Origin of the sequence: Sphingomonas sp. NCPPB 2930, assembly GCF_042867205.1 — a bacterium.
Classification (GTDB): Bacteria; Pseudomonadota; Alphaproteobacteria; order Sphingomonadales; family Sphingomonadaceae; genus Sphingomonas.
The window spans coordinates 57,672-138,687 of the sequence record NZ_JBHZQU010000011.1; the positions used below are offsets into that span (position 1 = coordinate 57,672).

66 protein-coding genes (1 of these 66 running past the window's edge) are annotated in these 81,016 nt (G+C 68.9%); 37 read left to right on the top strand and 29 right to left on the bottom strand.

From position 1 onward, the window contains the following. The 8 genes in view from ACFX59_RS13195 to ACFX59_RS13230 are tightly spaced (at most 50 nt apart) and all read left to right on the top strand, a layout consistent with a single transcriptional unit that may run on beyond the window. Positions 1–992, top strand: the final stretch of a protein-coding gene (locus ACFX59_RS13195) for a chemotaxis protein CheA (protein ID WP_387432741.1). The gene continues 1,204 nt to the left of window position 1, outside the view; the window shows 992 of its 2,196 coding nt (coding positions 1,205–2,196); the start codon falls outside the window, past its left edge; its stop codon occupies positions 990–992. Beyond that, a complete protein-coding gene (locus tag ACFX59_RS13200; RefSeq protein WP_354295369.1) occupies positions 989–1,846 on the top strand; it encodes a CheR family methyltransferase in 858 nt (285 codons plus the stop codon). Before ACFX59_RS13195 ends, ACFX59_RS13200 begins: the two co-directional genes overlap by 4 nt. After that, the gene (locus tag ACFX59_RS13205; RefSeq protein WP_307101016.1) at positions 1,846–2,862 is read left to right on the top strand and encodes a chemotaxis response regulator protein-glutamate methylesterase; all 1,017 of its coding nucleotides are present in this window, start codon (positions 1,846–1,848) and stop codon (positions 2,860–2,862) included. The genes ACFX59_RS13200 and ACFX59_RS13205 overlap by 1 nt, the downstream gene beginning before the upstream one ends. Before the next feature lie 8 nt (positions 2,863–2,870). Beyond that, the gene (locus ACFX59_RS13210; RefSeq protein ID WP_309700695.1) at positions 2,871–3,461 is read left to right on the top strand and encodes a chemotaxis protein CheD; all 591 of its coding nucleotides are present in this window, start codon (positions 2,871–2,873) and stop codon (positions 3,459–3,461) included. Between the two features lie 32 nt (positions 3,462–3,493). Further along, positions 3,494–3,871, top strand: coding sequence for a response regulator (locus ACFX59_RS13215; protein ID WP_056436364.1), 378 nt, complete (start codon positions 3,494–3,496; stop codon positions 3,869–3,871). Positions 3,872–3,896: 25 nt separating this feature from the next. Next, the gene (locus ACFX59_RS13220; RefSeq protein WP_307101021.1) at positions 3,897–4,340 is read left to right on the top strand and encodes a chemotaxis protein CheW; all 444 of its coding nucleotides are present in this window, start codon (positions 3,897–3,899) and stop codon (positions 4,338–4,340) included. A 50-nt stretch (positions 4,341–4,390) separates the two neighbouring features. Continuing rightward, on the top strand, positions 4,391–5,404 hold the full coding sequence (locus ACFX59_RS13225) for a chemotaxis protein CheB (RefSeq protein ID WP_307101024.1): 1,014 nt from the start codon (positions 4,391–4,393) through the stop codon (positions 5,402–5,404). A gap of 2 nt (positions 5,405–5,406) precedes the next feature. After that, positions 5,407–5,700: a hypothetical protein gene (locus ACFX59_RS13230; RefSeq protein WP_307104648.1), complete on the top strand. Its 294-nt coding sequence runs from the start codon at positions 5,407–5,409 to the stop codon at positions 5,698–5,700. Between the two features lie 24 nt (positions 5,701–5,724). On the opposite strand, the gene ACFX59_RS13235 is transcribed toward ACFX59_RS13230, so the two are convergent. The 4 genes from ACFX59_RS13235 to ACFX59_RS13250 form a co-directional block, all read right to left on the bottom strand. After that, on the bottom strand, positions 5,725–6,201 hold the full coding sequence (locus ACFX59_RS13235; protein ID WP_309700690.1) for a hypothetical protein: 477 nt from the start codon (positions 6,199–6,201) through the stop codon (positions 5,725–5,727). Positions 6,202–6,513: 312 nt separating this feature from the next. After that, positions 6,514–9,408: a TonB-dependent receptor gene (locus tag ACFX59_RS13240; protein ID WP_387432743.1), complete on the bottom strand. Its 2,895-nt coding sequence runs from the start codon at positions 9,406–9,408 to the stop codon at positions 6,514–6,516. 131 nt (positions 9,409–9,539) lie between these two features. Next, positions 9,540–10,352: a ferredoxin--NADP reductase gene (locus ACFX59_RS13245; RefSeq protein ID WP_309697699.1), complete on the bottom strand. Its 813-nt coding sequence runs from the start codon at positions 10,350–10,352 to the stop codon at positions 9,540–9,542. A gap of 85 nt (positions 10,353–10,437) precedes the next feature. After that, the gene (locus ACFX59_RS13250; protein ID WP_387432744.1) at positions 10,438–12,723 is read right to left on the bottom strand and encodes a TonB-dependent siderophore receptor; all 2,286 of its coding nucleotides are present in this window, start codon (positions 12,721–12,723) and stop codon (positions 10,438–10,440) included. Positions 12,724–12,805: 82 nt separating this feature from the next. Here ACFX59_RS13250 and ACFX59_RS13255 point away from each other — a divergent pair, with 82 nt between their 5' ends. The 3 genes from ACFX59_RS13255 to ACFX59_RS13265 are packed head-to-tail and all read left to right on the top strand — an operon-like array spanning position 12,806 to position 15,061. Next, on the top strand, positions 12,806–13,132 hold the full coding sequence (locus tag ACFX59_RS13255; protein ID WP_309697706.1) for a hypothetical protein: 327 nt from the start codon (positions 12,806–12,808) through the stop codon (positions 13,130–13,132). Next, complete coding sequence (locus tag ACFX59_RS13260; RefSeq protein ID WP_387432746.1) at positions 13,129–14,694, top strand: PepSY-associated TM helix domain-containing protein; 1,566 nt, start codon at positions 13,129–13,131, stop codon at positions 14,692–14,694. The genes ACFX59_RS13255 and ACFX59_RS13260 overlap by 4 nt, the downstream gene beginning before the upstream one ends. After that, a complete protein-coding gene (locus ACFX59_RS13265; RefSeq protein WP_307101038.1) occupies positions 14,687–15,061 on the top strand; it encodes a hypothetical protein in 375 nt (124 codons plus the stop codon). The genes ACFX59_RS13260 and ACFX59_RS13265 overlap by 8 nt, the downstream gene beginning before the upstream one ends. On the opposite strand, the gene ACFX59_RS13270 is transcribed toward ACFX59_RS13265, so the two are convergent. Next, a complete protein-coding gene (locus ACFX59_RS13270; RefSeq protein ID WP_307101040.1) occupies positions 14,967–15,902 on the bottom strand; it encodes a glutaminase in 936 nt (311 codons plus the stop codon). The genes ACFX59_RS13265 and ACFX59_RS13270 overlap by 95 nt on opposite strands. A 115-nt stretch (positions 15,903–16,017) precedes the next feature. Between ACFX59_RS13270 and ACFX59_RS13275 the strand changes: the two genes are divergently transcribed. Then, positions 16,018–17,325, top strand: coding sequence for an MFS transporter (locus ACFX59_RS13275; protein ID WP_387432748.1), 1,308 nt, complete (start codon positions 16,018–16,020; stop codon positions 17,323–17,325). On the opposite strand, the gene ACFX59_RS13280 is transcribed toward ACFX59_RS13275, so the two are convergent. Together ACFX59_RS13280 and ACFX59_RS13285 are read right to left on the bottom strand one after the other, a co-directional pair. Then, positions 17,283–18,038, bottom strand: a complete 756-nt coding sequence (locus ACFX59_RS13280) for a DeoR/GlpR family DNA-binding transcription regulator (protein WP_307101044.1) — start codon at positions 18,036–18,038, stop codon at positions 17,283–17,285. The genes ACFX59_RS13275 and ACFX59_RS13280 overlap by 43 nt on opposite strands. Before the next feature lie 186 nt (positions 18,039–18,224). Continuing rightward, the gene (locus tag ACFX59_RS13285) at positions 18,225–21,032 is read right to left on the bottom strand and encodes a TonB-dependent receptor (RefSeq protein ID WP_387432750.1); all 2,808 of its coding nucleotides are present in this window, start codon (positions 21,030–21,032) and stop codon (positions 18,225–18,227) included. 199 nt (positions 21,033–21,231) lie between these two features. Here ACFX59_RS13285 and ACFX59_RS13290 point away from each other — a divergent pair, with 199 nt between their 5' ends. From ACFX59_RS13290 to ACFX59_RS13305, 4 genes are all read left to right on the top strand, one after another. After that, positions 21,232–22,467, top strand: coding sequence for a histidine-type phosphatase (locus ACFX59_RS13290; RefSeq protein WP_387432751.1), 1,236 nt, complete (start codon positions 21,232–21,234; stop codon positions 22,465–22,467). A gap of 83 nt (positions 22,468–22,550) precedes the next feature. Next, positions 22,551–24,308, top strand: a complete 1,758-nt coding sequence (locus ACFX59_RS13295) for a type I secretion system permease/ATPase (protein ID WP_387432753.1) — start codon at positions 22,551–22,553, stop codon at positions 24,306–24,308. Beyond that, positions 24,305–25,648: an HlyD family type I secretion periplasmic adaptor subunit gene (locus tag ACFX59_RS13300; RefSeq protein WP_387432754.1), complete on the top strand. Its 1,344-nt coding sequence runs from the start codon at positions 24,305–24,307 to the stop codon at positions 25,646–25,648. The genes ACFX59_RS13295 and ACFX59_RS13300 overlap by 4 nt, the downstream gene beginning before the upstream one ends. Beyond that, a complete protein-coding gene (locus ACFX59_RS13305; protein WP_387432755.1) occupies positions 25,638–27,236 on the top strand; it encodes a TolC family outer membrane protein in 1,599 nt (532 codons plus the stop codon). Before ACFX59_RS13300 ends, ACFX59_RS13305 begins: the two co-directional genes overlap by 11 nt. Positions 27,237–27,273: 37 nt before the next feature. On the opposite strand, the gene pelF is transcribed toward ACFX59_RS13305, so the two are convergent. Genes pelF through ACFX59_RS13345 form a run of 8 tightly spaced genes read right to left on the bottom strand, consistent with a single transcriptional unit; the run spans position 27,274 to position 39,432 of the window. Beyond that, entirely contained in the window at positions 27,274–28,761 is a 1,488-nt protein-coding gene (gene pelF / locus ACFX59_RS13310) for a GT4 family glycosyltransferase PelF (RefSeq protein ID WP_387432757.1), read from the bottom strand. Then, positions 28,758–29,630 carry a hypothetical protein gene (locus ACFX59_RS13315; protein ID WP_387432758.1) on the bottom strand — a complete coding sequence of 291 codons (873 nt, stop codon included), beginning with the start codon at positions 29,628–29,630 and terminating at the stop codon, positions 28,758–28,760. Before ACFX59_RS13315 ends, pelF begins: the two co-directional genes overlap by 4 nt. Continuing rightward, on the bottom strand, positions 29,627–30,574 hold the full coding sequence (locus ACFX59_RS13320) for a hypothetical protein (protein ID WP_387432759.1): 948 nt from the start codon (positions 30,572–30,574) through the stop codon (positions 29,627–29,629). The genes ACFX59_RS13315 and ACFX59_RS13320 overlap by 4 nt, the downstream gene beginning before the upstream one ends. Further along, a complete protein-coding gene (locus ACFX59_RS13325; protein ID WP_387432760.1) occupies positions 30,571–32,061 on the bottom strand; it encodes a hypothetical protein in 1,491 nt (496 codons plus the stop codon). Before ACFX59_RS13325 ends, ACFX59_RS13320 begins: the two co-directional genes overlap by 4 nt. Next, positions 32,058–33,773 carry a hypothetical protein gene (locus ACFX59_RS13330; RefSeq protein WP_387432761.1) on the bottom strand — a complete coding sequence of 572 codons (1,716 nt, stop codon included), beginning with the start codon at positions 33,771–33,773 and terminating at the stop codon, positions 32,058–32,060. The genes ACFX59_RS13325 and ACFX59_RS13330 overlap by 4 nt, the downstream gene beginning before the upstream one ends. Beyond that, the gene (locus ACFX59_RS13335; RefSeq protein ID WP_387432800.1) at positions 33,770–34,651 is read right to left on the bottom strand and encodes an endo alpha-1,4 polygalactosaminidase; all 882 of its coding nucleotides are present in this window, start codon (positions 34,649–34,651) and stop codon (positions 33,770–33,772) included. The genes ACFX59_RS13330 and ACFX59_RS13335 overlap by 4 nt, the downstream gene beginning before the upstream one ends. Then, a complete protein-coding gene (pelG, locus tag ACFX59_RS13340) occupies positions 34,651–36,048 on the bottom strand; it encodes an exopolysaccharide Pel transporter PelG (RefSeq protein WP_387432763.1) in 1,398 nt (465 codons plus the stop codon). The genes ACFX59_RS13335 and pelG overlap by 1 nt, the downstream gene beginning before the upstream one ends. Positions 36,049–36,069: 21 nt before the next feature. Further along, positions 36,070–39,432, bottom strand: coding sequence for a M10 family metallopeptidase C-terminal domain-containing protein (locus ACFX59_RS13345; protein WP_387432765.1), 3,363 nt, complete (start codon positions 39,430–39,432; stop codon positions 36,070–36,072). A gap of 219 nt (positions 39,433–39,651) precedes the next feature. On the opposite strand from ACFX59_RS13345, the gene ACFX59_RS13350 reads away from it, so the two are divergent. After that, positions 39,652–40,332 (top strand): response regulator transcription factor, encoded by a 681-nt coding sequence (locus ACFX59_RS13350; protein WP_387432766.1) that lies wholly within the window; start codon positions 39,652–39,654, stop codon positions 40,330–40,332. After that, positions 40,329–41,684, top strand: coding sequence for a sensor histidine kinase (locus ACFX59_RS13355; protein WP_387432767.1), 1,356 nt, complete (start codon positions 40,329–40,331; stop codon positions 41,682–41,684). Before ACFX59_RS13350 ends, ACFX59_RS13355 begins: the two co-directional genes overlap by 4 nt. A gap of 370 nt (positions 41,685–42,054) precedes the next feature. Here the strand turns inward: ACFX59_RS13355 and ACFX59_RS13360 are convergent, their stop codons facing one another. After that, the gene (locus ACFX59_RS13360) at positions 42,055–44,484 is read right to left on the bottom strand and encodes a TonB-dependent receptor (protein ID WP_387432768.1); all 2,430 of its coding nucleotides are present in this window, start codon (positions 44,482–44,484) and stop codon (positions 42,055–42,057) included. 107 nt (positions 44,485–44,591) lie between these two features. Next, on the bottom strand, positions 44,592–47,111 hold the full coding sequence (locus ACFX59_RS13365; RefSeq protein ID WP_387432769.1) for a DUF3772 domain-containing protein: 2,520 nt from the start codon (positions 47,109–47,111) through the stop codon (positions 44,592–44,594). Positions 47,112–47,185: 74 nt separating this feature from the next. Between ACFX59_RS13365 and ACFX59_RS13370 the strand changes: the two genes are divergently transcribed. From ACFX59_RS13370 to ACFX59_RS13400, 7 genes are all read left to right on the top strand, one after another. Continuing rightward, positions 47,186–48,781: a sensor histidine kinase gene (locus tag ACFX59_RS13370; RefSeq protein ID WP_387432770.1), complete on the top strand. Its 1,596-nt coding sequence runs from the start codon at positions 47,186–47,188 to the stop codon at positions 48,779–48,781. Further along, complete coding sequence (locus tag ACFX59_RS13375) at positions 48,778–49,158, top strand: response regulator (RefSeq protein WP_307101080.1); 381 nt, start codon at positions 48,778–48,780, stop codon at positions 49,156–49,158. Before ACFX59_RS13370 ends, ACFX59_RS13375 begins: the two co-directional genes overlap by 4 nt. Further along, positions 49,155–49,925 (top strand): Crp/Fnr family transcriptional regulator, encoded by a 771-nt coding sequence (locus ACFX59_RS13380; RefSeq protein ID WP_387432773.1) that lies wholly within the window; start codon positions 49,155–49,157, stop codon positions 49,923–49,925. Before ACFX59_RS13375 ends, ACFX59_RS13380 begins: the two co-directional genes overlap by 4 nt. A 167-nt stretch (positions 49,926–50,092) precedes the next feature. Continuing rightward, positions 50,093–52,780: a TonB-dependent receptor gene (locus ACFX59_RS13385; RefSeq protein ID WP_387432775.1), complete on the top strand. Its 2,688-nt coding sequence runs from the start codon at positions 50,093–50,095 to the stop codon at positions 52,778–52,780. Beyond that, positions 52,780–53,874, top strand: a complete 1,095-nt coding sequence (locus ACFX59_RS13390) for a phosphatidylinositol-specific phospholipase C1-like protein (RefSeq protein WP_387432776.1) — start codon at positions 52,780–52,782, stop codon at positions 53,872–53,874. Before ACFX59_RS13385 ends, ACFX59_RS13390 begins: the two co-directional genes overlap by 1 nt. A 156-nt stretch (positions 53,875–54,030) precedes the next feature. Then, on the top strand, positions 54,031–55,542 hold the full coding sequence (locus ACFX59_RS13395; protein WP_387432778.1) for a DUF1800 domain-containing protein: 1,512 nt from the start codon (positions 54,031–54,033) through the stop codon (positions 55,540–55,542). A gap of 9 nt (positions 55,543–55,551) precedes the next feature. Further along, entirely contained in the window at positions 55,552–56,763 is a 1,212-nt protein-coding gene (locus ACFX59_RS13400) for a DUF1501 domain-containing protein (protein WP_387432779.1), read from the top strand. A 266-nt stretch (positions 56,764–57,029) separates the two neighbouring features. On the opposite strand, the gene ACFX59_RS13405 is transcribed toward ACFX59_RS13400, so the two are convergent. The 3 genes from ACFX59_RS13405 to ACFX59_RS13415 all read right to left on the bottom strand — a co-directional run bounded on the left by ACFX59_RS13405 (position 57,030) and on the right by ACFX59_RS13415 (position 59,051). Then, positions 57,030–57,479 carry an Rrf2 family transcriptional regulator gene (locus tag ACFX59_RS13405; RefSeq protein ID WP_387432780.1) on the bottom strand — a complete coding sequence of 150 codons (450 nt, stop codon included), beginning with the start codon at positions 57,477–57,479 and terminating at the stop codon, positions 57,030–57,032. A 220-nt stretch (positions 57,480–57,699) separates the two neighbouring features. Then, positions 57,700–58,491: a glutaminyl-peptide cyclotransferase gene (locus ACFX59_RS13410; RefSeq protein ID WP_387432782.1), complete on the bottom strand. Its 792-nt coding sequence runs from the start codon at positions 58,489–58,491 to the stop codon at positions 57,700–57,702. Continuing rightward, positions 58,488–59,051: a helix-turn-helix domain-containing protein gene (locus ACFX59_RS13415; protein WP_387432784.1), complete on the bottom strand. Its 564-nt coding sequence runs from the start codon at positions 59,049–59,051 to the stop codon at positions 58,488–58,490. Before ACFX59_RS13415 ends, ACFX59_RS13410 begins: the two co-directional genes overlap by 4 nt. Positions 59,052–59,166: 115 nt before the next feature. Between ACFX59_RS13415 and dapF the strand changes: the two genes are divergently transcribed. Together dapF and ACFX59_RS13425 are read left to right on the top strand one after the other, a co-directional pair. Continuing rightward, entirely contained in the window at positions 59,167–60,102 is a 936-nt protein-coding gene (dapF, locus tag ACFX59_RS13420; protein ID WP_387432786.1) for a diaminopimelate epimerase, read from the top strand. Positions 60,103–60,347: 245 nt separating this feature from the next. Next, positions 60,348–61,172 (top strand): oxygenase MpaB family protein, encoded by an 825-nt coding sequence (locus tag ACFX59_RS13425; RefSeq protein WP_387432787.1) that lies wholly within the window; start codon positions 60,348–60,350, stop codon positions 61,170–61,172. A gap of 2 nt (positions 61,173–61,174) precedes the next feature. Here the strand turns inward: ACFX59_RS13425 and ACFX59_RS13430 are convergent, their stop codons facing one another. The 6 genes from ACFX59_RS13430 to ACFX59_RS13455 all read right to left on the bottom strand — a co-directional run bounded on the left by ACFX59_RS13430 (position 61,175) and on the right by ACFX59_RS13455 (position 65,841). Further along, positions 61,175–62,089, bottom strand: a complete 915-nt coding sequence (locus ACFX59_RS13430; RefSeq protein WP_387432788.1) for a winged helix DNA-binding protein — start codon at positions 62,087–62,089, stop codon at positions 61,175–61,177. Between the two features lie 142 nt (positions 62,090–62,231). Beyond that, the gene (locus ACFX59_RS13435) at positions 62,232–63,767 is read right to left on the bottom strand and encodes an NAD(P)(+) transhydrogenase (Re/Si-specific) subunit beta (RefSeq protein WP_387432802.1); all 1,536 of its coding nucleotides are present in this window, start codon (positions 63,765–63,767) and stop codon (positions 62,232–62,234) included. 8 nt (positions 63,768–63,775) lie between these two features. After that, entirely contained in the window at positions 63,776–64,075 is a 300-nt protein-coding gene (locus tag ACFX59_RS13440) for a proton-translocating transhydrogenase family protein (protein ID WP_307101104.1), read from the bottom strand. Between the two features lies 1 nt (position 64,076). After that, a complete protein-coding gene (locus tag ACFX59_RS13445; protein WP_387432789.1) occupies positions 64,077–64,445 on the bottom strand; it encodes an endonuclease domain-containing protein in 369 nt (122 codons plus the stop codon). A gap of 129 nt (positions 64,446–64,574) precedes the next feature. Then, positions 64,575–65,696, bottom strand: coding sequence for an NAD(P) transhydrogenase subunit alpha (locus ACFX59_RS13450; RefSeq protein ID WP_387432803.1), 1,122 nt, complete (start codon positions 65,694–65,696; stop codon positions 64,575–64,577). A 10-nt stretch (positions 65,697–65,706) separates the two neighbouring features. Beyond that, the gene (locus ACFX59_RS13455; RefSeq protein WP_307101107.1) at positions 65,707–65,841 is read right to left on the bottom strand and encodes an aa3-type cytochrome c oxidase subunit IV; all 135 of its coding nucleotides are present in this window, start codon (positions 65,839–65,841) and stop codon (positions 65,707–65,709) included. 245 nt (positions 65,842–66,086) lie between these two features. Here ACFX59_RS13455 and ACFX59_RS13460 point away from each other — a divergent pair, with 245 nt between their 5' ends. Further along, entirely contained in the window at positions 66,087–67,508 is a 1,422-nt protein-coding gene (locus ACFX59_RS13460) for a sigma-54 dependent transcriptional regulator (protein ID WP_309697777.1), read from the top strand. 39 nt (positions 67,509–67,547) lie between these two features. Here ACFX59_RS13460 and ACFX59_RS13465 read toward each other — a convergent pair whose 3' ends face one another. Next, positions 67,548–68,432, bottom strand: a complete 885-nt coding sequence (locus ACFX59_RS13465) for a bestrophin family protein (protein ID WP_307101110.1) — start codon at positions 68,430–68,432, stop codon at positions 67,548–67,550. Positions 68,433–68,712: 280 nt separating this feature from the next. On the opposite strand from ACFX59_RS13465, the gene thiD reads away from it, so the two are divergent. The 8 genes from thiD to ACFX59_RS13505 all read left to right on the top strand — a co-directional run bounded on the left by thiD (position 68,713) and on the right by ACFX59_RS13505 (position 76,636). Further along, on the top strand, positions 68,713–69,540 hold the full coding sequence (gene thiD / locus ACFX59_RS13470) for a bifunctional hydroxymethylpyrimidine kinase/phosphomethylpyrimidine kinase (protein ID WP_387432791.1): 828 nt from the start codon (positions 68,713–68,715) through the stop codon (positions 69,538–69,540). Positions 69,541–69,612: 72 nt separating this feature from the next. Next, the gene (locus tag ACFX59_RS13475; protein WP_387432792.1) at positions 69,613–70,209 is read left to right on the top strand and encodes a ribonuclease HII; all 597 of its coding nucleotides are present in this window, start codon (positions 69,613–69,615) and stop codon (positions 70,207–70,209) included. A gap of 221 nt (positions 70,210–70,430) precedes the next feature. Beyond that, a complete protein-coding gene (locus tag ACFX59_RS13480) occupies positions 70,431–71,570 on the top strand; it encodes a site-specific DNA-methyltransferase (protein ID WP_307101120.1) in 1,140 nt (379 codons plus the stop codon). Between the two features lie 149 nt (positions 71,571–71,719). Continuing rightward, a complete protein-coding gene (gene folP / locus ACFX59_RS13485; RefSeq protein ID WP_307101122.1) occupies positions 71,720–72,775 on the top strand; it encodes a dihydropteroate synthase in 1,056 nt (351 codons plus the stop codon). Positions 72,776–72,827: 52 nt separating this feature from the next. Then, complete coding sequence (locus ACFX59_RS13490) at positions 72,828–73,589, top strand: exonuclease domain-containing protein (RefSeq protein ID WP_307101124.1); 762 nt, start codon at positions 72,828–72,830, stop codon at positions 73,587–73,589. A 54-nt stretch (positions 73,590–73,643) separates the two neighbouring features. Further along, positions 73,644–75,143 carry an ATP-binding protein gene (locus ACFX59_RS13495; RefSeq protein ID WP_309697789.1) on the top strand — a complete coding sequence of 500 codons (1,500 nt, stop codon included), beginning with the start codon at positions 73,644–73,646 and terminating at the stop codon, positions 75,141–75,143. Continuing rightward, on the top strand, positions 75,144–75,587 hold the full coding sequence (locus ACFX59_RS13500; RefSeq protein WP_309700615.1) for a response regulator: 444 nt from the start codon (positions 75,144–75,146) through the stop codon (positions 75,585–75,587). 14 nt (positions 75,588–75,601) lie between these two features. Further along, positions 75,602–76,636 carry a sensor histidine kinase gene (locus tag ACFX59_RS13505; protein ID WP_387432794.1) on the top strand — a complete coding sequence of 345 codons (1,035 nt, stop codon included), beginning with the start codon at positions 75,602–75,604 and terminating at the stop codon, positions 76,634–76,636. 150 nt (positions 76,637–76,786) lie between these two features. Here the strand turns inward: ACFX59_RS13505 and ACFX59_RS13510 are convergent, their stop codons facing one another. Both ACFX59_RS13510 and gyrB read right to left on the bottom strand, forming a co-directional pair. Next, the gene (locus ACFX59_RS13510) at positions 76,787–77,548 is read right to left on the bottom strand and encodes a class I SAM-dependent methyltransferase (RefSeq protein WP_387432796.1); all 762 of its coding nucleotides are present in this window, start codon (positions 77,546–77,548) and stop codon (positions 76,787–76,789) included. 128 nt (positions 77,549–77,676) lie between these two features. Then, the gene (gyrB, locus tag ACFX59_RS13515; protein ID WP_387432797.1) at positions 77,677–80,169 is read right to left on the bottom strand and encodes a DNA topoisomerase (ATP-hydrolyzing) subunit B; all 2,493 of its coding nucleotides are present in this window, start codon (positions 80,167–80,169) and stop codon (positions 77,677–77,679) included. Between the two features lie 189 nt (positions 80,170–80,358). On the opposite strand from gyrB, the gene ACFX59_RS13520 reads away from it, so the two are divergent. Continuing rightward, positions 80,359–80,742, top strand: coding sequence for a hypothetical protein (locus ACFX59_RS13520; RefSeq protein ID WP_387432798.1), 384 nt, complete (start codon positions 80,359–80,361; stop codon positions 80,740–80,742). Positions 80,743–81,016: the final 274 nt, after the last annotated feature.

Here is an 81,016-nt window from a genome sequence, read left to right on the forward strand (position 1 = left end):
TGTTCAGCCGCGTGCCGCGCATCATCCGCGAACTCGAAGTCGAAACCGGCAAGCGCGTCCGCCTGGAGGTGGAGGGCGAGATGACCGAGGTCGACAAGACCGTGGTCGAGCGTATCGGCGAGCCGCTGACCCATCTGATCCGCAACGCCGTCGACCATGGCCTGGAAACCCCGGCAGACCGCAAGGCGCTGGGCAAGGACAGCGAGGGCGTGGTCACGCTGTCGGCCGCGCACCAGTCGGGCCGGATCGTCATCACGGTGGCCGATGACGGGCGCGGCATCGACCGCGCGCGGGTCAAGGCCAAGGCGATCGAGCGCGGCATCATCGCCCCCGATGCGCAGCTGTCCGAGGAAGAGATCGACAATCTGATCTTCGCCCCCGGCTTCTCGACCGCTGCCGTCGTCTCCAACATCTCCGGGCGCGGCGTCGGCATGGACGTGGTGCGCAAGAACATCCAGGCGCTGGGCGGGCGCATCGGCATCCAGTCCGAACTGGGCAAGGGGTCGAGCTTCTCGCTCAGCCTGCCGCTGACGCTGGCGGTGCTGGACGGCATGATCGTCACGGTCGGCGACCAGACCTTCGTCATCCCGCTGACCCATATCGTCGAAAGCCTGCGTCCCGGTGTGGACGAGGTCCATTTCGTCGGCGGCCAGTCGCCGCTGCTCGACGTGCGCGGCACCTATGTCCCGGTCCACCGCGTCGGCGAACAGCTGGGCGTGGGCGGCGCGACGCGGCAGCCCGAGGATGCGGTGCTGATCGTGGTCGAAAGCGACCAGGGCCAGGCCGTGCTGATGGTCGATTCGATCCAGGACCAGCGCCAGGTCGTCGTGAAGAGCCTGGAGGCCAATTACCGCGCCATCCATGGCCTGGCGGGCGCCACCATCCTGGGCGATGGCCGGGTCGCGCTGATCCTCGACGTCGATGCGCTGATCGGCCGCTGGCGGCGCGACGGGCGCAGCTCGGGCGCCTTCATCGAAGACCTGGCCGCGTGAACGCCTTCGCCGCCCTTCCCGAACGCGAGATGGAGTTCGCCTTCTCGGCGGCCGACCATCGCGCGATCGCGGATCTGATCTATGCCGAATCGGGCATCCTGCTGCCCGATACCAAGGCCAAGCTGATCTATGGGCGGCTGGCGCGGCGGTTGCGCGCCTGTGGGCTGTCGACCTTCCCCGACTATCTGGCGCTGGTCGCCAGCGATGCCGGGGAACGGGCCCGCGCGGTCGATGCGCTGACCACCAACCACACCGCCTTCTTTCGCGAAAATCATCATTTCGAGCATTTCCGGGAATCGCTCTGGCCGGGCTTTGCCGAACGGCTGGCCTCGGGCGGACGCGTGCGCGTCTGGTCGGCCGCCTGTTCCAGCGGCGAGGAACCCTATTCGCTGATGATGACGATCCTGGGCACCGACACCCGCGCCGCCGACAAGCTGGCGCGGCAGGATTTCCGGGTGCTGGCGACCGACCTGTCGCCCAGCGTCATCGCGACCGCGCGCGCGGGCCGCTATCCGCTCGACACGACGCGCGCCATGCCCGCCGCGATGCGATCGGCTTGGTGCCGCCGGGTCGGCGAGATGGACGAATTGTCGCCCGGCTTGCGCGAACCGATCGCGTTCCGCGAGCTCAACCTGCTCCGCAAATGGCCGATGCGGCGGCCATTCGATGTGATCTTCTGCCGCAACGTCATGATTTATTTCGACGAACCGACCAAGGCCCAACTGCTTGCCCGCTTTGCCGACCAGCTGGTCGACGGCGGCATCCTCTACATTGGTCACGCCGAACGCATCCCGCCGGAAGTAGCGGCGCGCTTTCACTGCATCGGTCGCACCGCTTTCCAGAAAGTATCCTGATGGCCGTACGTACATTGATTGTCGACGACTCCCCCACCATGCGCGCCTTGATCGCGGGGATGCTCAGCCGCGACCCCGATATCGAAGTGGTCGGCGCGGCCAACGGACCGCACCAGGCGCGCGAGATGATCAAGGCGCTGGACCCGGACGTCATCACGCTGGACGTCGAGATGCCCGACATGAACGGGCTCGACTTCCTCGAGCGGGTCATGCGGCTGCGTCCGATGCCGGTGGTCATGCTCTCGACGCTGACCCAGGCGGGCGCGGACACCACCATCCGCGCGCTGGAGCTGGGCGCGGTCGAATGCTGCGCCAAGCCCGCGACCAACTGCGTCGATCCGCGCATCGCCGAAAGCGTCAAGGCCGCCGCGAGCAGCCGCCGCATCCGCGTGCGCGACATGACGCCTGCCGCGCCGGTGCCGATGGCCGATTTCAAGCCGATCCCCGGCTCGCTGATCGCGATCGGCGCGTCGACCGGCGGGGTCGAGGCGCTGATCCAGGTGCTGAGCGGCTTTCCCGCCAACTGCCCGCCGACCGTCATCGTGCAGCATATGCCCGCGACCTTCACGACCAGCTTCGCCGCCCGGCTCGACCGGCTGTCCAAGCCGACCGTGGCGGAGGCGCGCCACGGCCAGCCGCTGCTACCCGGCCATGTCTATCTCGCGCCCGGCGGCACCCATCACATGGAGGTCGGCGGCACCGAGGGCCAGTATCGCGCCCGCCTGATCCCCGACGATCCGACCAGCGGCCACCGCCCCTCGGTCGACCGCCTGTTCCACAGCGTCGCCAAGAATGTCGGCACCAAGGCGGTCGGCGCGATCCTGACCGGCATGGGCCGCGACGGTGCCGACGGCCTGCTCGCGATGCGCGGCAAGGGCTGTTTCACCGTCGGCCAGGACCGTGACAGCTGCGTCGTCTATGGCATGCCCGGCGTCGCGCAGGAGGTGGGTGCGGTGACCAAGCAATTGACGCTGACGCGTATCGCGCCCGCGCTGATCGACCGGTGCCGGGCGTGATCGTCGCCATGGCCCAGTCCTTTCCGCCGCCGCCGCCGTTCACCCGGCTGGCGCATCGCGACGGTCTTCGCCGGATCAACGTGATCCAGGGGGAAACCCGCGTCAGCCAGGACAAGGAGGTCGTGCTGACCACCGTGCTGGGCAGCTGCATCTCGGCCTGCCTGTACGATCCGGTCGCGGGAATCGGCGGTCTGAACCATTTTTTGCTCGCCGAACCGGGTGCCGCGGAAACCGATCCTAAATCCATGCAGCGCTATGGCGTCTATGCGATGGAAGTTCTGATCAACGCGATGATGGCGCTCGGCGCCCAGCGGCACAGCCTGAAGGCCCGGCTGTTCGGCGGGGCGATGATGCGCGACGGGTTCCGCGACATCGGCACCGCCAATGCGCAGTTCGCCCGCCGTTTCCTGGCGGACGAGCGGATCGCGCTGGTCGGCGAGGATGTCGGCGGGATCAGCGCGCGTCGCGTCGAGTTCCGCCCCGCGCTGGGCCTGGCCCGTTGCCGCCATGTGACGGACACGGCGGTTCCGGCACCGCGCGCCGCACGCCCCGCTCCACCACCCCCACCCGCCGCGACCGGCGACGTGGAATTCTTCTGATGACTCTCGATACCTCCATGAAAGGCCCATTCGTGTCCCAACTCATCATGACCGTGGACGATTCGCCCAGCATGAGAATGCTTCTGCGCGCCGCGCTCACCGATATGGGATATCGGGTGCTCGAGGCCGAGGACGGCGTTCATGCGCTCGACACGCTGGACGGAGTCACCGCCGACACCGCGCCCGATCTGGTCATCACCGACATCAACATGCCCCGTATGGACGGTTTCGGCCTGATCGAGGCGCTGCGCCGCCAGCCCGGCCACCGCAACCTGCCGATCCTGGTGCTGACCACCGAAAGCTCCGACGAGAAGAAGGCCCGCGCGCGCGAAGCGGGGGCGACCGGCTGGATCGTCAAGCCCTTCAACCCCGAAAAGCTCGCCGCGGCCATCCGCCGCGTGCTGCACTGATCCCCTGATCCCGAGGAACCCGACCATGTCGCGTCAGCTCATCACCTTCCAGCTCGGCGACCAGATACTGGGCGTCGACATCATGGCCATCCGCGAGATTCGCGCCTGGTCGCCCGCGACCCCGCTGCCCAACGTGCCCGCGCATGTACGCGGCGTGGTGAACCTGCGCGGCGTGGTCCTGCCGGTCCTCGACCTGCGGCACCGGCTGGGCTGGGGCGTGACCGATCCGAGCGCCCGGCACGTCATCATCGTGGTGCGGATCGGCGAGCAGCTCCAGGGCCTGATCGTCGATGCGGTCAACGACATCGTGACCATCCCGCCCGAGGCGATGCAGCCCCTGCCCGACATGGGCGAGGCGACGGCGGCGCATTATCTGGAAGGGCTGGCCACGATCGAACAGCGGCTGATCCTGATCCTGGCGCTCGACCGCCTGTCCGATAGCGTTTCGTTAACCGCCGAAGCCGCATAAATCCCTGGTTTCTGGATGATAGCGGCGGATCCGTTGGAAGGTATTGGGTAATGGCGGACGTTAAGGTTCTTGTCGTCGACGACTCGCTGACGATGCGGGTTCTGATCTCGGGCGCGCTGGAGCGGATCAAGGGCGTGACCGTGGTCGGTGCGGCCGACGGTGCGCAGGAAGCGCGCAAGATGGTCGACCAGTATCGGCCCGAGGTGATGACGCTCGACGTCGAGATGCCGGGCATGAGCGGGCTGGACTATCTGGCCGAGATCATGACGGAACGGCCGATGCCGGTCATCATGTTCTCGACCCGGACCGCCGCGGGCGCCGCCGAATCGGTCGAGGCGCTGCGGCTGGGTGCGATCGACTGTTTCCCCAAGCCCAAGGTCGCGGTGCAGGCCGAACTGGACGACATCATCGGCAAGCTGGGCAAGCGGATCAAGTCGGCGCGCAACGCCGATCTGAAGCGCGCCAAGGCGGGCAAGCTCGCCGCCGCGCGCAAGGCCCCCGCCGCCGACATGAACTGGAACGGCCGCCTGCTGGCGATCGGCGCGGATGCCGCGAACACCCAGGCGCTGTTCGACCTGTTCCAGACCTTCCCCGCCAACTGCCCGCCGACCCTGGTCGTGCAGCAGATGAGCCCCGGCCTGCTCGGTCCGATGATCGAGCAGCTGCGCGAACAGATCGCGCCCAAGGTCGTCGAGGCGACCGACGGCATGAAGGTGGAACAGGGCACCATCTATTTCGCGCCGCAGGGCGAGACGCACATGGTCGTGGACAGCTGGCCCGAAGGCTCCATCCGCCTGCTCGCGCGCGAGCCGGTGGCGGGCGAGCGGCCCTCCATCTCGCTGCTGTTCGCCTCGGTCGCCAAGGCGGCGGGGAGCAACAGCCTGGGCGTGCTGGTCGCGCTGGACGACGAGGACGGCGCGGCGGGCCTGCGCGCGATGATGGCGGGCGGGGCCTATGCCATCGGGCGCAACGGCACCGACTTCACCTTGTCCAAGGGCATGGCGTCGCAGCCGATCGCGGGCGACGCGATCGCCGCCAACATCCTCAAGCTCTGTAGCAAGTGACCATGGTCGCGCACGATCCCATGCCGGGAATGGAGCGCGAGCTGGCGCTGGCGCTGGCCGAGGAGCTGGTCGACCTGACCCGCTCCCTGGCCGAGCTGGCCTATGACCTGGGCAGCGACAGCGACACGCTGCGCCGCCACATGGTCAGCATCCAGTCGGTCGACCGGATCACCCAGACCCAGCTCGCCATCGCCGACATCCTGCGATCCGACGCGCCGGTGGCCGCGCGGATCGAGGGGGTCACGCTGGAAACGCTGGCGGATCGCCTGCGCGAACGGACCGCGCGCGCCGCCTGACCCCTTACCCGACCCGCCGGGCGATCAGCGCGCGGCCATACGCTCGATCAGCGGGCGCATGCTGCCCAGCCATTGCTGCATCCCGGTGCGGGCCTGCTCGCTCAGGCTCAACAGCGTCAGCCGACGATCGGTCGGATGCGGCGCATTCTCGAACATCCCCATCGACAACAGCATGTTGATCCAGCGGACCGCCGTGGTGCGCGGCACGCCCGAGGCGCGATAACAGGCGCTGGTCTCCACCTGTCGCCCCTCCTCTTCCTCGAGAAAGACGAAGAGCAGCATGTCGAACGCCGGATCGGCGAACAGCGACGAATCGAAGAAGCGCCCGATCCCCTCGCGCGCAGAGCGGACCACCCGCCCGATCTCGACCGGCGTGATGCGCGCCTCCGCCTCGGAGCGGACCAGGGTTTCCACCGCCTCCAGCTCGGCACGGATTCGCCGCAGCCTGTCGTCGATCCCCTCGGACACAGGTTCCGCCCCGATATCGAAGCGGTCGCTCATGACCTGCATTCCCCAGCCCATTCCATCGATCCCCCAAACCGTCCTTGCGGCGCGTCGCGATATATTCCGGTTATGCCGCGGTGCCGCAATTCATGAACGGAAAGATGTCAGCTAATCTGCCCTAAGTTAATCAGAAACTTGTCCGCAAAGGGGCGAATTTGCTCCCGCTTCGGAGCGATCGGCGCGGGAGAGTCCGTCGGAAACGCGCTGGAGGCGCGTCTGGGCGGTACCGGCCCGCTCCCCCACCCGGCCTTCCACAGAATATCCTGGATGGGAGGCCGGGTGGGGGAACGGGCCGGTGCCGCTGAAACGTCAGAAGAACAGCTTGCGCACCGACAGGCGGACGGTGCGACCGAGCGGATCGAGATAGCCCGGCTGATAGCCGATCGGCACCGTGCCGGTCGAATCGGTCACCCGCTGGCGCTGGTTGAACAGATTGTCGACCGACAGGCTGACCCGCATGCCCCGGACCCAGGGATGCGCGCGGACCAGATCGAGCCGCTGGCCCAGATCGGCGAACAGGCGGAAATCGACCGTCGCCAGGCTGCCGAAGTCGAGCGCCTGCGGATTGGCCGCCGTGCCGCCATTGACCCGCGTCGCGCTGCGCCAGTTGCCCGAGAAACGCAGGCCCAGCCCGTTATTGTTATAGCCCGCCTGCGCCTCCAGCTGGTGGCGCGAGCTGCCGCCGCTCGACCCGACCGCGTCGCCGCGCAACAGGTCGAGGACGGGGCCGCCATCGGCGACGGTGACACGGTCGGCGAAGGTCCAGGTGTGATAGAGCGCGAATTGCACGCGGCCACCGCCACGACCGCCGCCAAAGCCGCCGCCGCCGCGAAAACCGCCACCGCCGCCCGGCCCGCGATCCGGTCCGGCACCACCGGGGCCGCCGGGGCCACCGGGGCCACCGGGGCCTCCGGGACCACCGGGGCCGCCGCCCGGTCCACCGCCGGGTCCCTCCCCACGTGGACCGTCCGGTCCGCCGGGGCCACCGCGCGCGCCGGGGAAAGTCATCCCCGCAAAGGGATTGGGGCCGGTCCCGGCACGGAACGCCTCCAGCTCCTTCTGGATCTTGGACTTGATCGGCTTGGAGAAGTTGATCCCCCAGCGCAGCTGCGACCGCTCGGTCCGCGCGAAGTTGATCGGGCGCGAATCGACGCGCAGCAGATTGCCCGCCGCATCGCGGGTGAACCGGTCGGGAAAGGCCGCCTCGATCGCGGCGGTAGGCGTCGGGAAGGACGCGATCGGATCGTCGGTCGAGATGCGGAAATAATTGGCGGTCAGGTTGATGTCGCGGTCGTTCCACGGCTTCACCGTCGCGCCCAGCTTCATGACATGGCGATTGTCCGCGACCAGCGCGGGGTTGCCGCCGCTGACCGACGTCACCGTCGCGGTCGTGCCGCTGACATAGTCGAACAGCCGGACATTGGGGGTGGTGATCGTCGGATTGCCCAGCTGCTGTGGGGTGGGCGCATCCTCCTGATCGGTCCAGGACGCGATGAAGCGCACCCCCTCCAGCGGCGACCAGTTCGCGCCGTAACCGACCGTGGTCAGCGTGCCGAAGTCTGACAGATGATCCGCCCCGCCATTGACGTTCAGCGACAGGTCGCCGATCGCGCTCAGGATGCCGCGATCGCGATTGGCGATGGGGAAGTCGAGATTGACCTGCCCGTTGACGATGTCGCGCGACACCTCGCCGGTCTGGACGGTGCCGAACCGGGTCGAACGGCTGGAGAAATCATTGGTCTCGCCGCCCAGCTTGACGCTGGCCTGCACGTCGCCCGCAGGCAGCGCGAAGACCCGGCCGTTGAGCAGCGCGTCGATCTCACCGGTCGAGGAGGTGGACCGCGCATAGTTGCGCGCCGCCAGCCCCAGCCCGTCGAGCGGCCCGAAGGGGTTGGCGGTCGGATCGCCCGCATTCAACCGCGCCTGAAGCCCCGTCACGTCCAGCCCGGTGTCGGTGGCGACACGGCTTTCGGTCCGGTCATAGGCGCCGGTCAGCGACCAGCGCCACCGGCCCAGATCGCCGTTGAACACGGTGCCCAGATGCGCGGTCAGCCCGGTATTGTCCTGGACCAGCGGGCCATAGGCATCGCTCAACCGGCTGATCGTCGCATTGGTCGACAGCGGGGAGTAAGGATTGCCCGCCGGCAGCGTCAGGCTGGCCGAGGGCAGGCCGTTCCAGCTGTTGCTCTGCGTCGTCTCCAGCTGCGCGTTGAACGAGGCCGCGACCTTGTCGAAGATGTTGCGCGCATAGACGATGTTCGCACCGAACTGGCGCTGCGCCGATTGCAGCGTGCGATAGGGGGTGACGTCGGTGCTGTTGGCCGGGCTTGCCGCCAGCTGCGCCAGCGTCGGCGCAGCGGTCAGCCCGGTGGGGATGCCGACCACGCTGGGCGTCCGGCCGGTCAGCGCGACCAGCGCCGGATCGCTGCTGATCAGATTGCCGCCCAGCGCGGCGTTGCTCGCGGGGGCGGTGATATCGCGCTCGGCCTCGGTCAGCCGCGACGTTTCCTGATAATCGGCATGGATGCTCAGCCGCTTGTCGCGCCGGATGGCCAGCCAGTCGAGCCGCCCCTGCCCCTGGGCCGAGCCGCCCTCGGTCGGAGCCAGCGCGATCGCCTCGGCCGCCAGCGATCGGAAGCGCGGGCGCAGGACGAAGTTCACGACCTTCTGGTCGGGGCGATAGCCGAATTTGAGCGACACTTCCTCGGGCAGGATGTCGACGCGCAGGATCGCCTCGGTCGGCAGGTCGCGAATCTCCTGAAAGCCCGCGATGCGCCGCCCGTTGAGCAGGATCACCGGCGACCCGCCGCGCCCGCTGGTCGTCTGCGGCGCGAGTTCGGTCAGCAGGTCGGCGACGCTCGACACGCCATAGCTGCGGATGTCGGCGGGGCTCAGCTGCTGGTCGGGGGGGATGTCGCCCGGCACGGTGCCCGGCGGGCGGCGGCCGTTGACGACGACGTCGCCCTCGCCGCCTTCCTCCTCTTCGGCCTCCGCCTGCGGGGCCTGGGCGCCCGAGGTCCGGCCCTGGGGCTTCTCCGCCTGCGGAGCGGTGGCGGCCGGGGCGGCGGCCGCATTTCCGATAGCCGCGTTTCCGGTAGTCGGGGCGGGTGTCGCGGCGGTCGGACCTTGCGGCGTCGCGGCCTCCTGCGCCTGTGCGATCGCCGGCATGGCACTCGCCAGCATCAAACCCGCCCAAAGCCGCATCGTTCGCCCTTTTCCCAAATCCTGTCGTTGGGCGTTAGGACGCAAATGTCGCACAAATGTGCCGCCCGCGACGACAAATGTCGCAGGGATGCGGAGCGATGGTCATTCCTCCCCTTGCGGGGAGGAACGGGTCAGCCCGCGAACGCCTTTTCGATCACATAGGCGCCCGGCTGCGCGTTCGAGCCTTCGGGGAAGCCCATGGCCTCGAACCTGGCGCCCAGCGACTTGATCATCTCCATGCTGCCGCACATCATGATCCGGTCGGTTTCGGGATTGAAGCCGTGCGCGCTGGGGAGCCCGGCGAACAAGCGACCATCGTCGATCAGCGCGTCGATGCGGCCGGTGGTGTGGAACGGCTCGCGCGTGACGGTCGGGACGTAATGGAACTTCTCCGCCGCGACCTCGCCCACCAGGGGATCCTCGGCCAGCTTGCCCGCCAGCTCGTCGTGGAAGGCCAGGTCGCTGACCCGGCGGACCGAGTGGACGATCACCACCTCGTCGAACATGTCATAGATGTCCGGATCGCGCGCGACCGACAGGAAGGGGGCCAGGCCCGTGCCGGTCGACAGCATGAACAGCCGCTTGCCCGGCAGCAGCGCATCGGCGACCAGCGTACCGGTGGGCTTGCGGCCCAGATAGATATGGTCGCCCGGCTGCACCTTTTGCAGCTTGCTGGTCAGGGGGCCGTCCTCGACCTTGATCGACAGGAAGTCGAGCTTCTCGTCATAGGAGGGGCTGGCGACCGAATAGGCGCGGAGCAGCGGCTTGCCGTTGTCGCCCTGCAACCCGATCATCACGAATTCGCCCGAACGGAAGCGGAAGCTGTCGGGGCGCGAGATCGCGAAGGAGAAGAGATGCTCGTTCCAGTGATGGACGCTCTGAACCGTCTCGACGCTCAGCGCCGCGGTCGGGGTCAGTTCGGGCAGAACAGTATCGGTCGACAAACCACGCACTCCTTGGGGCCCGCCCCGCGCCACCGGTCGATCGGCGGGCGGGCGAACAGTCAGTTTCGATGAATCGGATGCGCCCTTACCAAGAATAGCGCAGGCTGCCTACAAAGGTCCGCGATGCCCCGTAATAGCAGCCATTGTTGAAGAAACAGCTGGTGATGTGGCGCTTGTCGAACAGATTGGCGACATTGGCGGTCAGGCTCAGCCCCTCCATCGCCGGGCTGACCCGGCCCAGGTCATAGCCCAGCATCAGGTCGGCCAGCCAGTAATCAGGCGACTGGAAACGGCGGACGACGGTCTTCCCGGCCGCGACGGTGGTCGCCGTCCCGTCCGATTCCCCGACATAGCGCAGGCCCGCCCCGATGCTCAGCCCGCCCGGCGCGCCCGCGATACCCGCCTTGCCCAGATCATAGGACAGGAAGCTCGACGCGCTCCATTGCGGCACGCCCAGCGGCCGGGTGCCGGTGACACCGCTCAGCTGGTCGCCGGTGCCGACCACCCGCGTCCCCTGCGTCACGCGCGGATCGGTATAGGTCGCCGCCACCGTCACGTCGAAACCGGGGGCCAGCGTGCCGCGCCCGTCCAGCTCGATCCCGCGGATCGCGACCTCGCCGATCTGCACCTGCGAATTGGTCGGGATATTGCCGGTACCCGCGTTCGGATCGGCGACCGGCACGTTGCGGCGACGCAGGTCGAAGGCCGACAGGGTGAACAGCGCGGTCGTGCCGCGTGGCTGGTATTTCAGCCCCGCCTCATATTGGCGGCCCGTGACGGGGGTGAAGTTGCGCCCGTCCCAGGTGCTGCCCGTCTGCGGCTCGAAACTCTCCGAATAGCTGGCAAAGGGGGCCAGCCCGAACCGGGTCTCGTACAGCGCGCCCAGCCGGGTGGTGAAGGCGGTCTGGTTCAGGCGGGAGACCGCGTTGGTGTTCAGATTCTGCGTCGTCTGGTTGTAGCTGTCCCAGCGCCCGCTGGCGATCAGTTGCAGCCCGCCGATCGCGATCTGGTCCTGCAGATAGAGGCCGACCTGATCGCGCTTGGTGTAATTGTGCGTCTGGGTGAGCGGGAAGCTGGGCAGCGGCACGCCGTAGACGGGGGCGAACAGGCTGAGGTTGGGGATGTTGAACACCGGGTTCGCGTTCGTGCCGGTGTAGAAGGCCTGATAATTCTCGCCGCGATTATGCTGCCAGTCGACGCCGCCCAGGATGGTGTGCCGGACCGGCCCGGTATCGAGCTTGCCGACCAGGTGATTGTCGACGGTGAAGGTCTGGAACGCCTCGTCCGACCCGCCGCCGCCGCGTTGCAGGGTGGAGAGGTCGCTGTTCGCATTGGCGCCGGTGCCGCGCGTCAGGAAGCCCGATCCATAGATCTGTCGGTAATGCAGCCCGATCGCCAGATAGCGCGCGTTCGTCGTCCAGCTCAGCCGGTCGTTCAGGTCGTGGCGGAACAGGATCGTCGCCGATTTCTGCGTCCGGTCGAACGCCTCATAGGAGGGCTCCGACGTGTTGAAATCGACCGGCAGCACCCCGAACGGATTGGGCAGCGCCGAGCCATAGACGGGCACGCCGCTATACGACCCCGATTCGGGATCGCGCTGATAGTTGAGGATCAGCGTGACGCTGGTCGCCTTATCGGGCGCGAAGGTCAGCATCGGCCGCGCATAGTAACGGCGATTGGCGGTGGATCGGATGAAGCCGTCCGATTCCTCGGCCCCCGCGATCATCCGGAACAGCCAGCGATTGTCGGCGTCGAGCGGCTGGTTCACGTCGATGCTGGAGCGCAGCAGCGCGTAATTGCCCGCCGCCAGCTCGATCCGGCCGCCCGCCCCGGCATAGGGCAGCTTGCTGGTCAGGTTGATCAGCCCGCCCGGCGTGCCCGAGCCATAGGTGACGCCCGCCGGGCCCTTCACCACATCGACCGATTCGACCAGGTGAAAATCGACCTGCGGAATGGCATAGACGCCGCCCAGCAGGCGCATCCCGTCCATGAACACGCCCGGCGAAAAGCCGCGCAGATAGAGCTGGTCGTACCGGGTCGCGACATTGCCGCGCTGGTTGGGGGCGACCCCCGCGACATAGCCCAGCGCCTGATTGATCGACAGCGCGTTGCGCCGGGTCAGTTCCCCCTGGTCGATGACCGTGATGCTCTGCGCCGTGGCGATCAGCGGAATGTCGGTCTTGGTGCCCGAGGCCGCGCTCTTCTTCTCGCGCTGTCCCTCGACCACGATCTCCTCGTTGCGCAGCCGTTGGGGATCGTCGTCCCCCGGACTGGGCGCGGCGATGGCCGGTGTGGCGATGGCGGGCCCGGCGACGCCGACAAGGGCGCCCGTGGCGCAGGCCGCCAGCCATGCCGCACGAAATCCCCGCATGATATTTTCCTTAACCGCTATTGATAGTGACTCTCAAATGCTGCTAAAGCGATGACATCGAGATGACAAGGGGAAAGCGCGGGTGGCGTCACGCCAGGCCATGGACGGACAGGCTCCTTCGGGGTGGCGCGGTGGCGTCGCCATGGGCTGTCGCTGGCTGACCGCTGCGGTCGGCGGCTATGGATTCGCGGTGGCCGCCGCGATGCTGACCGCGCGCATCCTGCCGGTGTCGGACGCGCAGTCGCGGGTCGAGGCGACCGGATGGCCGATGATCCTGTCCTTCCTGGTCTATGCGGGCATCGGGCTGTGGGCGCTGCACGAGATACGGCTGGCGCGCGTTGCCGCGGTGGTCTGGGGCGGCGCGCTGGTCATGGCGGCGCTGCTCTGGTGGCTGGGGGTCCGCGCGTGAGCGAGGCGGCGGCCCCGGTGCAGCGCGGCTGGCGGCAGACCATGGCCTGGGCGCATGGCTGGCTGGGCCTGATCGCCGGGTGGATCCTGTTCACCATGTTCCTGACCGGGACCTCGGCCTATTTCCGCCCCGAAATCACCCAGTGGATGCAGCCCGAGATCCGCCCCGCCGTCGCAACCCCGGCACAGGCGGCGACCTCGGCGGTCCGCCATCTCGCGCGGGTCGGCGGCGACGACCTGCAATGGTATATCTATCTGCCTGACGCGCGGACGATCGCCACCCGCGTCTTCCGCATCCCCGCCAAGCCCGATCCCAAGGCGCGCGGCACCGAGCTGGACCTTGATCCGGTCAGCGGCGCCCCCCTGACCGCGCGCGAGACGCGCGGGGGCGAGCATTTCTATCGCTTCCACTTCCAGCTGCAATTGCCGTACCCCTGGGGCCGCTGGCTGGCGGGGCTGTGCGCGATGGCGATGCTGGGCGCGATCATCTCGGGCGTGATCACCCACAAGCGAATCTTCGCCGACTTCTTCACGCTGCGCTGGAACAAGGGACAGCGCAGCTGGCTCGACGCGCACAACGTCACCGCAGTGCTCGGCCTGCCCTATCACGCGATGATCACCTATACCGGGCTGATCACCCTGATTACCATGTACATGCCGTACCCGATCGTGATGAACTATGCCAAGCCCGCGCAGTTCGTCCAGACCGCCTATGGCCAGCCCGACGACGTGCCCGCCAGCGGCGTGCGCCATCCGCTCGTCGCGATCGCGCCGCTGATCCAGGATGCCGAGCGCCGTCTGGGCGGCCCCGCCACCCGCGTCATCGTCACCAATCCGGGCGACGCCGCCGCGCGCGTGACGATCGCGCAAGCCAAGCATGGCGCGATCAGCGCGCAAACCCCGATCGTCGTCTATGAGGGCGCGACCGGCCGGTTCCTCAGCCGGAGCGGCGCGCCCGCCTCGGCGATCCAGACGGCGGGCGTCCTGCTGGGCCTGCACCTGGCGCAATTTGCCGGGCCCGCGCTGCGCTGGGCCTATTTCGTGATGGGGCTGACCGGCGCGGCGATGGTCGGCACCGGGCTGCTGCTCTGGACCGCCAAGCGGCGCAAGCCGGGCGCGGCGCCCTTTTTCGGGCTCCGGCTGGCCGAGCGGCTGAACATCGCGGTCATCGCCGCCTTCCCGTGCGGCATGGCGGCCTATCTCCTCGCCAACCGGCTGATCCCGGCGGGGATGGCGGGCCGCGCCGATATGGAAGTGTCGGCGATGTTCTGGACCTGGGGCCTGCTCGCGCTCGCCCAGCTCGGCCTGCCCGCGCGGCGCGCCTGGACGATCCTGTTCGGTGTCGCGGGCCTGTTCTGGACCGCGATCCCGGTCGTCAACGCGCTGACCGACACACGCTGGCTGATCCCCTCGCTGCTCGACGGGGATCAGGTCTTCCTCGCCTTCGATCTCGCCTGTCTCGCCATCGGTGCCGGTTTCGCCGTCGCCGCGCGGGTCAGCGCGCGTCCCGCCGCCCGTACTCCCACACGGACCCGCCGCTTTTCGGAGCCTGCCCATGCTTGATACGATCGCCCTGTGCCTTGTCGGCTTCTGGTTGCTTGCCGCCGGTTCCCATCGCCATGCGCGCGACGCCGGGACGCTGCACGATGCCCGGCTTCGCACCGGGTTGAAGCTGCTGGGCGCGACGGTGCTGCTGCTCGCCTTGTGGGGCAGCGGCACGGCGATCACGGGCGAGCGGATCGTGCGGCTGGCAGGGGCGGCCTCGATCGCGGGCGTCGCGCTCAACCTGATCCTGTCGGTGCGCGCGCACGCGGCCTTCGCCCCCTTGCGCGCGGTCAACCGGCTTGTGGGTCGAACACCGACCAGCCGGTCCGCTGCACCAGCCGTTCGAGCGCCAGCGTACCAAGCTGCGAATTCCCGCGCGCGTTGAGCCCCGGCGACCATACGGCGATCGAGGCCCGGCCGGGTACGATCGCCAATATGCCGCCCCCCACCCCCGATTTGCCCGGCAGGCCGACGCGGAAGGCGAACTCGCCCGATCCGTCATAATGGCCGCAGCTCATCATCAGCGCGTTGATCCGCCGCGCCCGTTGCGGTGACACCACCGAGCGCCCCGTCCCCGGATGAAGGCCCCGCGCCATCAGATAGCGCCCGGCGAGCGCCAGCTGCCGACAGCTCATGGCGAGCGCGCAGAAATGGAAATAGACGCCCAGCACCCGGTCGACCGGATGATGCAGGTTGCCGAAGGCGCGCATGTAATGCGCCAGCGCCTGGTTGCGGTGCCCCGTCTCCATCTCGGCCTGCGCCACGGCGGCGTCGATGACGATGTCGTCCTCTCCGGTCAGCGCGCGGACGAAGCGCAACATCTCGCCGATCGCCTCGCGCGGTTCGTAACCGCCCAGCAGCACGTCGGCGACGACGATCGCGCCCGCATTGATGAACGGGTTGCGCGGGATGCCCTGTTCGGTTTCCAGCTGCACGATCGAGTTGAACGCGGTGCCCGACGGCTCGCGCCCCACCCGCCGCCACAGCTGGTCGCCGACCGCGCCCAGCGCCAGGGTCAGCGCGAAGACCTTGGAAATGCTCTGGATCGAGAAGCTCTCCTCGGCATCGCCCGCCAGATGGCATTGGCCGTCCGCCTCGACGATGGCGATGCCGAAACGGCGCGGATCGATGCCCGCCAGCGCGGGGATGTAATCGGCCGGTTTGCCCCGGTCGGGGGCCTCCGCCATCTCGGCGGCGATGTCGGCAACGATGGCGGACAGGTCCATGGCGCCGTCGTGCCGTGCGCGCGACACTTTGTCGAGCGCCGCGAACCCGTCACAAACCGCCGCTAGGGAGCCGTCGCTTCCTCCCCAAGCCCGACGACGGACCGACAGCAACGCCATGCGCGACAGGGACACGCCCCCGCCCGCCCCCGGATTCTGGACCCTTGCCGGGGTCGAGGCATGGGAGCGATTCGCGATCCAGGGCGCCAAGTCGCTCCTCACCCTGTTCCTGCTGACCGACCTGCTGCGCCCCTCGGGCCCGCCGGTGCTCGGCCTGGCGGGGTTGCGCGCCGCGATCGAGGGGGTGACGGGGACGCGAGGCGACATCGCCTTCGCCTCGCAGCTTTACGGGCTGTACGGCGCGCTGACCTATCTGATCCTGCCGCTGGGCGGATGGCTGGCGGATCGCAGCGGGCGGCGGCGGGTCGCGATGTTCGTCGGCGCTGGGCTGATGGCGGCGGGGCTGGTCGCGCTGACCGGACGGCCCTTCGCGCTGGTCGGGCTGGGCCTGCTGATCGGCGGGATCGGGCTGCTCAAGGGCAATCTGGCGGCAGAGGTCGGCGCGCTGCGCGGGTCGGCGGGGGGCGAGCGGCTGTTCGCGGCCTATCTGGCGTTCCTCAACGGTGGCGCGCTGCTCGGGCCGCTGCTGTGCGGCTGGCTGGCCGAGCGGTACGGGTTCGGCACCGCCTTCGCCGCGATGGCGGCGAGCATGGCGGTGGCCGTGCTGCTGCTGCTGCGCGCCGCCCCCCGCGTCACGGTCCCAGCGGCGGCGCAGGACGACGGAGCGGCCGTCGCATGGCGACAGGTGGTGCCCGCCATCGTCGCGGTCACCCTGTGCTTCTGCGCCTATGAGCAGTTGACCAACATCGTGCTGGTCTGGGCCGAGGCACGGGTCGCGCTGTCGGTCGGCGGGTTCGCCGTGCCGCCCGGCTGGCTGGCGGCGGCGGACGGACTGTTCACCATCGCGCTGGCGCTGGGGGCGTATCGGCTCTGGCCCTGGCTCGCGCGGCGGCGGTGCGAGCCCGCTGCGGGGATCAAGCTGGCGCTGGGCGGCGTGGCGATCGCGCTTGGCTATGGCCTGATCGCGCTATTGTCGATGCGGGTCGGCGCGGTGGGGCTGGCGGGGCCGCTGGCGGCGATCCTGCTGCTCGGCATCGGCGTGGTGCTGTCCTGGCCCTCGGCGCTGGCCATCGTCACCGCCGCAGCGCCGCCCGGCCGACGGGGCATGATGACCGGGCTGTTCTATCTCCACGGCTTCGTCGCTCATCTGGTCGTGGGGCAGCTGGGCACGCTCTATCCGGTGATGAGCGCCCCCCGCTTCTGGATGATCCATGTCGCGCTGGCGCTGGCGGGTGCGGTCGTCGCGCTCGCCATTCCGCGCGATCAGGCCACCACCACCTCCACCGCCGACAGCGCCTCGGCATAAGCGGGCGACAGCGGCACGTCGGTCACCAGCATGGCGACACCGTCGAGCGCGGCGACCTGGACGGTGCCGTGGCGGTCGAACTTGCTGGCATCGGCGGCGATCACCGTGCGGCGCGCGCGCGCGATCATCATCCGGCACACCGCCGCCTCGCCCGCATGATAATCGGCAAAGCCATGGTCGAGATTGACCGATTCCACCGACAGGATCGCCAGCGAGGGCGTGAACATCGCCAGATAGTCGCGCGCCGTCGCGTCGAAACAGGCGCGATATTCGTAATCCAGCTCGCCCCCGGCCAGCAGCACCCGGTTGTCGTTGCGCCCGCCCAGTTCGGCGGCGACCCCCACCGCATTGGTGATGACGGTCAGCCGCTGGTGATCGCGCAGCGCGCGGGCGACATAATGGCCGGTGGTGCTGGCATCGATATACAGGGTCTGGCCGTCCGCGACGATCTGCGCCACCGCGGCCGCGATCCGCTGCTTGGCCTCGGCATGGCGTTGCAGGCGGGTGGCGAACGAGCCCTCCGTCTCCACCTTGGCCAGCCGCACCGCGCCGTGCGCGCGCACGACCGCGCCCGATGCCTCCAGCACGCGCAGTTCGCGCCGGATCGTCTCCTCGGACACCGACAGCGCCGCCGCCAGATCGCCGATCCCGCGGAAATTTCCCTCTCCGAGTAGCGCCACGATCTCGGTCTGGCGGCGCTGGCGTTTCATCATGGCTGTTCGGGCTCCTGCTATCGGGGTCATGCTAGACGGCGGGGCGTTTCGGTCAATCGGCCGTCGCATCCGGCCAGAAACGCCACAGGCCGCACACAAAGACGCCGATGGCTTTGCGGGCCATCGGCGTGAGGTGCGCTCCGATACCCGCGGGGGGCGCGCATCGGATCGGGGAGAAGGATCGGGTCAGAAGGCGTAGGTCAGGTTCAGCATGTAGATGCGCCCCGTCTCGACATAGCCGCCCTTGCGGTCGTTCGAGAGATAGGCCTTCCGCTCGCTGGTCGTCGCCCAGTAGCTGTGCTCGTTGAACAGGTTCTGCACCGACATGCCGACCGTCAGGCCCGAGGGCAGGACATAGTTGACGATCAGGTTGGAGATCGTCGTCGGCTGGATATAGGTGTCCGGGCGGCTGGAGCGCAGATCGTACAGACGGTCGCCGGTGTAGTTGTAGTTCCACTCCGCCGACAGGCCGCCATGGCTGTAGAACAGCGCGGCGTTGTACATGATCCTGGGCGCCTGGGTCATGCGCTGGTCGCGCATCTGGCCGTTGACGAAGACGCGCGCATTGGCGCGCTGTACCGTGACATTGGCCTGGAGGCCCAGCCCGTCGAGCAGCCCCGGCAGACCCTTCAGCGCATAGCGGCCGAACAGCTCGACACCATAGATCTTGCCGGTGGCGTTGGTGGTCAGGCTCGACACCTCGACCCCGCCCTGCTGTTCCGACTGCGGGTTGCCCCAGATGTTATAGTCGCCGGTCGCGTTGGTGGTGCCGGTCGCGAACAGGACGTGGTTGAGCTGCTTGTAGAAGGGGCTGATCGAGAAGAAGTCGGCGCCCTGCCCCTTATATTCGACCGAGGCGTCGTAATTCCACGAGGTCTGGGCATTCAGATTGGGGTTGGGGATGAACACCCCCGTCACCTCGCCCAGATCGTTGCGGGTCACCTGCGTCGGCCCGAGCAGCAGGTCGAATGCGGGCCGCGAATAGCTCTTCCGGACCGAGGCGCGGATGACCATGTCGTCGTTCGGCCGGTAATTGGCGATGACGCTGGGCAGCCACATGTCATAGTTGCGGCTGGAGGTCGCGAACCTGCCGGTGTCGTTGCCCTGGTCCTGCCAATAGGTGCCCTTGAACCGGTTATATTCGTAGCGCAGGCCCGGCACGACCTGAAGGTCGCCGAACTGCATCGTCGCCATGGCATAGCCGCTCAGCCGGTTCTCGCGCCCGTCGAGGCGGTTCTCCTTCAGCTTGACCGGATCGAGATTGGCGAGCTTGGGCGTCGAGAGCTGGCGGACCTGATCCTCGATATAGCCGGTGTCGATCAGGAAGATCGGCACCTGCGCGGCATTGTTCATGAACCCGCCGAGCATCCGGCCGGGCAGCGAGGTCAGCGCGGGGCCGGTCGCGGCGTAACGCGGCGAATTGCTGCCGTCCGCATTGGGGAAGGTATATTGCAGCGCGCCGTCATCGCCCAGCGCATTGGCGTAACGCTTGGCATCCTCGACCTTGGCGCCCGCCGAGATGGACACCAGACCCTGGTCGGCATGATGCCAGGTCGTGTCGAACTGTCCCTCCAGGCGGCGTTCCCAGGTGTTCTCGAACTGCTGGGTGACGTACCATTGCTTCAGCTTGGTCAGGTCGCTCAGATAGGCGCGCGCCGCGTCGGTCAGCACGACCTGCGGAAAGGTGCGCTGGCCGATCGAGGTGACCATGCGGTAATTGGCGACGCCCATATTGTCGGCGGTGCCGATATAGGGACGGCCCGCAAAGCCCGACTGGATGCGCAAGGGATAATCCTGCGACCCGCGCGAATAGGCGCCGTGATAGTCGAAGGTGAAGTCGCCCGAACGGGTCTGGCCGCCCAGCTTGGTCGTCACCAGTTCCTGGTTGCTGTGCTCGGTGCGGAAATAATGCGTCGCGGTCAGGCCGTAATCGGCGCGATAGCCGGCGGCGTCGTACGAGCCCTTGTTGGGGTTCGGGTTGATCTGGTCGGGGGCCAGGCTGGTCTGGCGCAGCGCGGTCTGGTCCATCCAGCTCTTCAGCTGGTAGCGGCCATAGGTCGAGTGCAGGTACAGGTCGGTGCTCTCGCCCTTCCAGTCGAGGTTCAGCGTCCCGCCCATCCGCTCGATGCGGTTGCGGAACGACTGCCACTGGACGCCGCGCGCGAACAGATTGTCCAGATTGTCGCGGATCATGCCGGGGATGTTGGTGTTATACTTCTCCCAGTCATGCTGGACCGCGGTCGACTCGCCCAGCACATGCTTCAGCCCGTAATAGGCCGAGGCATAGATGCCGAAATTGCCGAAGCGCTGCGCGGTCTCGACCTGCGCGACGCCGCCCCAGGGGTCCTCGCCACGCGCCACGGCACGGCCCGCCACCTGGCCCTGCAGGCGGATCTGGCTGCGATGGTTGGGCAGGTCGAAGGCGGTGATCGGCACCATGTCGATGATGCCCGCGATCGCGTCGCCGTCATATTTGGCGGTCGGCGCCTTGTCGACGCGCACCGTCTGGAGCGAGAAGGGCGACAACAGGTTCATCGAGATGGCGCGGGTGCGCGCATCGGTCTGCGCCAGCCGCACGCCGTCGAGCGAATAGGCGTTGTACGAGGTGTCGAGGCCGCGGATCGAGACGTACTGCGCCTCGCCGGTCGCCGCCGCGTTGCGCGACTGGTCCACCGACGAGCTGATGCCCGGCAGGCGGGTCAGCAGGTCGGCCAGATTCTGCTGCGGCTGAAGGCGCAGTTCCTCGCCCGAGACGACGGTCGCCAGCGACTGGCTGCGCAGCTGTTCGTCCTGCGCGTCGACCACCGCCTGGCGATGACCCTTGACGACCACATCCTCGCCGACCTGCGGATCGGTGTCGGTGACGGTCGGCGCATTGGCCGTGGCGATCGGATCGGTCGGATCGGCGGCCAGCGCCGGCGTGGCCAGCATCAGCGTGGCGGCGGTGCCGCACAATAGGCGCACGACATGCGCCCGCTTGAACGAAGCGGTCATGGTTTTCCCCCTGGGACATCGTGATGGCGACGCCCCCCGGGCGCCTTCGACGGCCCCGCTAGAGACGGGCTGTGACAGTCCGATGACTTATTGACCGAATTTTGATGAATTTGAAAAAATGACCGTGGGATAGGCGCTTCGGCACGATCCGCCCGGCCAATGTCACAGTCCTGACCCGGAAACGGTTCAAAGCTCCAACATGACTCCTATCTCCGCCACCCTTCGCCGCCGCCTGCGATCCGCGCTTTTCCTGATCACCGCCTCCGCACTGGCCGCGCCGGTCGCGGCGCAGGCGCCGGGCACCAGGGGCCTGACCCTGGACCGGGTGGTCCTGCTGATGCGCCACGGCGTCCGCGCGCCGCTGGATGGGGAAGTGCCGCACGGCACCCGCACCGCCACCCCCTGGCCGCACTGGACGACGACCGAAAGCCAGCTGACCCCGCGCGGGGCCGAGGCGCTGGCGACCGAGGCGCGCGCCGACCGCGCCGACTGGGCGGCACGCGGCCTGCTCCCCGCCAAAGGATGCCCGGCATCCGACAGCATCCGCATCTGGACCAACAGTTCGCCGCGCACCATCGCCAGCGGACGGGCCTATGCCCAGGGCCTCGCCCCCGGCTGTACGCTGACCATCGGCCATCGCCCCGTTGGCGAGGCCGATCCGCTGTTCGAGCCGCTGCGCGCCACTGCCACCCGCTTCGACGCGACGGCGGCGGTGGCGGACATCAACCGCTTCACCGGCGGCATGGACGCGCTGGCCGCGCGACATCGCGACGCGTTGCGCCTGCTCGATTCGGTGCTGGGCTGCGGCAATCCCAAGGGATGCGATCCGGCGGGCGCGCCGCGCCTGACGCCCTCGGCGGACGGCAAGGGCATCGACCTGTCGGGGCCGATCCGCACCGCCTCGGGCACCGCGCAGGTGCTGCTGCTGCAATATGCCGAGGGGCTGTCGCCCTCGGTCGGCGGCGTGCCGGTCGACGGGGCGGTGCTGGCCCGGCTGGGTGCGGTCCATGCCGCGCTGTTCGACGTCTATTCGCGCTCGCCCTACATGGCGGCGCACCAGTCGGCCGCGTTCGGCCGCCACATGATCGACGCGCTGACCGCCCGCGACGGGCGCAAGGTCGACATGCTGGTCGGGCACGACACCAACGTCACCGCGCTGGCCGGGCTGCTCGGCTTCGACCTCGTCGCGCCGGGCTATGCGACCAACGATGCCGCACCGGGCGGGGCGGTGATGATCGAACGCTGGCATGATCGCCGGGGTCGGCGCTTCGTCACCCTGTCCTATCGCACCCAGTCGCCCGATCGGCTGCGCCACCAGTCGGCGGACGTGACCGTCACGCCCATCCGCGTGCCCGGCTGCCCCGCCGCCGCGCCCTGCCCGCTCGACCGCTTCGTCGCGCTGTTCGGCCGCCGTCTGGCGCCGCTGGCCCGGTAAGCCCGGCCGGGTGTCGTAGTCCGGGACGGAACGGATGGCGGATTAAAGGCTTCGCTTACCCTTTGGGGCCTATAGCGGCGATCATGTCGCCCCCCGATTCCGTCCCGTCCCACGGATCGCCGAGCCCCGGCCTGATGCCGGTGGTGCGCGGCTGTCGTCCGCACCTGATCGCGGCGGCGGGGTTTTCGGGGCTGATCAACCTCCTCAACCTCGCGCCGTCGATCTTCATGCTCCAGGTCTATGACCGGGTGGTGCCGACGCGCGGCGTGCCGACGCTGCTGCTGCTGACGCTGATCCTGACGATCGCGCTGGGCGTCTATGCGATTCTGGACGCGGTGCGGATGCGGCTGTTGCTGCGCGCTAGCATCCGGCTGGAGCGACGGCTGGCGCCCGCCATCCTGCTGCGCATCCTGGGGTCGCCAAGCGGCACCGCGATGGAGCGGGCCCAGGCGATGCGCGATTTCGACACGGTCCGCTCCACCCTGACCGGCGCGCCGGTCATCGCGCTGTTCGATGCGCCCTGGGCGCCGATCTACATCCTGATCGCCTTCCTGCTCCACCCATGGATCGGCGTGCTGACCCTGGTCAGCGCGCTGCTGCTGGGCGCGATCGCTATCGCCAGCGAGCGGGTGACCGAATCCAGCGTCGTCACGCTGCGCGGCCGCACCGCGCTGGCGCAGCGCGAGCAGGACGCCTCGATCCTCGCCTCCGACGTGGCGCAGGCATTGGGAATGCGCGACGCGCTCGTCACCCGCCATTTGCTGGAACGCGCCGATCTGGCGCGGCGGCAGGCATCGCTGTCGCGGCGGTCGGGGCAGTTCCTGGCGGTCACCAAATTCCTGCGCCAGCTGCTGCAATCGCTGGCGCTGGCGCTGGGCGCCTGGCTGGCGGTGAAGCAGGAGATTTCGGGCGGCGCGATCTTCGCCGCCTCACTGCTCTTGGGCCGCGCGCTCCAGCCGGTCGAGCAGATCCTCGGCGCGATCAAGCCGCTGACCGCCGCGCGCGAGGCGTGGCGCTCGCTCGACGGTTTCTGCCGCCGCCCCGGCCCCGAGCGCACGACCACCACCCTGCCCGCCCCCATCGGCCGGATCGAGGTGCGCGGGCTGGAGGTGCGAGCCCCCGGCGGCGACCGCGCCATCCTGTCGGACATCAGCTTTGCGGTGAATCCCGGCGAGGTCGTCGCGCTGGTCGGCCCGAGCGGCGCGGGCAAGTCGACGCTGCTGCGCGTGCTGGCGGGGGCACAGGCCCCCGATGGCGGCGAGGTGCGGATCGACGGCGCGTCGCTGGCCGACTGGAATCGCGAGCAGCTGGGCCGCCATCTTGGCTTCATGCCGCAGGCGCCGACGCTGTTCCCCGCCTCCGTCCACACCAATATCGCGCGCTTTCGCGGCGTCCTCGACGGCGAGAGCGAGGCGCTGGACGCCGAGGTCGTCGCCGCCGCGCAGGAGGCAGGCGCGCATGACGTGATCCTGGGCCTGCCGCACGGCTATGCCACGATGCTGGAGCGTGGCGAGGCGGGGCTGTCCGCAGGACAGGGCCAGGCGGTGGCGCTGGCCCGCGCGCTGTTCGGGCGACCGACCCTGTTGTTCCTCGACGAACCCAATGCGCATCTGGACAGCGAGGGCGAGGCGCGGCTGGCGCGCTGCATCCTGTCGCTTCGCGAACGCAAGGCGACGGTGATCGTCTCGACCCATCGCACCGGGCTGCTCCAGATCGTCGACAAGGTGCTGCTGCTGCGCGACGGCAAGGTGCAGCTGTTCGACGACCGCGCCAAGGTGATCCGGTCGCAGACGCCCGGCCGCCCCGACGAAGGCTTCGTGCATGCCGGGGGCGGCCGATGACCCCCGCCCGTGCCCAGCTGGCCGAACGGCTGCACCTCGACGATTCGCCGCGCGCCGCGATCCGGCTGGGCGGGATCATCGCCTTCCTGTTCTTCGTCGTCGGGCTGGGCTGGGCGGCGGTCGCGCGGCTCGACGCGGCGGCGGCGGGCGAAGGCCAGGTCACGGTGTCCGGCAATCGCCGCACCGTGCAGCATCGCGACGGCGGTATCGTCCGCGCGATGGCGGTCCGCGACGGCCAGCATGTGACGGCGGGCCAGATCCTGTTCCGGCTTGAGGGGGCCGAGGTCGCCGCCAGCGAACGGGCGCTCGCCGCCAGCGTCATCGATCTCCAGGCGCAAAAGGCGCGGCTGGAGGCCGAGATTGCAGGCCGCGCCGTCGTCTGGCCCACCGAGTTCGCCACCGCGCCCGAACAGGACCGCCCGCTGATCGCGCGCGCCGAGGCGCTGCAACTGGCCCAGCTGCGCAGCCGCAACGCCGCGCTCGCCGCCGGCGACCAGGTGCTGCGCCAGCAGGCCGCCGAGGTCAGTCGCCAGACATCGGGCTATAACGCCCAGGCCCAGGCCACCGCCCGCCAGCGCGAGAGCCTGGCCCAGCAGCTGGAGAGTACGAGGCGGCTGGCCGATGAGGGCTATGTCTCGCGCAACACGGTCCGCTCGATCGAACGCTCGATGCAGCAGCTCGAGGGGGCCGATGCCGATTACAGCTCGCGCTCCGCCGCCGCGCGCGAACAGATCGGCCAGACCCGCGCGCAGATGGTGCAGACCCGCCGCCGCCAGGTGGAGGAAGCCGCCGCCAGCCTGCGCGACACCCAGTTCCAGTTGAACGAGATGCAGCCCAAATGGGCCTCCGCCCGCGAGCAGCTGGCGCGTACCGAGATTCGCGCGCCGGTTTCGGGCCGGGTCGTCGGCCTGCGCGTCTTTACCGTCGGCGGGGTGATCCAGGCGGGGCAGCCGATCCTCGACATCGTGCCCGATGCCGCGCCGCTGATCGTGCGCGCCAATTTCGCGCCCGGCGACATCGACGGCGTCGTCGCGGGGCGGCCCGCCGAGGTGAAGTTCCTGTCGCTGCACGACCGGGGGCTGCCGATCCTGACCGGCACGGTCCATTCGGTGTCGGCCGACGCGCTGCGCGACGAAGCCTCGGGCCGCAGCTATTTCTCCGCCGAGGTCGCGGTGCCGCGTGACCAGATCGCCCGCATCGCGGCGGTGCGCGGCGGCGATACCGGCATCCGCGCGGGCGTGCCGGTCGCCGTCACCGTGCCGCTGCGCAAGCGGACCGCGCTGCAATATCTCCTCGATCCGCTGACCGAGGCCTTTGCGAAGTCCTTCCATGAACGCTGACGCGCTGCGCCGCCTCGCCTGCCTGCCGCTGATGCTGGTCGCCGCCCCGGCCGCCGCGCAGGAGCTGTACGATCCCGACACGCTCGACCGCGCGATCGCCGATGCCTATCGTACCAACCCCACGCTGGAGGCGGGGCGGGCGCAGCTGCGCGCGCTCGACGAACAGATCATCCAGGCGGGCTCGCCTTACCGGTTGAGCGTCGGGGTGAACGTCAATTTCCAGTATCGCCAGCAGGACCAGCGCAACCTGCTCGACCAGTTCGGGACGGTGCGGTCGCGGACCATGGGGGCGACCATCTCCGCCTCGCAGATCCTGCTCAACGGCGGGCGGACCGCCGCGCAGGTGTCCGCCGCCGAGGCGACCGTGCTGGCGGGGCGCGAGCGGCTGCGCGAGACCGAGAACGAGATATTGCTCGCGGTGGTCGACGCCTATGCCTCGGTCCTGCGCGACCAGGCGCTGGTGGCGATCCAGACCCGCTCGCTCGACAGCTATGGCCGACAGGTGGACCAGGCGGTCGCGCGCGAACGCGGCGGCGATCTGACCCGCACCGACATCGCGCAGGCGCGCGCCCAGCGCGAGATCATCCGCGCACAGCTGGCCCAGGCGGAGGCCAATCTGCAATCCAGCCGCGCGCGCTTTGCCGCCTTGGTCGGGCGCAATCCCGGCCGCCTGGCGCCGCCGCCGCGCCTGCCGGGCAGCCCCGCCTCGCTCGACGCCGCCTTCCAGATCGCCGAAAAGGAAAGCCCCGCCATCTGGCAGGCGATCATGGCCGCGCGCGCGGGCGATGCCCGGATCGCCGCGCAGCGCGCCGAGCGCGCGCCGATCGTCGCGCTGACCGGCGGCTATGGCTATGCCAGCCCCTATTCCTATCAGGTCCGCGACCTAGGCGGACAGGCGACCGGGGGCGTCAGCGTCACCATGCCGCTGCTCGCGGGCGGGCTGATCGGATCGCGCATCCGCGCCGCCGTCGCCGAGCGCCAGCAACTGGGCTTCGAGGCGGAGAGCACCCGGCGACAGGCGCTTGCCAATGTCCAGGATAGCTGGAACCAGTCGGTCGCGGCGCAAACCCAACAGGATTCGGGCCAGCTGGCCACCCAGGCGGCCGAGGCCGCGCTGACCGGCGTGCGGCGCGGGTTCCAGGAAGGCTTCCGGTCCAATTTCGAGGTGCTCGATTCGGAACAGCGGCTGCTCAACGCCCAGATCGTCGAGACCAATGCGCGCTATTCGGGCTATGTCGCCCAGGCGCGGCTGCTGGCGACGCTGGGCCGGTTGCAGGCGGGGGTGATCGAGGCGGGGGTGCCGAGCTATGACGCCTCGGCCCATATCCGGCAGGTGAAGAAGCAGGTCTTCGGCCCGTTCGACCCGATCCTCGCTCCCATCGACCGCGCCGCGCGCCCCTCGGTGGCGGCAAAGCCCGCGCCCATGCTGGCCGCCGCGACCGACCCGGTGCTGCGCGCGCCCACGGCCATGCCCCCGGCGGGACTGGGCCAGTCGCTGCCGGTTAGGCCGATGCCGGTGCTTCCGACCCCCTCCTTCGGCGACCTCAGCGATACGGTGGTAACCGGCGGGGCACCCGGCCCTCGCTGACGCGACCAATCAAGCCCGTCCCCTGAAGGGGAGGGGCTTATTTCCTCGCCGCGAGTTCCCCGTATAACTGCCGATAGGCCCCGATGATCGCCGGATGGTCGTAATCGCGCACCACGCGCTCGCGCATCGTCTCGCCCATCCGGGTGCGCAGGTCGGGATCGTCCATGATCCGCCGGATCGCCTGCGCGGTGGCGGCGGGGTTGACCAGCGGAGTGACGATGCCGCCATGGCCGCTATCCGCGCCGCCGCGCCCCTCGATCATCTCGCGACAACTGCCGACATCGGGCGCGACGACCGGGATGCCGCAGGCGCCTCCCTCCAGGATGACCAGCGGCTGCGCCTCGGACAGGCTGGTCAGGACCAGCAGGTCGATCCGCATCATCCAGTCCTCGATCTTGACCCGCCCCTCGAAGGTCAGCGCCTCGCCCAGCCCCAGTTCGGCGACCAGGGCGGTGCATTCGGCGGCATATTCGGGATCTTCATCCTCCGGGCCCAGCACGACGAAGCGGATGTCGGGGCGCCCGGCGTGGACGATGGCGGCGGCGCGGATATAGGTCTTCACGTCCTTGATCGGCACCACCCGGCCCAGCAGCGCGACGACCGGCCGGGCGGGGTCGCGCCGGTCGGACAGGTGCGCGAAGCGCCGCACATCGACGCCGTTGGGGATCGCCCGCACCCGCTCCGCGCCTGCGCCCAGCCGCCGCTGTACCGCGTTGTTCTCGCCATAAAGCGCCACGATCGGGTCGCAGGCGGCGTAGCAAGCCTCGGCATAGCTGGTGAAAGCGCGCACCCACAGGTCGCGCAGGTCGCGCACGCTGCGCTCCAGCTCCAGCCCGGTGTCGATCTGGTCGCCGATCCACTCGGCCATCATCACCTCGATCTGCCGTTCGAGCAGATAGATGCCATGTTCGGTGATGAAGGCGGGCCGCCCCGTCGCCTGCGCCGCACGCGCCGCCAGCAGGCCCGCAAAGCCGGTCGAGATGGTGTGATAGACCCGCGCACGCGGCAGGGGCGCGATCAGCACCGCGAGCAGCCCGCCGAGCAGCGTGCGCATCGCCCAGAAATAATGGTGGAAGGACGCGCGCGGCAGGATGGCGCGGTAATGGCGCTGCAACCGCTGGAAGGTCGCGGGATGCGCCAATATGTCGCCGGGCTCGGGCATCGGGTCCAGCCCGGCGAACAGGTCGAGCAGGGTGGCGATCGCCGCCCGCTCGCCGGTCGCGACAAAGGCCATCAGCGCCTCGGCGATCCGGGTCGCGACCCGGTTGGGGATGGCGCGCGGCGCGGCGGCGGCGGGGGCCAGGCCGATCTCGCGGACCATCACGACATTGGGCGGCGGGGCGATCCGGAACGGCAGCGCGGCGGGCCCCGCCTTGATCGCGACGATGGCGAAGCGGATCTCGGGCAGATGGGCGATCAGGTCCTGAAGCCAGCCCGACACGCCGCCGATGACGTAAGGATAGGCGCCCTCGACGATCAGACAGACATCGGCGTCCAAATCGTCGGCCTCGCCCATGCGGGTCATCGCGCCGCCTCCATCCGCCACCACAGGGCATCGTCGTCCGATTCACCGGCCATCGCGTGAAGCCGGTCGATCGCGGCATAATCCTGCGCCGCCCATGCCGCCTCGATCGCCAGCGCATCGGCCTCCGCACCCAGGCCATGGGCGCGCAGCAGCGTGGCCGCATCCGCGCACAGATGCTGGCGCTGGGTATCCGACAACAGGCGGTTGGCGCGGCCATGCTCGGCCAGCAACCGGGCGAGCGTCACCGCTGCCTGGCTATCGCCACTCGCCACCCGCGCCTCCAGCACGGCGCGCTGCTCGATCAGGTTCTGGACGATCCGCGCCGAGGCGGCGGCGGCGAGCGCGCGGATGGTCTGGTCGGGATCGTTAAGCATCTGCGCGACCAGCGGCGACAGACCCGGCTCGAAGGCGCGGACCACCGTCTCCAGCGCGCGGCGACGTGCGGCAACCGGACCATGGCGCAGGACGCCGTGCAGCGAATCGAGCCGTTCGGGGGCGGGATGATAGACCCGCCCGTCGAGCAGCCGCGCCATCTCCAGCGCCGCGCCGCGCCGCCGCGCGGGCACCGCACGCGCGCCGAACATGCGGTCGAGCCGGTCATGCCACGCGCTGCCCGTCGCCCATCGCTCACCTACTCGGCCCAGCCCCTGCCCCAGCATCAGCCCGACCGGCCCGCCCAGCCCTAATATCGCCGCCGCATAGCCGCCATGCGGATCGGACCGAAGCCAGACGACATAGGTAATCAGGGTCAGCACGGCATGACCAAACAGCGTAATCGCCACCCCCGCCCCGCCCGCCGGGACAAAGGCCATGACGAGGACGATCCATGCCAGGTCCAGAATGGCGAGCGCGGAGTAACGCTGGGTCACGCCGATCCGTCCATCAGCGGGGCCAGCCAGGCTCCGATCTCGGTCAGCTCGGCCATGCGATGCGCGTTGAATGCCTCGATCGGGATGGTGTGGAACAGCAGCAGGCCGATGACGGCGCCGCGCTCGCCCTTCAACGGCACCGCCGCGACGCCCAGCCCGGCCAGCCGGGTGCGATCGGCGCGGCGCGCGACATGGCGGATGCGGTCGTCCCCCGCGAGCGCCTCCACCATGGCGGGGGACAGGCTGTCGGGACGGCCCGAACTGTGCCCCTGCACCGCCGCGCCGCGCAGCCAGACCAGCGCCCCGTCGCCGACGATGCAATAGACGGCGAAATCCTCGCTGCGCGCCGCCAGCGCGATCAGCTGCGCGATCGCCGCGCACCGCTCCGCCGCGTCCTTCGCCGCCAGCCGGGTGGCGACCGCGACGACATGGCCCATGGTGCGCGGGTCGGAGGCGACCCGGCGTTGCAGCGCGCGATTGGTGCGCGTCAGCCGCTCATGCGCGTCGGTCAGCCGCCCGATATCGCGCGTCGCCTGCGCCGCGCGCCGCTCCGCCCGGCTATAGCGCCGCTTGCGGACCAGCGTCGCCTCGCCCACCGCGACCGCGACGATCCCCCAGAGCAGGGGCGGCAGCGACAGGTGCAACAGCATGTCAAGATAGTCGCGCTCGGTCCCGTCGCCATGCGCCGCGACCAGCCACAGCGCCGAGGCCGTCGCCGCCGCGACGACCCCCGCCCCGGTGCCATAGACCAGCGCCATGACCAGCACCGGGATCCAATAGGGGCTGGGCCGCACATCGGCAAAGCCCGTCCCCCCGGTCAGCAGATGGTCGAGCAATGCGAGCGCGCCGAACGCCAGCGCGATCTCGCCCAGGATGCGCAGCCCCCGTCGCCAGCCGGGTCGGCGGACAGGATCGCGCGCCTCTTCGGTCGTCGCCGCGCTCACCGGGGCCGTCCCAGGCTGCGCGTCAGGACGGCGCGGCCGAACAGCTGCTGTCCCGAAAAGCCCGGTCGGCTGATCGAGGTCAGCCCGCCCGACGCCTCGACGCGCCAGACCAGCCCGATCGGCGCGGCGAGCGCCAGGCTGGCATTGGGGCCGTCGCCGCCGAAACGGTCGACCGTCCATCCCGCCAGCCCGGTCAGCTGCACCGCGCCCACCGCCTCGCCCAGCATCGCCTGCACCGTGTGATTCTCGCGATCCGCCAGCGGGATCGCCATCGCACCATCTGCGTCCAGCAGCGCGCGGCGGACATATTCGGCCTCCACCCGGTAGCTGAGGCCGAGCAGCGGATAGCGGCGGCGGATCAGATATTCGAGCCCGGCGGCCAGCGTCACCGTGTCGCTCGCCGCGCGTTCACCGGCCAGGCCGTAGCGGTTGAGCCCCACCTCGCCCTGCGCCACCAGCCCCGAGCTTAGGCGATAGGTCGCACCCAGCGCCGCGCGCGAGAGATAGCCGCCCGCCAGCACCTGCGCGGGGGTGGCATAGTCGGGCATGTGGCGGGTCAGGGTCAGCCGCCATTGCGCCTCGGCCGGGCCATAGGTGATCCGCGCGCCGCCGCCGGTCACGCCGTCGTCGAGCGCGGCCGAGGCCAGAAGCTGCAATCGCGCCGCATCGCCCAGCGCGACCGCCAGGCTGGCATCCGCCACCGTCGCCGCCCGGTCCCGCCGCCCATCGGGCGTATCGACCCGGCTTTGCAAGTGCCGCAGGCCGCCGCCCATCGCGACCGCATCGGCGACGGGAACATCGGCGCGCAGGCTGGCCTCGACCTGTCCCAGATCGCCGCCCTCGCGCGCGACCAGCCCCATGGCGGCGGTGCTGCCCCCCGCCGCGATAGTCCGCCGGGCGCTCCTGTCATCGGCACCCAGGGCGCGATAGCCGCGCGCCGCGCCGGCCGCGTCGCCATCGATCGCGCGCGCATCGGCCAGCAGGCGTGCGGCGCGGGTATCGCCGGGATCGCGGGCGAGCAGCGCCTGGGCCTGGCGGCGACCGCGCCCCGGATAGCCCGCCGCCAGATCGGCCTCGATCGCGGCATGGGCCAGCTCGCGCGCCGGGTCGGCGGGCGCGGCCTGGGCGTCGTCGGTGTCGGCGGCGATCAGCGCGAAGCCGACGATCAGCGCCGGGCCGACGACCCGCGCATCCATCCGCCATCCCGCCGCCGGGCGCAGCACCAGCGTGACGTCATTCCAGCGCAGATCGCCCAGCATGTCGCCCGCCGCCTCGCGAAAGTCCCGGATCGCCTGTTCGCTCGGCGGGCGGTCATAGCGGACGACCAGTTCGCCCCCGCTCCGCTCCAGCGACAGCGCGACCCCGGCGGGCCAGACCAGATGCGGTTCGCCCGGCGCGACGATGCGGCGATCGATAAAGACCGTGTCGGGCACCACCAGCTGGGGCATGGGCGCACCGCCGTTCGCCGCGAGGTCGTCCAGGGTCACGGCGTCAGCACCGCCCGCGCGTGCCCCGGCTGGCCCGAGGCGATCAGCAGCCGCGCCTGAAGCGCCGCCAGTTCGGTGTCGCGCGGCGCGGCACGACGTAGGTCCGTCACCAGCGCCAGCGCCTCGCCACGACGGCCCAGCCGGTCGAGCAGCTCGGCCCGCGCCCGCCCGGCCGGGGCCTGCGCCAGCGCCCGTTGCAGCCAGGGCCGCGCCGCCGCGGCGCCGCCCAGCAGGGCTTGCGCGTCCGCCATCAGCCGCAAGGCCGACAGATCGCCCGGCGTCTCGGCCAGATGGTCGCGCAGCAGGTCGCGGGTGCGCGCCGCATCCCCCGCATTCCACGCCGCCCAGGCCAGATCGAGCCGGTCGCGCGGCCCCGCCATCCCGGCCGCGACCCGCCGCTCGGCAAGCGTCCGTGCCTGGCTCGGCTCCAGCCCCCCGGCCCATGCCGAAACCCGCCGCAGCGTGGCCGGATCGAGCGTCCGTCCGTCGAGCAGCGTCGCCATCGCCGCGCGCGCCGCGCCGCGCTCCCCCGCCGCCTGTGCCAGACCCAGCCGCAGTAGCGCGATATCGGTCCGCGCCGCCAGCGGATGCCGCTGGACAAAGGCCAGCGCGGCGGCGGGCGCGTCGCGCTCGGCATAGGCGGCCAGCCAGCGGCCCTGTTCGTCCGCCGGGCCGGAGAGCGCCTGTTGGCGCAACCACTCGCGATCCGCTGGGGCGGGGCGCGGCCCCATCAGATAGAGCAGCCGCTGCCCCTCGGGCGCGGCGGGCGACTGTCCGGCGACGGCGCGACGCAGCAACGCGATCGCATCGTCGCGCGCGCCCAGCGCCAGCAACCGCTCGGCCAGGTCGGGCAGATCGGCACCGGGCTGCGCCGCCCGCGCCAGCAGCATCCGGCGCAGCCCCGCCCGGTCGCCGGTGCGGGTCAGCCAGTCGGCCCGCGCGCCGTCACGCTCGGCGGCGGGCAAGGCCGCGATGGCACGCTCGGCGGCGACACGGTCGCCGATACGCTGGGCGACCCGCAGCGCCAGCCAGGGATCAGCCGCGCGCCAGTCGGCCGCCCCCGCCTGGTCGAGCTGCACGATCCAGTCGCCATGCCCCTGCGCCTCGGCACGCTGGGCGAGATCATGCGCCAGCCGGGCATCGGGCGGCGGGATCGCGCCCGAACGGACGGCAGCGACCAGCAGGTCGGGACGATCGAGCGCATAGCCCGCCGCGACGATCGCGGGCGGCGCGACCCCGATGGGCCTGCGCACCGCCTCGGCCAGCAGCGCCTCCGCCTCGGCGCGGCGGCCGAGCTTGCGCAGCGTCTCGACCCGAAAGGCCCAGGTCGCGGGGGTCGCGCCATCGGGGCGCGCCGCCAGATAGGCGATGGCGACCGCCGGACGCCCGGCGGCGACCAGGTCATAGGCGACCTGCAGGCTGCTGGTCGCCACGCCCCCCTCGATCAGCGTCCGGGTCAGCCGCGCGAGCGTCGGGGCATCGGCGGTCGGCAGCATGGCGGCCAGTTCGGGATGGGGCGCCGCCGAGGGCGGCGCGGGTGCGGGGGGCGGCGCGGGCGATGCGACCGGGGGCAGCGGCGGTGCGGCGCGGCGTGCGGTCTGCTCCACCTCGCGCGCGCTGGGCATCAGGAACAGGCCGAGCGCCAGGACCGACACACCCGCCCCGACGGGCAGCGCGACCGCCATCCAGCGCTGCGACGACTGGCGCCTCATCCCGCCGGCTCCGCCACCAGATGGTCGAGCGCCAGCGTCGCGACATAGGGGCTGAAGCCCGCCGCCCGCTCCCGCGCATAGAGCGCCGCGACGGTGCGCGTGTCCGCCGGGTCCCAATAGTCCAGCGTGGTCAGAACCAGGTCGGGATGGCGCGCCTTGGCGGCGCGGAGCCGCGCGGCCTGCCAGGCCCAGTCGCTGTCCGACAGCATCTCGTACCGCTTGTCCGCGAAGCTCCAGCGCGAGGCCATGGATTCACCCAGCAGATAGTCGATATGCGGCGCGACCTCGGGCAAGGCGGCATAGCCCCGGTTCAGCATCAGCCGGATCCCCGGAAAGCGCGCGCGCAGTGCCGCGACCAGCGCCGCGCCCGCCGCCACCATGCCCTTGCCGCCTATCGGGTCCGCCCGTTCCATCGCCTCGGCATTGTCGAGCGTATCCATGAAGATTCCGTCATAGCCGCGCGCCAGAATCGCCGGGACGACGCTATCGAGCAGCGCGGCACGCCAGGCGGGATGGCGCAGATCGGCATGCCGCGCCTCCGGCCAATGCGGGTTGGGCGCGCGCAGCGCTCCGGCACGGTCGAGCGCGGCGAAATAGGGGCGTGCCTTCTGCACCTCGCCCAGGCTGACATAGCCGAGCAACAGGCCGCCGGGACCGCGCAGCCGGTCGATCGCGCGGGGGTGATCCGGCTCGAGCACCAGCAGGTCGAGCTGCCGGGCCAGCACCGGATCGGTCGCGGGTCCGTAATCGACGCCCCAGCGCCAGGGCGCGCCGCCATCGCCCCGACCGGCCTGCCGCCCGGCGACCGTCAGCCCCAGCGCGCCCGCCCCCAGCACGAGCATCGCGCGCCGACCCACCATCGCCGCCATTCCGTTCATCACGCCCACCGTCCCTCGCACCCGACCACGGCGGGGTTGTTACCGACGAACAGCAGATACACCAGGCGGATCGTGGCATCGGCGACCAGCGCGATTCCGACCGACGCCGCGACGATCGCCCCGGCCATATAGCCCCAGCCGAAAGCGGCATAGCCCGCATCCCAATGCAGCCAGACCGCCAGCGCGCTCGCCAACGCGAAGCTGGTCCAGATCAGCACCACCCGCGCGAACAGGTCGTAATAGGACAGGACGATGGTCGCGCCGATCGCGACCAGATGGAACACCGCCCCCGCCGCGCTGTGGCGAAAGGCGAAGATGCCGCGCGGGTCCGCGCCGATCAGCTCGAACAGCGGCACCGCCAGCACCCAGGCCAGCGCGGCGACCAGCGCCTGGATCAGCACCAGCAGGCGCAGGCCGTCGAACAGCGTCTCGATCAGTTCGGCCCGCGCCTCCTCGATCCGCGCCAGCGTCGAAGTGCCGGTGCACCGCGCCATCAGATTGCCGAACGCCTGATCGAACCGCGTCTCGCTGACGATCAGCAACAGGGTCAGGCCGGGCACCAGCGTCAGCAGGCCCAGGAAGCTGCCCGCATCGTTGATCGGGTTCAGCCGCAACCGCCCCAGCATCGCGACGCTGGCCGGTCCGCCCCAGAGCAGCCATTTGTCGATCCACAGCGCCACCGCTCCCGCCAGCCCCGCCGCCGCCACGATCAGCGCCAGCCGCCATGCGATCAGCTCGCGCGAGGGCATGACCGGCGGCGCGGTGAAATAGCGACGAAGCAGCAGCATGATCGCGCCCAGCGTCACCCCCGTGCCCCCGGTAACTCCGGCCAGCACGATCGTCCCGTTCGGCGCAGGCCAGGCGGCCAGCAGGAGCGCGACGACGCCGATCCCGATCAGATAGGCGACCGGCACCGCGCGATAATGGCGCAGCGCGGTCAGCATCGGCGCGACGATCCAGATCTGGGTCAGCCAGGCGAGCAACAGGCTGGCCAGTGCCGCCTGCCCGAGCGGCAGCCCGGCCAGCCCGCCAAAGACCACCGCGCCCATGACCATCGCCGCCCCGCCCCCGGCCGCCAGCGCGACCAGCAGGATGCCCGGCACGCCCCCGGCATCGCGCGCGAACAGCCGGTCGGCGACCAGCCGCGTCGCCAGGATCGCGATCGGCCCGGCGGTCAGCGCCGACAGGCTGAAGCCATAGATCAGGACGGTGCGCACCATGCGCGCATCGGCCGCCCCGATCGCCTGCGGCGCCCAATGCTGGAGCAGCGCCACCGCGATCGCGGTGATCAGCCATGGCCCCGCGCTGATGACGGCACCGTGAAGCGCGGCACCGGCGATACCGCCGACCCCGCCTTCGCGCGCCATCCTGGCCAGTTGGAAACCTATGCCCGCCATGATGGCGGCTTTAGCCCTCAATTATAAATAAAAGTCGTTCGCGGTCAGGGTGTGATGGCCAAGCAGCGCGATCGAGAAATCGGCCAGCGCGAGCGCGTCGGTATTGCCCTCGACGATGGTATATTCCTTGCCGTCGATCATCTGGTAGCTGAAGCGAAGCTGGGCCGCGCGGGTGAACCTGGCCCCCGGCGTGGTCAGCAGGGTGAAGGCCTGATCCCCCCTGGCGAACAGCGAGGTGTTGGCATCGATCGCCGACAGGTCGATCTTGTCCTCGCCCGAACGGAAATCGGTGATGACGTCGCGCTGCAACAAGGCCAGGCTGTCCAACGTGGATTCGAAGCGGAACACGTCCTTGCCCGCACCGCCGGTCAGGACGTCCTTGCCCCAGCCACCGATCAGCAGGTCGTCGCCGTCGCCGCCATTGAGCCTGTCGTTGCCCAGCCCGCCGACCAGCTTGTCGTTCCCACCCAGCCCGTTGAGCACGTCATTGCCCCAGCCGCCGTCCAGCACGTCCTGTTCGCCCGTGCCGTTGATCGTGTCGTTGAAGATCGTACCCGTCCTGGTGATGCCCACCACGTCGGTGACGCCGACCGACAGCGTCTGGGTGTCGACCGCGCCCTTCGAATCGATCGCCAGCACGGTGACGTCATAGACATTGTCGTGGTTCGCGTCGGTCGGATTCTCATAATCCGGCGCGTTCACGAACTTCAGCACGCCGGTCGTCGCGTCGATGGTGAAGGCCGCGCCGTCGCCGCCCTGCGCGATGGCATAATGCACGCTGTCGCCCAGCGGGATGTCGGCATCGGTCGCGGTAATCGTCGCGACCGCGGTGCCGTTCTCGGCGATCGACAGCCTGGCCGTATCGGCGCTGCCGAACGCGGTGATGGTCGGGCCGCTATTGGCGACATGGCCGATCGTCACGTCGTGCTGGCCGATCGACCCGATGTCGAGCGTCAGTATCTCGCCGACCAGGCTGGTCACGGTCGCGCCCTTGACCGTGGTCCAGTCGGTGCCCGGCGCCTTCAGGTCGATCACGACCTTGCCCTCGCCCTCGACCGAGAAGCTCAGGTCTCGGCCGTCGCCGCTCAGCGAGATCAGCGAGGCGCGCATCGGCAGGTCGGTGATGTGGGTCACATCGTCCGCCGCCTGGCCCATGGTGATGGTATAGGTGCCGCCCGACTTTGGCAGGAACACCTTGTCGGCGTCATAGGCGTACCAGCCCGCCACGCCCTTGATGACCTGCCCCGCCTTCTGCCCGTCGACGTCGAGCGCGAAGGTGCCCAGCCCCTCGGTCGAGGAGACGGTGGCGGTGATCGTGTCGCCCGATACGCTGGTCGTGATCGACGCCTTGTGGAAGGCCGAGATGCGGCCCGCCAGATCGGCCAGCGTCACGAACTCGACCCCGGCGGCGGCCGCCTTGGCGATGAAGTTGGTGAACATCGACGTGACATAGGGGCTCGCCTGCGCGGCATCGCCGGTCCACATGGCGGGGCCGTAATCATGCCACGGCCACACGATGACCGGCGCATCGGCATGCGAGGTCAGCGAGGCCAGCTCCCTGGCCCACTCCGCCTCCGCTTCGGCGACCGTCTTCTTCTGGAATTCGATCAGCGAGAAGTCGAACATGGTGTTCGGCGCCAGATACACCTTGCCGTCCGCCGCATTGCCCGGCGTCTGATAGCCGAAGGCGTTGGGATAGCCCGCGCCCACGCCGGTATAGCCGCCCGACAGATAGGAGACATGCTTCATGATCTCCTGGCTGGTCGCGATCGTCTCGGGCGCGCCGGGCACCGCCGCGCCGCCCAGCGACACCTGACGGCCCAGATAGGCGCTCATCTGCTTTTCCAGCTCGGCGCGCTCGGCCCCGAACTCATAGGCGATCTGTTCGGCGGTCAGGACATTGGTGTCCTCGGGATGGGTATAGCTGTGCAGCCCGATCTCGTTGCCCGCCGCCATCATCCTGGCATAGATCGGCGCGGAGACCGACCAGTCGGTCGAACGCTGCTGCGCCGGGTCGTTGCCGATATTGACGTAATAGCTGCCGACGAAATTATAGAGCGACTTCCACTGGTCGAGGATGGGCAGCAGCTTGGTATAGATGCCGGCCGATCCGTCCTCGGGCCTCACCTCGTCCGAATATTGGCTCTGGTCCATGTCAACGCGGCTCGCAAACAGCCCGGCGTCGCGGGTCATCTGGAGCCCGACCTTCAGCCCGCCGGTGCTGGCCGAGCCATTCACCGAATAGCTGATCGCCTTTTGCAGCAGATTGTCGTCGGCCATCGCCGCTTCGGTCGAGAAGATGACGTTGCGGCCGCCGGTCTTCGTCGCGATGGCGGCGGCATAGTCCTGGCCGTTCACGGTCTGGGTCGCGATCGTCTCGCCGGTGCCGCTGACGCTGGTGAAGGCGTTCCAGCCGACGCCCTTATAGTCGCGGATCGTCTCGCCGGTGGCATAGCCGTCGAGCACGCTGTGATTGGCGTCGGCCGCCTTGATCGTCACGTCGGCGGGCCAGCCGCCGGTCACGCGGGTCGCGTCGAACAGCAGCTTCATCCGCGCATAGCTGTCGCCCGCCAGCGCGGTGCCGTCGGCGGCGTTGGTCATGAACTCGCCCGCCGCGATCAGGCCGATGCCGAACTGCCTGGTCGCCTGTTCCAGCGTGTGGGCGATGGCGTCCACCTTGTCCGCCTGGACGTTGCGGAACGAAGGGAAGACGATCGAGTCGTACTTGGCCAGCGTCGACAGGTTGGTCAGGTCGTCTTCGGTGATGATGTCGAAGGGGGTGCCCGCCTGCATCGCCTGGCTCTGCGCGGCCATGAACAGCTGCGAATAGGCGGTCTTGCTGAAATAGGCGTTGGCCGTCGTCTCGGACCAGACGATGGCGATGCGGTGCGAGGGGTCGGCGACGATGCCGGTGTCGTTGAAGACGGTGAAGGGCTTGGCCGAATAATTGCCGGGCAGGAAGACCTGGTCGTTCACGTCATAGAGCGTGTCGATCGCCTGCGGATTGCCGATCGCGGCCTTGGGCACGCGGAACTCGACCGTCTTGCGGTCCGCCGACCACGCCGCCTGCAACCCCGCCATCACCAGCGTCTCGCCCGCGCCGCCCTGATAGAGCGAGACGGTGCCGTCGGCGTTGAAGTTGATGTTGTATTCGGCGCCGCCCGCAAAGCCGAACACCTGATATCCGGTCGCGGCGTTGCGATCGGTGTTCAGCCACGCGGTGGTATTGGCCCCGATCGCCATCGGCGCGGTCATCGCGAAGACGAAGTCGCTGCCGTCGCTCCTGGCATAGATGGAATAGCCGTCGCCCAGCCCGGTATCGATGCGGTCGGCCGCGTTCCAGTCGGACAGGTCGCCATCCACGTTGATCGGTGTCGTCGCCATGATTTCCCCGTTGTCCCCCGCGGCCCCCATGACGCCCCGTCCGGCGGGCATGGTTCGCCTGTGTTAGTCCGGCTCGTACGCGCGGGGGACGCGCGGCGATATGACGGAGTCCGCGCCGCCTTTGTCCCGCCTGTTCCACAGCGATACGGACGGGACGATCTTGCCAGCACAATTTTGCTCGATAGGGCAAAAGCCCGTCTGGTTTTTGGAAAGACTCGAATGAGCCTGCACCTGCTCCTCGTCGAGGACGATGTCGAATATGCGGACCATCTGGTCCGGGCGCTGCATGCGCTGGATCACCGGGTCGAGCATGTCGGCGACGGGCGACAGGCGCTCGCCACGCTCGACCGCGAACAATATGACGCGGTGATCCTCGACCGGATGATGCCCCGGCTCGACGGGCTGTCGGTGGTGGAGACGATGCGCGCGCGCGGGATCACCGTGCCGGTCATCATGCTGACCGCCTTGTCGATGGCCTCGGACAAGGTCGAGGGGCTGGAGGCCGGCGCGGACGACTATGTCGTCAAGCCGGTCGATGCGCAGGAGTTGAACGCCCGGCTGGGCGCGGTGCTGCGCGGCCGCCGCTGGACGACGAGCGAGAGCGACACGATCCGCGCCGGGGATATCGTGGTCAGCCCGACCAGCTTTCGCGCGTGGCGCGGCGGACAGCCGGTGACGCTGGCCAATCTGGAGCTGAAGCTGCTGGCCGAACTGGCGCGCCATGCGGGCGAGGTACTGACCCGCGCCATGCTGATCGAGCGGGTCTGGGGCTATGATTTCGAGCCGGAGACGAACATCGTCGACGTCTATATCCGCCGCCTGCGCATCAAGCTGACCGAACAGGGCGGCAGCGACCCGATCGAGACGGTGCGCGGGATCGGCTATTCGATGCGGCCATGATCGAACGCGCGATCCGGCGGCTGTCGCTGCGCGGGCTGACCATCGGCGTCCTGCTGCTGTTCCTGGTCGCGACGCTGGGCACCGGCGTGTCGATCTTCGCGGCGAGCCGGGTCGCGGTGGCGGAACTGGTCGACCGCCGGATCGACATTGCGGGCGATCTGGTGCTGGAGCGCGATCCGGGCGAAGGGGTGATCCCCACCCCCATATTGCTGGCGCGCATCGCCGCCCTGTCGCGGCAGCGGGATACGGGCGATATCGGCCTGTCGCTGATCGCCCCCGACGGCCATACGCTGGGCGGCAACATCACGCTCAGCCGCGCGCTGCCGATCGGGCGCTCCAACCTGCGCCAGCATGACGGCATCGCCGGGCTGTCGCATGGCCGCGCGCTGGTCCGCGATGCGGGCGAGGGACGCCGCCTGGTCGTGGCGGTCGAAACCGAGCCGTTCGACAGCTATCGCGCGACGCGGACGCGCATCTATCTGGTCGGGTTCGGGTCGATCGTGCTGATCGTGCTGGGCGGGGGGCTGGCCTTTTCGCTGCTGGTCGGGCGGCGGATCCGCGATCTGCGCCGCACCGTCGATGCGATCATCGCAGGGAATGTCCGCCACCGCGTGCCGGTGACCGGATCGGCGGACGAGTTCGACCGCCAGGCCGACGCCTTCAACCGGATGCTCGACCGGATCGGCGAGCTGATGGAGGGGTTGCGCGGCGTGTCCAACGACATCGCCCATGACCTGCGCACCCCGTTGGCGCGGCTGCGCGCGCAACTGGCGGAGATGGTCGAGGACACCGCCGACCCCGTCCAGGCCGGGCGGGCGACCGCCGCGCTGGCGCAATGCGACGCGCTGCTCGCCATGTTCGCCGCGCTGCTGCGCATCGCCGAGATCGAGGCGGGCCACCGCCAGGCGGGCTTCGCCGCGATCGACCTGGCCGCCTTGGTCGAGGATAGCGCGACGATGATGATCCCGGTCGCCGAGGAAGCCGGGCACAGGCTGACGGTCGAGACCGCCGCGCGCCCGGCGGGCTTCGTCGGCGACCGGCAGCTGCTGATCCAGGCGATGGTCAACCTGATCGGCAATGCGATCAAATATGGCGCACCCCATGGCACGATCCGCGTCCGGCTGGACCCCGGCCCGGTGCTGCGCATCGCCGATGACGGCCCCGGCATCCGCCCCGAAGACCGGCCGCTGGCGCTGCGGCGCTTCGGGCGGCTGGACGGTTCGCGGGCGCAAGCGGGCCATGGCCTGGGCCTACCCCTGGTCGATGCCATTGCGCGGCTGCATCGCGGGCGGCTGGAGCTGGGCGATGCCGGACCGGGACTGGTCGTGTCGTTGTGGTTGCCCATAGCCTGAGAGTGCGCCTGGAAACTCGCGGGCCGGTGCCGCTAGGGCCGACCGACATTCGAGATTACCTCTTCTTCCCCTCTCCCCTGGACAGGGGAGAGGGTTAGCGAAGCTTGCCAGCCTGCTGGCTAGCGCAGCTAGGGTGAGGGGTCGAGCGAGCCCAAAGGCTCGCGCGCTCGCTTGGCGAGCGCCCACCCCTCACCCAGCTCCGACTAAGCCTTTGCTCTCGCAAAGGCCAAGTCTGCGCAACCCTCTCCCCTCTGCGAGGGGCGAGGGACGGAAAGGTGTCGCTGAATGTCGATCGGCCTTGCCGTACTTCCAAAAAAAGGGGCCGCCCCGAAGGACGGCCCCATAGTCGAGGGTAAGGGAATCGAACGGATCAGAAGCGAACCGTGCCCTCCAGGCCGATGGTCCGGGGCGGGTTGAAGTTCGCATAGTCGCCCAGCGTCGCCGCATTCGCGGCCGAACGGCGGTAGATATAGGTGTTGTTGAGGAGGTTGCGGCTCCACAGCGACACGGTCATCTTGGTGCCGTTCTCGGTCAGCGGCAGATCGGCCAGCGCGATGCGGCCGTTCATCACGAAGCTCTTGTCGGTGCGCGTCGTCTCGTTCTGGAAGCTGTAGACCGGGTCGGCATAGTTGCCGTCCAGGTGGAAGCGGACCTTGGCCTCCGAACCCGCCAGCGGCACCTCGTAATCGACATAGGCCGAGGCGGCGTTGCGCGGCGTGAACACCACGAAGACCTGGGTCAGCGCGTTGTTCAGGAACGGGTTCGGCGTCGCCGGTACGTTGGTGTAGGTGTACGCGTAAGACGCGCCGACCGTCATGCCCTCGACCGGGTTGGTGGTCAGGTCCGCCTCGATCCCGCGAATCTTGGAGGTGCCCGGCGCGTTGCGGGTCTCCTCGGTGTGCAGGTTGTAGGTCGGGCTCGACGGGTTGGTGTCGACATTGTCGAAGTCGATCTGCGTGCCCGTGCGGTCCATGATGTAACCGGCCAGGTTCAGGCGGACGCGGTGCTGGAACAGGTCCATCTTCGACCCGATCTCATAGGACTTCACGGCTTCGGGACCGAAGGCGGTGAAGGTCTGCGACCGCGCATTCGCACCGCCCGCGCGGTAGCCGGTCGAATATTTGGCATAGAGATGGATCGTGTCGCTGGCGTCGAACGCCGCCGTCACCATCGGATCGAACCGGTTGTTGTCGAAGGTGAAGGGGAAGTTGGTCGACTTGCCCTGCACCAGATACAGCGTGCCGTTGCGCTTGTCGTGGGTATAGCGACCGCCGACCGTCAGGTGGAACGCATCGAAGCCCGCCGGAGTATAGGTGCCCTGCGCGAAGGCGGCATAGCTATAGGCGCGCGCGAAGCTGCCCCGCTGGAGGAAGAACGAACCCGGCGCCCAGCCCTGGTTGCCCGAGGTGATGGTGCCCAGCGCGGTCTGCGACAGGATGGTGTAGCCCGAGCCGTCGGCATTCCACTGGTTGGTCGACGGGGTCGCGGCGACTTCACGCGCATTCTCGGTGAAGTAATAGAGGCCCGCGACGTAATCGAACTGCGGCAGGCTGCCCACCGCCTGGAATTCCTGGCTGAACTGGTGCTGCTGCATGAACGACAGGCTGTAACGGCTGAACTTGCCGTTCGGCAGGAAGACGGTGCGGTGCGCGCCGCCCGAATTGTCCCACTGATCGGTGTCGACGCCGCGCCATGCGGTGATCGAGCGCAGCTCCAGGCCGGGCATGACGTCATAGTTCAGCTTGGCCGAGAAGCCGTGCGTGCGGTCGGTGCTCAGCGCCTGCGGCACGCCGATATCGGCGGCCTTCATGCGGTTGTCGCCCGACACGACGACCAGCGGCGACAGCGGCGCGATGGTGCCCGAGGGCAGCTTGCCGCCATTGGCGTTGATCTGCGCGATCGTCGCGACCGGCAGGCCCTTGGGGTTGTAGTTGACCAACTGGCTGTAGAAGGGCGTGTTCTGGTCCTTGGCCTGGTCATAGGACAGCTCGACCGAGAAGCCGTCGACCGGCTTCCACAGCGCGGCGGCATGGCCGCCGACGCGGTTGAAATAGCCCCAGCCGGCGGCGCCGGGCAGCGGGTTGGTCACGAATGCGTTCTGGTGCTGGAGCACGCCGTCCAGCTTGATCGAGATGTTGTGCCACTCGGGCAGGTTCAGGTGCACCGCGCTGTTATAGGCGCCGTAATTGCCGATGCCGGCGGTCACCGCGCCGCCGAACTTGCCGGTCGGCTTGGCGGTGACGATCGACAGCGCGCCGCCCTCGGTGTTGCGGCCGAACAGCGTGCCCTGCGGCCCGCGCAGCACCTCGACGCGCTCGATGTCGAACAGCGCGGCATTCAGGCCCTGCGAACGGCCCAGATACACGCCGTCGATATAGACGCCGACGCCGGTGTCGCGCGCGGTCTGGTTCTGGTCGAAGGGGACGATGCCACGGATGCCGACGGTCAGCGCCGACTGGCGCGCCTCGAAGGTGGCGACGCGGAGCGACGGCACGGTGCCGTCGGCCAGGTCGAGCAGGCTCTGAACGTGACGGTCCTTCAGGACGGTCGGGTCGAGGACCGAGATGGCGATCGGCGTCTTCTGGAGGCTGGTCTCGCGCTTGGTGGCGGTGACCACGATTTCCTTCAGCTGGCCCGGCTCGTCCGCCGGATCGGCCGCCGCCGCGGGGGCGGGATCGGCGGGCTTGGCCGCGGGCGCCGGATCGGCGGGCTTGGTGTCGGCGGCAAAGGCGGGTGCGGCCGCCATCGCCAGGAACGCGGTGCCGCCCAGCAGCGTCGCGCGAATGAAATCGGTCTTCATGCTATCTTATCCCTATCCCCCGATCGACCTTCCGGTCGTCGCTGGCCGCGCGGATAGGGATGCTCCGCGAAGCTGGTGTTACCTTTTCATGACCAGCCCATACTTCCTCAATTCATTTTCATTTCATCTGGACCGGGCCGTGGCGGGGCGGGCGGGGCCGCCGTTCCGCCATGGCGGACCAGTTCCATCTTCTGCGGCAGGGTGCCGATCTCAATCCCCCGGGCCCGGAGCGCCTCCAGCAGCGCGAAGAGCACCGCGCTGCGCGTGCCATAGGCCGCACGCGGACTGTCGACATGGGCGAAGCAGTTGAAATGGATGCGCCCATCGACGATCGAATCGATAAAGGCCTTGGGCGCCGGGTCGGCCAGCACCGCCGCCTCGGCGGCGAAACAGTCGAGCACGATGGCGCGGACCGCATCCGCATCCTCCTCGATCGGGACCGAGAACTGAATCTGGATCCGCCCCAGCGGCCCGGCCAGCGTCTTGTTGAGCACCGACTTGGTAATGAGTTCGGAATTGGGGACGATCAGGGTGGAGTGGTCTGCCAGCTCGATCTCGGTCGACCGCACGCTGATCCGCTTGACGTCGCCCTCGTCGGTGCCGACGCGGATCAGGTCGCCGATCTTGATCGGCCGCTCGGCGAGCAGGATCAGGCCGGAGACGAAATTCTGGGTGATCGCCTGAAGGCCGAAACCGATGCCGACCGACAGCGCAGACAGCAGGAGCGCGATCCGCTCTACCCCGATGCCCAGCGACGCCAGCGCCCAGATCACCGCCAGCGCGATGCCGATATAGCGCGCGACCAGGCTGACCGAATTGCGCCCCGATCCGTCGAGGTCGGTCGCGGGCAGGTAACGATGCTCCAGCCAGCGCATGAAGACGCGCACCAGCCCCAGCCCGATGAACAGCACCGCCAGCCCGCGCAGGATCGCCCCCGGCGAGATCCAGACATTGCCGACCTTGATCCCGTCGGTGAACAGCGCCAGCTGGTCGAAGATCGCCCCCGGATCGCCGCTCGCCCCGAACGGCCGCAGCAGTACGCCGAGCGCGACCAGCACCAGCACCAGCCGCAGGATGCCCGACAGGGCCAGGCCGAACTGGTCGACCATGCTGCCGCGCACGCCCAGCGCGCGGGTCAGGGTGACGCCGACCTTGCTGTCGCGCACGAAGACGCTGGTGGCGATGTCGTCGGCGGCGACCAGCATCAGGTACAAGGCCGAGCCGAGCAGCACGGTCCAGCCGATCATCACCGCGACGAACCAGCTGAACCAGATATAGCCGATGGCCAGCGCCAGCCCGGCGACCGCCACCGCGATCCAGGCGAGCAGCGTGACGACGCTCAACCCCGCGCTGACCCCGGCGCTGGTGCTGTCCTCGCGTTCGGCACGCGCCGCGCGCAACCGTCCCAGCACGACCAGCGTCGCCGCGATCAGCATCAGGTGGAGCAGCGCCTCGACCGCCTGGGTCGCGATCACCGCGCTGCGGCTGCTGCCGATCGCGCCCTCGAACGACGCGACCATCGCGGTGGTGAAGGTCATCAGCGTCAGCAACCAGGACAGCGGACGCAGGCGGGTGGCGGTCTCGTCGTCGATCGGCGCGATCCGCCAGGAAGGCTGGCTGCGCATCAGGATCGCCCCCGTCACCGCCGCAGTGAACCCCGCCACGCCCGAGGCGAAGACGAATCCGTCGAGCAGCCCGGTCCAGCGTTCCGGCAACAGCCCCGACCAGCGCAGCCCCTGCACGAACACGAACGCCGCCATCAGCGGGCAGAGCGTCCCCACCGCGACCCGCCAGAAGGTGTTGGCCGAACGCCGCACCCGGCTGGGCGGGGCCTCCGCGATCAGCCTTCGCTGCGCCAGCCGGTGGGCGCCCAGCCGGACGGGGCCCAGCAGGATGACGGCGAGCGCGAAGCCCAGCATCGCATGCCAGGGGATGCCGCCGCGCCACTGGCGCGCAATCTGTTCATGCCCCTGTTGCAGGAACAGCGCGACCCGGCGCAGGTCGCGCGGCGTCTGGTCCAGCACGACCTTCCAGAAGCTGGGGCTGAGCGGCGACGGCACCTTGGAGGACAGTTTCTGGCTGAACTGTTCGGCCTTGCTGCGGTCGATCTCGTCGATCAGCTGCCCCGCCTCGACCCCGGCCAGCCGTCCGCGCTTGATCGCGGCATCCAGGGTCGAGCGCAGCGCGTTGAGGCTCTTGCGCTGGGCGCGCAGCTCGGGCGCCTCGACCTCGCCCGGCGTCACCGCGCCCAGCCCGGTGATCCGGGCATTGACCAGCGCCAGCTGCTCGGTCAGCGCGTTCACCGCCTGGGTCGTCGCATCCTGCGCGCCCTGCGCCTTGTCGCGCAGGTCCTGGCGGGCGTCGTCGTCGAGCTGCGCGTCGAGCCCCTGGTCGACCGCGCGGACATCCTGTTCGGCCTGGACGATGCGCGCCGTCGCCACCGTCATCGGGTCGCCCTGCGCGGCGACCGGCGCCGCCAGCGCCGGCATGGCGATCATCGTCAGCATCGCCGCGAGGATCGCGACGGGCCGGATGACGAAGCGAAGGGACAGCATCGGACAGGACATGGACAGGGCCAGCAGTTGCAGACGCGCCGGGTCATAGCTCCCCCTCCCCGCATTTGCCACTTGCTCCGAAATCGTGTGTACCGGGGAGCCCAGCCCGGCCGGGATCGTTCGGGACATTCAGGATTTTTTGGACGATGACCGATCTGGCCCCTCTCGACGGACATGCATGGCCGCCGGCCTCGCCGCCGGGATCGATGTCGCGTGACGCGCATGTGCTGGCCGGGATCAATCGCATCCTTCAGGAAGCGCTGCGCGCCTCGACCGAGGAGGAACTGGGCCGTCTGTGCCTGGAGGTGGCCGAGGACCTGACCGGCGCGGCGTTCAGCTTCTTCGGCGAGCGTCGCACCTCGCACGACCGGCTGGACCATATCGCGATCAGCGAACGCGGCTGGCGCTCCTATACCGGCGACGATCCCGATTTCAGCCAGCGGCAATTGCCCAACGGCATGAAGATCCACGGCATTTTCGGACAGGTCATCCTCCAGGATCGCAGCCTGATCGTGAACGACCCGACCAGCCATCCGTCGCGGGTCGGCCTGCCCGACGGGCATCCGGCGCTGCACAATTTCCTGGGGGTGCCGCTGCGCCGCGACGGCGAGACCTTCGCGATGTTCGCGCTGGGCAACCATCCCACCGGCTTTACCGAGCGCGAGCGCGCCATCGCCGAGGAACTGGCCCCCGCCATCGTCCAGGCGCTGCTGCGCAAGCGCGCCGAGGTCGCCTCGCGCGCCAGCCAGCGGCGGCTGCTGACCCTGATCGGCGGGATTCCGCAACTGGTCTGGACCGCGACGCGCGACGGGCAATGGACCTGGGCCAGCCCGCAATGGGTCGCGATGACCGGCCTGTCGGTCGAGGAGAGCCTGGGCCATGGCTGGCTGGTCGCGGTCCATCCCGACGATCGCGAGGCGGCGCGGCGCTTCTGGGCCGAGGCCAGCGATCGCGGCGACCTGGCGATGGAGGGGCGGCTGCGTCAGGGACAGAGCGGGCGCTATCGCTGGTTCAAGACGCGCGCGACCCCGGTCCATGACGATCATGGCGCGGTCGTCGAATGGTTCGGCACCTCGACCGATATCGACGACCTGCGCCGCCTGCGCGAACGGCAGGAGACTCTGGTCGCCGAGTTGCAGCACCGGGTGCGCAACATCCTGACCATCGTCCGTTCGATCTTCACCCGCACGGTCGAGAGCGGCGGCCCGATCGACGAGATTTCGGACCATTTCCGCGGCCGCCTCGACTCGCTGGCGCGCACCCAGGTGGTGGCGACGCAGACGCGGTCGGGCCGGGTCGACCTGGAAAACCTGATCCGCGACGAGCTGCTGGGGGTCGGCGCGATCGAGGACGAGCGGCTGTCGATCGGGGGGCCGGACGTGGCGCTGGCGGCCGATACCGCCGAGTCGGTCGGGCTCGCGATTCACGAGTTGACGACCAACGCGTTGAAATACGGGGCGCTGCGCCATGCGGGCGGGCGGCTGTCGATTACATGGAAAATCGAACCTAAATCAGATCGTAAATGCGAACTGATTGTAAAATGGGATGAAACAGGTGTACCAGCGATGCCGGTCCCACCTGTACGCCAGGGATTCGGGACCGAGCTGATCCGCGAGGCGCTGCCCTATGGGCTGGGCGCGCGGACCAGTCTGGAATTTCGCGGCGGCGGCGTCCTGTGTGTGATGTCGCTGCCTTTGCCGGGCGACGATGCCGGGCTATCGAACCGGAGCGCCGAGGGATGAGCCATTCGCCACTCGCCGAGAAACGGATCCTCGTGGTCGAGGACGAATATTTCATCGCCCGCGACCTGGAGCGGGCGTTGCGTGCGGCGGATGCGATCGTGATCGGCCCGGTCGCGACCCTCGAACAGGGGCTGGCGCTCGCCGAGAACGAGGCGCTCGACGCCGCCGTGCTCGACGTCAACCTGGCCGGATCGCGCGCCTTCGCGATCGCCGACCGGCTGTCGGCGCGCGACGTGCCCTGGGCCTTTCTTACCGGCTATGACGAATGGGCGCTCCCCGCCCCCTATCGGTCCGCGTCGATCGTCGCCAAGCCGTTCCACGCCGATCGCGTCATCCGCGCGATCGGGGCGCTGATACCCGACAAAGGATGCGCATGACTTCGACCTCCCTTCGCGCCGAAGCGATGATCCCGACCCCCGAAGACACGCTGTCGACGGCGGCGCTCCGCCGATTGTCGGCGCTCACCCCGCTGGATGAGGCCGATCTGGCGCTGCTCCGCCGCGCCGTCGCCGATCCGACCAGCTATCCGGTCCGCCACACCTTCCTGACGATCGGACGCCCGGTCGCCGAGCCGATGCTGCTGCTCCAGGGCTGGGCGGCGCGGGTTCGCATCCTGCCCGACGGGCGGCGGCAGTTCATGAGCTTCTATCTGCCCGGCGACGTGATCGGGCGCGCGCATCATCCGATGCCCCTCGCCTCGGCCACCGTCGTCGCGATCACCGAATGCGTGGTCTGCCCCGCCCCCGCCGCGCCGCCCGGATCGGGACTGGCCCAGGCCTATGCCATCGGCGAGGCGCTGGAGGAGGCCTATCTGCTCGGCCATGTCGTGCAGCTCGGCCGCCTGAACGCGCAGGAGCGGATCGGCGACTTCCTCCTCGAAATCTACGAACGGCTGTCGCTGGCGGGGCTGACCGTGGGCGGCAGTTTCGAGATGCCGCTGACCCAGGAGATGCTGGCCGATGCGCTCGGCCTGACCCCGGTCCATGTCAACCGCATGATCCAGCAGGCGCGGCGCGACGGCGAGCTGATGTGGAAATCGGGCCGCATCCTGCTGCGCGACCCCGACCGCACCGCGCGCACGATCGGCCGGATTTCGCCCCAGGTCAGCGGAGCCCCCCACCCCGCCCAGAAGCCGGCGCCGTAGGGCGGATCGCCACTGCGCCGGACTGCGGCGGAATGACCGGGAAGTGATCGCTTGGTGATCCACTCATCGCGTTTCACCGGAATGTCATCAACCTTTCGTCAAGCTGACATGCACGCCTCCTAACGCCGCCGCCGAACCGGCAGCAAGGCCGATGGGGGAATCATATCATGCTTACGTTGCGCAGCCTGCTAAAGGCTTCGGCCTCGCTCATCCTCGTGACCGGCCCGCTGACCGCCGCCGCACAGGAAACCGCCGCGACCACCGCCGCCGCGCCGCAGGCCGAACAGGACGACGATGCCGCCGGTCAGGGCGAGGAAATCGTCGTCAACGGCACCTATGCGCGCAGCCTGGCGGCGGGGATCGAGACCAAGCGCCGCGCCGCCTACGGCGTCGACTCGATCAGCTCGACCGATATCGGCAAGTTCCCGACCCAGAATGTCGCCGAGGCGCTTCAGCTGGTCCCCGGCGTCGCGATCACCCGCCCGCGCGGCGAGGGTCTGTATGTCAGCGTCCGTGGCCTGGGGCCGCAGTTCCAGAACACGCTGATGAACGGCCGCACCGTCGCGCTCAACGACCTGATCGAGAATGGCGGCGCGGCCGGGCGCCAGTTCCGTTTCGAGATGCTGCCCGCCGAGTTCACCTCCAGCATCGACGTGGTCAAGACCCCGACCGCCGACATGAGCGAGGGCGCGCTGGGCGGCAATATCGACGTCAAGACCTTCCGCCCGCTGGAGGTCGGCAACAAGACGACGATCAACATGCGCGGCACCTATACCAGCCAGACCAAGGAGGTCCGCCCCAACGTCACCGTGCTGACCAGCGCGAAGAACAGCGACGGCACCTTCGGCATCCTGGCGGGCGCGCAATATTGGGCCAAGACGGTCCGCAACGACCGCTTCATGAATTTCGGCTGGCTGCTCAACCGCTACACTGATGCGGCGCGCGGCGGCGCCCCGGCGGGCCTCTACTCGCCGACCCGCACCCGTCCGACCGTCGAGACCGAGGATCGCAAGCGCATCTCGGGGATCGTCTCGGCCCAGTGGCAACCGACGCCCGAGCTTCAGACGACGCTCGACGTCGTCGCGACGCGGCTCGACGTCGCCTATGACGAGTTCGGCCTCGACATCTATCCCGACGACGCCAACGTCACGATCGGCGGCGTGAAGCAGCCCTCGACCGTGCTCCAGCCCGGCTATACGGTCGTCGGCGACACGATCACCAAGGCGACCATCGCCAATGCCCGCTTCATGGCGTCGCGCGAATACAGCCTGAACCGCCACGACCTGATCACCATCGGGCTGAAGCAGGCTTGGAACCCCGATCGCTGGCACGTCACCGCCAACGTCAACTGGTCGGCCGCGCACAGCTATCACCCCGACTACAAGACCGGCACGGTGCGCAGCCGCGCCTATTTCATCGCGCCGCTGAGCTATGACGCCAGCGGCGGCTATCAGAACATGCCGACCTTCACCACGCCGGTCGACGTCACCAACCCGGCCAATTACAAGCTCTACCAGTTCAACATCGCGCCCAAGGACAGCAAGGACTGGGACTTCTATTCTCGCCTCGATGTCGGCCATGATTTCGACGGCTTCCTGTCGAAGCTGGCGGCGGGCGGCGAATATCACTGGCGCAAGCGCGACTATTTCCGCCGCGATTACCTGATCGACACCGCGACCAATCAGCCGCTGACCAGCCTGGGCGCGGGCGCCTATCAGCAGGTGCCGTACGGCGATTTCCTGTCGGGCGTGTCGGGCAATGCCTTCCGCAACTGGCTGGTGCCGGTGACCGACGCCTATGTCGGCAATTTCTTCACCCCCGCCATCCAGGGCCAGCCGCTGACCAATGGCGACCTGCGCTCGTCCTTCGTGGTGAGCGAGAAGATCGCCGCCGCCTATGTTCGCGCCGATTACCAGTTCGATGCCGGTTCGGTGCCCGTCACCGGCAATCTGGGCGTCCGCTATGTCCACACCGATCAGGTGGCGAGCGGCACGCTGACCAGCGGCAACACCGCCACGCCGGTCAGCTATCCCAAGACGTTCAACAACGTCCTGCCCAGCTTCAACCTGCGCGCCGACCTGACGCCCAAGCTGGTCGGCCGCCTGGCCGCCAGCCGGGTGCTGACCCGTCCCAACGTCACCGACACCGCGCCGCGCATCACCGTGTCGACCGACGCGGCCACCGCCAGCGGCGGCAACCCGCAGCTGGTGCCCTTCCTCGCGACCCAGTTCGACGGATCGCTGGAATGGTATTTCGCGCCGTCGGGGATGCTGTCAGGCGCGGTCTTCTACAAGGCGATGGACGATTACATCACCCAGTCGAATACCGAGATCACCATTCCGGGTCGCGGCACCGTCCGCCTGTCCAGCTCGGTCAATGGCGGCAATGCCAAGGTCTATGGTGCCGAAGCCGCGTACAGCCAGGTCTTCACCTTCCTGCCCCAGCCCTTCGACGGCTTCGGCGTGCAGGGCTCCTATACCCATACGGAAGTGAAGGCCGACTACACCGCCGGTTCGCGCACCATCAAGGACCAGCTGATCGGCCTGTCGAAGAACAGCTTCAACCTGGTCGGCTTCTACGACAAGGGGCCGCTGTCGGCGCGACTCTCCTATGTCTGGCGCGACAAATATCTGTCGAGCACGGGCAGCACGGTGCAGGCGCCGACCTATGTGGCGGCCTTCGGTTCGCTCGACGGCCAGCTCTCGGTGCGCGCCGCCGACAATCTGACGCTCAGCCTGGAGGGGATCAACATCGCGGGGGCGCATCAGGACACCTATAACGACAACAGCCTGCGCTTCGGCGAGATCAACTATTATGGCCGGACGATCCTGTTCGGCATTCGGGCGGAATTCTGATGAAGCGCATCCTCACCCTGGCGGCGGTCCTTGCGACCGCCGCCGCCCCGGCGCCGCAGCGGCCGCTTCGGATGAACGACATCCAGGTCGTCGGATCGCACAACAGCTACAAGCAGCGGATCGCGCCCACCGTCTTCGCCGAACTCGAACGCCGCGACCCCAAGCTCGCCGCCGCGCTCGACTATGACCATCTGACGCTGGCGCAGCAGCTCGACCGGGGCGTGCGCCAGCTGGAGATCGACATCTTCGCCGACCCCGAAGGGGGCCGCTTCGCGCATCCGGCGGGCGAGAAACTGGCGCGCGCAGCGGGCGAGCGGACGGACTTCGATGAAGCGGCGATGATGAAGCCGGGCTTCAAGGTCTTCCATATTCCGGAAGTCGATTACCGCTCCTGCGGCACGTTCAAGCGGTGCCTCGGCCAGATCGACGCCTGGTCGCGCGCGCATCCGCGCCACCTGCCGATCATGGTGACGATCAACGCCGCCGACCGGCCGATCAACAAGCCCGGCGTCACCGATCCCCTCCCGCTGACCGCGCCGCTGCTCGATGCGCTGGACGGCGAAATCCGCGACGTGCTCAAGCCGGAGCGGATCATCACGCCGGACGATGTCCGCGGGAACGCCGCCACGCTGCGCGAGGCGGTGACCACCAAAGGCTGGCCGACGCTGGAGCAGGCACGCGGCAAGATCTATTTCGTGCTCGACACCCCCAGCGACGTGTCCGACCGCTATCGCGCCGGGCATCCCTCGCTGAAGGGGCGGGCGATCTTCGGCTGGTACGACAGCGACCAGCCCGAGGCTTCGGTCGAGATCGTCGGCGATCCGCGCACCGATGGCGCGAAGATTCGCGAATGGGTGAAGCAGGGCTTCATCGTCCGCACCCGCACCGATGCCGACACGGTCGAGGCGCGGTCGAACGACCATCGTCGCCAGCAGGCCGCGATCGACAGCGGCGCGCAGGCGGTGTCGACCGACTATTATCCCGGCGCGCCGCGCCGCCCGTGGAGCCAGGGCTTCACCGTCACCCTGCCCGGCGGGGTGATGGAGCGCTGCAACCCGGTGACCCAGCCGGTCGGGTGCACGCTGCCGCAATAACATCTCATTCCTCCCCTTACAGGGGAAGAAAAAGTGTCCGGCCGCTGACGCCCTTTTCATCTCGGGGCAAGGCGGGGTTCAGCCATCATCCGCCACTTTACCCTCCGATGAAGCCTGCGCCGCGTCGGCGTGTGGCGGGAACGGAAGAAGCGGTGCATGACGCGAACCGCGAGCCTGTTGATGATAGCCCCGGTCCTGATGACCGCGATCCCGGCCCATGCCGCCGATCCGGCGCGCGACGCAGCCTGGGCCGAGCGGCTCGGCTGGGGTCCGTCGGCCGCGCCCGATACGGGCCCGGCGCCGGGCAGCGACGCCTGGCTGCGCGGACAGCTGGATGCGACGCCCGCCCCCCTCCCCCCGGCGGTGCAGGCGCAGATCGATGCGATGCGCATCTCGAAGGAGCCCGTCGCCGCGCTGGTCGTCGAGACCGACGCGCTGCAACGCGACGCCAATCTGCTGACCGATCCCGACCGCAAAAAGGCCGCGCGCGAGGTCTATCAAAAGGCGATGAATGCGCTCGCCGACGAGGCGCGGCAGCGTTTCGTGCTGCGCGCCCTCTATGCGCCCGACCCGTTGCGCGAGCGGATGACCTGGTTCTGGTTCAACCATTTCAACGTCCAGGCGGGCAAGCGCGATATTCGGGCGATGGTCGGCGATTATGAGGACACGATCCGCACCCATGCGCTGGGCCGGTTCCGCGACCTGCTGGAGGCGACGCTGCGCCATCCGGCGATGCTGCGCTATCTGGACAATGACCAGAATGCGCGTGGCAAGATCAACGAGAATTACGCGCGCGAGATCATGGAGCTTCACTCCATGGGCGTCGGTTCGGGCTATACCCAGGCCGATGTGCAGGAACTGGCGCGCATCCTGACCGGGGTCGGCGTCGACCAGAAACCCGATGCCCCCAGGCTGAAGCCCGAGCTCCAGCCGCTCTATCTCCGGGCCGGGCTGTTCGAGTTCAACCCGGCCCGCCACGATTTCGGGACCAAGCATTTCCTGGGCCATGAGATCAAAGGATCGGGCTTTGCCGAGGTGGAGCAGGCGCTCGACCTGATCGCCGACAGCCCGGCGACCGCGCATCACATCGCGCAGAAGATGGCGACCTATTTCACCGGCGACACGCCCCCGCCCGCTTTGGTCGAACGGATGGCGGCGACCTTTCGCCGGACGCATGGCGACATTGCCGCCGTCCTGAAGACGATGATCCGGTCGCGCGAATTCGCGGCATCGGCGGGCCGGGGGTTCAAGGATCCGGTCGACTATACGCTGTCGGCCGTCCGGCTGGCCTATGGCGACCGGGTGATCGCCAATCCCCAGCCGGTCGTCGGCTGGATCCGCCAGATGGGCGAAGGGCTGTACGATCATGAGACCCCCGACGGCTATGACCTGACCAGCGCGGGCTGGTCGGCGCCGGGGCAGATGGCGACGCGGTTCGATATCGCGCGCCAGATCGGCGGCGGCGCGGCGCGGCTGTTCCAGCCCCCCGACGCCGCACCCGGCACCCCGCCGCCACCCGCCCCGCCGCCCGCGCTGAAGGATTCGCCCGTTCTCACCAAGCGGATGGCGACGCTGGGCAAGCCGACCCTGGCCGCGCTGGCGCAGGCGCGCTCGCCCGCCGAATGGAACGCGCTCTATTTCTCCTCGCCCGAATTCATGCATCGATAGGAGGATGGCATGACGATCCCGCCCCTGCATCGCCGCGATCTGTTGAAGGGCGCCGCCGCCATGGCGCCGATGGTCGTCGCCGGCCGCGCCTTCGCCGCACCGCAGGCGGGCAGCCGCTTGCTGGTCGTGTTCCTGCGCGGCGCCTATGACGCGGTGAACATCGTCAGCCCCAGCGGCAGCGACTTTTATCGCCAGTCGCGCCCGACGATCGCGCTGGCCCGGCCCGATCCGGCCGATCCCCATGCGCCGCTGCCGCTGGACGCCGACTGGGCGCTCCACCCGGCGCTGAAGGACACGATCCTGCCGCTATGGCAGGCGCGACAGATCGCCTTCGTGCCGTTCGCGGGCACCGACGATATGAGCCGCAGCCATTTCGAGACCCAGGACACGATCGAGCTGGGCCAGCCGGTCGGCGGGCATCGCGATTATGGCTCGGGCTTCATGGCGCGGCTGGCGGATATCCTCGGCACGGGCGAGCGGCCGATCGCCTTCACCGACCAGCTGCCGCTCTGCTTTCGCGGCGGCGAGGACCCGATCCCCAATCTCGCGCTCGCCAATGTCGGCAAGCCGATCGACCAGCGCCAGGCCGCGCTGATCCAGAGCATGTATGCCGGTCATCCCGAACTCGCCCGTTCGGTCAGCGAAGGCTTTGCGGTGCGCGACACCGTCTACCGGACGCTGGACCAGGAGATGAAGGCCGCCAGCCGCGGCGCGGTGTCGCCCAAGGGCTTTGCCCTGTCGGCGCAGCGGATCGGGACGCTGATGCGCGACCGGTTCAACCTGGCCTTTGTCGATGTCGGCGGCTGGGACACGCATGTGAACCAGGGCGGCGCGACCGGCTATCTGGCCGACCGGATCGGCGAACTGGGCCGCGGGCTGGCGGGATTCGTGCAGGCGATCGGGCCCGAGGCATGGCGCACGACGACGGTCGTCGTGGTGTCCGAATTTGGCCGCACCTTCCGCGAGAATGGCGATCGGGGCACCGATCACGGCCATGGCAGCATCTATTGGGTGCTGGGCGGCGGCGTGTCCGGCGGCCGGATGGCGGGCGATCAGGTCGCGCTGTCCGCCGCCACGCTCAACCAGAATCGCGACCTGCCGGTGCTGACCGATTACCGCGCGTTGATCGGCGGGCTGGTCGGCCGCCAGTTCGGCCTGTCGGGCGAACGTCTGGCGACCCTGTTCCCCGGCACCCGCGCGAGCGATCTGAAGCTGGTCTAGCGCCGATCGCCATTCAGGATTGCCTTTCCTTCCCTCGCCCCTCGTAGAGGGGAGAGGGTTGCGCAGACTTGGCCTTTGCGAAAGCAAAGGCTTAGTCGGAGCTGGGTGAGGGGTGGGCGCTCGCCCTGCGAGCGCGCGAGCCTATAGGCTCGCTCAACCCCTCACCCAAGCTGCGCTAGCCAGCAGGCTGGCAAGCTTCGCTAACCCTCTCCCCTGTCCAGGGGAGAGGGAAGAAGAAGCAATGCTGAATGTCGATCGACTCTACGTCAGGCCGAAAGCCGCAACGGCACCGCCTGATCGCGGGCGCGGATGTCGTCCAGCACATCGTCGAGCGTCAGCTCGGCCAGCTTGTCCTCCAGCGCCTCGCGCACCGGGGTCAGCATCGATTCGAGGCTGGCGGTGATATGCCGGTCGATCAGCCCGTCGCCCTCGGGCGGCTGGCGGTGAAAGGCGAAGAAGTTTCGATCCTCCACCGCCTGATAGACATCGACCAGCCGGATTTCCGCCGATCGCCGGGCCAGCATCGCGCCGCCGCGATTGCCCAGTTGCGACCGGGTCAGCCCGGCGCTCGCCAGTCGGAGCAGCAGCGCGCGGACCACCGCCGCGTTGGAATTGACGCTGAGCGCGATGTCTTCCGAGCGCAGGGGCGTATCGCCATGGTTGGCCATGAGCGCAAGCATATGCAGCGAAACGACAAAACGCGTGCTGGTCGGCAAGAAACGTTGCTCCTTATTCCTTCGTCCCATGATCCGTCCGCGCGGGCACAGGCCTCACCCTCTTATGGCCGGATCGGGCCGAACACGCAATTCATAACTCATGTTATTTTTGCATATTCCCGCTGCGTAAACGCGCAAGTCCGCATCCGTATCCGGCCCCACCATCAGGAAAATATAATGGGGCCAAGGATATGCGAGGCGCGACGGAACGCCGCCCGCCTTAGCGGGCGGGTGCAGGCGCGGGCAGGCGGATCTCGAACAGCTCGGGCCAGTTCTTGCCGGTGACGAAGATGCGATGCTTCACCCGGTCGAAGGCGATGCCGTTGGCGACCGAGTCGGGATCGGTCAGCCCGACCCGCGCGATCAGGTCGCCCAGATCGATCACCCCGACCACCTGCCCCGAACCGGGATCGATCCGCACGATATAGCGGGTCATCCAGACATTGGCCCAGATCTGCCCGTCGATATATTCCAGCTCGTTCAGGTTCTTGAGCGGCCGTCCGTTCACCGTCACGTCCAGCGTGCGCGCGACCTTCATCGTCGCGGGGTCGAGGAAGCGCAGGCGCGGCGTGCCGTCCGACAGGATGATTCGATGCCCGTCATCGGTCATCGCCCAGCCCTCGCCCTCATAGCGCCATTCGCCGACCCGCTTGAGCGCCGGGCGGCTCCAGCGGAAACCCCGCCCGCCATGCCAGGTGACGCTGCGCAGTTCCTTACCCCAGGCGACGATGCCCTCGCCGAACAGGCCGTCGGGGACGATCGCCTGGCGCTGGGTCTTGCCGGTGGCCAGGTCGACCTGGCGGATCACGCTCTGCCCCTCGCGCCCCGTGCTTTCGTACATCGTGCCGTCGGCGATCAGCAGCCCTTCGGTGAAGGCGGTCGTGTCGTGCGGATAGGCGCGGACCAGCTCGGGCTTCTCGACCACCGGCGGGGCCGGTGCAGCGGGAGCCGTCTGCTGCGCCGCCGCCGGAATCGCCAGGGCGAGCGCCAGGATCGGGGCGAGCCGGATCACAGCGTGCGCACCAGCCGCGCCACCCGCGCGATCCAGGCGGGGGCCGCCACCGTCACGCCGGCAGCACCGGGTTCGAGCGGCAGCAGGCGGAGCGTGTCGTCCCCCACCCCCGCCAGCCGGGCAAAGACATAGCCGCCGACGGCGCGCGGCACGAGGATATCGCGATTCATGGCGTCGGCGAACCTATCGGGCGCCAGCGGTTCGCACCAGAGCTCATCGCCCGCCCGGTAGTCGCCGACCGCACCGGTGACGGTGACGGCGATCATCCCCGGCGTCGCACAGGGCGGCGAGACGGCGCGCGCGCTGCGCGGTGCCACCGCCCCGCGCGGCCCCAGCAGCGCGGCCACCGGCAGCGTCTCGCGCACCGGCAGCGTGACCAGATCGGCGGTGGTGCAGCCCAGCGCGGCGGCGATGCGGTTGAGCCAGGGCAGCGACACGGTCCGCGTCCCCATCTCCAGCCGCCCGATCGTCTGCGGCGTGGTCGGCGGGCAACAGGCGCGCGCGACATCGTCCAGCGTCATGCCCTTGGCCCGCCGCACTTCCCGGATCGCGGTGATCATGTCCCTGTGCCCCTCCAATCCCTGCCGGCGGTCAGCCGGTCCGGCGCCCGCGCTGCTGGCGGAGCCCGTCCGGCTGGGCTAAGCGCCGAGCCATATTCTGTCGGAGTTATCGCCCATGCGGTTCGAGATCGTCAAATGCCATGGTTCGGGCAATGATTTCCCGATGATCGACGCACGCGCCCTGACGCTCAGCGAAGCGGAATGGGCCGGGGTCGCGCGCGCGCTGGCGAACCGCGCGGGGCCGGTTGGGGGCGATGGCTTGCTGCTGCTGGTCCCCGGCGACGACCGCGCCGCCTTTGGCATGGTGATGCGCAACAGCGACGGCAGCGAGGCCGAGACCTGCCTGAACGGCGTCCGCTGCGTCGCGCGCGCCGGGTTCGAGGCGCTGGGGATCGAGGCCGCGACGGTGCGGCTCAAGACCTCGCACGCCGATGCGGTCCATGACGCCGATCTGGCGCCGGGCGTCTATACGGTGCGCGAGACCGCCGGGCCCGCCGGGCTGTCGACCGCCGCCTGGCCGATCCATGGCGCGCCCGACCGGCTGGTCGAGGCGGTGCTGCCCATGCTCGATGCCGGGCGGCGCTTCACCGCAGTCACCATGCCCAATCCGCATCTCGTCCATTTCGTCGACGCGGTGGACGAGGCCGAGCTGGTCCGGCTGGGCGGCATTTGCGAGGCCGCACCCGACTGGCTGCCCAACCGCGCCAATGTCTCGTTCGTGGAGGTACGCGGCGACGCGCTGTTCGTCCGGACCTTCGAGCGCGGGGTGGGCCTGACCGACAGCTGCGGCAGCGCGATGGCGGCATCCACCTATGCCGCCTGCCTGACCGGGCGGATCGGCTGGGACGTGCCGACCGTGGTGTTCAACCGGGGCGGGCTGGTCCGCGCCTTCGCGCAGGCGGACGGCATGGTCACGCTGTCGGGCAATGCGACCTATGAATGGGCGGGCTCGGTCACGGTCGACCTGGCGAGCGAAACCGCCAGCGACCTGGTGGTGGAACGGCATTTCCCCGACGAGCGCGCGGCGTGGGAGGCGGCCCGGCGGGGTTGAGGGACGCGCGTATCGGGCGTGGCCTTCGACTTCGCTCAGGCTGAACGGAGTTTGGGGTAAGGGACGAACGGGCAAATCTTGCGGGGAGCATGGACGGGCCAACATCTCGCCAGAGACAATTCCCCCGCTCCGTTCAGCCTGAGCGAAGTCGAAGGCCACAGGAAAACGCGCGCGGCAAGCATCGACCATCCCGATGCCCCCTCGCCCCCACGCAACGCAACGTCCCGCCGACGCGTTATCCCGCCATGCTCCCCGTCCGCCGCCAGATTGCCGACCAGATCCGCGACGTCGTCGGCAGTCGCGACCTCGACCTGACCCGGCCGCCGGGCGATGACGGGCTGTTCGGCCCCGGTTCGGCGACCTGGGCGGTGCATGGCGATTTCACCGCGATGATGGCGGGCGGCATCGCCTCGCTGCTGATCCAGATGCTCCATCCCGCCGCGCTGGCCGGGGTCTGGGACCATAGCGATTTCCGCCGCGACATGGCGGGGCGGCTGCGGCGGACCGCCGGGTTCATCTCGGTCACCACCTATGGCGCGACCGAGGCGGCCGAGCAGGTGATCGCGCGGGTGCGCCACGTGCATGACCGGGTGAAGGGCACGCTGCCCGACGGCACCCCCTATGCCGCCAACGATCCGCACCTGCTGACCTTCGTGCACGCCGCCGAGGTCGACAGCTTCCTGCGCGCGCACCGCACCTATCGCGACCCCGATTTCTCCGATGAACAGGCCGACCGCTATCTGGCCGAGATGGCGCAGATCGCGCGCCGCCTGGGGGCCGTGGACGTGCCCGAGGACCGGCACCAGCTTGCCCGGTTCCTCGCCTCGGTGCGCGGCGAATTGCGGGTCGATGCACGGACCCGCAGCGTCGCCCGCGTGCTGCTCAACCAGCCCGCCCCCAGCCCCGCGCTCGCGCCGGTCAGCAACTGGCTGACCCAGGCGGGGATCGCGCTGCTGCCCGACTGGGCGGCGCGGCTGCATGGCCTGGACGGCGCGGTCGCGATGCGTCCCGCCATCCGGGCGGGCACGCGGCGGCTGGGCGGCGCGATCCGCTGGGCGCTGGCGCGCTAGGCTCAGCCCAGCCGCCGCAGCGCCGCCAGATAGGCGCGCATCCCCTCCAGCGCGCGGTCGGTCAGCACCATGAAGGCGCGGCGGCGATCGGCGGGATCGGGCTGGCGCGCGAACAGCCCCGCCTCGGTCATCTTGCCGATCCAGCGCAGCGCGGTGGTCGGCGCGACGGCGGCGGCGATGCACAGGCTGGACACCGACACGCGGTGCCCCTCCAGATGCGCGGCATAGAGATCGAGCAGCATGTCCCAGGCGGGTTCCTCGAACAGTCCCTCCCCGAACAGCCCGTCGCGCAGCCGCCGCGCGCGGATCATCCGGCGGACGATCTCGGCATCGCCCGGCTGGGCGCGCGCGGTGGCGGCGTGGAAACTCTGATGCCGGTCGCCGACTCCGCCGCGCCCCTCCTCCTCGCCCTGCACCGACAGCCGCGCCAGCACCTCGGCGATCCGGGCGACCTCGGCGTTCAGCTGGCGCAGCCGTTCGGATTCGCCCTCATGGACATGGCCGTGCAGCATCGACGCGCCGCCATTGGTCGCCCCCGCCACCGCCAGCGCGGCGACCAGCTCCAGCTCGCTCGCGTCGCACAGCATCACGACGCGCGGGCCGAGCAGCATCGCGGCGACCAGGTCAATATCGGCGGTCGGCAGGCTGACCAGCACCGGCAGGTCGAGCGCGGTCGCCACCGCGTCGATCCGCGCCAGCGCCACCTCCATCGCCAGCGCCTCCGCGCCGTGCGTGTCGATCATCAGCAGCGGCCGCCCCGCCTGCCGCCCGATCTCCTCGGCGACCGCGGGCCAGTCGATCGCGCGCATCACCCGCCCGCCGGCCTGCCGCACCGCCTGCCCCGCCGCGCCGCTCAGCGCGGGCGCGCTGATGACGACGACCGGAAATCCGTCCCCATAAGGGTCTAGCTGTTCCACACCTGCTCCCCGCCGCCCGCCATGGCGGGCTTTCGATCACGGTCGCAGCATGACCGGCCCGGCGGAGCCGCCGCCCCGCCGTCGCCATCGTCGCTGCGACCGGGATGACGTCCGGGAGTCGACGTCAGTCCGAATCGGACGCTCAGCCGAGCGCCTTGACGATCTCTTCGACCATCTTCTTCGCGTCCGCCAGCAGCATCATGGTGTTGTCGCGATAAAATAGCTCGTTATCGACACCGGCATAGCCGACGCCGCCCATCGACCGCTTGATGAACAACACCGTCTTGGCCTTTTCCACATCGAGCACCGGCATGCCGTAGATGGGCGAGGACTTGTCGGTCTTGGCCGCCGGGTTGGTCACGTCGTTCGCGCCGATGACGAAGGCGACGTCGGTCTGCGCGAACTCGGCGTTGATGTCCTCCAGTTCGAACACCTCGTCATAGGGCACGTTCGCTTCGGCCAGCAGGACGTTCATATGGCCGGGCATCCGCCCCGCGACCGGATGGATGGCGTATTTGACGCGCACGCCCTCCTTCTTGAGCAGGTCGCCCATCTCGCGCAGGACATGCTGCGCCTGCGCCACCGCCATGCCGTAACCGGGGACGATGACGACCTGTTCGGCCTGGCTCATCAGGAAGGCCGCGTCCTCCGCGCTGCCGCGCTTCCACGGCCGGTCGGTCGCCGCCGCAGCCCCGCCCCCCGCATCGCTCGCGCCGAAGCCGCCCGCGATCACGCTGACGAAGCTGCGGTTCATCGCCCGGCACATGATATAGGACAGGATCGCGCCCGAACTGCCGACCAGCGCGCCGGTCACGATCATCGCCGTACTGTGCAGGGTGAAGCCCATCGCGGCGGCGGCCCAGCCCGAATAGCTGTTCAGCATCGACACCACGACCGGCATGTCCGCGCCGCCGATGGGCACGATCAGCAGAAAGCCGATGACGAAGGACAGGAGCGTGATCGTCCAGAAGATCCACGGTGCCTGGTCGCGCGTGAACATCGCCACGAGGAGGACGATCGCGCCGAGCAGCCCCGCGTTCAGCGCATGGCGGCCGGGCAGCAGGATCGGCTTGCCCCCCATATTGCCGTTGAGCTTCAGGAAGGCGATCACCGAGCCGGAAAAGGTGATCGCGCCGATCGCGACGCCCAATGCCATCTCGACCCGGCTGACGACATGGATGCTGGCAAAGGGCTGTCCGATCATCGGCACCACCATGTCGGCGATGTCGAAGGCGACCGGGTTCAGGAAGGCGGCACAGGCGACCGCGACGGCGGCGAGTCCGACGAGCGAGTGGAAGGCGGCGACCAGCTGCGGCATCGCGGTCATGGCGATGCGGCGCGCGGTGGTGATGCCGATCGCCGCACCCAAGCCGATGGCAGCAAGGATTTCGAGAACGGCAACCCAATCAATCTGAGAACCAAAGGGGCAAATTGCCTCTCCGATTTCACATGCCGTCGTCCAACCGGAGCCGATCGATGGCACATGCGTCACCAGCGTCATGACGACGGCAATCGCCATGCCGATCATGCCGAAGCGGTTGCCCCGCTGGCTGGTCGTCGGGCTCGACAATCCGCGCAGCGCCAGGATGAAGCACACCCCCGCCACCAGATAGGCAAGCGAAACCCAGGGGTTTGCGGCAACGGCCTCGACCGCAGGGGCGAGCGGCGCGGGCGGCACGGGGGCGATCACGAGCGCTTCTCCTTCTTGCGGTACATGGCGAGCATCCGCTGCGTCACCGCGAAGCCGCCGAAGATGTTGATGCTGGCCAGCACCACGGCGCCCAGCCCCAGCCACTTGGCCACGCCCGAACCCGTCGCCCCAGAGGATGCGGCGGACGCAATCAGCGCCCCGACGATGATGACCGAGGAAATGGCGTTGGTCACCGCCATCAACGGCGTGTGCAGCGCGGGCGTCACCGACCAGACGACATAATAGCCGACGAAACACGCCAGCACGAAGATCGACAGGATCGATACGAAGTCCATCTTATTCCTCCCCGAGGTGGCGGTTGGCGGCGGTGGCGAGGATATGGCCGGTCACGCCCTCGATGTTTTTCCGGATATCGATCGCTGCGATACGAAGGGTAATCAGGCCGCGATGTGCGAACCAGCGATCCCTGGCCTCGTCGCGTGCCGGTCGATCGCCACGTCCATGCGCTTCGCTATCCACCTCAACGACCAGTCTTGCCTCGTGACAGTAGAAGTCGGCGATATAGGGGCCTGACGGATGCTGACGCCGGAATTTGTAGCCACCAGGACGTCGGCGGAGCACCTGCCACAACGTGATTTCGGGTGCCGACATCGCCCGCCGCAAACCCCGCGCCCGACCGCCGATCCCTTCGTCGCCCTGTAACATCCTAATTCCTCCCCTTTAAGGGGAGGTGGCGCGCGCAGCGCGTCGGAGGGGTGTCCCCCTCTCGAGAACGCGACACCCCTCCGTCAGGGCTTCGCCCTGCCACCTCCCCTTGCAGGGGAGGAAATAGGGTCACGACTGCAACCTCGGGTTCACCACCTGCCCGCCCCGTGTCAGCCGGATCGCGTCGCCGATCTCCGCGTCCAGCACCGGGCGTCCGGCGTCCTTGTCCCAGAAGGCGGCCAGGAAATTGTGCAGGTTGCGCGCGAACAGTGCCGAGGCGTCGGCGGCCAGGCGGCCCGGCATGTTGCGGTGGCCGATGATCGTGACGCCGTGGCGCGTCACCACCTCGCCCGCCACCGCGCCCTCGACATTGCCGCCCGCCTCGACCGCCAGGTCGACGATGACGCTGCCCGGCCGCATCGTCGCGACCTGCGCATCCGTCACCAGCCGCGGCGCGGGGCGGCCGGGGATCAGCGCGGTGGTGATGACGATGTCCTGCCTGGCGATATGTCCCGCGACCAGTTGGGCCTGGGCGGCGCGATATTCCTCGCTCGTCTCGCCCGCATAGCCGCCGGTGCCCTCGCCCTCGATCCCCGCCACGCCCTCGACGAAGATCGGCTTGGCGCCCAGCGACTGGATCTGCTCCCGGGTGGCCGAGCGGACATCGGTGGCCGACACCTGCGCGCCCAGCCGCCGCGCGGTCGCGATCGCCTGGAGCCCCGCGACGCCCACCCCCATCACGAAGACGCGCGCCGCCGGGATCGTCCCCGCCGCCGTCATCATCATCGGCAAAGCGCGGCCATAGGCGTTCGCCGCCTCCAGCACCGCCTTGTACCCGGCCAGATTGGATTGGGACGACAATATGTCCATCGACTGGGCGCGGGTGATGCGCGGCATCAGGTCCATCGCCAGCGCCTCCAGCCCGGCGGCGGCATAGCCCGCGACCGTCTCGTGCCGCCGGAACGGATCGAAGGCCGCGACCACCCAGGCGCCCTCGCCCACACCGCGCAGCCCCTCGACCTCGGGCGCCTGGACCGCCAGGACGATCCCCGCCCCCGCCAGCACCTCGCCGCGTTCGGCGACGGTCGCGCCCGCCTGTTCGTAATCGCCATCGGCGATCCCCGCCGCCTGTCCCGCGCCGCGCTCGACCGCCAGCGTCGCGCCCAGCGCTGTCAGCTTGCGCACCGTCTCCGGCGTGGCGGCGACGCGGCTCTCGTCCCCGGCCGTCTCCCGCAGCACCGCGATATGCACGCCCATCACATCACGCGATCAGCCAGAGGACGATCGCCACCAGAATGGCGACGCCGATCGATCCCCATTTCAGCATTCCGATCATCCGATCATAGGTCGCGACATGCGCCTTCATGTCGCCGGTGCCGGTCTCGTTGGCCGCCATGATCCTCACCCTTGCTGTCGGCATGCGAAAGTGGGTCCTTCCGCATTCACCGGATCAGGAGCTTATTCACCGGCACAGGCGGATCAACCCCGAAATGGCCCACGGGTCGTAACGGCGCAAAATCGAACGCTTGGGTCGCAATATAAGACGTGCCTTTGCGTCGTGTTTCGGACATTGTCCCGAATTAACGCAGATTTTAACAAAGTTGCGCCATCCAGGGGGCAACGGGGACTACGGGACGGTTTATGACGCGCAACGGCCAACGTTTGCTGCTGCTGATCGACGACGAACCTGCGCAACGGCGACTGATTGCCGCTTTGGCGCAGCGCGGCGGCTGGCGCACGCTGTTCGCGACCGATGCCGATATGGCGGCCTCCGTCCTGGGTTCGGTGCAGGGGCGCGAGTTGGACGCCGTGCTGATCGACCATTGGGCACCCGGCGCGGACGCGACCGCCCTGATCGCCGATTGCCATGCGCTTCGCCCCGAACTGCCCATCCTGATGCTGACCGCCAATGACTCGGTGGCGCAGGCGGTGGCGGCGATGCGCGCGGGCGCGACCGACTTCCTGGTCAAGCCGCTGGCCCCCGAGCGCCTGCTCGGTGCGCTGGAGGCGGCGGTCGCCGCGCAGACCAGCGGCGAGCTTCGCCCGCTGACCGAGAAGATCCCCGCGCTGCTCGCCTTTGACGATATCGTCGGCGACGCCCCCGAATTCCGCGCCGCGCTGGCCGTCGCCGCCAAGGCCGCGCGCGCCCGCGTGTCGGTGCTGCTGGAGGGCGAAGGCGGCGTCGGCAAGGAATCGCTGGCCGAGGCGATCCATGCCGCCTCCCCCCGCGCCGATCGGCCGATGCTGCGCGTCAACTGCGCCGCCACCCCCGCCAACCAGCTCGACAGCATCATCTTCGGCCATGAGGAAGGCGCCTTTGCCGGCGCGTTCGAGCGGCGGATCGGCAAGATGGTCGAGGCGGACGGATCGACCCTGTTCCTCGACGAGATTTCGGGCATGCCGCTCGACACGCAGGCGCGGCTGCTCGACATGCTCCACACCGGGGCGATCGTGCCGCTGGGCGCCCGCCACGCGCGCGAGGTCGATGTCCGCGTCATCGCCGCCTCCGACGGACGCCTGCTGGAAGCGGTCGAGGCGGGGCGGTTCCGCGAGGACCTTTATTACAAGCTCAACACCGTTCATGTCGCGATCCCGCCGCTGCGCGACCGCGCGGACGACGTGCCCGCGCTGGCAAGGCATCTGCTCGACCGGATCGCGCAACAGCCAGGGCTGCGCTGGCTGGGCATCACCGAGGACGCGCTCGACCTGCTGCGCCGCTATGACTGGCCGGGCAATGTCCGCCAGTTGCAGAACGCGCTCTTCCGCGCCGCCGTGCTGTGCGAGGGCGATGTGCTCAACGCCTCGGATTTCCCGCAGATCGCCTCGCTCGGCGACCGGCCCTCGGCGACGACCGGCGCAGCGAACGGGATGCACAATGGCGGGATCAACCTGTTCCGCCCCGACGGCAATCTGCGCCCGCTGGAGGATATCGAGGCCGATGTCATCCGCCTAGCGATCGGCCATTATCGCGGCCGCATGACCGAGGTCGCGCGGCGGCTGGGGATCGGGCGTTCGACGCTCTATCGCAAGCTGGGCGAGCTGGGCATCGACAACGCCGCCTGACCTCTCCCCCGGTTCGGCCGGGGGAAGACGGCAGGAATCTTACCAGAGCACGCCGTCGACCGGCTTCATCGGTTCGGGTGCGGGGTCGCCGATCGCCTGGAGCAGGTCGATCTCGATCGTCCGGCACATCGCGCTCAGCGGCAGGTCGTGGACCGTGTCGGAAAAGGGATCGACCAGATCGTCGCCGATCTGCAACGCGGCCAGGAACATCAGCCCCGCGATCGACGAGCCGACCGGCGTGGCGAAGCCCAGCGTCTCGACCAGCCCGATCGGCAGCAGCACGCAGAACAGCCGAGTGAAGAAGGCCGGGATGAAGCGATACTGGTTGGGCAGCGGTGTGTTCTTCAGCCGCTCCATGCCGCCCTGCGAATTGGCGATGTCGACCAGCACCGATTCCATCTGGGTCTGCTGGATGGTGTCGATCCAGCCCTTGCGACGGGCATCGTCGATCCGGCGGCCGGTGCCGTCGAGCAGCCCATTGGCGGTGTTGGTCCGCGCCAGCGCGGGCTCCGCTTCGCCGCGCGACAGGAAGCGCAGCACCTCGGTATCGACCGGCTGCTTGCGCAACTGGCAGCGCAGGGCGTTCACATAGGCGATCTGGCGCAGCACGATCGATCGCTTCATGTCGTGCGCCTCGGGATCGGGCAGGAAGTTGCGCGCGCTGCGTGCGATGTTGCGCGAGGCGTTGATCATCAGGCCCCAGAGCTGCCGCCCCTCCCACCAGCGCTGATAGGCCGAGTTGGTGCGAAACCCCAGGAACAGCGCGAGCGCGGTGCCGAACAGGGTCAGCGGCAGCGACGGCGCCTTGAACGGCAGGACATAATAGGCGACCGTGACGATCACGTCCCAGATGAACAGCGCCAGCAGGGGACGCCATACCTCGGAAATGATGATGCGGGTGCGTGGTACGGCATCAACGATCAAATCAGGTCTCCCTTGTCATCCACGATGCGCTGCAACGCGATAATGCGCCGAATGGATGCGCGTCCGAAATAAGCGAGCGCCGCCGCGGGGAAAGGGGCGCGGCCCGCCGGAAACCAAACGTCACGAACCGGCCACAGAGTCGCCGCCGTCCGGAAGGCCGTCGAAACGACGCCAAGCCGTTCTTCCGCCTTTATTTATCCCCCGGCGCCGAGCGCGGCGGGGCGTCGTGCGGCGCACCGACGCTTGCCCGCCGCACGCCCGGCGGGCATGACGAAAAAATATGAGCGTCACGCCCCCGCCCCGCATCCTGATCGTCGCCGGTTCCGATTCAGGCGGGGGCGCCGGGATACAGGCGGACATCAAGACGGTGGCGATGCTCGGCGGCCATCCGATGACCGCGATCACCGCCATCACCGCGCAGAATACGCTGGGCGTGCAGGCGGTGCACCCGGTGCCGACCGCGATGGTGATGGCGCAGATCGACAGCGTGCTGACCGATATCGGCGCGGACGCGGTCAAGATCGGGATGATCGGATCGGCCGAAACCGCGCATGCGCTGGCCGACCGGCTGGAGACGCTGGACCTTCCGGTCGTGTTCGACCCCGTGATGATCGCGACCAGCGGGTCGGTGCTGGCCGATGCCGATGTCATCGCCGCCTTTCGCCGGTTCCTGGGGCTGGCCGCGCTGACCACCCCCAACCTGCCCGAACTCGCCGCGCTGGGGGGCGAGGCGATGGTCCGGCACCAGACGCGCGCGCTGCTGGTCAAGGGCGGCCATGGCGAGGGCCCGGTGATCGAGGACCGGCTGGTCGCGCCCGGCGGCGAGCAACGCTGGCAGCATCCCCGGCTCGACACGCGCTCGACCCATGGCACTGGCTGTACCCTGGCCAGCGCGATCGCGACCGGGCTGGGCCAGGGCATGGCGCTGGCGGATTCGGTCGACCGCGCCATCGCCTTCGTCCAGGCCGCGCTCGCCGCCGCACCGGGGCTGGGCCAGGGGCATGGCCCGATGGGGCATGGGCTGGGCATGGTCCCCTTCTATCACCTGCTCGCCGCGATCAGCCGCGAAGGCTGGGACGCCGCCGCCTTTGCGGCGCGCTGGGGGTAGCCCCATTCCTCCCCTTCAAGGGGAGGAATGGGCATCTTCCTATCCCGCTCGCACCACGATAAAGCCCCCGCCATGGTCGATCACAGCTTTCCCATGCCCCTGTGCGGCGTGGACGAGGCGGGGCGCGGGCCGCTGGCGGGGCCGGTGGTCGCGGCCGCCGTCATCCTTCCCGAACGGGACTGCCCCGGCGGCATCAACGATTCCAAGAAGCTGACCGAGAAGACCCGCGCGCGCCTCTGTGCCGAGATCCGCGCCTGCGCGGTGGTCGGCGTGGGGATCGTCCATCCCGAGGAGATCGACCGGCTCAACATCTATTGGGCGACGATGAAGGCGATGACGCTGGCGGTCGACGCGGTGGTCGAGAGGCTGGGCGGCCACCCCGCGCATGTGCTGGTCGACGGCAACCGCCTGCCCAAATGGGGCTATGCCGCCACCGCGATCGTCGGAGGCGATGCCAAGTCGCTGGCGATCGGCGCGGCCTCGATCGTGGCCAAGCATGTCCGCGACGAGATGATGATCGCGGCGGCCGAGCAATGGCCCGCTTATGGCTGGCACAGCAACAAGGGGTATGGATCGGCAACGCATCTGGCGGCGCTGCGCGAACATGGCCCCTCGCCGCTCCATCGCCGCAGCTTCGCCCCCGTGGCGCAATGTTATCTGGACCTTTGATCCCGCGATCGGACAGGGCGAGGATTTTACGGGCGACCCGAGTCGCAATCGCCACACCCCGTCCCTTGGGGGCGAAGTTATCCACACCCCCAATATCTGCCACGAAATCGCAATACGTCGCCGAATCTGGCGGAATCACGCGAGTCGCGCATGCGAATCGCCTCTTGACGTGTGACTCATTCCGGGTGGATGCGAGGGTTCGAGGGTAGAAGGAACATAGCATGGGGGTGATCCAGACGGTGGCAAAGCCGATCGGGACGCGGCCGGTATCGGCGCACCGCGAAAGCGACCTGCCGCTCGACCAGATCCTGATGGGCGACTGTATCGCGGCGCTCCGCTCGCTGCCCGACAAGTCGGTCGACATGGTGTTCGCCGACCCCCCCTATAACCTCCAGCTCGGCGGCGAGCTGTTCCGCCCCGATGGCAGCCATGTCGACGCCGTCACCGACGCCTGGGACAAGTTCGACACCTTCGCCGCCTATGACGCCTTCACCCGCGCCTGGCTGGCGGAATGCTACCGCGTCCTCAAGGACAATGGCTCGCTCTGGGTCATCGGCAGCTATCACAACATCTTCCGCGTCGGGACCGCGGTGCAGGATCTGGGCTTCTGGATCCTCAACGACATCATCTGGCGCAAGTCCAACCCCATGCCCAATTTCAAGGGCACCCGCTTCACCAACGCGCACGAGACGCTGATCTGGGCCTCGAAGGGCGAGAAGGCCAAATACACCTTCAACTATCGCTCGATGAAGACGCTGAACGACGAGATCCAGATGCGGTCGGACTGGGAATTTCCGATCTGCGGCGGTCAGGAGCGGTTGAAGAAGGACGGACACAAGGTCCACCCGACCCAGAAGCCCGAGGCTTTGCTCTATCGCATCCTGCTGGCCTGCACCCGGCCCGGCGACGTGATCGCGGACCCGTTCTTCGGCACCGGCACGACCGGCGCGGTGGCCAAGCGGCTGGGCCGCCGCTGGATCGGGATCGAGCGCGAGCCGACCTATTGCGCGGCCGCGATCGAGCGGATCGAGGCCGCGCTGCCGCTCGACGAAAGCGCATTGGCCACGATGCAGAGCCCCAAGGCCCAGCCCAAGGTGGCGTTCGGCACGCTGGTCGAAAATGGCTATCTGATGCCCGGCATGCCGTTGATGGATGCCAAGCGCAAATGGCGCGCGACGGTCCGCGCGGACGGCTCGCTGCTGTCCGATTGCGGGCAGGCGGGGTCGATCCACCGGCTGGGCTCGCTGCTTCAGAACCGGCCGACCTGCAATGGCTGGACCTTCTGGCATTACGAACTGGAAGGCGCGCTGAAACCGATCGACGCGATGCGCCAGACCTGGCTGCTGGCGACGCAGCCGTAAAACGATCCTCCCCGGCACGGGGAGGGGGACCACCGCAAAGCGGTGGTGGAGGGGGATCGCCGCACAGGACGCCCTATGTGGCAGCCCCCCCTCCGTCAGGGCTTCGCCCTGCCACCTCCCCGTGCCGGGGAGGATTTTAGGACAAGATCATGCACCTGCGCCCCATCCAGTTCGTCGATACCCCTGTGGGCCTGGAAGACGGCAGCGCCCTGCGTCTGGCGGGCGGGATGCAGTGGTTCTCGGCCTATGAGGTCCGCGAAGGAACCAGCCGTCGCATCGTCCCCGTTGCGCGCTTCGCAGCGGAACTGGGCGGCTCGCCGCGTGCCGAGGCGCAGCATGCCGCCTTCACCGCTCCCCGTGCGCCCTGGGTGATGGGGCCGCGCACGCTGCGTTTCGACCAGCCTCAGGTCGCCGCCATCCTGAACGTCACCCCCGACAGCTTCTCCGACGGCGGCAAGCATGTCGGCGATCCGGCCGCCGCCGCCGATAGCGGCATGGCGATGGCCGCGATGGGCGCGAGCGTGATCGACCTGGGCGGCGAGTCCACCCGCCCCGGCGCGGCCACCGTGTGGGAAGGCGACGAGATCGCCCGCACCGCCCCCGTCATCGAACGGCTGGCGCGCGGCGGCGCATTGGTGTCGATCGACACGCGCAAGGCCGCCGTCATGGAGGCGGCGCTCGCGGCGGGTGCGGGCATCGTCAACGATGTCGCCGCGCTCCTGTGGGACGACCGCGCGCTGGAGGTGGTGGCGAAGGCGGGCTGCCCCGTGATCCTGATGCACTCCCCCGACCCCGACAAGGGCGGGCATGGCCGGGTCGGTTACGGCGATGTGCTGACGGACGTGTTCGACTGGCTGGAGGCGCGGGTCGCGGCGGTGGTGGCCGCCGGGGTCGATCGGTCGCGGATCATGGTCGATCCGGGCATCGGCTTCGGCAAGTCGCTGGCCGACAATCTCGCGCTGATCAACGGGCTGGCCCTTTTCCATGGCCTGGGCTGCCCCATCATGCTGGGGGCCAGCCGCAAGCGGATGATCGGTGCGCTGTCGAACGAAGCCCCGGTCGATGCCCGGCTCGGCGGTTCGCTGGCGCTGGCGCTGAAGGGGGCGGAGGCGGGCGTGCAGTTGATCCGCGTGCACGACGTGGCCGAGACGGTGCAGGCGCTGCACGTCTGGCGCGGCCTGCGCGACCGCGCCCTGATGGGATAGCACGGGGGACAAGCCCCTCGCTTTTCGCGCCCCGAACGCCCACATAGGGGCCATGCAGCGTCCCCAGCCCCAGATTATCCGTGTCATCGACCTGGAGACGACCGGACAGGCCCCGCCCACCCACGGCGTGTGCGAGATCGGGTGGCAGGACGTGGCGCTGGGCAAGGACGGCCGTTGGGAGCTGGAGGGCGAAGGCGGCAATATCCTGGTCAATCCCGGCCGTCCGATTCCGCCGATCACCCAGGCGATCCACCATATCCTGGACGAGCAGGTCGCCGACGCCCCCTGGTGGCACGACGTCGCGCGGCGCGTGCTCGACCCCTGGCCGCGTCGCCTGGCGCTGGCAGCGCACCGCGCCGATTTCGAGCAGCAATATTGCACCCCCGCCATGACCCAGTCCGCCGACTGGATCTGTACCTGGAAATGCGCGCTACGCCTGTGGCCCGACAGCCCCAGCTTCTCCAACCAGGTCCTGCGCTACTGGCGCAAGCCCGCCGGGCTGGTGCATGAGCGCGGCCTGCCCATCCACCGCGCCTTTCCCGACGCCTATGTCACCGCGCACCATCTGCGCGACCAGCTGAACGAGGCGGGCCTGGCGCAGCTGCTGGAATGGTCGCGCAGCCCCGGCCTGTTGCCGCGCGTCCGCTATGGCCCGGATCGCGGCAAGGACTGGCGCGAGATCGACGAGGATTCGCTGATCGGGTTCCTGACCGACCGCGATCCCGATGTCCGCTTCACCGCCGAAACCGAGATGGCGCGGCGGCAGGGCGGCGGCCATGTCGGCCGCCCCAGCCCGCAGCAAATGCTGCTGTAACGGCAGCGCAACTTCTCTGGTATCCACGACATTCCTCCGATAAGGCGTCGCGTCATGCAGGAGGGATCTCCCAAGCCGAGCGCCGATAATCCGATCGGCCGCATCCTGATCGCCGCGATGGTGACGGGGTTCATCGCGCTGATCATGGCTGCGATCGCGGCGGGCTATGCCATTCGCCAGACCAATCGGCATGGCGACTGGGTGGTCCACACCTATCAGGTCGAAAGCGTCCTGACCGAGGTGCGCCGCCTGGCCGAACAGAAGGAAACCGCGCGGCGCGGCTATATGCTGGCGGGAACGCCGGCCTTTCTGGCCAGCTTCGACCAGGCGCATGACCAGCTCATTCCGCGCCTGGCCGACCTCAAGCGCCTGACCGCCGACAACCCCGCCCAGGCGATCCCGATGCGCGCGGTGGAGCGCCGCCTGGCCGAGCTGGACGCCGCCCAGCGTGCGACCAACACGCTGGTCCAGGACGGGCTGGGGGCCGAGGCGCTACGCCATTTCCGCGCCGACAGCGGGTTGCAGCGGATGCAGAAGCTGCGCGTGATGTTCAACCGGATGGGCCATGAGGAGCGGCGCCTGCTCCGCCTGCGCGATGGCGAACAGACCGCCAGCCGCCGCCTGTTTTCCGCCGTGGTCGGTGTCGCGGGGCTGTTGCTGGTGCTGGTCGCGGTCGTCTCGTTCCTGACCGTGCGCCGCTACACCCGCGACCTGACCCGGTCGCGCGCCGAGCTGGCCGACCTCAACGCCACGCTGGAGGAACAGGTCAAGGAACGCACCGCCGACCTGGCGCTGGCGAACGAGGAGATCCAGCGCTTCGCCTATATCGTCAGCCACGACCTGCGCTCGCCGCTGGTCAACGTGATGGGCTTCACCGCCGAGCTGTCCGCCGCGACCCAGCCGCTGGCCGCGCTGATCGACCGCGCCGAGGCGGAGGCGCCGCAGATCGTGACCGAGGAAGCCCGCCTCGCCGCGCGCGAGGATCTGCCCGAGGCGATCGGCTTCATTCGTACCTCGACCGCCAAGATGGACCGGCTGATCAACGCCATCCTGAAGCTCAGCCGCGAAGGACGCCGGGTGCTCGCGCCCGAGATGATCGCGCTCGACCAGCTTGCCGAACAGATCACCGACTCGATCCGCCATGTGATCGACGATCGCGGCGTCACCGTCACCATCGCGCGGCCGATGCCGGTGGTGGTCAGCGACCGGATCGCGCTGGAGCAGATCCTGTCCAACCTGATCGAGAATGCGACCAAATACCGCCACCCGACCCGCCCCGCCGAGGTGCATGTCTCCGCCGAGGAGACGCGCGGCCGGGTGATCGTCGCGGTGCGCGACAATGGGCGCGGCATCGACCCGCGCGATCACCAGCGCATCTTCGACCTGTTCCGCCGCTCGGGTCAGCAGGACCAGCCGGGCGAGGGCATCGGCCTGGCCCATGTCCGCGCGCTCGCCTATCGCCTGGGCGGTACGATTTCCGTCGAATCTCAACTGGGTGAAGGCGCGACCTTCTTCCTGTCGCTACCAGCCACCCTTTCCATCGAAAGCGCCTGAATGAACGACCATCGCTCTGTCGGCATCGTCATGATCGAGGACGACGAAGGCCATGCCCGCCTGATCGAGAAGAATATCCGCCGCGCGGGCATTCTGAACGACATCCGCCATTATACCGACGGCACCAGCGCGCTCGACTATCTGTTCAACGCGCCCGACGGCCCGGCGAAGAACGGCCCGGCGCTGGTCCTGCTCGACCTGAACCTGCCCGACATGAGCGGCACCGACATCCTGGCCAAGATCAAGGCGGAGGCCAGCCCGCTCAAGCGTACCCCGGTCGTCGTGCTGACCACCACCGACGACAAGGTCGAGATCCAGCGCTGCTACGACCTGGGCTGCAACGTCTATATCACCAAGCCGGTGAATTATGAGAATTTCGCCCAGGCGATCCGCCAACTGGGCCTGTTCCTGTCGGTGATCCAGGTGCCCGAGGTCGAGGGCTGATCGCCCGCTTGCCCATGACGACCGGCGGCCCGCCCCGCATCCTCTATATCGACGACGACGATGCGCTGCGTCGGCTGGTGTCGCGCGCGCTCGGGCGGCACGGCTATGCGGTGTCGTGCGCGGCATCGGGGGACGAGGGCGTCGCGCTGGCGGCGGCGGGCGATTTCGATCTGGTCGCGGTCGACCATTATATGCCCGGCATGGACGGGCTGGAAACGCTGGCCGCGATCACCGCGCTGCCCGATCCGCCGCCGGTCGTCTATGTGACGGGCTCGGACGAAGGGCGGATCGCGGTCGCGGCGCTGAAGGCCGGGGCGGCGGACTATGTGGTGAAGACGGTCGGCGAGGATTTCTTCGCGCTGCTCGCCGCCAGCTTCGCGCAGGTGCTCGACCGCACCCGGCTGGAACGCGCCAAGGCCGTGGCCGAGGCCGAACTGCGCGCCTCCAATGCCCGGCTGGAGGCGATGCTGAGCGAGGTCAATCACCGCGTCGCCAATTCGTTGCAGCTGGTGTCCGCGATGATCGGGTTGCAGAAGGGCAGCCTGACGGATGCGCAGGCGCGCGAGGCGCTGGAGGATACGCAGCGTCGCATCCGGGCGATCGCGCAGGTGCATCGGCGGCTCTATACCGCCAACGATGTCGATCAGGTCGATCTGCGCGACTATCTGGGCGCGCTGGTCGAGGAACTGGGCGAGAGCTGGTCGCATCATAGCTGTCCGCGCAATTTGACCCTGTCCGCCGAGCCGATCCGGGTGAAGACCGACCGCGCGGTGTCGATCGGGGTGATCGTGACCGAGCTGGTCACCAATGCCTGCAAATATGCCTATCCCGACCGCGCGGGCGAGGTGCGCATCTTCCTGAGCCGCGTCGAGCAGGGCTGCGAACTGGTGGTCGAGGATGACGGCTGCGGCATGGCGGTGGACCAGAAGCCGCAGGGCACCGGGCTGGGCGCCAAGCTGATCCGCGCGATGGCGCAGAGCCTGCACACGACACTGGATTACGACCCGAACCATGCCGGGGTCCGGGCGGTGTTGCGGATGGCGGTCTAGCGGGCCCGGCCCTTGGCCTTCGACTTCGCTCAGGCTGAACGGGGCGGGGGAACAGAGGCGGTGAAACCCAACCTCCGTTCAGCCTGAGCGCAGTCGAAGGCCACGCTCCCCCCTCCCCAATCCGCCGTCAGCCCTGGCGCGCCGCCCGATTTAGGGCTTGCGGAACTTGTAGACGAACTGGTCGGTGCGCCCGCGAATGGCGGGGTCGAAGACGTTCTTGCTATGGTCGTCCTCGGGGTTGCGCAGGACGCGGCTCTCGCCGACGAAGCGGAAGCCGACCGACTGGACCTGGCGCTTCACATAGTCGGGGTCGATCCGGTGCGTCGTGTTGGTGTCGGCCAGCCCCTTGCCCACCGTATCGGCGTGATCGATGATGACATAGGTGCCGCCCGACTTGAGCAGCTTGAACACCGCCTGGTCGAAGGCGCGCAGCGCGGGCTCGCCCGCATCCTTGTTGGCGACGTCATGGTAATTCTGGACGGTCCAGAACAGGTCGATCGGCTGGTCCGCCGCGGGGATGTTCACCGCCTGCACCTGCACGGTGGCGTTGGGCAGGTTCAGCGCCTGGATCGCGCCCAGCGACTTTTCGGCATAGCGCTGCGCGGCGGCGGGCCAATAGGCATAGACATGCCCCTTCGGCCCGACGATGCCCGACAGGATACGGGTCCAATAGCCCTTGCCCGGCAGGTAATCGATCACCGTATCGCCCGGCTTCACGCCCGAGAAAGCGAGGACGGCGGCCGCCTGGCGCCGCGCATCGTCGCCCGCCTGCTCGGCCCGCGCCGGATCGGCGAGCGCGGCGGTGATGTAGGCCGGGACGGCGGCGGGCTTGGCGGACGCGGCAGGCTTTTGCTGCGCCACCGCGACGGTCGTCCCCGCCGCCAGCATCAGTCCCAGTGCGATCGCCTTCATGCCTGCTCTCCTAAAACTGGTCCTATTCCCCCACCGCCGTTCAGCCTGAGCGTAGTCGAAGCCCAAAGGATTCGCGTGGCCTTCGACTTCGCTCAGGCTGAACGGAGCGGGGGAATGGATAGTCCCGATTACACGTCCAGATTCGCCACGTTCAGCGCATTGTCCTGGATGAACTCGCGTCGCGGCTCGACGACTTCGCCCATCAACCGGCTGAACACCTCGTCCGCCGCCGCGACATCGTCCGAGGTCACGCGCAGCATCGAGCGGACGGCGGGATCGAGCGTGGTTTCCCACAGCTGCTCGGCATTCATCTCGCCCAGACCCTTGTAACGCTGGATCGCCAGCCCCTTGCGGCCCGAGGTCAGGATCGCCTCCAGCAACTGGCTGGGCCGCGCCACGCGGGTTTCGCCGCGCGCCAGGGTGGTGCTGTGGCCCTCTTCGTCGGTCGGCACGACATCGGCCGAGGGCTCGGTCGCGGCGCTGCGCTGCGGCACCAGCTTGCCCGCCTGCGCGAAGCTCTCGGCCTGTTCGGCGGCGAGGCTGTGCAGCTTGCGCGCCTCGGCCGAGGCGATGAAGCTGGCCTCGACGATGTGGTGGTCGGTCACGCCGCGCCACAGCCGCTCGAAATGGACGCCGCCATCCTCGGTCAGCCGCGCCGACCAGCGCGCCTCATGATCGCCCGACTCCAGCCGTCGCGTGGTTTCGGTGACGGTCGCCATGCGCTGCTCGCGGGTCAGCACGGGATCGAGCGCACCCGCCAGCGCCAGCACCTCGATGATCGCGGCGTCATAGCGGCGCGGCACGTAGCGCATCAGGGTCCGCATCCGCCGCGCATGATCGACCAGCGCCTTCAGGTCGTTGCCCGACCGCGCGCCGCCCGGTCCTTCCAGCACCATGGTCGAGACGCCCGCTTCGACCAGATATTCGTCGAGCGCGGTGTCGTCCTTCAGGTACACCTCCGACCGTCCCTTGGTCGCCTTATAGAGCGGCGGCTGGGCGATATAGAGATGCCCGCGCTCGATCAGCTCGGGCATCTGGCGATAGAAGAAGGTCAGCAGCAGCGTGCGGATATGCGCGCCGTCGACGTCTGCGTCGGTCATGATGACGATCTTGTGGTAACGCAGCTTGTCCGCGTTGAAATCGTCGCGGCCGATACCGGTGCCCATCGCCTGGATGAGCGTGCCGATCTCCTTGGACGAGATCATGCGGTCGAACCGCGCGCGCTCGGTGTTCAGGATCTTGCCGCGCAAGGGCAGGATCGCCTGGAAATGGCGATTGCGCCCCTGCTTGGCCGAACCGCCGGCCGAGTCACCCTCGACCAGGAAGAGTTCGGACTTGGCGGGATCGCGCTCCTGGCAATCGGCCAGCTTGCCGGGCAGCGAGGCGATGTCCATCACGCCCTTGCGCCGGGTCAGCTCGCGGGCGCGCTTGGCGGCTTCGCGCGCGGCGGCGGCGTCGATGATCTTGGCGACGATCGCGCGGGCGTTCTGGGGATTTTCCTCCAGCCAGTCGGCCAGCTTGTCGGCGATCAGCGCCTCCAGCGGCTGGCGCACCTCGGACGAGACCAGCTTGTCCTTGGTCTGGCTGCTGAACTTCGGATCGGGCAGCTTGACCGAGACGATCGCGGTCAGACCTTCGCGCATGTCGTCGCCGGTCAGCGTCACCTTCTCCTTCTTCAGGAGACCCGACTTGTCGGCATAATTGTTGAGCGTCCGGGTCAGCGCCGCGCGGAAGGCCGCGATATGCGTGCCGCCGTCGCGCTGGGGGATGTTGTTGGTGAAGGCGAGGACATTCTCGTAATAGCTGTCATTCCACTCCAGCGCGACGTCCATGCCGATCGCATCGCGCTGTCCATGGATGGCGATGGGTTCGGGAAAGAGCGGCGACTTGGAGCGGTCCAGCCACTTCACGAAGGCGGCGATGCCACCCTCATAGTATAGCTCGACCGTCTTGGGCTCGTCATGGCGCGCATCGGTCAGGAACAGGCGGACGCCCGAGTTCAGGAAGGCCAGCTCGCGATAGCGATGCTCCAGCTTGTCGAAGTCAAACTCGGTGATCTTGAAGGTGGAAGGGGAAGGCAGGAAGGTGACGCGGGTGCCCTTCTGCCCCGGCTCGGCCTTGCCGACGACCTTCAGCGGCGCGACCGCATCGCCGTGCGCGAAGCGCATATAATGCTCCTCGCCGTCGCGCCAGATGGTCAGGTCGAGGAACTCGGACAGCGCGTTTACCACCGACACGCCGACGCCGTGCAGGCCGCCCGACACCTTATAGGCATTGTCGTCCGACGTGTTCTCGAACTTACCGCCCGCATGGAGCTGGGTCATGATGACCTCGGCCGCCGACACGCCCTCTTCGGGGTGAATGCCGGTCGGGATGCCGCGGCCGTTATCGGTGACGCTGACCGAGCCGTCGGCGTTCAGCTGGATATCGATGCGGTCGCAATGCCCCGCCAGCGCTTCGTCGATCGCATTGTCGCTGACCTCGAACACCATATGGTGCAGGCCCGAACCGTCGTCGGTATCGCCGATATACATGCCCGGCCGCTTGCGCACCGCGTCGAGGCCCTTCAGCACCTTGATCGAGGAGGCGCCGTACTCATTCGTCTGGGGGGTATCTGCCATAGCGAGTATATAGGAATTACAGGGCCCCAAAGAAAGCGAAATGGAAGGCGGCGGAACCCTTTCGCACACCCCCGCGCACCGCCGGTCCGGGGGCGTCGAAACCGCCCGGCTGACGGGAATGTCACGCCCCGGTCGGGAGCGGGCAAGCCGCCCGCGCGTAACATCCCCGCATCATCCGATGGGAGAGATATGATGACCGGCAGAACCCTGCTCCTGGCGACGCTGGCGACGGCCATGGCCGCGCTGCCCGTCGCGGCCCGACCGATGGGCCGCGACTATCCCGGCTGCGACCTGGCGCAGCAACACCGCCTGCGCGCGCCCACCGGCGGCAAGATCCGCGATCCGCGCCAGGCGCATGTCGCGATGCGCGCCAATATCCTGGAGGCGGACATCGGCAATGCCCGCAAGGCACACCGCCTGTCGCAGGCCGAGGCGCAGGCCCTGTGGCACGATGTCGAGCAGGTTCGCCGCGACGCCGATCGCTTCGTGGCCCGACAGGGGTTCCTGAGCGCGGGCGAGACGGCAAGTCACGACCGCGCGCTCGACAGGGTGGCGGTGAGACTGTGCCGGTGAGGTGATGGGCTCTGCGAGGCACCTTTGCCCTCCCCCATCCCCTCCCGCTTGCGGGAGGGGTGCGTTGTGGGGCGGCGTCCGATGCACGCCGATAGGGGCCATGCCGTTGAACCGGAGCATGCCCCTCCCGCCAGCGGGAGGGGATAGGGGAGGGTTGGGAGTCTCCGGCAAATTTGCGGCGGATCGACATTCAGCGATGCCTTTCCTTCCCTCGCCCCTCGCAGAGGGGAGAGGGTTGCGCAGACTTGGTCTTTGCGTAGCAAAGGCTTAGTCG

Bases quoted from the DNA above. Each gene is read 5' to 3' on its own strand.
- ACFX59_RS13520 (WP_387432798.1), top strand. From the start codon at position 80,359: ATGATGACCGGCAGAACCCTGCTCCTGGCGACGCTGGCGACGGCCATG.
- ACFX59_RS13220 (WP_307101021.1), top strand. From the start codon at position 3,897: ATGTCGCGTCAGCTCATCACCTTCCAGCTCGGCGACCAGATACTGGGC.
- ACFX59_RS13210 (WP_309700695.1), top strand. From the start codon at position 2,871: ATGGCCCAGTCCTTTCCGCCGCCGCCGCCGTTCACCCGGCTGGCGCAT.
- gyrB (WP_387432797.1), bottom strand. From the start codon at position 80,169: ATGGCAGATACCCCCCAGACGAATGAGTACGGCGCCTCCTCGATCAAG.
- ACFX59_RS13290 (WP_387432751.1), top strand. From the start codon at position 21,232: ATGACTCCTATCTCCGCCACCCTTCGCCGCCGCCTGCGATCCGCGCTT.
- ACFX59_RS13230 (WP_307104648.1), top strand. From the start codon at position 5,407: ATGGTCGCGCACGATCCCATGCCGGGAATGGAGCGCGAGCTGGCGCTG.
- ACFX59_RS13380 (WP_387432773.1), top strand. From the start codon at position 49,155: ATGACTTCGACCTCCCTTCGCGCCGAAGCGATGATCCCGACCCCCGAA.
- folP (WP_307101122.1), top strand. From the start codon at position 71,720: ATGCACCTGCGCCCCATCCAGTTCGTCGATACCCCTGTGGGCCTGGAA.
- ACFX59_RS13240 (WP_387432743.1), bottom strand. From the start codon at position 9,408: ATGCGGCTTTGGGCGGGTTTGATGCTGGCGAGTGCCATGCCGGCGATC.
- ACFX59_RS13445 (WP_387432789.1), bottom strand. From the start codon at position 64,445: ATGTTACAGGGCGACGAAGGGATCGGCGGTCGGGCGCGGGGTTTGCGG.
- ACFX59_RS13350 (WP_387432766.1), top strand. From the start codon at position 39,652: ATGAGCCTGCACCTGCTCCTCGTCGAGGACGATGTCGAATATGCGGAC.
- ACFX59_RS13370 (WP_387432770.1), top strand. From the start codon at position 47,186: ATGACCGATCTGGCCCCTCTCGACGGACATGCATGGCCGCCGGCCTCG.
- ACFX59_RS13390 (WP_387432776.1), top strand. From the start codon at position 52,780: ATGAAGCGCATCCTCACCCTGGCGGCGGTCCTTGCGACCGCCGCCGCC.
- ACFX59_RS13455 (WP_307101107.1), bottom strand. From the start codon at position 65,841: ATGGCGGCCAACGAGACCGGCACCGGCGACATGAAGGCGCATGTCGCG.
- ACFX59_RS13355 (WP_387432767.1), top strand. From the start codon at position 40,329: ATGATCGAACGCGCGATCCGGCGGCTGTCGCTGCGCGGGCTGACCATC.
- ACFX59_RS13275 (WP_387432748.1), top strand. From the start codon at position 16,018: ATGCGCGACAGGGACACGCCCCCGCCCGCCCCCGGATTCTGGACCCTT.
- ACFX59_RS13500 (WP_309700615.1), top strand. From the start codon at position 75,144: ATGAACGACCATCGCTCTGTCGGCATCGTCATGATCGAGGACGACGAA.
- ACFX59_RS13270 (WP_307101040.1), bottom strand. From the start codon at position 15,902: ATGGACCTGTCCGCCATCGTTGCCGACATCGCCGCCGAGATGGCGGAG.
- ACFX59_RS13480 (WP_307101120.1), top strand. From the start codon at position 70,431: ATGGGGGTGATCCAGACGGTGGCAAAGCCGATCGGGACGCGGCCGGTA.
- ACFX59_RS13235 (WP_309700690.1), bottom strand. From the start codon at position 6,201: ATGAGCGACCGCTTCGATATCGGGGCGGAACCTGTGTCCGAGGGGATC.
- ACFX59_RS13460 (WP_309697777.1), top strand. From the start codon at position 66,087: ATGACGCGCAACGGCCAACGTTTGCTGCTGCTGATCGACGACGAACCT.
- ACFX59_RS13335 (WP_387432800.1), bottom strand. From the start codon at position 34,651: ATGAACGGAATGGCGGCGATGGTGGGTCGGCGCGCGATGCTCGTGCTG.
- ACFX59_RS13265 (WP_307101038.1), top strand. From the start codon at position 14,687: ATGCTTGATACGATCGCCCTGTGCCTTGTCGGCTTCTGGTTGCTTGCC.
- ACFX59_RS13495 (WP_309697789.1), top strand. From the start codon at position 73,644: ATGCAGGAGGGATCTCCCAAGCCGAGCGCCGATAATCCGATCGGCCGC.
- ACFX59_RS13475 (WP_387432792.1), top strand. From the start codon at position 69,613: ATGGTCGATCACAGCTTTCCCATGCCCCTGTGCGGCGTGGACGAGGCG.
- thiD (WP_387432791.1), top strand. From the start codon at position 68,713: ATGAGCGTCACGCCCCCGCCCCGCATCCTGATCGTCGCCGGTTCCGAT.
- ACFX59_RS13330 (WP_387432761.1), bottom strand. From the start codon at position 33,773: ATGAGGCGCCAGTCGTCGCAGCGCTGGATGGCGGTCGCGCTGCCCGTC.
- ACFX59_RS13375 (WP_307101080.1), top strand. From the start codon at position 48,778: ATGAGCCATTCGCCACTCGCCGAGAAACGGATCCTCGTGGTCGAGGAC.
- ACFX59_RS13345 (WP_387432765.1), bottom strand. From the start codon at position 39,432: ATGGCGACGACACCGATCAACGTGGATGGCGACCTGTCCGACTGGAAC.
- ACFX59_RS13280 (WP_307101044.1), bottom strand. From the start codon at position 18,038: ATGATGAAACGCCAGCGCCGCCAGACCGAGATCGTGGCGCTACTCGGA.
- ACFX59_RS13400 (WP_387432779.1), top strand. From the start codon at position 55,552: ATGACGATCCCGCCCCTGCATCGCCGCGATCTGTTGAAGGGCGCCGCC.
- ACFX59_RS13415 (WP_387432784.1), bottom strand. From the start codon at position 59,051: ATGATCACCGCGATCCGGGAAGTGCGGCGGGCCAAGGGCATGACGCTG.
- ACFX59_RS13300 (WP_387432754.1), top strand. From the start codon at position 24,305: ATGACCCCCGCCCGTGCCCAGCTGGCCGAACGGCTGCACCTCGACGAT.
- ACFX59_RS13440 (WP_307101104.1), bottom strand. From the start codon at position 64,075: ATGGACTTCGTATCGATCCTGTCGATCTTCGTGCTGGCGTGTTTCGTC.
- pelG (WP_387432763.1), bottom strand. From the start codon at position 36,048: ATGGCGGGCATAGGTTTCCAACTGGCCAGGATGGCGCGCGAAGGCGGG.
- ACFX59_RS13225 (WP_307101024.1), top strand. From the start codon at position 4,391: ATGGCGGACGTTAAGGTTCTTGTCGTCGACGACTCGCTGACGATGCGG.
- ACFX59_RS13510 (WP_387432796.1), bottom strand. From the start codon at position 77,548: ATGAAGGCGATCGCACTGGGACTGATGCTGGCGGCGGGGACGACCGTC.
- ACFX59_RS13395 (WP_387432778.1), top strand. From the start codon at position 54,031: ATGACGCGAACCGCGAGCCTGTTGATGATAGCCCCGGTCCTGATGACC.
- pelF (WP_387432757.1), bottom strand. From the start codon at position 28,761: ATGACCCGCATGGGCGAGGCCGACGATTTGGACGCCGATGTCTGTCTG.
- ACFX59_RS13360 (WP_387432768.1), bottom strand. From the start codon at position 44,484: ATGAAGACCGATTTCATTCGCGCGACGCTGCTGGGCGGCACCGCGTTC.
- dapF (WP_387432786.1), top strand. From the start codon at position 59,167: ATGCGGTTCGAGATCGTCAAATGCCATGGTTCGGGCAATGATTTCCCG.
- ACFX59_RS13505 (WP_387432794.1), top strand. From the start codon at position 75,602: ATGACGACCGGCGGCCCGCCCCGCATCCTCTATATCGACGACGACGAT.
- ACFX59_RS13295 (WP_387432753.1), top strand. From the start codon at position 22,551: ATGTCGCCCCCCGATTCCGTCCCGTCCCACGGATCGCCGAGCCCCGGC.
- ACFX59_RS13305 (WP_387432755.1), top strand. From the start codon at position 25,638: ATGAACGCTGACGCGCTGCGCCGCCTCGCCTGCCTGCCGCTGATGCTG.
- ACFX59_RS13250 (WP_387432744.1), bottom strand. From the start codon at position 12,723: ATGCGGGGATTTCGTGCGGCATGGCTGGCGGCCTGCGCCACGGGCGCC.
- ACFX59_RS13205 (WP_307101016.1), top strand. From the start codon at position 1,846: ATGGCCGTACGTACATTGATTGTCGACGACTCCCCCACCATGCGCGCC.
- ACFX59_RS13490 (WP_307101124.1), top strand. From the start codon at position 72,828: ATGCAGCGTCCCCAGCCCCAGATTATCCGTGTCATCGACCTGGAGACG.
- ACFX59_RS13285 (WP_387432750.1), bottom strand. From the start codon at position 21,032: ATGACCGCTTCGTTCAAGCGGGCGCATGTCGTGCGCCTATTGTGCGGC.
- ACFX59_RS13385 (WP_387432775.1), top strand. From the start codon at position 50,093: ATGCTTACGTTGCGCAGCCTGCTAAAGGCTTCGGCCTCGCTCATCCTC.
- ACFX59_RS13425 (WP_387432787.1), top strand. From the start codon at position 60,348: ATGCTCCCCGTCCGCCGCCAGATTGCCGACCAGATCCGCGACGTCGTC.